We start from the raw sequence: 110,867 nt of genomic DNA, 5'->3' as shown, positions 1-110,867 counted from the left end.
GGTCATCAGGTCGCGATGCACCTGGGCGTCGACGCCTTCGCGCCGCCCGGGCCGGATGCGCGACAGTCTGAGTTTGAGGCCCGGGATGTCGGCCAGTGCGTCGTGCTCCGGTGTGCGGCGGGCTTCGACCGTCGCCTCGTACCAGTAGCACCGCAGCAGCGGCAGGCCGGTGCGCTCGCGCGACAGGCTGGTCATCAGCTGGAGCAGCCCTGGGTAGTCCCAGGCAACCGCTTCGCGATGACGCGTGCCGTGCACGGCCATCGCTCCGTCAGCCAGCAGATAGCCAGCGTCCACGAACAGCGCACAGCGATCCACTGACACCGCCCCTTTCCTGATGGTCCGACCTTGCCGGCTCTGCACCGTCAGAGACCGGACTCGGCGGCCCTCTCTCAGGGTAATGAAAGCAGGTGATCGCGCGAGGGTTAATCCCGACGATTCGCCCCGCGCCCGCTGGTCGGCCGGACCTTTGAGGCAGACCGTACCAGTTTGTCCCGTTCGTGGTCACGATCGCGCACGCACGCTCAACGCGGCCACCCCGAACAGGACGACATCCTTGCCCGTGGCGATCGTCAGCCCGGGGTCCACGCCGAGCTCGGCGCTGACCGTGTCCACGTCGGTGCCGAAGGTCATCTCGGTCACGCCGCTCGACGAGCCGTCGAAGACGTTCGCGCCATCGCGATCGCCGCCCGCGGGGGTGAGCGGGCCGGACCCGAGCGAGACCTTGTCGCCCTTGAGGTCGGCGTCGCCCTCCCACGTCACCAGCTCCATCCTGGCGGGCGTGGCGGCCGGGCTGAGGCCGCCCAGGGGGATCCGCAACCGCGGCGTCCTGCCGCCGACCACGGTGGCCGTGTCCAGCACCACAGCCTGACTGTACGGCTCCGCCGGATCGGTGACGATGATCACCAGGCTCCATCCGGCATGCCGCGACACCCCTTCTGCCATCGGCGCGTCGGCCGCCCACCAGGTGCCGTTCCTGCGTGTGTCGCCGACCAGCTCGCTGACGTCGGCGAACGCCTGATAGACCGGCCCCAGGGGCAGCTCGCGCCGCGTCACCTGGCTGGGCCGGACGGTCAGGTAGCCGTGCCGCCCCGGCGGCCTGATCTTGATGGGCCCGCCGCCCTCGCCGCTCGCGGACCAGTAGAGCCCGGCCCACACGACCTGGCCGCCCTTCGGCAGGGACAGATCGGCCCCGCTGGAGGCGCGGGTGCCGGAGGTGTCGTCCTGGTCGATCGCGGTCATCGGCCACAGGTCGTTGTCGCGCTGAACGTCCTGGCGCCGCCGGGCCTCCAGGCAGCCCGAGCGCTCCTCGGGGCAGCTCAGCAGGGAGTTGCCGATCGCCCTGACGGCCACCTTCCCGTCGGTGGCGAACCTGGCCGGCGCTCCCGTCGTGCGTACGCCGTGCTCCGCCCGCGCCCTGACACGCAGCGAGCCCGAGTCGATCCGCAGGGCGGGCCCGGCTCCCTCCGGCGCGCCCTCGGCCACCCGCACCCGCAGGAACACCGCCGTGCCCTGCCCGGCCGCCAGCGGCTTCCTGGCGCACGTGGCGCCGCCGGCCGCCGGACGGCAGGCCCAGCCGTCCACCGTGCCCACGGAAGCGGCGACGACCGCTGTGCTCAAGGGAGCGGCGACCGCCGTGCCGTGACCGCCCCGGACGGACGGGATGAGGGTGACGCCGGGCGGCAGGTCCACGGTGGCCGCGAGCTCCTCGGTGGGGGCCGTGCCGTAGTTGCGCAGGCGGATGCCGACGATGCCGGGCTGGGCGCGGACGAGGGCGCCCAGCGCGTCGATCGTCGCGCTCAGCCGGACCCTGCCCGGCTTGCTCCTGACCGGCGCCGGCACCAGCTTGGGTGCCTCGCCCGACGGCCGCGACGGCAGCGGCACCGGCAACGGCAACGACGCCGGCTCCGGGCTCCGTGACACGGGCGGCTGCGCGGGCGGCTGCGCGGCCGGCACCGCCGCCGGCTTCCTGGCCGGCGTGTCATGGGAGACGAGCGGCAGCCCCGCGGCCACGGCCACCGTGACGGCCACCGCGCCGGCCATCGCGGCCTGCTGGTGCTTCGGCGCCCGCCGCACCCAGCCGAACATCCGCAGCAGCCCGCCCGCGCCCCCGCCCACCGCGGCCGACTTGGCCAGCGCCGCCGCGTAGCCGCCGAAGAGCGGCCCGGCGATCAGCGGCCCGACCATGACCCGCAGCCCGCGGTTGACGTCGGTGAGCTCCAGCAGCACCCCGTGGCACTCCTCGCAGGTGTTGACGTGCTCGTCGATCACCTTGGAGTCGCGCCTGGCCAGCCCGCCCCTGACGTAGGCGCCCATCTTGCCGAGCACGGGGCGGCAGTCGTGCTGCGGCGGTGAGCCGAGGTGCATCTGCAGGTAGGCCTGCCGCAGTCCCTCCCGGGCGCGGTAGGCCAGCGCGGCCACGCCGTTGGCCGACAGGCCCAGCAGCGGCGCCACGTCGGCCGGCTTGGCCTTCTCCACCTCGGTGTGCCAGAGCACCGCCCGCCACCGCTCGGGCAGCGACAGATAGGCCCGGGCGATCAGCGACTTCTCCAGACCCACGAGCGCGGGATCGACGAACGGCACCCCCGGGTCGTACAGCTCGATCTCGCCGGTGGTCACCTGGCGGCGCTCGACCCTGGAGCGGTCGTAGACCGTCCTGCGGACCACGGTCAGCAGATAGGTGCGGAAGCCCGAGTCGGGGCCGCCGCCCCGGCCGACCAGGTCGAGGATCTTGGTGAACGCCTCGGCGACGACGTCCTCCACTTCGGCGCCTCTGGCGAGCTGCCGGGCGAGGGCGCGGGCCGCCGCTACGTGGCGCTCGTAGAGCTGCCCGTAGGCGGTGGCGTTGCCCTCTCTGGCCGCCTGAAGCAAATCTGCGTCGCTCTGCGGCGATTCGACACCCATAGTGACCTCACGATTACGCGGGGTTGCCTGCGCCATCATTCCGCATTCTCCGTCATGGCCCAACCGAAGCCGCGTCTTTACTGATGGGAGGGGCGATGAAGGACGACATGATGGCGCGCTGGCGCGGCCGGAGCATGGCGGCGGGCTGGTCGCTGGCGGACGACTGGTGGGCGCCCGAGGCCGAGGACGCGGTCAAGGCCGTGCGCGGGGACCGCGACCTGCCGCTCGCCTGCTGGGCGCTGGGTGCGGCCAGGGCGGACGCGGGGGTGGGCATCGCCGAGGGCATGGACGACCTGGCGGCGTTGTTCACCGAGGTGGGGACGGGCGAGCCGCCGTTCGCCGCCGTGCGCTCGTTCGCCTCCGGGTGGGCGGAGAAGAGCGTCGCGCCGTTCGGGGAGCTGCACTGCGAGGATCCGCTGACAGGGCTGGCCACCGTGGCGTACCTGCGGACCCGGCTGGGGCAGCTCTACCGGGGGTCGGCCGCGGGGATGTGCCTGGTGGTGGCGGAGCCGTACCGGAAGGCGGATGAGGTGGCCGAGCGGCTGGCCATGGCGCTCAACCTGGCCACCGCGCTGCGCAGGGCCCTGCCGGGGGACGAGACGCTCGCGCTACTCGCGCCCGCCCGGGTGGGCGCGCTGACCAGGAGCGACGAACGGCTGCCCGGCAAGGTAGCGCGCCTGCGGGAGGCCCGGATCCTGTACGGCCGGCGGCCACGGGTGCGGGTGCGGCCGCTGCCGAAGGCGTACGGGCAGGCTCTGGCCCTGATCAGAACCCTAAGCTTGGACGCATGACGAATCGCGACACCCTCCTGACCGAGATCAAGAACAAGGCCGTGGTGCACGGCAAGGTGACCCTCTCCTCGGGCTTGGAGGCCGACTTCTATCTCGATCTGCGGCGGATCACGCTCGACGGCGTGGCCGCGCCCATCATCGGGCAGGTGCTGCTCGACCTGACGGACGACCTGGAGTTCGATGCGGTGGGCGGGCTCACCCTGGGGGCGGACCCGGTGGCGGGCGCGATGCTGCACGCGGCGGCGGCGCGCGGGCGCGCACTGGACGCGTTCGTGGTGCGCAAGGCGCAGAAGGCGCACGGCATGCAGCGCCGCATCGAAGGGCCCGAGATCAAGGGGCGCCGGGTGCTCGTCGTCGAGGACACCTCGACCACGGGCGGCTCGCCGCTGACCGCCGTGGAGGCGGTGCGGGAGGCGGGGGCCGAGGTGGTCGCGGTGGCGCTGATCGTCGACCGGGGTGGTGCGGCGCGGATCTCCGAGGAGGGGCTGGAGTGCCGCAGCGCCTTCACCCTCACCGACCTCGGACTCTGACCGCCTGCGGTAAGACGCGCTCAGCGCCTCTCGTCCTGCTCAGCCGCCGGGGCCGCGGACGGTGAACGCCTCGCGTTCGCCGTCCTTGCCCGGCTCGCGCAGCTTGCCGTTCTCGGTGACGTGCACCGTGCCCGCGTCGCTGAGCACCACGTCGAGCTCGGGTTCGAAGTAGCTGACCTCCTCGCCCCTGCTCATCTCGCGATACTGCAGCACGTCGCCGCCCGGCACGCGCACCGTGACGAGCGGGCAGGTCTCGGCCACGCACTCAAGACGCACGGTCGGCACTTGGGCGGTGGCCACCTCTTCGGTGGCGGTGACGGTGCTCGCGCCGGCGGCGGCACGCTCGCGCTCGGGCGTCTGTGTGCCCAGCGAGCCGACCAGTGCCCGGCCGCCGATGGCGAGGAGCGTCACCACGGCTCCTGCCGCCAGGACGGCGAGCACCAGGCGGGCGAGGCCCATCGGATCTGACTTGTGGCGTCCCACAGAGGGCAGCGTACCCGTTGGTATGACGGGGTTCTGGTCAGCGCGGAATGTCGGATCGCGACGCGATGCGGTGGTGCTTGCCGTTGGGCTCGGGAAGGTTCTTGCCGGCTCTGCGGTGCTTGATCGCCTCGAAGATGATCGGCAGCAGCGATATGAGCACGATGAGGAACACACCGGGCAGGATGAATTTGTCGATCTGCTTGGGATCGACCTTGCTGCCGAGGAAGTGGCCGAGCAGGATCAGGCCCTCGACCCAGACGACGCCGCCCGCGATGTTCCAGATGAGGAAACGTTTGGCGGGCATCTCCAGCACGCCCGCGACCGGATTCATGAAAGTCCGAACAATCGGCACGAAACGGGCCAGAACAACCGCCTTGGCGGGGCCGAACTTCTGGAAGAACTCCTCCGCCCTGAGCACGTGCTCCCTCTTGAACAACCGCGAATCCGGTTTGTCGAAGAGTTTCCTGCCGAACCTGGCGCCGAGGAAATGCCCGAGCTGGGCCCCCGCGACGGCGCACAGCGGCGTGCCGATCAGCAGCACCGGGAGGGAGAGCGGCTGGATGCCCATTCCCTGCGCGACCGAGACAGAGCTGAAAATCCCCGCGGCCACCAGCAGTGAGTCACCAGGCAGGAAGAACCCGAGCAGCAGACCCGTTTCGGCGAAGATGATGGCCAGAACGCCGACCGTGGCGAAAGCGCCAAGAATCGTGAGCCACCACGTCGGGTCGAGGAGATTCCAAAGCCAGTCCACGCCGGAAGCCTACCCGTAGCGGCGGGGCACGACTCGACCACCAACGACGCGTTGTCTCTACCACAGCGGGTAGTGAGCCGGGATACTGGGCCTGGCGTGAAGCCGTAACTTCTCAGGGAGATGAATCATGCCTATTGCGACTCCAGAGGTCTACGCTGAGATGCTCGACCGGGCCAAGGCCGGCGGATTCGCCTACCCGGCGATCAACGTGACGTCGTCCCAGACGTTGAACGCCGCCCTGCGCGGCTTCGCCGAGGCCGAGAGCGACGGCATCGTGCAAATCTCCACGGGCGGCGCGGAGTTCCTGTCCGGCTCCACCGTCAAGGACATGGTCACGGGCGCGACGGCGCTGGCCGAGTTCGCGGGGGTGGTGGCCGCCAAGTATCCCGTCACGGTGGCGCTGCACACCGACCACTGTCCCAAGGACAAGCTCGACGGCTTCATGCGCCCGCTGATCGACGTCTCCTTGGAGCGGGTCGCCAAGGGCCTCGACCCGCTCTTCCAGTCGCACATGTGGGACGGCTCCGCCGTGCCGCTGGAGGAGAACCTGGAGATCGCCAGGGAGCTCCTGGAGAAGTGCGCACGGGCGCGGATCATCATGGAGATGGAGATCGGCGTCGTCGGCGGCGAGGAGGACGGCGTCGTCGGCGAGATGAACGAGAAGTTGTACACGACCCCCGAGGACGCGCTGGCCACCGCCGAGGCGGCGGGGCTCGGCGAGAAGGGCCGCTACCTGCTGGCCGCCACGTTCGGCAATGTGCACGGCGTCTACAAGCCAGGGCACGTCAAGCTGCGGCCGAGCGTGCTGAAGGAGATCCAGGAGGCGGTCGGCACCAAGTACGGCAAGGACAAGCCGTTCGACCTGGTCTTCCACGGCGGCTCCGGCTCGTCGCTGGCGGAGATCCACGAGGCCATCTCGTACGGGGTCGTCAAGATGAACGTCGACACCGACACGCAGTACGCCTTCACCCGCCCGATCGCCGACCACATGTTCCGCAACTACGACGGCGTGCTCAAGGTGGACGGCGACGTCGGCAGCAAGAAGGTCTACGACCCGCGCTCGTACGGCAAGGCCGCCGAGGGCGGCATGGCGGCCCGCGTCGTGGAGGCGTGCCAGCACCTCAAGAGCGCCGGCACGAAGCGGTCCTGACGGCACGGAAGCGTCCTGACGGCACGGAAGCGTCCTGACGGCACGGAAGCGTCCCGAGGGCACATAGCGGTCGTGATGGCACAGAAGCGGTCCGCAAGACGGCCGCGAGGGTGGCGCCATTTCGCGGGTTCCTCATCAGTAGCCACTTCGGTGGCCCGGCGGGTATGACTTGTCCTATGGATAACCTTCTCGCCGGGCCGCCCCCGACTCACCTGCCGGACCTGCCCGAGGCCAGGGAGGCGCTCGAATCCGGTGCCAAGGCCGCCGACGTGGCCGCCCGCTTCCCCGCCCACCCGGGCGCCTGGGCGGTGCTCGCGGAGGAGTACTTCGCCCAGGGGCACGCCGTCACCTCCTACGCCTTCGCCCGAACGGGCTACCACCGCGGGCTCGACCAGCTCCGCCGCAACGGCTGGAAGGGGCATGGCCCCATCCCCTGGGAGCATGAGCCCAACCGCGGCTTCCTGCGCTGCCTCTACTCCCTGGCCAGAGCGGCTCAGACGATCGGTGAGAAGGACGAGGCCGAGCGGTGCCTGCAGTTCCTCAAGGACAGCTCGGAAACGGGCTACGACGCGCTGGCCAAGGGGTAGCCCTTGGGGTGAATAGGTAGATTCGGGTAGTCTCTCTACGCAAGAGCCCCTGTCGCACTTGCGCCAGGGGTTTCGTTTTGTGCTCGGGAGACTGAACCATGCCGGCTGCCGTTCTCGTTGGGGCCCAGTGGGGCGATGAGGGTAAGGGCAAGGCCACCGATCTGCTCGGTGGCGACGTCGATTACGTCGTCCGCTATCAGGGTGGCAACAACGCGGGTCACACCGTGGTCATCGGTGACCAGAAATATGCGCTGCACCTGCTACCCACGGGAATCCTGTCTCCGGACGTGGTCCCGGTGATCGGCAACGGCGTGGTCATCGACCCCGGCGTGCTGCTGAGTGAGATCGACGGCCTGGCCGCGCGGGGCATCTCCGCCGAGCGGCTGCTGATCTCCTCCAACGCGCACCTGATCATGCCGCACCACAAGGCGCTCGACAAAGTGACCGAGCGCTACCTCGGCAAGGCCAAGATCGGGACCACCGGGCGCGGGATCGGGCCCGCGTACGGGGACAAGATCGCCCGGATGGGCGTGCGCGTACAGGACCTGCTCGACCCCGGGATCCTGGCGAAGAAGATCGAGGTCGCCCTGACCGAGAAGAACCAGGTCCTGACCAAGGTCTACAACCGGCGCGGGATCGAGCTCGGGGCGGTGCTGGAGGAGTACCTCGCCTACGCCGAGCGGCTCAAGCCGCACATCGCCGACACCTCGCTGGTGTTGTCGAAGGCGCTGGACGAGGGCAAGTTCGTGTTGCTGGAGGGCGGCCAGGGGACGCTGCTCGACATCGACCACGGCACCTACCCCTTCGTCACCTCCTCCTCGCCCACGTCGGGCGGCGCGTGCGCCGGGGCCGGCATCCCGCCGAACCGGCTCACCAAGATCATCGGCATCCTCAAGGCGTACACCACGCGGGTGGGCTCGGGGCCGTTCCCGACCGAGCTGACCGACGAGATGGGCGACTGGCTGCGCGAGACCGGCGGCGAGTACGGCGTCACCACCGGCCGCAACCGCCGCTGCGGCTGGTTCGACGCCGTGATCGCCCGGTACGCGACCCGGATCAACGGCATCACCGACTACTTCCTCACCAAGCTCGACGTGCTGTCGGGGCTGGAGCGGATCCCGGTGTGCGTGGCCTATGACGTCGACGGGGTGCGCCACGACGAGATCCCGATGACGCAGACCGACTTCCACCATGCGACTCCCATTTACGAGGAGTTCCCGGGGTGGCAGGAGGACATCACCGGCGCCAAGTCGTTCGAGGACCTGCCGCCGAACGCGCAGGCGTACGTCCGGACGCTGGAGAAGATGAGCGGGGCGCCGATCTCGGCCATCGGCGTCGGCCCCGGCCGCGACCAGACCGTGGTGGTCCGGCCGCTCGTCTGAGCAGCGGAGCAGCCAGGCCGCTCGTCCGAACGAAGCGGCCCGGCTGCGTTCGAGCAGACCGGCCCGGCCACTCGTCCGAGCGGAGCGGTCAGGCGGTGCGCACGGCGGCGGTCATGGGGGTGTGGAGCGTCCAGCCCAGGGTCTCGTAGAGCGCCCGGCCCTGTGCCGTCGCCACCAGGACGCCCGCCCTCGCCCCCGTCTCCGCGGCCGTGGCGGCCATGATGCGCATGACGACAGTGCCCAGGCCGCGACGGCGGTGGGCGGCGGCCGTCTCCACCTGGTCCACCACGGCCGTCCGGCCTGCCACGGCGAACTGGCCCCTGGCCGCCACCTCCCCCGCCGCCGTCAGCAGCCGGACCGCCGTGACGCCCGCCCTGGTGGTGACCGCCAGGGTGTAGCCGGGCGGGGCAGACTGTGGGGCGCGGGTCAGCGGGGCGGTCATCATGAACTCCGCGTCCTTGACCGCCCAGCCGCGCGCCAGCAGCGGGGCGACGGCCTCGGTGGGGGCGCAGAGCTTGAGCCAGGTGCCGGGCGTGGTGAGCGTCGTGGTCAGGTGGTGGAGGATCTCCGGGGTGGGGGCGGCCACGACGTGGCGGACCACGTGGCCGGGCAGGCCGACGTCCACGCGCAGACCCCACGGCTCGCGTACGGGATCAGGGGTGTTGCGGGAGATGGCCCAGCCGTCAACCCACGCCCGAACTGTTGCCAAATGGGCCGTTTTGAGAACCTCCGTCATGAATACCAGCCTATTGTCCACAGCTATCCGCTTGACCGGGCGTAGCAGGATAAAAAGGACACGGCGTGGCACCCCCTAAGCACGCCCCGCGCCAGGTAGGGTCCCCGTTGTGCGCGTTGAGATTCATGGTCACCGGGGTGCTCGGGGCCTCTGGCCGGAGAACACTCTGCCGGGGATGAGCCGGACGATGGAGCTCGGCGTGCATGCGCTAGAGCTGGACGTCGCGCTCACCGCCGATCGGCGTCTCGTGCTCACGCACGACCTCACGGTCTCCGCCGTGACGAGCGCCGACCGGCGGCCGCTGCACGCCGGCGATCCGCTGTTCCCCTACGTCGGCAAGCCGATCAGCTCCCTCACCCTGGCGCAGCTCCGCACCCTCGACGTGGGCGTGCGGCTGCCGCGGCATCCCGACGACCCGTTCGCGCTGACGCAGGTCGCCATGCCCGAGACCAGGATGCCCACGCTGGGCGCGGTGCTCGGGCTGGTGAACGCCTACGAGGCCGAGGACGTGCGCCTGCACGTCGAGCTCAAGTCCGACCCGACCAGACCCGAGCTGACGCCCGATCCCCGGCTCTTCACCGAGCTGGTCGTCGAGGAGCTGGAGCGCCACGGGCGGCTCGGCAACGTGGCCATTCTCAGCTTCGACTGGCGGATCCTCTCCCACGCCGCCGGGCTCGCCCCCGGCACGCGGCGGTTCGCGCTGATCGAGCTCGACACCCTGCACTGGAACGACGGCGTGGGCGACGACGTGCCCGCCGCGGCACGAGACGCCGGCGCCACCACGCTCTCGCCCGAGCACGTCATGGTGGACGAGGCGCTGATGGCGCAGGCGGCGGCGGCCGGGCTCGACGTGGCGGTCTGGACCGTCAACGAGACCGGGCTGGCGAGCAGGATGCTGGATCTGGGCGTCGCGGGGGTCGTGACCGACTATCCGGATCGTATGCGGGAGTTGTGGCGGGAGCGGGGGCTGGCGCTGCCCGCGCCCGTCGGCCCGCTCAAGCCCGTGGGCGTCTAGAGCGGGGGTTCGGAGCGGGTTTTCAGAGCCAGCCGTTGCGGCGGAAGCCGCGGTGCAGGAGCACGCAGGCCGTGACCATGAGGGCCAGCACCGCCGGATAGCCCCAGACCTGCTTGGTCTCGGGCATGAAGTCGAAGTTCATGCCGTAGACGCCGGCGATCATCGTGGGCACGGCCAGGATGGCGACCCAGGACGAGATCTTGCGCATGTCCTCGTTGGCCAGCGCGTTCGAGCGGGCGAGTGCGGCCTGCAGGATGGAGCTGCACAGCTCGTTCGAGGCCTCCACCTGCTCGCACACCCGGGACAGGTGGTCGCCGACGTCGCGGAAGTATTCGCGCATCTCCGAGGGGATCACGCGGCGCTGCGGCAGCGCCGACAGGGGCGACTGGAGCGGTGTGACGGCCCGCTTCATCTCCAGCATCTCGCGCTTGAGCTGGTAGATCCGGTTGATGTCGCGGGAGCTGACGTCGGCGAACACCGTGGCCTCGACCTCCTCCAGCTCAAGCTGCATGAGGTCGGCGACCTGAAGGTACTGGTCGACCACGTGGTCGGCGATGGCGTGCAGGACGCCGGCGGGACCACGGTTCATCAGCTTGGGCTTGTCCTCCAGGCGCTCGCGGACGATGGTGAGCGGGCAGTGCTCGCCGTGCCGCACGGTCACCACGAAGTCCACGCCGAGGAACACCATGATCTCGCCGGTCGCGATGATCTCGCTGTTGGCGGTCAGCTCGTCGTGGTCGAGGTAGGCGACGGTCTTGAGGACCATGAACAGGGAGTCGCCGTACCGCTCGACCTTGGGCCGCTGATGGGCCTTGACGGCGTCCTCGACGGCCAGCGGGTGCAGGCCGAACACCTCGGAGAGCCACTCCACCTCGGGGGCGTCGGGCTCGTGCAGTCCCACCCAGACGAACGCCTTGACGCCGTCGGCGCCGTTGTTGTGCGCGCGCACGAGGTCGAGCGCCTCGACGATGCCCGAGGACGCGATCTTCTTGCCCTGGATGTAGGCGCCGAATTCGACGAGGGAGTCAACGGGAGGCCCGCAGACGTCACGCACGGGCTGAGGCAACGGGCGCGCCACCCGCGGCTGAACGGGGTGACGGTTGATGCGACGGAAAAGCGTGGACGAGCGCATGGCAGTCCCTTTCCGCCCGACCTGGCACGCTCCACGCGCGATGAAAAGTCACCTCAATCAACACACATGCGTGGAGGCACGATCAGGCTGCCGGATTGGAGTGGTCGGGGGTATTCACGGTGTACGCACGGAAGTACGTACTGCTGGGATCACCAGGATTCATCCCGGACCACCTCCAATCACAAGAGAAGCCGCAAAGCCGCCCTAACTTACCACAGACGGCTGAACCCAACCGACGATACCGGTCTGAGCAGCGCGCGCTCAGGTGAAAGTCCACAAAGTTCCATGGCCGTTCCGGTGATTGCCGTGCCGCGTACCTGAGCGTGCGCAAGGCTCCGGGCCTGCGACAATGGAGCACGTGCGCGTTCTAGTCATCGGCACCGGCGGGCGTGAGCACGCCCTGTGCCGTTCCCTCAGCCTCGATCCCCAGGTCAGCGAGCTCCACTGTGCTCCCGGTAACGCGGGCATCGACCAGGTCGCGACCGTCCATCCCGTCGATCCCCTCGACCCCGGGCAGGTGGCCGAGCTGGCCACGCGGCTGCGGGCCGACCTCGTGGTGGTGGGCCCCGAGGCGCCGCTCGTGGCCGGCGTCGCCGACGCCGTGCGCGAGGCGGGCATCGCCTGCTTCGGGCCGTCCGGCGAGGCGGCCATGATCGAGGGCTCCAAGACGTTCGCCAAGGAGATCATGACGGCGGCCGACGTGCCGACGGCGCGGGCCAGGACGTGCGTCACCGAGCAGGAGGCCGCCGCGGCGCTCGACGAGTTCGGGGCGCCCTACGTGGTCAAGGACGACGGCCTGGCCGCGGGCAAGGGCGTGGTCGTCACCGGCGACCGGGAGCAGGCGCTCGCGCACGCGCGGGCCTGCGACCGCGTGGTGATCGAGGAGTTCCTCGACGGGCCCGAGGTGTCGCTGTTCGCGCTCTGCGACGGGAGCACCGCGGTGCCGATGCAGCTCGCGCAGGACTTCAAGCGCGCCTACGACGGCGACGAGGGGCCCAACACCGGCGGCATGGGCGCCTACACGCCGCTGCCGTGGGCGCCCGACGGGCTCACCGACCAGGTCATGCGGGAGGTCGTGCACCCGACGATCGGGGAGCTGGCGCGTCGTGGGCTGCCCTTCCAGGGGGTGCTCTACGTGGGGCTGGCCCTGACGTCGAAGGGGCCGAAGGTGGTGGAGTTCAACGCGCGGTTCGGCGACCCGGAGACGCAGGTGCTGCTCGACCGGCTGGAGACGCCGCTGGGCGGGCTGCTGATGGCGTGCGCGACCGGTGAGCTGGGGCTCGACCCCGTGTTCAAGGACGGCTCGGCGGTGAGTGTGGTGATCGCGGCGGAGGGCTATCCCGAGGCGCCGGTCAAGGGCGACGTGATCACCGGGCTGGAGCCCTCCGATCACGCGTACGTGCTTCACGCCGGCACCAAGCGGCAGGGCGGCGAGGTCGTGTCCGACGGAGGGCGGGTGCTCAACGTCATCGGCCATGGCCCGGACCAGGAGACCGCCCGCCGCAACGCTTACGATCTTGTCAGCCGCGTCCGGCTGCGCGGCGCCCACCACAGGACGGACATCGCCCCATGAAGCACCTGCACTCCGGCAAGATCCGCGACCTGTTCGAGACCGACGACGGCCTGCTGCTGATGGTCGCCTCCGACCGGATCTCGGCCTTCGACTACGTGCTGGAGCCCGACATCCCCGACAAGGGGGCCATCCTCACGCAGATGTCGTTGTGGTGGTTCGACCAGCTCAAGGACGTGGTGCCCAACCACATCGTGGGCAAGGCCGACGACAGCCGCGGCATGTTGTGCAAGCCGCTGAAGATGGTGCCGGTCGAGTGCGTGGCCCGGGGCTACCTGACGGGTGGCGGGCTGAGCGAATACCGCGCCGGCGGCACGGTCTCCGGAGTGGCCCTGCCGGCGGGGCTGGAGGACGGGTCGCGGCTGCCCGAGCCGATCTTCACACCGTCCAGCAAGGCGCCCATGGGCGAGCACGACGAGCCGATCTCGTACGAGCAGGTGGTCGAGCTGGTCGGCGCGGAGACCGCCGCGGAGTTGCGGCGCGTCACCCTGGCCGTCTACACCCGCGGTGCGGAGATCGCCCGCGAGCGCGGCATCATCGTGGCCGACACCAAGATCGAGCTGGGCTGGGACGCCGACGGTGTGCTGACATTGGGCGACGAGGTGCTGACGCCCGACTCGTCGCGATTCTGGCCCATCGACCAATGGCAACCGGGTCGTGCGCAACCTTCTTTTGACAAGCAATATGTACGCGATTGGCTAGTCTCGCCCGAATCGGGATGGGACAAAGCCTCCGGAAACCCCCCACCTCGACTTCCTGACCATGTGGTCGAGCGCACCCGCGAGCGATACCTAGAAGCGTATGAGCGCGTCACGGGGGCTCCCTTTAGCGGATGATTCGGCTGGGTCATGTGGTGTTAGCGACTACTGTTGGCCCGATCGAGCCTCACCGTTGATTTCAAGGAGCCGCACGAAATGGTCCGTTACCGCGTGCGCGGTGGCAACGCACTGCGTGGAACCGCGTTCATTCAGGGCGCGAAGAACGCCGTGCTACCCATGATCGGTGCGGCTCTGCTCGCCGCTAAGGGACGCACCGTCCTGCGCAACGTGCCGATCATCGAAGACGTCCGGCGCGCGGTCGAGCTGGCCGAGACCATCGGCGCGTACGTCGAGCTGCACGAGTCGGAGCGCACGCTGGTCATCGACGCCTCCCGGGTCTCCAGCCCCGTGCTGCCCGCCGAGATCGCCAGGCGCTTTCGCGGGTCGGTCCTGTTCACTCCCGCGCTGCTGCACCGGCTGGGCGAGGCGATCGTGGAAGGGGTCGGCGGCTGCAATCTCGGCAGCCGCAACCTCGACTTCCATTACCTGGGTTACAAGCGGCTGGGCGCGATCGTGGACGAGGGCGAGACCGTCATCCACGTCAAGGCGTCCGGCCTGACGGGGGCGACCCTCTATCTCGACACGCCCTCCCACACCGGCACCGAAAACCTCATCATGGCCGCCGCCCTGGCCAAGGGCACGACCGTGATCGAGAACGCGGCGCTGGAGCCCGAGGTGCTCGACGTCATCGACATGCTCACCAAGATGGGCGCGCGCATCAGCGGCGGCGGCACGGGCTTCATCACCGTGGAGGGCGTCGACGAGCTGCACGCCGTGGAGCACACGGTGATGCCCGACCGGCTGGACGCGGGCGTGTTCGCGATGGCGGCGGCGATCACCGGGGGCGAGGTGAGCCTGGTGGGGACGGGCCTCGACCTGGGCGTCGTGCGCTACAAGCTGGAGCAGATGGGCGTGGAGTTCGCCCGGCAGGGCGCGGTGCTGCACGTGCGGTGCGAGGGCCCGCTGCGGCCGATCAACGTCATCACCGACACCTACCCCGGGTTCGCCACCGACCTGCAGTCGCCGATGATGACCGTCGCGGCGCTGGCCGACGGCACCAGCTACATTCACGAGCGCATCTTCGACGGCCGCTTCGCGCTGGCCGGCGAGCTCAACAAGATGGGCGCAAACGTGGAAGTGGAGGGCAGCCGCGCGATCGTGCGCGGCCGGACGCCTCTCACCGGAACGCAGGTGACGGCGCACGATCTGCGTTCCGGGATTGCGCTCGTGCTCGCCGGGCTCGCCGCCGAAGGCGAGACCCTGATCGACTCCGGATACCTGATCGATCGCGGTCACGCACATCTCGCGGCGCGAATGCGCGCGCTCGGCGCGGACATTACACGAGAGATTTCCGAGCGCTAAAAAACGCGAGAAATACCGCGTTGAGCTGCTAGGACATCTTGTCGGGCGGTCAACCAGAACGGCTTTCCGGAAAAGTCGGGCGTGACATTACGGCCCCCGCGAGCGATCGTTCCAAAAGAGAGCACTGCAACGGACGGCAGGATGGGACGAACATTGGTCGAGAGGGCCGAAGAAACTCCCCGAGTGTCACGCCCGGGCGCTATGACACCGGACCTCACCATCGGCGTGGTCGGACCACACGACCTGGTCGAGCGAGTGATGTTGATGGGTCACGCCGCGGCGCCGCTGCCGTGTCGCCTGGTCGCGGCCGCGTATCGCGACGAGCAAGAGGCGCCTGACAAGGTGACGCGGCTCGGTCCCGGTGTCGACGCATGCCTGTTCGCCAGCCCGGTCCCTTATGACCTGGCCAGGCGTTCGGGTGTGCTGACGATGCCCGCGACGTACGTCCAACTCGGCGGAGCAGCACTGGTGGCAGCGCTGGCCAAGGCTGCGCTGGACACCCGCATGGACCCCCAGAGGGTCAGCATCGACGTGGTGAGCAGGGCGGATGTGGAGGAGGCGTACACCGACCTCGGCATCCCCGCCACGGACGTGCACAGCCGCGACGAGCCGGGCGCCACCGGCACGATCGCGGCCTACCATGAACGCCTGGCGCGGCAGGGGGCGACCACGGGAGCACTGACGTGCCTGCCCGCGGTGGCCGAACGCCTGCACGCGGCGGGCGTACCGGTCATCAGGATCCGGCCGACCTCCGCGGCGGTCCGAACGGCGCTGCACACCGCGGCGCTGCTGGGAGCGCATCACCGCCTGGAGGAGTCGCAGCTCACCGTGGTGCTGGTGGAGGTGCCGACGCTGCGCGAACCCGTGCGCCGCGCCGCCCCCCGCTACTGGCGCGACGAGTTGCGGTTGTCGCTGCACCGGCTCCTGGTCCAGGAGGCGAATCGCATCAACGCCACCGTCTGGCCGATCGACGATCACAGCTATCTGGTCACGGCGACCAGGGGCTCGATCGCGGCGGCCACCGACGGGTTCAGGGTGTTGCCGTTCGCCGCCAGGATCAGGGACGAGCTGGGGCTGGCGGTCGAGGTCGGTGTGGGGATGGGGCGGACGACTCATGACGCGGAGTCACACGCCAGGGCCGCGCTCGCCCGCACACAGGCGGGCAAGCAGGCTCAGGGGTTCGCGGTGGACCGCGAGGGGCGGGCGCTCATTCCGGCCCCGCGGATGCCACCGACCGGATCCACCGCACTCAAACCCAAGGGGGTGGAGGTGCTGGCCAGGCTGGCGGCCAAGCTCGAAGGCGGCGACACGGTCGTCGACGCGGAGGGCGCGGGCAAGATGCTGGGGGTCACGCCTCGAACGGCTCGGCGGTTGTTGCGCACGTTGGTTGACGAGGGACTCGCGTGGCCGCTTCCACCGAACCGCACCCCGCAGCCCGGCCGGCCACGACAGCTCTACCGGCTGATCGTGGAGAAGCTGGGTCCGCGCTGATCACGCGGGCCCGCCGTCCCTCCAGGGCGGCGGGCCCGCCGATCCGGACCATGACCGGGCGGGCCTGCGCGTGACCTGTGGCCGCCCCGCACATTGACCGGACATGTCAGCTTTGCGAACGACAGGATTGACTCTTGTGAACTTATTGGTTGACGCGTGTAGATGGGGGTATGTTCTCCCACGCCCCCGATCGACGGGATTCGGACGGGGGCACCAAAATTTTCTGGCAGTGCCCCGCCGCATGCGCGCGTTGAGAAGATTGCCGCCTTCTGTGACTCTGAGTCCGCCTTGCCATGGCTTGCCGTGGTGATGGTGGTAGGGATTGTGCGGGTTTCGGACTCGGAGCGGCTTGGTTCAGAGGGGCCTGCGCGGGGCTGTGGGGGCCGCTGAAGGCGTTCGCCGTAGGCGCGCGGGAATCGGGGTCAGCAGGCGCAGGAGATTCCTGAGACCGGTGCTGTGAGGGCGTCCACTGGGTGGCGGGTGACGCCCGATCCGGTCCGTACGGGAAAGCCCTCCCGCGCCCAATACTCGAAGCCCCCGATCATCTCCTTGACCGGATGACCGAGCTTGGCCACCTCCAGGGCCGCCCGCGTCGCGCCGTTGCACCCCGGACCCCAGCAGTACGTCACCACCGTGGCGCCGTCCGGGATCACCTGGGGCCCTCGCGTGGCGATCTCGGCGGTCGGCAGGTGCACGGCGCCGTCGATGTGACCCTGGTCCCAGCTCTCCTTGCTGCGCGAGTCGACGACGACGAGGCCGGCAACGCCCGTGGCCAGGTCGGCGGCCACGTCCGAGACGTCGGTCTCGAAGGACAGGCGGGCGGCGAAGTGGGCGAGTGCCGCAGCGGTGCTTGCGGTGGAGGTCGGCATGGATCGGATCCTGCCAAATCGCGCACCCATCCCAACAGTGGCGTGAATGCCTCCTACCGTTAATATCCCGCCATGTCCCAACCGCTGATACGCGGAGGTTTTTGTCGGAGACGGCGAGTATGGTCATGAGTCATGAGCACAAACACCCCTGACAGTCGCACATCACTCATGGTCTGGAGCGCCCTGGCGATCGTCTACCTGGTGTGGGGCTCCACCTACCTCGGCATCATGATCGCCATCGAGACCGTGCCACCGCTTCTGAGCGGCGCGCTGCGGTTCCTGTCGGCCGCGCTGCTGCTGAGCACCTTCCTGGTGATCAAGAAGGGCCGGGCGCCGTTCCGGATGTCGCTGCGCCAGTTCGGCGGGGCGGCGCTGGTCGGGCTGTTGTTGCTGACCGGCGGCAACGGCATGGTGGCCGTGGCCGAGCAGCACATCTCCAGCGGCCTGGCCGCGCTCCTCGTGGCCTCGGTGCCGCTGTGGCTGGTCGTCTTCAGGCTCGTGGTCAGGGACCGGCCGGCGCTGCTGACACTGGTGGGGGTGCTGGTCGGGTTCGGCGGGGTCGCGGTGCTGACGCTGGGCGGCGGGGGCGGCGAGTCGGCGGGCGCCCAGGGCATCGCGGTGATCATGCTGGCGTCGTTCTCGTGGGCGGTCGGCTCGTTCCTGGCGGCGCGGCTCCCGATGCCGCCCAACATCTGGACGGCCAGCATGGTCGAGATGCTGGCCGGCGGGGCCGGGCTGTTCGTGGTCAGCACCGCGGTCGGGGAGCGGCTCGACCTGGCCGCCGTGTCGGGGCGCTCGTGGGCCGCGCTGGTCTATCTGGTGCTGGTGGGCTCGCTGATCGGCTTCACCGCCTACACCTGGCTGCTGGCCCGCGCGCCGATCTCGCTGGTGTCCACGTACGCGTACGTCAACCCGGCCGTCGCCGTGCTGCTGGGCGTGCTCGTGCTGAACGAGCACGTGACGGGGCAGATCGTCATCGCCGGGCTGGTGATCCTGGTCGGCGTCGCCCTGGTGGTGTCCACCGAGCGACGCGCGAAAACCAGGACACCGGTCCTCGAAGAGGTCAAGGTCTAGCGGGGGAAGCGCGCGGCCGCGGCCAGGAAGGCGTCGTTCGCCTCGGGGGAGCCGATGGACACGCGCGCGCCCTCCCCCGCGAACGGCCGCACCGCGACCCCGTCCACGGCGCAGGCGGCGGCGAAGTCGAGGGTGCGCTCGCCGAGCCTGAGCCAGACGAAGTTCGCCTCGGTGGGCGGCACCGTCCAGCCCTGGGCGATGAGCGCCTCGCGGACGCGGGTGCGCTCCTTGACCACCAGCTCGACCCGTTCGAGCAGCTCGTCCTCCGCCCGCAACGAGGCGATGGCGGCGACCTGCGCGAGGTGGTTGACCGCGAACGGGATGATCGTCTTGCGGACGGCCGTCGCCACGGGCTCCTGCCCGATCAGGTAGCCGACCCGCAGGCCCGCCAGCCCATAAGCCTTGGAGAACGTGCGCAGCACGCAGACGTTGGGCCGGTCGCGGTAGAGCGTGAGACCGTCGGGGACGTCCTCGTCGCGGACGTACTCGCGGTAGGCCTCGTCCAGCACCACGAGCACCTGCTCGGGCACCCGGTCGAGGAACGCCTCCAGCTCGCGGCGCCGGATGGCGGTGCCGGTCGGGTTGTTCGGGTTGCAGACGAACACCATGCGGGTGTCGTCGTTGATCGCCTTCGCCATGGCGTCCAGGTCGTGGTCCTCACCGGCCAGCGGCACCATGACCGACTTCACCCCGGCGAGGTCGGCGAGGAGCGGGTACGCCTCGAAGGAGCGCCACGCGTACACGACCTCGGCCCCCGGGTCGCCCACGGTCTCGAACAGTTGCTGGGCCACCGTGACCGACCCCGCGCCCAGGGCGATGTGGTCGACCGGCACGCCGAAGCGCTCCGCGATGGCCTCGGTCAGCTTGATCGAGCCGGGGTCGGGGTAACGGTGGATCTGCCGGGCCCCCTCGGCGATGGCCTCCACCACCGAGGGCAGCGGACCGTACGGGGACTCGTTGGAGGACAGCTTGTACGACCGGCCGTCGGCGGCCGCTACGACCTTGCCCGCCTTGTAGGCGGCCATGGTGTCCAGGATGTGGCGGAAACGAGGCATGGCCTAACTGTAAAAGCAGCGGCGCGGTGCGGCAGCACCGAGGCACGTGATGCACGGTTCGCTCGTGCCCCACGACTGCGTGTAACGTGCGTGCATGGTCCCGAGCGTGCCGGTCAGCGTCGACCTGGTGGTGCTCACCGTGCGCAACCAGGCGCTGAGCGCCCTCGTGTGGCGCCGCGACAATTCGCCGTTCCTGCGGCGCTGGTCCCTGCCGGGCGGCTTCATCCAGCTCGACGAAGACCTGCCCGCCGCCGCCCACCGCATCCTCGCCGAGCGCGCCGGCCTGCCGGGCGCCCCGGTGCACCTGGAGCAGCTCCAGACCTACGGCTACCCGGACCGCGACCCCCGCCAGCGCGTCCTCAGCGTCGCCTACCTCGGGCTGGCCCCCGACCTGCCGGCCTCGGAGAAGGCCCACATGAGCTGGCAGCCGGTCAGCTCGCTCCTGGTCATGGCCTTCGACCACCGCCGCATCATGCTGGACGGGATCGAGCGGGCCCGGGCGAAGGTGGAGTACACCTCGCTGGGCGCGGCCTTCTGCCCGCCGGATTTCACGGTGGCGGATCTGCGGCGGGTCTACGAGATCGTCTGGGGCCGCCCGCTGGATCCGCGCAACTTCCACCGGAAGGTCACCAAGGCGGAGGGCTTTCTGGTCGGGACCGGCGCCACCACGACCAGGGACGGCGGCCGGCCGGCCAAGCTCTACCGCCGCGGCCCGGCCGAGCTCCTCCACCCGCCGATGCTCCGCTCACTCAAGGAGTGAGCGACGACGCTCCGCTCAAGAAGCGGGCGACCTTAGGCGACGACGCTCACCGCTGAAGCGGGCGACCCTAGGCGGTGACGCGCACGTGTAACGGCTCGGTCGCCGACTTGCCCGACGGCACCTTGACGCCGATCCTGATCCACTCCCCGGCCGGCACCTGGCTCCAGTCGAACGGCACCCACGCCGTCGACATCCCCTCGGGCAACTCCTCCAGAGGATCCTCGTCCAGCCAGCCCAGCGAGGCGACGTCCAGCTCCTGAGTCCCGCCCGACCACTCGATGGTGATCGTGCTGTTCTGGAAGTTGTAGCCGCGGACCTCGACCCCGTCGTGGATGTCACGCGCGCGCCGGATGGCGTCCACGGCGATGGGACGCTGCCAGTCGGCGGTGATCTCCTCTTCCAGCGACGGTTCGCCACAGGTCATGAAATCGCTCCACATGTAGGAGACGACCTTCTGCACATAGCGGCCGGTCATCGTGACCGCCTGATCCAGGCGCTTCTTGTCGGTCTTGCCCCGCGTGCCCTGCGGCGCGCACGCCTTCTCGCCCGACGGCTCGAACGCCTCCACGTTGGCCCAGAGCTGCACCTGGTAGCCGGCCTGGATCATCTGCTCCCTGGCCACCGACATCTCGCGGTAGTAGTCGCGCGTCGACCCGTGGTACGCCGTCCCGTACGTGGACTCCCCCACCACCGGCTCCAGGCGCTCGTCCACCTCGCTGCCACGCTCGTCCGGCCAGAACAGGCCCACCTTGCCGGTGCCCCGGCTGTCCTGCGGGGCGATGATGCCGACCCCGGTCTTCGCCAGCGCCTTGAACGCCTCGGCCACCTGCTTGGGCGTCTGCCCGAAGCCGACCCGTTTGCGCGCGTCCATGTAGGGGCTGATCAGGATCGGCTTGCCGGGCAGCTCCTGCTCGACGATGGTGTGCTGGTCGGCGTAGACCTCCAGCGTCGGGTTCGAGGCCAGCGTGTCCGCCATCTGCACCTCGAACGGCTGGTAGACGCCGCCGAGCGACTCGCGATCGCCGAAGCGCACGCCGTAGTCCTGCAGGATGCGCCGTGTCAGCGTGGTCAGCGTGCCGAGATGGCGCTTCTCCGCCCTGGTCGGCGTCTTGGGATCGCGGGGCGCCAGCGGCAGCGCCGGGAAGATCCGCATGCCGAACTGCTCGCCGAGGTCCAGCAGCTTCTTCAGGCTGTCCTTGGTCGAGCCGGCCACCAGGATCAGGTCATAGGAGGAGCCCTTGCGGGAGAAGTCGCAGGTGGCATCGTCCGAGCCGTCCGGCTGGGTGATGATCCGGTAGTAGATGCGGGTGCCGATCTCGACGCTGTGCTCCATCTGCGGGCAGCGGAACAGGTCGGCGTCGAACGACTCGTCGGTCCGGTAGACGTACGTGCGGCCGATCCGGTTGCCGGGGTTGGCCGCCTGCAGATCCCGCTCGGCGGCGGCGTGGCAGGTCAGGCCGTCCTCCTGGCAGGACTTGTAGAGCGGGTCGAGCTCGCCGTCCCTGGTGAGGATCTCGCCGTCGTCGGAGAGGGTGCGGAACTGCAGGCCGTAGCCGATCCTGATGATCGTGTCGCCGCCGACGCGGTGGATCTCCTGGAGCTGGCCGCGCCAGGTGCAGGGGTCCGACTTGGGAGTGATCCAGTAGCCGGTGACGGCGTAGGGCGCCTTCTCGCCGGTGTCGAACGTTCCACAAGGGTCGGTGAACTTGCTCACCGCCGGCGTCGGCTCCGCGGTGACCGACGGCTTGGGCGTCGCCGAAGCGCTGGCCTTGGGGACCGGCTTCTCGGCGGACATCGGCAGGACGATCACCACGGCGGCCGCCGCCACTGCCAGGATGGCTGCGCCCACGACCAGGAAGAGCCAGCGCACGTTCAGGAACCTACCCGCTCTTGAGGATTACGGCTTGACCCCGGCCCAGGACTCGAGCTGGGCGACGAACCGCTTGGCCGAGTTGGGCCAGTGGTGGTTCGCCCGGGCCGCGGCATAGCCGCGCGCCCCCTGCGCGCGCCGCTCCCGGACGTCGTCCCGGAGCGTGAGCACGGCCTGCGCGACGGCCTTGGGATCCTCCCAGGACACGACGACGCCGCTGTCATAGCGTTCCACCAGCTCCACGGCCCGCGGCGACGGCGTCGTGATGACCGGAATACCATGCGCCATGTATTCGACGATCTTGGTGGGCATCGAGTGCCGGTAGTTGGGCTCGTCGTGCAGCAGCGACAACCCGGCCAGCGCGCCGTCGAGCCGCTTGAGCGCCTCGTCGTTGGGCATGAAGTCGCGCCACTCCAGCAGGCCCTCGCTCACGGCCTGGTTGAGCACCGGACGGCTCTGCGGATCGGCGTACCCGATCAGCTCCACCGACACCCGGTACGGCTGCAGCAGCTTGGCCACCTCGACGGCCTCCATCACGCCGCGCGCCCTGGACAACCAGCCCAGGTAGACCACGCGGTCGTCGCCGGGCGGCGTCACGGAGTCGGGCACCCAGGTCTCGTTCGGCACGATCAGGTGCGCGTCCTTGAACCGCCCCGCGTAGGCCGTCTCGGCCAGCAGCAGGTGCATGCGGCGCTCCGCGGTGCCTTCGAGCATGCGGGCGAGGAAGCGCACCGGCGGCCGCAGCGGCGCGGGCAACCACGGCTTGAGCGAGAGCGTGGCCGGGGTGTCCTCGTGGACGTCCCACACCACCGGAGGCCGGTTGCGCACGCCCCACACGGCGAACAACAGCTCGGGGTCATGGATGAGGACGAGGTCGACCTTCGCACGCATGCGCTTGAACAGCCGGCGCGCGGCCCAGACGGCCGCCATCCGCTTGCGCTGCGCGGCGCGCGGCAGATCGACGCCGGTGACCCAAGGTCTGGGGACGACGCCGTGCGCGGTGAACGAGGCGGCGTACGTGACCTCATGACCGGCATCCACAAGGGCACGAATCTGCCGATGCAGAATTCTCGCGTCCTCGGGGTTATGCACCACCGTCATGACGAGCACGTGCACTGCGCGCAGCCCTCCGTCGCTACAGGCGCTCGACGCGTTCACCCTCGGCGAGCACGCCGCGGGTGTCGAGCACGAGCCTGGCCTTCGCCTCGACCATGTCGAGGTCGAACGCGGCGTGCTGCTGCATCAGCAGCGTCACGTCCGCGTTGATCACGGCCTCGCCCAGGTCCTCCTCACGCGGCACCGGGGTGCCGTCCACCGCCCACTCCTTGACGTACGGGTCGGCGAACGAGAGCTCGGCCCCGAGCTCCAGCAGCGCACGCGCCACCGGGAGGGCCGGAGTCTCGCGCTCGTCGGCGATATCCGGTTTGTAGGTGACGCCGAGCATAACCACTCTCGCGCCGTTCACGGGCTTCTTATGCCTGTTGAGCAAGCGCTGCACGCGAGCCACCACGTACGACGGCATCCGCTCGTTGATCTCCTGCGCCAGCTCGACGAACCGGAAGGGGTAGCCGAGCTTGCGCACCGTGTACGACAGGTACGACGGGTCGACCGGGATGCAGTGCCCCCCGACGCCGGGACCGGGCAGGAACTTCTGGAAGCCGAACGGCTTGGTCGCCGCGGCCTCGATCGACTCCCACAGGTCGATCCCGAGCTCGTCGCAGAAGATCGCCATCTCGTTCACGAGCGCGATGTTCACATGCCGGTAGGTGTTCTCCAGCAGTTTGGCCATCTCGGCCTCGCGGGTGCCGCTGACCGGCACCACCTGCTCGATGAAGCGCCCGTAGAAGGCCGTCGCGCGGTCGCGGCAGGTCGGCGTGTAGCCGCCCACGACCTTGGGTGTGTTGCGCAGGCCGAACTTGGGGTTGCCCGGGTCGATGCGCTCGGGCGAGAAGGCGAGGTGGAAGTCCTCGCCGGCGACGAGCCCTGAGCTCTCCAGCAGCGGCCTGGCCACCTCGTCGGTGGTGCCGGGCCAGGTGGTGGATTCGAGCACGACGAGCGTGCCCTTGCTCAGGTTGCGGGCGACGGCCTTGGTGGCGCCCTCGACGGCGGACAGGTCCGGGCGGTGGTCCTCGTCCAGCGGAGTGGGGACGCAGATGACGATCGTGTTGCTCCGGGCCAGCACGGTCTCGTCGAGTGTGGCGCTGAACCCGTTGGCCAGCATGTGCTCGAGGTCGGCGTCGGTCAGGTCGTCGATGTAGGACTGCCCGGCGGTGAGCGCGTCGACCTTGGTGCGGTCGACGTCCACGCCGACGACCCGCAGGCCGGCGGCCACTGCCTCCTTGGCGAGCGGCATGCCGACGTAGCCCAGGCCGATGACAGCCAAGTCGATTTCTGTCACGGCAGTGCCTTGAGGAGCCGGAAACAACACTTCATGGTCGCAAAGGTTATCTCAAGTCCACCTAGCTCACGCCTAATGCGACCGAACCCGTCACAAGAGACAGCTAACTTGAAGGTCATCATTCCGCAAGAGACCGGTATAGAGCTTGATAAGTCTCGGCAACACGGCTCCAAGTCCGCTTAGCGGACACTTCCGTCCGCCCGGCCTCGCCCATCTCAGCGCGCCTGACCGGGTCCTCACGGAGCCCGGCGATGGCCTTGGCCAGCGCGGCCGGATCGCCCGGCGGCACCAGCAGCCCGGCGCCGTCAGAGCCCACCAGCTCCGACAGGGCGGGCAGATCGCTGAGCACGACGGGTTTGCCGAGCGCCATCGCCTCGACGGGTTTCAGGGGCGTGACGAGCCGGCAGACCCGCAGGTCCTCGCGCGGGCAGGCGAAGATGTCGATGGCGTCCTGCGCCTGCAGCGCCTCCTCTGGGCCGACCCGGCCCGGCAGGATGGCCTCGCGCAGGCCGAGCTCGGCGACCAGGGCCAGCAGGTTGTCGCGCTCGGTGCCGTCGCCGACGATGAGCACCCGCACCGGGGCGCCCTCGTCACGCAGCAGCGCGGCGGCCCGCAGCAGGGTGGCGAAGCCCTCGTAGGCCACGATGCTGCTCACGGAGCCGACGACGATCTCGCCGGGCGCGATGCCGTACGCGGCGCGGAACGAGGCGCCGTCGTAGTGGGCGGTCAGCAGGGTGTCGTCCACGGCGTTGGGCGCCAGGTGGATCTTGTCCCTGGGCACGCCGCGCTCGACGATCTCGGTGGCCATCGTCTCGGCCAGCGTGACGACCGCGTCCGCCTCGCGCATCAGGAACGCCTCGCGCTCGCGCTGGAGCACGTGCCGCTCACTGCCGACGCGGATCGGGTCGCGCGAGGCCCAGGTCTCCTCCAGGAAGCCGCGCACCTCGTAGACGAAGGGCGTGCCCGTCCTGTCGCGCACCGCGTGCGCCACGGAGCCGTTGCGGTGGTCGGTGGCGGCGTGCAGCACCTGCGGTTTGAGCTGGGTGACGAGCTGGGTGACCGCGTCGGCGCCCTTGATCATGCGCCCGCGCATCTCGAACGGCATCTCGCCGTGCCCGCCGGGCAGCAGCCGGTAGTAGGGGATGCCGTCGAGCTCCTCGAACGGCGGCGCGTCCGCGTGCCCCTGCAACATCGGCCAGCCCCAGCTCGTGACCACGTGCGGGTCGAGCCCCGCGACCTTCTGGGAGGTCACGATGCGGTGGGTGCGGACGGTGTAGCCGGCCTGCGTGTACGGCAGCGCGTTGGTGACCAGGTGCAGCACCCGGCCTTCGACGCGCCCGGCGACGGCTACCTTGGGCGCGGGCGGGATCGGGCCAGGACTGATCGCGGCCAGCTCACCCCGGTAGTAGGCGGCCCGGCGCTTGACGAACGGATATTTGGCATGGGCGTCGAGCACCGCGGCGGCTTCGCTGACCCGCCCGGCCTCCCACAGGTCCTTGGCCTCGTTCCACGGGCCCTGGATCACCCGCATGCCGAGCTTGCGCACCATGCGCCGGGCCCGTCGCGCGGCCGGCCACGCGACGCTGCCCACGACGGGGCGCAGCCGGGGCGGGAGCGCGTCGGCGGCGGCCTTGGCCACCCGGACCGGGTCGGACTTGACCTTGGTCACGACGACGCGGGAGACGATGATCGGGTGCTGGACGAAGCCCTTGAGAAGTCCACCGACGCCGGCACGGGCGGACTTCGCGGAAACCTTGGAGGAGTCTTGACGACTGGCGTCGGATGCCACGCTGGGACCGTACCATAGGCAGCGATTTTTCCCTTCCGCTATGAAAGGCGAGGTCAATGAGGGAGAACCCCCTGGTCCTGCACGTTTTGGGTGCTCGTCCCAATTTCGTGAAAGCGGCCCCGGTGGTGCGGGCACTCGGTGAACTCGGCGTGCGGCAGGGCATCATCCACACCGGTCAGCACTACGACGCGCTGATGTCCGACGTCTTCTTCGCCGACCTGGGCCTGCCCGAGCCGGTGGCGAACCTGGGGGTCGGCTCCGGCAGTCACGCCAGGCAGACCGCGGCCCTGCTCGTCGGCCTGGAGGAGGTCGTCCAGGAGCACGAGCCCGACCTGGTCGTGGTGTACGGCGACGTGAACTCGACGCTGGCCGCGATCCTGGTCTGCGCCAAGCTCGGCGTGCCGACCGCGCACGTGGAGGCGGGGCTGCGCTCGTTCGACCGGGGCATGCCGGAGGAGGTCAACCGGGTCGTCACCGACGCGCTGGCCGACCTGCTCTTCGCCACCTCGCCCGAGGCCCTGGCGTTCCTGGCGAACGAGGGTGTGCCGGCGGCCAAGGTGCACCTGGTGGGCAACCCCATGATCGACAGTCTCTTCTCGGCCCTGCCGTCCCTGGACCCGGCGCCCGTGGTCGCGAAGCTCGGCCTACCGGCTCGTTATGCCGTGGCGACCCTGCACCGCCCCGCGAACGTGGACACCCCCGAGGCCGCCAGGGAGCTGGTCGACGCGGTGCTGGAGGTGGCCCGGCAGATCCCGCTCGTGGTGCCGATCCACCCGCGCGGCAAGGCGCGGCTGGCGGCGGCGGGGCTGGTCGACGGGGAGTCGGTCAGGGTGGTCGACCCGCTGGGTTATGTGGACTTCCTCTCACTCGTCCGCGGGGCCGCGCTGGTCGTCACGGACTCCGGCGGCGTGCAGGAGGAGACGACCATGCTGGGCGTTCCCTGCCTGACCGTGCGGCCCAACACCGAGCGGCCGATCACGATCACGCATGGCACGAATCGCCTGGTCACGCCCGCCCTGCTGCCTGCCGCCGCGGAGAAGGCGCTGGCCGACGGCGCCGCGACGCCGGCCGGCGAGCTGCCGATGTTGTGGGACGGCAAGGCCGGGCCGCGGATCGCCACGGTGATCGCCGCCTGGCTCAAGGGGGACAACCTCGCGCCTGCTTCTCAGGGCAAACGCCCCGAATAGCGGCCGTATCCGCCGTACTATGACAAACCTCCGCTGAGCGATAGGCGTACCACCATGGCCGACACCCCCGAAGAGCCCACCTACCAGCGACTCGGCCCCGTCAACTGGCTGCCCGAGGAGCGCAAGCTCGTCGAGCGGTACGAGGCCGAGGTCAGGGAGCTGCGGCGGCGGCTGGAGGTCGCCGAGGCCAAGGCCGCGTACGCGACGTGGAAGCTGGAGGCCACGCAGGCCAAGCGCACGTTCAAGCTGGGCGAGGCCCTGGGCTCGAAGAGCCCGGGGAAGATCGTCGAGGCGGTCCGGTCGAAGGAGCGGGCGCCCAAGCCGCCCGTCCCGGTCAGCGAGGCGGCCCAGGTGGCGAGCCACCGGCCCCCGCTGGTGGACGTGCCGGCCGCGAAGTGGCCGCTCGGCGCGGTGACCAGGCCGGACCTGAAGGTGGCGGTGATCCTGGACGACTTCTCCAGGATGGCCTTCCGCTACGAGTGGGACCAGATCGAGTTCGGGCTCAAGGACTGGCCGGAGATCTTCGCCGAGAAGCGGCCCGACCTGCTGTTCTGCGAGTCCGCCTGGCACGGGAACCAGGGCCGCTGGCGCTACCAGATGACCGGCACGAACGCTCCGAAGGAGCCGCTGCGGGACCTGGTGGCCTGGTGCCGGCAGGAGGGCATCCCGACGGTCTTCTGGAACAAGGAGGACCCGCCGAACTTCGACTTCTTCATCGACACGGCCAAGCTGTTCGACTACGTGTTCACCTGCGACGGTGACATGCTGCCGAAATATCGCGAAGTTCTGGGACATGACCGGGTGGACGTGCTGCAGTTCGCCGCCCAGCCGCGCGTGCACAACCCGATCCAGCAGAAGCAGGGCCGCCTGCACGACGTGGTCTTCGCCGGGATGTACTTCCGCGACAAGCACCCCGAGCGCCGCGAGCAGATGGAGACCGTGCTCGACCCGGTCAGGGAGCTGGGCCTGCACATCTTCGCGCGCAACGGCGAGGTGGACGAGAAGTACGGGTGGCCGGAGAAGTACCGGCCGCACATCGTGGGCGAGCTGCCCTACGACCAGATGCTGGCCGCGTACCGGATGTACAAGGTCTTCCTCAACGTCAACTCGGTGCTCGACTCGCCCACCATGTGCGCGCGCCGCGTCTTCGAGTTGTCGGCCTGCGCGACCCCCGTGGTGTCGGGGTGGTCGCGGGCCATCGAGGAGACCTTCGGCGACCTGGTGCCCATCGCGCGGGAGCCGATCGAGTCGTACAACCAGGTGCTGCACCTGATCAACAGCCCGGAGCTGCGCGCCAGGATGGGCCACCTGGCGATGCGCGAGGTCTTCGACAAACACCTGTTCTCCCACCGCGTGGACCAGATCCTGCAGGACCTCGGCCACCGGGTGGAGCCTCGCTCGCGCTCGGTCTCGGTCGTGCTGCCCACCAACCGGGCCGCCCAGATCGAGCACGCGATCTCCTCGGTCGCCAAGCAGATCCACCGCCCGCTCCAGCTCGTCATGGTGCTGCACGGCCTGGACATCGACCCCGTGGTGGTCGCGGACAAGGCCCGCATGGCGGGCATCTCCGACGTCGTGGTCCTGCCCGCCTCCGCCGACCTGTCGCTCGGCGCGTGCATGAACCTGGGCATCGCCGCCGCCGAGGGCGACCTGATCGCCAAGATGGACGACGACAACCTGTACGGCGCGCACTACCTGTCCGACCTGGTCCGCGCGTTCGACTACACGGACGCGGAGCTGGTCGGCAAGGGCGCGCACTACGCCTACTTCGAGGGCAGCGACACCACCATGCTCCGGCTGCCGGGGCTGGAGCACCGCTACTCGTTCCTGGTGCAGGGCGGCACGTTCCTCGGCAAGGCCGACATGTTCCGCTCGTACGGCTTCGCCGACATCACCCGGGGCGAGGACACCCACCTCGTCCGGCGGCTGAAGGAGGACTCCGTCAAGATCTACTCGGCGGACCGCTTCAACTTCGTCTACTGGCGCAGCGCCGACAGCTCGATGCACACCTGGCAGGCCGACCACATCAAGCTGACGCGCAACGCGCAGTTCTCCTTCGTCGGCCGCCCGGACGCGCACGTCCTGATCTGACCGTCACCTCGTCACCCGCGCCAGGTTCTGGTCGGCGAGGCGGGCCAGCTCGTACAGCCCCTGCGGCTTCACCTGCTGGCCGACCACCAGCATGCTCATGATCAGGGTGCCGCGCCGGATCATGACGGAGCCGATCTGCGCGTTCTTCTCACCCCCGGCCGCCGAGGTGAGGTAGGCGCGCGACTCGTCGCCCTTGGCGGGCATGGACAGGCTCTTGGTCTCGTAGGTCACCTGGGTGCCCGAGACCTCCGCCGTGTAGGAGACGCACTGCCGCGGAAGCGGGGCGGGGAAGCCCGCGTTCGGCATCGAGACCACGGCCTGCGTGATCGAGCCGCGCGCGGCGGCGAAGGCGATCACCGCGGCCGGGGCCCCGGCCACCTCGGGCTTGGCCGCGTCGAGCTGCGCGGCCCCCGCGCACTCCGGGCGCTGCAGCTTGGCCTGGCGCAGGGCGGCCAGGCCCTGCTGGGTGGACTTGAGCGAGCCGAAGGCGCCCAGCTCCGGCCCGTACGCGATGCGCATGCCCTTGGGCACCGGCAGCAGGGCGGCGCGCAACCTGGCCGCCTCGTCGGACGTCTGGGACGGCGGCGCGGAGGCGGCGGGCGCCGGGGCGTCACCGGCGGACGAGCATCCGGCAATGACGGTCATGCTCAGGAATATGCCGGAAACGGCCTTAAGCATGGTCTCTCCAATTCACTCTGGCGGCATTGTGCGAAACGCTAGAGGAAGTGCAGAGTAAGGAGCTGAGTAACGTCGCTATTCGCGGGATTCAGTGGCTATACGAGCGATTTCCGGTTCGGCGCCATTAGGCGTCGCCGGGGCCGCGCCATCAGGCTTCGCGGCAGTTCCGCCATTGAGCAGCGCCCTGGCCAGACCCAGTCCGGCGCCGCCCAGGGTGAGCGCTTTGGCGAGCATTTCCTCGACACCCTGGGCGCCGTTCAGCACCACCATGTGGTCCACGTTCCCGAACGCCTTCGCGCCCGCCTCCACGATCTGCGGCCAGTTCTCGGCGAGTTGCTGGGCGACGACCGCCTCCTGGTTGTGCGCGAGCGCGTCGGCGCGGGCCTTGATGGCCTCCGCCATGGCCAGGCCCTTGGCCCTGGCCGCGTCCGCCTCGGCCATGCCGCGCAGCCTGGTCGCGGCCGCTTCTGCCTCGCCGCGCAGCCGGATGCCCTCGGCCTCGGCCTGCGCCTGCGCGACCGAGGCGCGCCGCGCCGCCTCGGCGAGCGTGACCTGCTCGTACGCCCGCGCGTCCGCGGGCTTGCGCACCTCGCCCTCCAGCCGCTTCTCCGCCAGCGCGGCCTCCCGCTCCGCCGCGGTCGCCTGCTGGACCACGACCTCCTGGCGGGCGGTGGCCTCGGCCAGCGGACCGGCCTGCTGGGCCAGGGACGCCGCCCGGTCGATCTCGGCCTGGTAGCCGGCCTGCTGGACGCGGGCCTCCCTGATCGCGGCGGCCTTCTTGACGGCGGCCTCCTGCTCCGCGGCGTTGGCCTCCTGGTCGCGCCGCGCCTCGGCGATCCTGGCCAGCGCGGCCACGGCGGCGGCGTGCGGGCGGCCCAGGTTGACGATGTAGCCGGTGGCGTCCTCGATCTCCTGGATCTGCAGGGAGTCCACGTTCAGGCCGAGCTTGCTCATCTCGTCGGCCGAGGAGGTGCGGATCTCGTTGGTGAGCGCGTCGCGGTTGACGATGAGGTCCTCGACCGTCAGGTTGCCGATGATCGAGCGCAGGTGGCCGGAGAAGAGCTGGTGCGTCTTGTCGTCCACGGTCTTCTGCTGGTCGAGGAAGCGCCGTGCGGCGTTGGCGATGGAGACGAAGTCGTCGCCCACCTTGTAGATCACCACGCCGCGTACGTGGACCGGGATGCCCTGCTTGGTCACGCACTTGACCTCTAACTGGGAGACCCGGCTGTCGAGCGACATGCGGCGCGCGGTCTGGAAGCCGGGCAGGACCAGCGCGCCCTTGCCTGTGACGATCTTGAAGCCGAGCGTCTCCCTGCCCCGCGCGCCGAGGCCGGAGATGAGGATCGCCTCGTTCGGCTCGGCGACCCGCCAGATCAGCTTGAACACCACGACGCAGACCACCGCGACGGCGGCGATGATGGCTGCGAGTACCAGGTCCATGGTCACTCCCGGGCATAGTCGGATCTGTCGCCGACCAGACTTCCCGGCTCGCCCCGCCTTGACGGTACGCCCGATCAGGAGGCTTTTCCAGATCCATCCGGATCCGCACCGTTGGGCGTGGTCCCGTTGAGCAGCGCCCTGGCCAGGCCCAGACCGGTGCCGCCCAGCGTGAGCGCCTTGGCCAGCAGCTCCTCGACGCCCTGGGCGCCGTTCAGCACCACCATGTGGTCCACGTTCCCGAACGCCTTCGCGCCCGCCTCGACGACCTCCGGCCAGCGCTCGGCGAGCTGCTGGGCGATGACGGCCTCCTGGTTCTCCTTCAGCGCCTGGGCCCGCGCGCTGATCGCCTCGGCCTCCGCCAGGCCCTTGGCCTGCGCCGCCGCGGCCTCGGCCAGGCCCAGCGCCTTGGCCGACTCGGCGATGGCCAGCCCGCGGGCCTGCGCGGCCTGGGCCTCGGCCTCTCCGGCGACCTTCGTGGCGGCTCCCGCGGCCTCGCCGCGCAGCCGTACGGACTCGGCCTCGGCCGCGGCGGCCAGCTTGACCTGGGACGCCTGCGCGGCGGCGCGCAGCTCGGTCTCCTTCGCCTCGGCCTCCGCCTGCGCGATGCGGGCGTCGCGCTCGGCCTGGGAGAGCGTGACGGTCTCGTACGCCTTGGCGTCGGCCGGCTTGCGCACCTGCGACTGCAGCCGCTGCTCGGCGAGCTGCGCCTCCAGCTCGGCGGCCCTGGTCTCCTGGACGACCACCTCCTGGCGCGCGGTCGCCTCGGACAGCGGCCCCGCCAGCCGGGCGGTGGCCTGGGCCTGGTCGATCTCGGCCTGGTAGGAAGCCTCCTTGATCCGTGAGTCCCGGCGGGCGGCGGCCATGTGCGCGGCGGCGATCTGCTCGGCCTCGGTGGCCTCCTGGTCGCGCTGCGCCTGCGCGATGCGGGCGGTGGCGGCCACCTTGGCGGCGTGCGGCTTGCCCAGGTTGACGATGTAGCCGGTCTCGTCGTCGATCTCCTGGATCTGCAGCGAGTCCACGATCAGGCCCAGCTTGCTCATCTCGTCGGCGGCCGAGGCCCTGGTCTCGCTGGTCAGGCGCTCGCGGTTGAGGATGAGGTCCTCGATGGTGAGGTTGCCGATGATCGAGCGCAGATGCCCGGTGAACAGCTCGTGGATCGCGCTGGTCATGAAGTCCTGCTGGTCGAGGAAGCGGCGGGCGGCGTTCGCGATCGAGGAGAGGTCGTCGCCGACCTTGTAGATCACCACGCCCCTGATGTGCACCGGAATGCCCTGCTGGGTGACGCAGGAGACCTGGAGGTTGGCCGCCCTGGTGTCCAGCCGCAACCGCCTGGCCGCCTGGAACCCGGGCAGCACCGCCGCGCCCTTGCCCGTGATGATCTTGAAGCCGAGGCTGTCGAGGCCCTCGCCGCGCCGCCGCGCGCCCAGGCCGGAGATGATCAGGGCCTCGTTGGGCTCGGCGACCCGCCAGACGGCCTTGAACAGCAGGATCAGCACGACGGCCGCGACGACGATGCCGCCACCGACGATGGAGAACTCGGGGGACAACGGGCCCTCCTCAGATGAGTGCTCTGGCCACGTAGACGGTGCGGGGCGGGAAGTACTCGACGACGATCACGATGGAACCGGGCGTGAACTCCTCGTCCGGCACGCTGGGATGGGCGTAGAAGGCCTCGACGCCGCCCCGGATCGAGATCATCACCTCGCCGACGAGCCCTGGGCCGATCCTCCCCGTGACCCTGCCCTGCTTGCCGACCACCGGACTCCCCTCGCCGCCGATATTCCGGACGCTACTCCAAAGGGGCATTCGCGGTAATAGGCCGCGCAAAATGTTCCTCGAACGACTGCGCGTCCTGACGCGGCATTTCACCGCACTGCTGATGATCACGCCATGACCTTCACTCCGCGCGACCTCGGGATGAGCCGGTCCATTTCCCGCCGGGACTTCTTCGACGGCGTGGCCGTGGGCGCACTGGGGAGTCTGGTTTCTTACGGAAAAGCGGATCCGCCCTCGCACGCCGCGCCGGAGACTTTCGCGGTGCGCGGCGGGACGGCCGCCGCGCTCGGCGTGCCGCACGCGCTGCGGGACGGCCGCTTCTGGCAGCACGCGGGGCCGCCCGTCCCCACCGGCGAGCGGTACGACCTGGTGGTGGTCGGCGGCGGGCGCAGCGGCAGGAGCGCGGCGCTGGAATGGCTGCGGCGGGCGCCGGAGGCCCGGGTGCTCGTCCTCGACAACCACGACGAGATCAGCGGCCAGGCACGGCACCGGACGCCCGCCGGCGCCGACGGCGTGCTCTGCGACGAGGAGACGTTCGGCGCGGACACGCTGGTCAGGCTGACCTCCGGCTGGGTCGCCCGGCTGCCCATCGCGCCGCGGGCCCGGCAGGACCTGCACCTGCTCCGGCACGCGGCGCCCGACTGGTTTCCCGGGCTCTCGCCCGAGGACAAGCAGGAGCGGCTGGCGGACCTGACCTACTCGGCGTTCCTGCTGGAGGTCTGCCAGGCGCACCCCGACGTCGAACGGTTCTGCCGGACCATGTCCTCCAGGGAGTGGGCCTACGACACCCGGGCGTTCGGCGCGATCGACGCCTGGGCCACCGGATATCCGGGGTTCGGCGGCCTGGGGCTCGATCAGGGCAAGCCGTCGCGGTACAACTCGCCCACCGTGCGGGCGGGCCGCCCTGAGGGCGGCGCCGATCTGTCCGGTGTGCCCGTTCGGTTGTCCAGTCCGGTGGTGTCGGTGCGCGACGGGGCCGCCGCCGCGACCGTGGGCTACTTCGACGGCCACCAGGTCATGACCGTCGAGGCCGGCGCGGTCATCATGGCCTGCTGGAGCTCGGTGATCCCCTACCTGGTGCCCGAGCTGCCGGAGGCGCGGCGGCGGGCGCTGAGCCAGGCGGTCAGGGTGCCGCTGCTGCACGCCACCGTACGGCTGCGCGACGGCGGCGCGTGGCGGCGGGCCGGCGTCCGCAGGGTCCGCTGGACGGGGGCGTACTGGTGCGCCATCGAGTTCGAACCACCGGGCATCGTGCGCCTGACGGCCACGCCGTGCCGGTCGGAGCTGGGGCCGGGCGCGGGGTCCGTGGCGGGCAGGCAGGAATTGCTCAGGACGCCGTACGAGCGGCTGGAGCACACGATCCGCGACCAGCTCGCCCGGCTGCTCGGCCCCGTCGGCTTCGACCCCGCCAGGGAGATCGAGGCGATCACCGTCCACCGATGGGGGCACGGCGTCGCGCCCGAGTACTGCAGGCCCTGGCACGCCTTCTACCCGGACGGGCCGTTCCCCGCGGACGCGGCGGCCGGGCGGTTCGGCAGGATCGCGATCGCGGGCGCCGACTCGGCGCCGGTCGGCCGCTCCGAGGCCGCCGTCACGGCCGCCGTCCGCGCTGTCGAGGAGTTGCGGCGATGAGAGCGTGACCGCGTGTGCTCAACTGGACGGGCCTCGCCGTGATCTCGCTGGTGGCGCCGCTCTGCTTGTGGCAGATGGTGGCCGCAGGCCACCGGGAGCACCAGATCATGCCCCAATAATCACGGTAATGAACGTGTTCCTCCCACTGCGCCGGAAGCATAATCGGTGCTAGTCTCCTGTGCGATCTTCCGGAGGTGTATTTACACAAGGTGTGGAAATGCCCCCGACTCGAGGTTGGGACATGGGCTCGCGAAACCGGTCAATTCGGTTCAAGATCTTCTTATTGCTACTGCTACCCCTCCTGTCTCTGAGCGCGCTCTGGGGCTTTGTCCTCAACCTCACCATGGGCGACGCCCAGTCACTACTCCGGGCGAACACGCTCTACGAGACCATCGGGGTCACCTCCACCGACCTGGGATTACAGCTTCAGGCCGAACGCGTGCGCTCCGCCGAAGCACTCACTACGCGTAATCTCACCGAAGTCCTCGGCGGCCAGCGCGCCCGTACCGACGAGTCGATCGCCGACTTCAAGGCGGCCGTCACGGAGGCCGGCGGCGCGGTCACCGAAGACCTCCGCCTGCCCCTCGGCACCCTGACCGCCGGCCTCGACCGGCTCGGCTCGGTCAGGCGCGACATCGACGGCGGCCTCAGCTCCCGCCTGGTCGGGTTGAACGAGTACAACCGCGTCCTCGACGCGCTGTTCCTCCTCTACGACAACCTGGTGTCGGTCTCCGACCTGACGATCTACCAGCAGGCCGCCTCGTTGCAGGCGCTGGCCATGGCCAGGGAGTACATCGCCAGGGAGCACGCGCTCGTCATCGGCGCGCTGACCGACCAGCGGCTCACCGAGCCGGAGACGGCGGCCTTCACCGAGTACGCGGCCTCCAGGACGTTCCTGCACTCCCGGGGCCTGGCCGGACTCGACGTGTCCATGCGCATGCAGTACGAGCGCATCTTCGCCACCGAGCCGTTCCTGACCTTCGCCACCATGGAGTCGCGCGTCATCAAGACCGGCTCCCCGCCCCCCGACGCCGCGGCCTGGCACGCGGCGGTCGACAAGCTGACCGCCGCGCTCGACGCGCGTAACGTCGCGTCCTCCGACTTCCTGGCCGCGCGCACGTCCGAGGCGGCCACCGCCACGGTCGTCAAGATCTCGGTCGCGGGCGGCGTCGGCTTGATCGCGGTGCTCGCGTCGATCATCATCTCTGTACGCTTCGGTCGTCGTCTGGCCGGGGAACTGGCCGCGCTGCGCGCCGCCGCGGTCGAGCTGTCCGCGTCCCGGCTGCCGGCCGTCGTCGAGCGGCTGCGCAAGGGTGAGGACGTCGACGTACAGAAGGAGACGAAGGCGATCAAGGTGAGCGGATCCGCGGAGATCACGGACGTGGCCAGGGCCTTCGGCTCCGTCCAGCGCACCGCCGTGACCGCGGCGGTCGGCCAGGCCGCGCTGCGGCGCGGGGTCGGCCAGGTCTTCCTCAACCTCGCCCGGCGCAAGCAGGGCCTGCTGCACCGCCAGCTCGCGCTGCTGGACGCCATGCAGCGGCGCACCCACGACCCCGACAGGCTGGAGGAGCTCTTCCGCCTGGACCACCTGACCACCCGCATGCGGCGGCACGCAGAAAGCCTGATGGTCCTGTCCGGCGCCGCCCCCGGGCGCGCGTGGCGCAAGCCGGTGCCCGTGATCGACATCGTCCGGGCCGCGGTCGCCGAGGTCGAGGACTACACCAGGGTCTCCGTCGCGACGATGCCGGTCAGCGCGATCGACGGGGCCACCGCGGCCGACGTCACCCACCTGGTCGCCGAGCTGGTCGAGAACGCCACCATCTACTCCCCGCCGGACACCTCGGTCCAGGTGCGCGGCGACCAGGTGAGCAACGGCTACGCCATCGAGGTGGAGGACCGCGGGCTGGGGTTGTCGGACACCGAGTACGCCGGGCTCAACGGGCTGCTGTCCCACCCCCCGGAGTTCGACCTGGCCGACAGCGACAGGCTGGGCCTGTTCGTGGTGGCCAGGCTGGCGGAACGGCACGGGATCAAGGTCCTGCTGCGCCGCTCGCCCTTCGGCGGCACGACGGCCATCATCCTGGTGCCGCGTGCCATGCTGACCGAGCAGGCGGCACTGGAGGCGGGCGGTGACGACAAGGCGTCGTTGCCGAACCGCACGCGGAAGAAGGCGCTCGCAGTGGTGAGCTCGGGCGGTCCCGCCGGGCTGCCCAGACGGGTGCGCCAGGCCAACCTGGTGCCTCAGCTCAAGGAGTCCGAGGCCGCACCCGAGCCGGAGCGGCCGGACGAGCGCTCTCCCGACGAGGTACGCGACCTGTTCTCCGCGTTCCAACGGGGCACCCAACGCGCCCGAGAAGAAGCCTCTGAGGAGGCGCCATGAGTAAGGGGGATGCATGAGTACGCCGACCACCAACACCGGTGAGCTCAACTGGCTGCTCGATGACCTTGCCACGAGGGTCGCGGCAGTGCGCCAGGCGGTCATCTTGTCGACCGACGGCCTGGCGATCGGTTACTCCAAGGGGTTGTCCCGGGAGGACGCCGAGCACCTGTCGGCGGTGGCGGCCGGGTTCCAGAGCCTGGCCCGCGGCACCGGACGGCACTTCGGCGGCGGTGACGTGCGCCAGACCATCGTGGAGATGGAGTCGGCGTTCCTGTTCGTCACCGCGGCGGGACAGGGCACCTGCCTGGCCGTGATCGCCGAGGCGAACGTCGACGTCGGTCACATCGCCTACGAGATGGCGATGCTGGTCAAGCGGGTGGGCCAGCACATCACCACCAATCCGCGCGCTGGAGCGTCATGATCGATGGGCCGCAGTGGTTTGATGAGGAGGCGGGACCTGTCGTCCGGCCCTATGCTCTCATCCGCGGGCGCACGCATTCCTCAGGGGACGCGTTCGACCTCGTGGCGATCGTGCGCGCGATCGGCGACATGCCGGCCGAGCTCGGTCCCGAACAGCAACTCATCCTGCGGGCGGCCCGTAGTCCGATCTCGGTGGCGGACCTGGCCGTCGAGCTCGACCTGCCCGTCGGAGTCGTCCGGGTCTTACTCGGCGACCTGCGTGACCACGGCCTCATCTCGGTGACGTCGCCCTCCGCCGGAGGGTCGCGGTCGAATGAGCGCATTCTCAAGGAAGTGATCAATGGACTCCGTGCTCTCTGAGGACCCTGTCGCGCTGAAGATTCTGATCGCGGGCGGGTTCGGCGTCGGCAAGACCACCTTGGTCGGGTCGATCAGCGAGATCAAGCCGCTGCGCACGGAGGAGGTGCTTTCTGACCGCGGGATCGGCGTCGACGACATCGACGGCGTCGAAGCCAAGACCACCACCACCGTGGCCATGGACTTCGGCCGCATCACCATCCGCGACGGGCTGGTCGTCTACCTGTTCGGGACGCCCGGGCAGGAGCGGTTCTGGTTCATGTGGGACGAGTTGTCCTACGGCGCGCTGGGCGCGGTCGTGATCGCCGACACCCGGCGGCTGACCGACTGCTTCCCCTCGGTCGACTACTTCGAGCAGCGCGGCACGCCGTTCGTGGTGGCCGTCAACTGCTTCGAGGGTGCGGACCAGCACAGCGTCGACGACGTGCGCGTCGCGCTGGACCTGGACGCCGACGTTCCGGTGCTGCTGTGCGACGTGCGGCGCAGGACGTCCGCCAAGGCCGTCATGATCGCGCTGGTCGAGCACTCATTGAGGACGCTGGCCTCGGCGAACTAGCGACCCCGGCCTCGGCGAACCAGAGGCCGGAGATCATCGGTGCGCGGACCCTAGAGCGCCCTGAGACCGTTGATCACTTCTTGGAGCAGGCTCTCGGTCGCGGTGGTCGCCTTGTCGTCGCGCGGCGGGCGCACCTGGACCAGTTCGTGCTCCAGCAGGTCCCCCAGCAACACCCTGATCACGCCGACCGGCAGGCCCAGATCCGAGGCGATCTCGGCGATGGGCCTGCGCTGTCCCACCACGGCGCTCAGCACCCGCCGGTGCTGGGCGCTCAGCTCCGCTTTGGCCGGCGCGGGCAGCCCCGTCGCGGCGACGGTCGCCAGCAGGTCGAGCGCGGTGGACGTGGTCTTGGTCCGGCCGCGGGCGACCGCGTACGGCCGCACGACCGGCCCAGCCTCCTCGTCGACCCACTCGTGCTCGCGGCTCACGATCGCGATCCCCCATCCTGGTCGCTGTCCTGCCGCCCGCGTTGCCAGCCGGACTGGAGCGAGGAGAGCAACGCCCTGGTCTCCTCAGGTGAGCGCTCCTCGATCGGCGGCGCGGGGGGCGGCGCCTGCTTGAGCCGCTGCGGCAGATTGGCCTGCCGTTCGCGGCGGGGCAGCCCGGGGTTGTCCTGCTGCTGCGGCAGTGCGGGCACGGTGGTCGTCGTGGGACCGTTCGTGGCACGCATGCTGGTACGGACCCGGCGTGGCAACTCGCCAGGAGCCGTGGTCTCCTGCCTGACGACCGAGACCGAGACGGACTCGAACTCCAGCGGCTGCACCGGCGTCGCCATCGGCTCGACCAGCGAGGAGGGGATGAGCACGATGGCGGTCGTGCCGCCGTACGGTGAGAGCTTGAGCGTGACCTTGATGCCGTGCCTGGAGGCGAGCATGCCGACCACGGCGAACCCCAGCCGCTCCGTCTGCGCCGCGTCGAACTCCGGCGGCCTGGCCAGCCGGCAGTTGAAGCCGCTGCGGGTGGCCTCGTCCATGCCCAGGCCGCGGTCCTCGACCTCGACGGCGAAGCCCCTGCCGACCATCTCGCCGCGCACGGAGACCTCGTTGCCGGGCGAGGAGAAGGCGGTGGCGTTCTCGATCAGCTCGGCGAACAGGTGCATGAGGTCGGCCACCGCCGCGCCGGAGACGCCGGCCTCGGGCATCGGATAGACGCGGACCCGGGTGTACTCCTCGACCTGGGCCGCCGCGCCGCTCAGCACGTCCTCCATCGGGATGACGCCGCGCCACCTGCGGCCCGCCGAGCCGCCGGAGAGCAGCACCAGGCCCTCGGCGTGGCGGCGCATGCGCGTGGTGAGGTGGTCGAGCTTGAACAGCCGCTCCAGCGCCTCGGGCTCCTCCGTCTGGCGCTGCATCTCATCCAGCAGCCTGAGCTGGCGCTGCAACAACGACTGGCTGCGCCTGGCCAGGTTGCGCAGCGCCTCGGACACGCCCTCGCGGAGCCTGGCCTGCTCGACGGCGGCGTCCACGGCGGTGCTCTGCACGCTCTCGAACGCCGAGGCCAGGTCGCTGACCTCGCTGGTGGCGTGCGGGCTGACGGTGATGGGCGGCGCCTCGGCCGCGATGTCCACGCTCTCGCCCTTGCGCAGCTTCGTCACGACGTGCGGCAGCCTGATCTCGGCCAGGTCCAGCGCGGTACGGCGGAGCGAGCCCAGCTCGCGGGTGAGCCGGCGGCCGACCCTGATCGAGATGAAGATGGAGAACACGACCGCGATCAGGCCGAGCGCGCCCGCGACGGCGGCCCGCACGATGATGCCGATGCCCGCGGGCTCCATCCGGGCCAGCAGCTTGTCCCCGGTGCGCCAGACGGCGTCTCGGTACTCCTTCTGCACCTGATCGGCGACGCCCTGCCAGAGCTGGACGTCCGCCGGCTTCCCGGCGACGTAGCCCTCCAGCAGGTTCTCCATCGTCATGTAGCGGGGCGAGAAGAACAACTTCTCGAACGGGGTGCGCAGCTCGGCGTCGAGGCTGGCCAGGGCCTTGGGGAACAGGTGCGTCCTGGTGCCGTCGATCGCGGCCAGCATGTGCACGTCGTGCATGCTCGCCTGGCCGTTCGAGGCGATGATCAGGGCGTGCTCGCGGCTCAGCAGCTCGCGCACCTCGTCGGCGGTGATCAGGCCCTGCGCCTGGAGGGAGAGCTCCAGGTCGGTGCTGACCGTCATCCGGGAGTACAGGAGGTGGACCTCGTCGGAGATCTTCGCGTACTCGGTGACCAGGCCGCCCGGGGTGAGCCTGCGGTCATCCACCTTGCGCCTGATGTCCGGCAGCCGGTCGATGGCCGCGAACACGGTCTGGAGCTGGGCCCTCATGTCCGGCGTGAGCGCCGACTGCGTCTCCTCGGACGTGGCCCGCTCGCGCAGCGTCTTGCGGCTGTTGTCCACCTTGGCGCGGGCCTTGGACAGGGCGTCCTGGTCCCTCGACATGCCCGCCAGCTGCTCGGCGGAGGCGAGGCGCTCGGTCTGCAGGTTGCCTACGACGCCGTCGGCGTGGTTGATGACGTTCGTCCAGATGGTCTCGACCTTGAGCAGGTTGAGAGCCTCTCCCGACGTGGTGCTCGCGGCGAAACCCCAGAGTGCGACCAGGGAGACCAAGGGGATGACGAGCAGCGTCGAGATCTTGAATCTGATGGATCTGCCCGATGCCATGACACCCGCTCCCGGATAGAAGATCGCGGGAGAGAATAGCACCGAAACAGATGGTTTTAAGATCGACTAGCGATAAATCTGTGATATGTCGGGAAAATCAGGACCGCGTCCCTACCCTGACCAGTACTCCGGTACCCACCGACCACCGGCTCCACCTCAGGCACCGCCACCGGCTCTCCCTCAAGCGCCGGCCGCCGGCTCCGCCTCAGACACCGACCGCCGGCTCCACCTCAGGCGCCGGCTCCATCTCAGGCGCCGGCCACGACTCCCCGCCCCCGGCGGGCGGCTTCGACTCCCCGCCCCAGGCGGCCGGAGGCGGCTTCCCGCCCCTGGCGGCCGGTCGCGAGTCCCCGCTGCCAGGCCAGCCGCACCAGCCACCCGGCCAGCACCGCCAGCAGGGCCACCTCCGCGCCCAGCAACATCCGCTCCACGAGCCCGATCAGCACCCGCTCGCCCGGCAGCGCCACGTACGTGATCGCCAGCAGCCCGAACCCCCCGGCCAGGGCCACCCACTCCACCACCCGCGCCACGGGCTTCCAGTCGGCGTCTGAGGCCAGTCTGGGGACCAGCAGTGCTCCGGCGGCCGGCAGGCTCACGAACGCGGCGACAGAGACGTAGCGGTGGATCTGGGCCGCCACATCGAGATCGAGGCCGATGGGTGTGGTCGGGATGATCGCCGCCACGATCAGCGCCCCCGACCACACCATCAGCAACCGCTCCGGCAGCCCCCGCACCGGAGCCCCCGCGGCCCGCAGCCCGCCCAGCAACGCCAGAGAGCCGATCCCGAGAACCGCCATCGCGATCTCCGTGACGCCCCCGCGGTCGGACACGGCGTACTCGCTCACGGTCACGTTCATGGGGTCCAGGTAGGGGTCGGGAACCAACTGCCCGATCACCACCGCGACCACCGCGAACAGGATCGACGCACAGGCGATCAGGGGATAGAGCCTCTTGACTGCGGTCATGGCACTCACTCTTCCGCCCCGCACCGCCCTCACACATCCGGCCTCACCCCGGACCCGACCCTGAGTCGTCGCCGCCGCCTCTCGGGGTTGCTCGCCGCTTTTTTCTTACAGCGGCGCCCGAACTCTTTCGTTTCGGCGACACCGAACTCTTTTGTTACGGCGGTGCCCACTGGGCTCCACCCGCCGACCCGGGTGACCGACCTTCCAGGGAGACGCTTACCCGCCTCCCGGTGGGTGGGTGGGATGGGGTGCTGTCAGTCGAGGATGTGAGCCGTCGCGCGGGTGTAGCGCTCCCGGATCTCCGGCACCGCGTCCCCGGTGTACGTCTCCGTGGCCTCCGAGCGCCAGTCCGGGCTCGTCACCAGCGTGGCGGCCTGGTAGGCGGCGCCGTTGGCGACGTACTCGGCCGGCGGCGGCACCGCGATCGGCACCCCGAAAACGGTCGGGGCGATGCGGCGCACCGCCTCCGAGCGGGCCGCCCCACCGATCAGCAGCACCCGCTCAGGCCGCAGATCGAGCGCGTCCAGGGCGTCGGCGAGGCCGCACAACATGCCTTCGATGGCCGCCCGCGCCAGGTGGGCCGGGGTCGAGGTGGCCAGGGTGAGCCCGTGGATGGAGCCGGTCGCGGTCGGGCGGTTGGGGGTGCGCTCGCCCTCCAGATACGGCACCAGCGTGAGCCCGCCGGCTCCCGCCGGCGCTTGCAGTGCCAGGTCGCTCAACTCGTCGAGACTCACCCCGACGATCCGGGCGGCGGCGTCCATGACGCGGGCGGCGTTGAGCGTGCACACCAGCGGCAGGAACCGTCCCGTGGCGTCGGCGAACCCGGCCACCGCGCCCGACGGGTCCGCGCTGGACGCCTCGGCGACCGCGAACACGGTCCCGGACGTGCCGAGCGACACCACGACGTCACCCGGCCGCGCCCCCACACCAAGCGCGGCGGCCATGTTGTCACCGGTCCCAGGCGCGATCAGCACCCGCCCACCGCGTCCACCGACACCATCACCATCACGACCACCGGCACCGCCGACGCCATCGCCACCGGCACCGCCAGCACCACCGACGCCATCACCACCGGCACCACCGACGCCATCGGCACCGGCACCGCCACCAACGACGGCACCGACCTCATCCCCCGGACCCAGCACCCGCGGCAACCGCGGAACCGTGCCGAAGGCCATCTTCAGCAGGTCCGTCCGGTAAGCCCCGGTCGCCGGCGACCAGTAGCCCGTCCCCGAGGCGTCGCCGCGGTCGGTGGTGAGCTGGTCGAGGGCGGGCGTGGGCGCGTCCGTCCAGGTCTCGACGTCGAACGGCCCGGACGCGAGCGCCCCCGCCAGCCGCCACGTCAGCCAGTCGTGCGGCAGGCACACCGCCGCCGTGCGGCGGGCGTTGTCGGGCTCGTGCTCGGCCAGCCAGCGCAGCTTGGTGATCGTGAACGAGGCCACGGGCACCGAGCCCACCGCGTCGGCCCACGCCTGCGGGCCACCGAGCTCGGCCGTCAGGTCGAGGGCGGCCTGGGCGGAGCGGGTGTCGTTCCACAGGAGGGCGTCGCGGACGACGTCTCCGGACTCGTCGAGGCAGACCAGGCCGTGCTGCTGCCCGGCCACGCTGATGGCGGCCACGCCGTCCAGCCCGCCGGCCGCCTCGATGGCCTGCAGCAATGCGGCCCACCAGTGGGACGGGTGCACCTCGGTGCCGGCCGGGTGCGCGGCCCTGCCCTCACGCACCAGAACGCCCGTCTCGGCCTCTCGAATGACGACCTTGCAACTCTGTGTAGAGGAATCGACCCCAGCGACCAACGTCACCCACGAACTCCTAACAAGTGCTCCAGCGCAAGCTGGTTGAGATGGGTGAAATGGTATCCGCGGGCCACCTCAGGATCGAAGTCGTCGCCGGCCAGATCGGCCAGCGTCTCGCCGCGGTTGAGTGTCGGCAGGCCGAGCTCGTCGACGCGGGAGGCACGCAGCGCGTCTCGCACTTCCGGATCAGTGCGGAATTTTCGAGCTTTGTCGCGAAGTATGAGGTATGTCCGCATATTGGCGGCGGCCGACACCCACACGTCCGCGGGATCCTCCGTACGGGAGGGCTTGTAGTCGAAGTGCCGCGGGCCGTCGTAGCCGCCGTGCTCCAGCAGGTCCACCAGGAAGAACGCGCTCATCACGTCACCGTGCCCGAACACCAGATCCTGGTCGAACCGGGGCCCGTGCTGCCCGTTGAGGTCGATGTGGAACAACTTGCCGTGCCACAGCGCCTGCGCGACGCCGTGCACGACGTTGAGCCCGGCCATCTGCTCGTGGCCGACCTCGGGGTTGAGCCCGACCATCTCCGGATGCTCCAGCTCGCCGATGAAGGCCAGGGCGTGGCCGATGGTCGGCAGCAGGATGTCGCCGCGCGGCTCGTTCGGCTTGGGCTCGATCGCGAAGCGGAGGTCGTAGCCGCGCTCGCGCACGTAGCCGCAGAGCAGGTCGATGGCCTCCTTGTAGCGGCCGAGCGCGGAGCGCACGTCCTTGGCGGCGTCGGACTCGGCCCCCTCGCGCCCGCCCCAGCAGACGTAGGTGGTGGCGCCGAGCGAGGCGGCCAGGTCGAGGTTGCGCGTCACCTTGCGCAGGGCGTATCGCCGCACGTCGCGATCGTTGCTGGTGAACGCGCCGTCCTTGAACACCGGATGGGTGAACAGGTTGGTGGTGGCCATGGGCACCTTCAGCCCGGTCTCGGCGAGCGCCTTGCGGAAGGCCGCGATCGCCCGCTCGCGATCGGGCTGGACCGCGAGCAGGTCGTCGTCGTGGAAGGTGACGCCGTAGGCGCCCAGCTCGGCCAGCCGATGCACGCTCTCGACGGGGTCGAGGGGCGCTCGGGCGGCGTCTCCGAACGGATCGCGCGCCTGCCAGCCGACCGTCCACAGACCGAAGGTGAATCGATCATCAGGGGTTGGCTCGTACATGCTCCGATGCTCCCCTGGTGATCAGTTGTTCACAAGCCCGAGGGATCACGGCCGACGCTGATCTCTTCGGCGATCTTGCGGATCTCCGTCACCTCGAGGCCCGGAGCCTTGGGCAGGTGGCGCAGCAACGCGTCCAGCACCACGTGCACCGGCTGGCCGGCGAACCGCCCGGCGATGCCGTGAACCGCCCTGAACAGCGCCTCTTCGGTGTCGTGCATCGGCAATCTCCTTCATCGGGTACGCGGAGAACGCTACGGCCTCGGCCCGACAGTTTGCCTGCTAACCCGCCAGCGTGTTCCCGCCCGCCTTGGAGATGACGGCCGCGCAGATCTCGTCGAGCCGGTCCACCTGCTCGTGCGTGAGCACGTCGAACAGGCAGCGCCGTACCTCCTCGACGTGCCCGGGAGCGGCGGCGGCCAGCGCGGCGAACCCGTCGTCCGTCAGGACGGCGAGATTGCCCCGGCGGTCGCCGGGACAGCGCTCGCGGCGGACCCAGCCGCGCTCCTCCAGCCGCGCGACGGCGTGGGACAGGCGGCTCTGGGAGCTCTGGGCCTTGGCGGCCAGCTCGCTCATCCGCATGGACCGCCCGCCCGACTCGGACAGGGCCACAAGGATCATGTAATAGGCGTGCGGCATGCTCGCGTCCCGCTGGAGCTGACGGTCGAGCGTCTCGTTGATGAGCTGGGTCGCCGCCAGGAAGCGCCGCCAGGCGTGCTGTTCGTCCTCATCTAGCCATCTGGTCACGGTCCCAATTTAGTTGAACGCTCATATACTTAGCCCCGGGACTCTGTCCGGAAGGGGAAACACCATGCCGGTCCATCGGCTCAACCATGCGGTTCTCTACGTTCGCGATGTGGAGCGCAGCGTCGCCTTCTACCGGGAGGCGCTCGGCTTCGAAGTGGTCATGGGCATGCGGGGGGCCGCGTTCCTGCAGGCCCCTGACTCGTCCAACGACCACGACCTCGGCCTGTTCGAGATCGGCGCGGACGCGGCGCCCTCACCGGCCGGGCGCACGTCCGTCGGCCTCTACCACCTGGCGTGGGAGGTCGACACCCTCGACGAGCTGGAGCGGGTCGCGGCCAAGCTGGTCGAGCTGGACGCGCTGGTCGGCTCCTCCGACCACGGCACCACCAAGGCGCTGTACGCGCGCGACCCCGACGGGCTGGAGTTCGAGGTGTCGTGGCTCGTGCCCGCCTCGCTGCTGACCGAGGAGATCCTCGCCGCCCGCGCCAGCATCCGGCCGCTCGACCTGATGGCCGACAAAGAGCGATATGGCGCCCAGACGCGCGGCGGCGTCGGTGTGTCGATCCCCGTCTGAAGGTACCGTGGCTGTATCCGGCCTTCTTCCACTCGTCCTTCCACTCGTCCTTCCACTCGTTGCCACGAGGAGGCGGTCATGCCGAGCGACCCTGACCACGTGCTCGACGCCATCGACGGCGTCGTCGACGAGTGGGAGACGCTGAGCTCCGACGCCATGCGCTGGGCTCCTCCCGAGACCAAGAGTCCCGATCTGGTGGGCGAGGTGACCGAGATCTTCGGGCCGCTCGCCAACGCGTTCGCCCAGGTCCTGCGCCCCCTCAGCGACGCGTTCGAGCGCGTGCTGAACACGCTGGCGGAGGAAGAGGGCGAGCGAGCGCAGGCGCGAGAGGACGGCGACCAGCTCTAAGGCGCCGACGGCCGGAGCGCCGGCCCGCGTGCCGGTGGCTCGGCCGTTCGGCAGCCGGCTCAGCCGTTCGGCAGCCGCAGCGGGCGCAGCGCGCCGGTGAGCTTGGCCAGCTCGGCGAGCATGGCGTCGGCGGCCGCGTCGGTCACCTCGTTGGGGCGCAGGACGCCGTTCTCGTCCAGGAACTGCGGCAGGAACGGGATGATGACCCCCTCCACCACGGGCACCATCTTGAGCGTGCTGACGACCTGGCGCAAGCTGTTCACCGCGCGGGTGCCGCCGGAGATCCCGCCGTAGCTGACGAACCCGGCGGCCTTGTGCTGCCACTCGTGGTGCAGAAAGTCCAGGGCGTTCTTCAGCACGGCGTTGAAGCTGTGGTTGTACTCCGGCGTGACGAACACGAAGGCGTCGCCCCGGTCCACGGTGGCGCTCCACTCCTTGGTGTGCGCGTTCACGTACTGCTTGAGCCTGGGGTGGTGGGGCTCGTCGAAGAACGGCAGCCCGACCTCGGCCAGATCGACCAGCTCCACCTGGAAGGCGTCCGAGGCGGCGGCCTTGCCGTGGAACCAGTCGGCGACGGCGCGCCCCGAGCGACCCGGACGGGTGCTGGCGACCACGATCTGCAGAACGGGCTTGTCCATGACTGCTCCTGAGCTGGGCGAATAGATACTCAACATTATTGAGTAACTACACAATCTTAAGCAAATGCTAGGGTGGAGCCGTGAGCCTCACATCCGTGTGCGTCCGCTTCCACGTCGCCCTGGAGCTGATCGGCGCCCGCTGGTCGGGAGCGTTGATCCACATGATCTTCAAGGGCGCCCACCGGTATGCCGACCTCAAGGCCGCGATCCCCGGCATCAACGACACGATGCTGGCCAGGCGCCTGCGCGAGCTGGAGGCGGCCGGCCTCATCGAGCGGCGCGTGCTGGCCACCTCGCCGGTGCGGGTCGAATACCACCTGACCGAGATGGGCCAGGAGCTGCGCCCCGTCCTCGACGAGCTGGTGACGTGGTCGCACAAGTGGATCCCGCTGCCGGAGGCCGAATCCGCCTAGCATGGGCTCCCATGACCGGGCTCGGAACGCTGATGCGCCACGTCCACGAGCTGATGGACGGCGACCTCGCCGCCGTCCACGCCGAGTTCGGCCTGCCGCCCGACTACCGCCCCCGCTTCTCGCCCGTCGTGCGCGCGCTGGTGGAGCGGGGCCCGATGGCCATTCGCGACCTGGCCGGGGCGATCGGCGTGACGCACTCGGCGGCCAGCCAGACGGTGATCCAGATGCGCCGGTGCGACCTGGTCGCGCTGGAGAAGGGCGCTGACGCCCGCCACCGCATCGTGCACCTCACGCCCAGGGCCCGCACCGTGCTGCCCGCGATCGAGGCCGAGTGGGCGGCCACCGAGCAGGCGGTGCGGGAGCTGGACGCAGAGCTCCCGGTGCCCCTGGCCGAGGTGCTGCGGGCCACCCTCGACGCGCTGGAACGCCGGCCGTTCCGCGAGCGGATCCGGGCGCACGCCGGACGGGCCGGTTAGACTCGTGGCATGACCTGGCGACATTGATCCACCACCAGGGGCCGGCGCGGGGCGCGCGGGCCTCCGAGGCGACAAGCACTCGGAGTCCCTGCTCGTCCCCCTGGAAGGCCTCACATGCTGGTCGCGAAGCTGTACGCCTACGCGTTCCTTGGCGAATTCATCCTGCTCTACCCGGTCTACACGTTGTTGTTCACCGACGCCGGGTTGTCGGTCGCCGAGACCTCGTCGTTGTTCCTCATCTGGTCGATCACCGGCATGGTCCTGGAGGTGCCTTCCGGCGCCCTGGCCGACCGGGTGTCCAGACGCCTGCTCCTGTGCCTCGGCCCGCTGCTGGCCGGCGCGGGCTTCGGTCTGTGGATCCTCTTCCCCTCCTACTGGGCGTTCGCCCTCGGCTTCGTGTTGTGGGGCGCCGAGGGGGCGCTCGTCTCCGGCGCGTACGAAGCCCTCTCCTATGAGGAGCTGGAGCGGCACGGTCAGGCGAGCCGCTACGCCACCGTCATGGGCCGGGCCACGGCGGTGGGCCTGGTCGCCGACGCGGCGGCGATCGGCCTGGCCGTGCCGGTCTTCGCGGCCGGGGGCTATCTCGCCGTGGGGGCGGCCAGCGTGCTGGCGTGCGTCCTGTGCGCGGCCGCCGCGCTGACGCTGCCCGAGCGGAGAACGTCCGGCGACGGCCCCGAGGAGGGCTACCTGGCGATTCTGCGGGCCGGGGTCGCCCAGGCCCGTACGGACCGGGGCGTGCTGAACGCGCTGCTGACGGTCTCCTTCGTGACGGCGATCTGGGGGGCGCTGGAGGAGTATGTCCCGTTTCTGGGAGCGGAGACGGGCGTCGCCAAGACCACCATCCCCCTGCTGGTCCTCGTGGTCTGGATCGGCGCCACGGCGGGCGGCCTGCTGTCGGGAGCCGCCCAGCGCATGCCGCCCCGCGCGTACGCCCTGACGATCGCGCTGGCGGCGCTCGCCATGGCGGCCGGGGCGATCAGCGGGCATCCTGCCGGATTCGTGCTGATAGCGCTGGCCTTCGGGGCGTTCCAGCTCGCCGGGGTGGTGGCCGACGTGCGGCTCCAGGAGCGGATCACCGGCACGGCGCGGGCCACGGTGACGTCCGTCGCCGGCCTGGGGACGAACCTGGTGACGCTGGCGGTCTACGTCTCCTACGCGGCGGTGTCCCCGTACGCGTCGCACGGGGTCACGTTCGCGGTGCTGCTGGCGCCGTACGTGCTGATCGCCCTCATGACGGCTCAGCCGTCGAGGTCGGCCCCGGACCCTGTTCAGTAGCGGGACGGGATGCGTTTGGGCAGGGGCGGCGGGGCCTCCGCCTCCTCCATCTGCGGCGGCTCCGGCGGTGCGGGCCTGACCGCCTGCCGCCACCGCGAGGGGAACGCCGAGGCCGCGAGCAGCACGCCTGCGATCACCGGAGCCCAGGTGTGCAGGAAAGGCAGGTAGTCATTGAAATACTGACGGGGCACCACGCCGAACCCGAGCAGGTGGTCGCCGCCCAGGCCCATGCGCACCAACGACGCCGTGACCAGCCCGCCGAAGGCCAATCCGGGCAGCAACGAGGCGAGCGGCGACAACCTCGACCCGGCCAGGGCGCCGATCACGAGCGCCGTGCCCAGGTAGGCGGCCACCCCGATCCAGTCCACCACGAAGCCGTGCAGCGTGTATTCGTAGCGCTCGGCCGAGCCGTACATCACTCCTGCCGCGATCACTGGAACGGCCAGCACCCCGACGCCCGCGCCGATCAGATGACGAACACCATTACGCACAGAGAACACCTCCAGCAACGGGACCTTACCCACCCCCTCCGACACTTTCCTTTAAGGCGCGAAACTTCCTATTCGCTGCACGCCCAAAACTGGCCATAACACCGAAATAGGAGCTCTTTGGTATCTAGCAGGATTCCTACCAGCCGTTAGCTTGACAGCACCCCCACCCGAGGAGTGCACATGTTGAGTAAACGCTGTGCTCTGGCAGGCGCCATCATCCTGGCCGCCTGCGTGGCCACCCCACTCAGCGCAGCATCGGCTGACCAGGCACCTCAATCCGCGCCCCCCGCTCCCCCGCAAGTGATCGACGCTCTCGAACGCGACCTCGGCCTGTCCGAGGCGCAGGTCGTCACCCGGCTGGCCAACGAGGAACGCGCCTCAGCCACGGAGGCCACGCTGACCGGTCAGCTCGGCGCCTCCTACGGCGGCGCCTGGCTGAACGAGGACGCCTCCAAGCTCCTGGTCGCCACCACCGACCCGGGCGCCGCCGCGGCCATCGAGGCCCAGGGCGCGCAGCCGGTCGTGGTCACCCGATCCCTCGCCCAGCTCGACGCCATCGTGGCGCAGCTCGACCGGGCGCCCAAGCGCGCGCGGGCGGCGGCGGCCCTGTGGTTCGTCGACGTCACGACCAACAAGGTCTCCGTCCAGGCGCCCACGGTCGAGGCCGCGCAGGCCCTGGCCACGGCGGCGGGCGTGGACGCGAACGCGGTCACCGTGGCGGCGACCGCCGAGCGGCCGGCGACGTTCATCAACATCATCGGTGGCGCCGCCTACTACATCGGCGGCAGCCGCTGCAGCGTCGGCTTCCCCGTCACCCGCGGCACCACTCCCGGCTTCACCACCGCCGGGCACTGCGGCCGGGCCGGCTCCAGGACCACGAGCCCGACGGGCACCTTCCAGGGCTCGTCCTTCCCCGGCAACGACTACGCCTGGGTCGCCGCTCCCGGCAACACCGCGCAGCCGTGGGTACGCGGCTCCGGCGGCGCGAACGTGATCGTCCGTGGCTCCACCCAGGCCGCGGTCAACGCGTCCATCTGCCGCTCCGGTTCGACCACCGGCTGGCGCTGCGGCCTCATCAGGCAGCACAACACCAGCGTCACCTACGCGCAGGGCACCGTCTCCGGCCTGACCCGCACCAGCGCGTGCGCCGAGCCCGGCGACTCCGGCGGCTCGTTCATCTCGGGCAGCCAGGCCCAGGGCATGACCTCCGGCGGCTCCGGCAACTGCAGCGTCGGCGGCACGACGTACCACCAGCCCGTCAATGAGGCCCTGAGCGTGTACGGCCTCACGTTACGCGTCGGCTGAGCTCGAAACCCGCGCGGCGCGTCCCTTCCCCCGGGCGCGCCGCGCTCTTTCGTTCACGCACGTGAGAAACCATCCAGCCCGGTGAGTTCGCCGGAGAGGGCCCACAGCCGGGAGGCGGAATCGGGATCGATCGCCCACGGCTTGACGCCGCCGACGAGCATGTCGTCGGTGGTCGCGGGTTCGGCGAGGTCGCAGTCCTGGCAGTAGGCGCCGCCGTACTCGTCGAGCAGGGGTGACGTGGCCGCCCATACGGCCGTCGCCGCACCCTGCGCCGGGGTTTTGAAGCCGTCGGCATGGCGGCCCTCCGGGGTGATCCAGCCCTGGGCGATCTGCTGCTCGCGGGGGATGCGCCGTTGCAGCGGGGTGAGGATGCTGCCCGGGTGCACCGCGAAGGCCCGCACGCCGTCGGCCGCGCCGAGGGCGTCGAGGTGGACGGCGAACAGGGCGTTGGCCGTCTTGGACTGCCCGTAGGCGAGCCAGTGGTCGTAGCCGTCGCGGAAGTGCGGGTCGTCCCAGCGGATGTCCGACAGGAAGTGCCCGGACGAGGCGACGGACACCACCCGCGCCCCGGCCAGGGCCGGGCGCAGGCGGTTGACCAGGGCGTAGTGCCCAAGGTGGTTGATGGCGAAGTGTGCTTCCCAGCCTGGGCCGATGAGCGTGTCCGGGTAGGCCATGACGCCCGCGTTGCCGATGACGATGTCGAGGGTTCGGCCGGTCTCCAGGAACCGGTCGCTGAACGTCCGGATGTTGTCCGGGTCCGCGAGATCGAGCTCTCGTACCTCCGTCCGGGGAATGCCGCGCAGCGCCTCCGTCGCCACGGCCGGGCGGCGAGCGGGCACGATGACGTGCGCCCCGGCGCGGGACAGCGCGCTCGTGGCCGCAAGTCCCAAGCCCGAATAGCCGCCGGTGATTAGAACGTTCCTGCCGGACAGCTCGATGCCGGCCAGGACGTCGTCCGCCGTGCTGTGCGCGCCGAATCCCGAGCCGATCTTGTGTTGCGAGATTGCCATGCACCCGACGTTAAGATCTAGAGTGCAATCTAGGTCAAGCTAGGGCGGAGCGGCATGAGCAGGAACGCGGACGGCCTTTCCATCGGAGACGTCGCGAAGGCGACCGGCCTGGGCGTGCACGCCTTGCGCTTCTTCGAACGTGAGGAGCTCTTCATCCGTGCGATTCCGCGTACGGCCGGTGGGCAACGCGTCTACGAACCGGCGGACGTGGAGTGGCTCCTGTTGTGCAACCGGCTGCGAGACTCCGGCATGCCCATCGCCACCCTGAGGAGGTTCGCCCGGCTGGTCCGATCCGGTCCCGGCAACGAGGCGGAGCGGCTCGCGCTCCTGGAGGAGCACGAAAGAACCGTCCGGGACCGGATCGCCGCCTTGACGGCCAGCCTGGGGATCATCCATGGCAAGGTCGTCACCTATCGCCGGCACGTCGAGGAGGGAACCGCGGCCGGCATCTGGTCGCCGGCACCCTCCGCGTAGCCGTGGCCCTCCGTTGATCCGCGGCGCCCTGCTCCCTTACGTCGTTATTTCCAGCCGACCCCGTAAAATGAGCGATGACCGGCGACCGGCCAGAAAGGCAGGCGCGTCATGCCGGAGTTCGAGGTCTCGATAGCGGCGACGAGCCGGGCCGGCTGCCACGTCGTCCAGGTGAGCGGCGACCTCGGCAGAGACGCCGCCCCCGTCCTGCGCGACAAGACGGTCGCCCTGCTCATCGGCCCCGGCCACGCGCATCTGATCCTCGACCTGGCCCGCCTGACAAGCTGCGATCCAGCCGGGACCGGCGCCATCATCACCACCCTGAAATGGGTGATGCTGGCCGGCGGCCATCTGTCCATCGCGGCGATGCCCGCTCACATCCTGCAGGACTTCCAGCGCCGCAAACTGGACCGGATATTCACCTTCTACGACACCGTCGACCAGGCACTCACCGGTTAAAGCAGCGCCTTCCCCCGCGCTCGATCAACCGTCGTCAGCACGCAGGATGGCCATGCCCGGCATTTTTCTCCTGGCCATCTCCCGCAGATTGCCCGACTATGAACACCGTGCCGAGCATCCTGCGAGACGACGTCCGGGACGTACGACCACCACCCACCGCAAGCGGAAAAAGACGATGGCTACGCCTCGCGGCAGTCGCGGCACCGTTCCTCCTGCTTGCCGCGCTCATCATGGTGCCTCAGTGGATGCACGATCGCGAGCTGAACGGCCTTGCCGACCGCTTTCTGAGCTACCCCCTCCCACCGGAGACCGCATTCTCCGACGATGAGGTACAGATGTCAGTGGTCCTGCGCGGCAACAGCAATCACTGCGATTACCGTCTCAGGTTCAACCTGCGAACGAAGCTGTCGGGCAGCGAAGTCCTGCGCCACTACGAGACCGCGAATATCGGCATCGAAGGGGCGCCGCTTTCCGTCACCGTCTGGACCCCTTCAGAAGACCCGCCCTTCCCCCTGCTCTTCGATGACCAGCCGATCATTATCGAGCTACAGGACAATCTCCATGAGCCCGGCTGGGATCTTCGCTGCCACTGACAGCGGGGCCCCGGACCCCATAACTTTGCGGCGGGAGGCGACTTGTGATGACGCGGACCCCGGACGATGAGACTGCTTCACCGACGCACCGCCACTTCTTCTACCCGTTGTGCCGGTGGACCGCGGCGGTGATCCTGCTGCAATACGGCTTCGCCAAAATCTTCGGCGCCCAGTTCACCGTGCTCGATTCCGAGCTCGACAAGCCGATGGGCACGGTGAGCGGATTCTGGCTCACCTGGTACTACTTCGGTTACTCACCGGTCTTCGGCAATCTGATCGCGCTCTTGCAGGTCGGTCTCGGCCTGGCGCTGGCATTCCGCCGCACCGCGCTCCTCGGAGCCGCAGGCACCGCACCGCTGCTCGCCGGGATCACCGTGCTCAACCTCTCCTACGGGATCGCCCTCGACGCCATGCTCATCGCCCTGATCGGGGCCGGCTGCGCGACCTACCTGCTGTGGCAGCACCGCCGGGACCTGGTGGCGGTGTTCTGGAACGACCAGAACCAGGTCGCGCCCAGCGCACGACGTACGCGCCCGCGGTGGGCGCACGCCGTGCTCGTGGCGCTCCTGCTCGCGATTCCGGCTTCGTGCTCGTACTACGTCGCCAACTACAACAACCGGTTGCCCACCCCGCTCGACGGCACCTGGGACGTCACGGCCGGCGCCTTCCAGCCCTCGGGCCTGCCCGGTCCGGCCGAGCGCGTCTACTTCGAGCACAACCGCGCCTATCAACTCGTCCTGCGCAGTGGGCAGACCTGGCAGACCCACCACTTCGAGATCGATCCGGCCACCGGCACGATCAGTGTCTGGCGGACATGGCTCACGAAGGGCGAACAACTCCTGTCCGGGCTCTACGACCTCACCGGCGGCCGGCTGGTGATCACCGCCACGGATCTGGCCTCCGGACGACCACTGGTCTGGGAACTCCGGCCCGTCCCGTAATCAACGACGTTTGCCCAGCAGCCGGAGCCGCGTACAAGGCTCCGGCATTCCAAGCGGCCGTCCTGCCTGGGTCAGTTCACGCAGAGACAGAACGGATGCCCGGCCGGGTCGAGGAGCACCCGGAAGGACGTACCGGGCTGATGCTCATGCTTGGTCGCTCCGAGAGCGAGCACCGCGGCCTCGGCGGCGTCCAGGTCGTCGACGATCACGTCGAAGTGCATCTGCTGGGGCACCTCCTGCGCCGGCCAGTTGGGCGGGGTGTAGGGGTCCACCTGCTGGAAGGAGACGCACTGACCGTTGTCGGCGCGAATGTCAGCCCAGTCGGAGGAGATCTCGACCTTCCAGTCCAACATCGCGCCGTAGAACGCCGCCAGGGCGCCTGGGTCGGGACAGTCGATGACGATGCTTGGGAGACGTGCGATTGCCATGCCGGCCACGGTAGGGGCAATAGCGGACGATCCACGTCCGGAACACCTCCGCCGCCCTCCGGAAGGGCAGACACGTGGCTCCGCCGGACGGGATGATCTGGCCAGTAGCGTGGCATCCGTGGAGGAAGAACATCCGGGCAAACAGCGGGTGCGGTGGCCGGAGCAACGCGAGGACGCGATCGAGGCACTACGAGCCCTGGGTGACCGCGACTACCAGGACCAACACTGGCGATCAGGGAAAGGATGGCCGGACCTCACCGCTGCCGTGCACTGGCTCATCGACGACACCTTCATCGACCAACGCGGCGCACAGGCACTGATCCCCCACCTTTTCCTCGATCAACGAGAAGCCGGCCTCGTGCAGCTGGTCGTTGACGCCCTCTTGCGCGTCCTCGATGACCTTGGCCCGGCCGCTCCGGACATCGCCTACCTCGACCATCCTGGATGGATCGACGTCCTGGGTACGGCCGCCGCTGCCCACGCAGCTCTGTCGTCCGGCAGGGAGGACATGTGACGGCCGGGATCTGCGCTGGAACTGGCTCGCGAGTTGCGCAACCTCACCGCCGGGCCGTCCAGCGAGAGCCAAGTGGCTCTGCTCAGACCGTGGCCTTTCCAGCCCCTGATGGCGTGGTCGGCCTCATTGGCGGGCCGGCGACCTGGGTGATGAGGAAGTCGAGCCGTTCCTCCTGTCCGTCCGCGGGGATGCGGCCGCTGTCCGACAGGACGGCCATGCCGTGCAACGCGCTCCAGGTGACTTCGGCGAAGAGTTCGCGTCGCTTGTTGTCCGGGCTGAAGCAGTCGACGAACTCACCGAAACAAGCCCGCAGCGGGGGCGGCGTCTCGGCGCTCGCGAACTTCAGGTCGGTGGGCAGGATGAACATGGCCTGGTACAGGGCTGGTCGCTCGGTCGCGAACCCCAGGTAGGCGCGGCAGACGGCGCGCAGGGCCTGTCCGGGTTCGGGGGCGGCCTCCCGAGCGCGGCGCAGGTGGGCGGCGAGTTCGCTGAATCCGTCCATGGCGACGGCGCTCACGATGGCGTCCTTGCCGTTGAAGTGGCTGTACAGCACCGGCTGGCTGTACTCGACGCGTTCAGCCAGCCGTCGTGTCGTCACGGCCTCCCAGCCTTCGGTCTCCGCAAGTTCGCGCGCGGCCGTGATGATCAGCTGATGACGGTGGGCGCGTTCACGTTCGCGGCGCTCGCTGATGGCGGACATGCCAACATCATAGCAACGCTAGACACTCTGTCGAGGACAGGATACCGTCGCTATGAATAAGAGCTTTGCTAGATTTCCGCGTCGCCACTAAGGGGAAAGCGATTCATGCTCACCAACGTCGCCAACGGAGCCATGCCCGTCTCCGAGCCCAATCGAGCGCGGCGGTTCAGGCCACGTTCCAGTTGTCGATAATGATGACGGGCGCCTCTTCCACATCCAGCCATTCGGCTTCAATGCCCATGCCGGTGGCAGCCTCGATGAAGGCGAACGCCGCGCTGAGTTTGCCGCGGTAGTCCTCCGGGTCGAGACCGTCGAGCATGGCTCGGAATCCGGACAGGATGCTCGGATCACCGTTGTGGACGGTGTGCTCGGCGAAGATGAAGTTGCGCATCCAGGCCCTGATCTTGCCGTCGGCCGCGTAGAGGATCGTGTATCCCCCATTGAAGTGCCAGGTCGTCATCCACACCCGCGACTCCTTGCTGAGTTCGGTGAGGATGTGATCGGGAGTGGCGAAGCCCTGGGAGAACTCCAGGAAAGCCCAGGCTCCTTCACCTTGGTAGACGAAGAGCACGGGAAAGCCCTCACCGCCGGCCTCCTCCCTGGGATACGCCATGATGCGTTCCTCGGGATCACGGCCTCCGTTCAGCCGCCACTGGAGATCGTCCACGGTGATCTCGTCGTCGAGGGGTTGTACCACGGTCCAGCAGAGGGCGCTCTCAAACCATTGTTGTTGGTTGAAGAGATCGCGGTAGTGATCGATCACCTGATGATTGTCGTGGAAAATGCCAGAAGTAAAACACCCGGCTCCACGCGATGCTGATCGCCTCCCGGGCCACCGCCTACTTGAACCGCCCCGGGCTCGGTGGCGCACCTTCAGCACGCCCGGCGCGGTTTCATGGCCCTCGAAGCCACCGTCATTGGCTACCGTCGGAATATGACCCTCTATTGCTATGTCTGTCTGGGACGGAAGCGAGCCAGTGAGGCATACACGATCATGCGGGGGTACGCATTCTGCCTCGATCATGCGCAGCAGATCACGGCCGACAAGAGAACCGGACATCCCGGTCTCGAGGACTCGGCCTTCCGCAGGGATCTCCCAAGGCTTATCCACCTTGACTGACCTGCCAGGGCCCGCCGGGCACGATCGTGTTCGTGGCCGGCGCGCCGGGGTCGTCGTAGTAGCCGGTACGCGCCATGCGGTCGGCTCTCCCCGGGAACATCGTTCTCCAGTCGTCTGGCGGTGCCCCAGATCCTTTCCGAAACTAGACTCCACGGACGCCGACAACCAGCCAGGGAGGCGCCCGGTGCACAACCACGAACCCGCCGACTACCACTGCCCGTTCTGCCACCTCACCCCGGACCGGGAACCCGACGTGGTCTACCGCGACGAGCGTGTCTTCGCGATGATCTGCCCGCGCTGGTGGCCGCAGAACGCGGGCCATCTGCTGATCATCCCCCTCTCCCATCACGAGAACCTGTACGACCTCCCCGCCGCCGACGGCCACGCGATCTTCGACGCCACCCGCATACTCGCCCGCGCCATGCGCACTGCCTACGACTGCGCGGGCGTCTCCACCCGCCAGCACAACGAGCCCGCCGGCAACCAAGATGTCTGGCACTTCCACCAGCACCTCTTCCCCCGCTACCCCGGCGACGACCTCTACGGCACGCCCCCGCAGCCCGACTGGCTCCCCGCCGACCGCCGCCGCGCCTACGCGGAGCGGCTGCGCGCCGCTATCAACTCCTAGCCGGCAGGCGCGCGTGCAGAGGGTCCACTCGTCCTGATCCTCGGATCCGATCTTGTTGCCGGGGTCATGGTCCGTCCACGGCTTCGCCGATGGCATCGACGTCGGTCTGGGCGCATTCGGCGCCGAGGCCGTAGGCGGCCAACTCCAAGACGGCGACCCTGCCCACGACGCGAACGCCTCGATGGTCTGCCACGTCCGGCACTTTGCCGACCTCGATCCCACTCTCGAAGAGGCTGCCGACCTTCCGTGCGTGCGACTACACAACGCGTGACCGTCACGCCGACCGCATGCCTCGGCGTCAGCACCACCCCTGACTGATCATCCCGGGGCCGGAGTGCTCCCGTCGGCAGCTATTTGTCGGCTCGTCTCGCTACAGTCGGCGCATGGCTGATCAAACTGCGTTGGAGCAGCTGATCGTCCTTGTGCCTCCGCCGCCGAATCCGAGATTCGCTTTACAGAGCTGGGATGCGTTGTTCGCCGAGTTGGGCACGCACTTACCAGGGGACTATGTGGCGCTCATTGACGCCTACGGATCGGTTTCATTCTACGATTGTTGGGAGTGGCGGATCCCCGGCGGGACAAATGGGGATCGACCCTGGTCGCCGTTGGACAGGATACGGGTGATCTCTATCGCTCCTTCCGGTCACAGTGGCCGGAGAAATACCCGTTCGCGGCCTGGCCGGAGCCTGGCGGCTTCCTGTCGTGGGGAAGCTCCATCGATGGTGACCGTCTCGGCTGGCTGACCGTGGGCGAGCCTGATAGCTGGCCGGTGGCGATCTGGCCACGCCATTCAGATGATCACCGGGTCATCACTTTGATGATGACAGAAGTTCTTATGGGCTGGTTCTCGGGCGATCTAGTCGGTGGCGACCTACCCGATCTGGCTCCAGTCGACTGTCAGCCTTGGTGAGCAGTTCCGCACTCGGATCTGACCGGGAACGTTCGGGCCGACGATCAGACTGTGGCCTTGGTGACCGCCGGCCCCAGCCGATGCCCATCTCGCTGGGGATACGTGCGCGCTGGCCGCACTGGGCGGTGAGGACGTCGGGGTGGCAGCGTGGCGGGCATGGGCGTTGTGGCAGCACAAACTGCTGCCCTGGCGGTACCGGCCGTGCCCGCGATGCCAGCGCAAGGAGAGGTGCGCGACCGGTTCGGGCGCGTTAGCTCTCGCTCGACGGCCCGGCGGTGAGGCTGCGCAACTCGCGAGCGGAGTCCAGCGCATGCCCCTTATCGGGCAGTGCTTCGAGGATACGCACAAGAGTGCGGCGGCGGATCGTGCTGACGGGCCAGGCATGGGCAGTCGTCAAGGCGTGGGCGAGCCCGTCGTTGACGTGGCCGTCGCCGATGAGGACGAGTGCCCGTACGAGCTCGTAGTGGATGACGTTCCCCGTGAAGGTCGTCGGGCAGAGTGCGATCGCCTCATCCACAGCTTTGGCCGCTTCCGTTGTGTCTCCGATGAGTCCCAAGGAGTAGGCGTGGGCCCAGGCGGCATCTCGACCCCCGAAACTCCAGAAGGGCGAGGTTCGGTCACTGATCGCGCTGTCGGGCAGCCGGTCACACACGTTCTTCAGTTCGCCCAAGGTGGCTCGGGTGATATTGGCATCGCCCTGCGCGGCGGAGATGAACGCCCGGGCGCGGAGGGCCTCCGCGAGCCCCGCACTAGCGTTGCCCTGGGCCAGGTGGGCGGCCTCACTGGTCAAACGGGTGAGGACCGGGGCAGGCCGGCCCGCCCAGAATCCGTATTCGGCTTCCCATCCACGGACCCACACCTGCAGGTCGCGATCACCGGTCGCGTCGGCGGCGCGACGGGCCACCCGCCAGGATCGACGTGAGGAATCGAGATCGCCTACGTCGGACATCTCCATGCCCATGAGGACGGCGAGCTGTGCGCTGACCCGCAGCAGGTCAGTGCGGGCCGCTGGTGAGGAGGGGCGGGCGAGGAGCCGGGATATTTCGGCGAGGTCCGCCGTTACGTCGTGAATAAGGGTGCCTGGCGCCTGAGTGTAATAGGACAGGCCGTGCTCCCAGACGACCTCTTCCCAATCATCGACGCCGATCCCGCGAGCGGCTGCCGCATTCTCGATACCTGAAAAGAGAGTTTCCCAAGTTCCTGGCGGTATGACCGCTTCTGCGCCCAATGCGGCGAGCAGTTGCATCGCGGCACGCCGATGCATGTCACCATCCTCGGCAAGGTCGGAGACGGGTTGTTCGAGAGCGGCCCGGCTGAGCCGGTCAAACTCCGCAGCAAAGGAGTGAAGTGCCCCAAGCCGCCCTTTTGCACCATACAGCCCCTCCAAGCGCTCGATAACGTCGAGTGGCGCCGGAACCAGGCCGCGCTCCCATCTGGACAGGTCGCCATAGTCGCACAGCCCCTGTCCTGCTGCTTCGCGAAGACTGAGGCCGCAGACCTCGCCGCGCCAGTAGCGCAGCTCCGCGCCCAGCAGGTGCCACGGGGACGAGGCGGGATCCACGGCGTCAGGGCGGCGAGGCATCGGGATCCACTCCTGGTTGTTGGGGTTATTGGAATGTGAAAACCCAACATCCACCCCCTTGGATGTACTCACCGAACTCTTTCACTATGGCACTGCGCTTTCCGCAAAGCGCGTTTTTCTCAGGACGGCGCGAAACCCCTGACCAGAAAGGCCACGAGCGTGACTCCGGACATTGATTCCGATTCGACCGACACGATTGGATTCACGGAGTGGTGGCCGAAATGGACCTGATCGAACCGAACGTATCCGCACCCATGCAAGCAGCCGACCATGACGCCGCGATAAGGGCATGGCTCCGACTGGACATCAGAGACCGTCAGCTTTCCGTACTGCGCAACACCTTCCCGAGGTGGCACATCAGTTATGCACTCGACCCAGACGACCGCTGGGTCTGGACAGCCCGCACGGGAAGGGACCTCACATCGGGGGCGATCACCACCGACGTCCTCCAGGTGGTGCACCGCGGTAACCCCGTCGAGTTGATGGCCGCACTGACCTACCAGGCATGGCTCACCGAGCGTGCCACCCGGCCGCGCCCCTGACCCAAGAAGCCCCTCCTTCCCGGGTCCCAAGCAGGTACGGCCATGGTGCATCCACTCGACAGGTCCGCCGCCGCACCGCCTGGCCTCAGCGCCTCCCGCCCGAGCGACATCCGGGACGACGGACTTGTAGAAGGCAGCCGTGGCACCGTCGCGTCATGCCGCGAACCGCGGAGAGATGGTGAGCGTTTGCGCAAGGGTCCGGCTATGGTCCGGCACCCGGTGGCTCAAAGATCGGAAGGCCCCTGCCGATGGCGCATTCGAGAGGTCTTCGCAACTCAGTGATCACTTGCTGATAGCGGTCAGCATAGCGAGGCAAACCAGGTTCCGTGCCCCGCGTTGGGGAGCACGGAATTCATGGTTTCAGCGCTGGATGGAGCTCTGGTTGAGGCGGCGGCTGTAGGTGATGTGCTTCGTGGCTTTGGCGACCCTGTCGTAAAGCGCGCGAGTGGCGGCGTTGTCCTGAGGGGTGTGCCAGTGAAGGCGCACGGCGCCGTGTTCTTCGGCGTCCTTCGCCACCCACTCGATCATTGCCTGCGCGATGCCCCGCCTCCGCATCTGCTGGTCCACGAACAGGTCCGCGAGGTAGCAGCTCCCGGCCGACCAGACGCTGGCGTGGAAGTAGTAGTGCGCGATGCCGGCTAGCTTGCCGTCCAGTCGCGCGGCGATGCCGCGTATCTGCTCACCGTTGAGCAAGCGTCGCCAGGTCTGTTCGTAGCCGTCGTCGCTGACCTCGGTCTGGAACGTTGCTTTGAAGGCACGGGTCAGCACTTCCCAGTCGGCGCGGTCGGGCTCGGTCAAGGGGCTTATCTCCACCATGGTGCCCCAATTCTCTCCCCTCACGGCTGGTGCTCGCACGTGGTGGGATGCGGGGCACCAGCGCTCCAGCGTGGATCTGATCACGCCAGGAGTTCCGCGAGGCGTTCAGCCGGGGTGTCCCAGTCGAGTGTCTTGCGAGGTCTGATCCCTGGGTCCAATTGAGGGATCGCAGCATATGGCGCGGCAGCATCGTGACGGTCTGGGTGAGAGCCTCGCGCAGTTGTTCGGCGCTGCGGCCGTGCGGGAGGTGGATGAGCATCACGTAGCGGGTGGAGCGCTCGGCAAAGGGTGCCGATGGCGGAATTGCCGTTCTGGCCGATGATGAGGTCGCCTTCCGATGGCCGGGCACGGCGCGGTCGCCGGCCTCGGCGGGCCGCTCGGCAGCTCTGGTCCCTGGCCGTCGATCGCGCCAACCCCGTACGACGGCCCGGCCATGGCGTGGGCGCTCGTGCGGCGCTCCGACCCGATCACCATCCTGGAGCCGGGCCCCCTGATGATCGGCTCCGCGACAGATGACCGAGACCGGGGAGATGGGACTGCAAAAGAGCGGCCCCTCGGCATGACGCAGCAGATACCAGCGGCCTCACGGCACGAACGGACATCTCACACAGCATGACGGCCATGTGAACCCGACGTTACATAGTCTTGACACCTACATAACGCGAATGTATAACATGTACTTACGTGATCAACTGTGGCCGCCCGGAGACCGTGGACCTTGACGAACCTCGTCATGGGTCCGGCCTGCCCCGGTCGTTGGTCACTACTCGACCTACGCCGGTCCGGTGAAGATCAACGCCAAGGGCCAATGCATCAAGTGGCAGGGCTTCTACGGCGATAAGGGAAGTGCCGGCTATGTGCGGTGGGAGTCACCCTGGGGGCACTGCGGCTGATCAGAGCGCCGGGCATCGGGCGGATCCGTCCGGACCTGGACTCCTGCGAGGTGACCTGACCCGGGCGAGCACCGGCCGGAGTTGACGAACGTGCCCGATCCCTGCGGCGCGCACCGGCGCGTAAAGCCTGGTTGGCGCGGCGTGCGTGCGGTAGCGGCCTGGAGTCCTGCCGCACGCCGGGACCGGCCCCAGGCCGCATGCCCGGCGTGCGGTGCAGGGCCAGGTACGGCGGCGCGGCGCGGCGCATACACCCGAGTCACGGCCACAGAGCGCTACATCAACGTTGCCGCACTCCAGATGAAGGACGCCAGCAACCGCATGGACCAGGCCCTTGGGGCGGCGCTCCCTGGCGGGCCACCAGAGAGATCAAAAAAGGTCCTCTACCGAAGATTGGTAGAGGACCTTTTCGGCTGCGGAGGATCGGGGATTTGAACCTCGGATGGTGTTGCCACCAAACCGCATTAGCAGCTCGGATCCTGGGCGTCCAGATCCGTTCACCTGGATCAACAGTCCCGCCGGATCCGCCTGGAACACAGTGGGACGACGCTGGATTGCAACTAGAACCGCAACTAGGGAGCAGTTGCGCGGGCGGCATGACCCAGATGACGCGCGGGCTCCGGCGAGCAGCGACTCATCACGTTTCGTGATCACGTTGCCCCGGAATGCGACGAAAGGCCGACGGCTTTACAGCGCGTGACCATTCCTGTCCGTCTAACGCCCCTGACCTGCGGCGTCATCCTGTTCGACCGCCACAACCAGCAAGATCGCTGCACACATATTTCACGAGCCCCCGGCCACCCCCTTCGTGCGACTTCGCTGAGCTTCCATCCACAATGGACCAATGCGAGGACCGTGGGTGCACGCTGGCCGACTCTGGACGAACGGCGATCCGTTTCTCGCTGTCGACGCTTCATTGCGCGGCGCGGGGCATGGATTCAGCAACAACCAATACGACGACATTGTGGATCTCGACCCGGAGGACACCAGCATCCCGGTCGGAGCCGGCTGGGCAGCCCTCGTCGGCGCCGACGGAGTCGTCCGCGATGACAGCTGGATGGAGGTTTTTCAGGCAGAGGGCGGCGGCATCGCCGTCGTGCAGGCCTCCGGTCCCGACTACCCACGTGTGTTGACCAAGGCCCTCCGCTACCCGGACACCGACGATGAAGACGGCGCTCCGCTCATCGTGCGCAGCGGCGAGATCGCCTTGTTCAGCGCCGCGTGCGACGGCACCGGACCACACTCGCAACCCCTGGTGCCCGCCCGACCGGGACCGGTGCCGTCGGTGCACGGACGACCATCGTACGACGGCGATCCAGGCCTTCTGATAGCGACGACGTGCACAAGGTTCGCGTTCAAGGTGCGCTGGTACACCCAGCTAGACGAAGAGAGCTGTTTCGCCCGGTGGCTGCTGACCCCTGCATGAACCTTGTGATCAGTAGGTGCCCAAGCGATCGCGCACCGTTGTCGCCGAGATAGCCGTCGGCTACAGGAGGGACAATAGATGATCACTTTCGACGGGACCTTCCATCGCATCACGGATCCGGAGTTCGAGATGAAGATCCCAGCATGGGAGGGATACGAGCCGGACACCGCTGACGAGGCGGACGCGACGATCACTTTCCGCGACGGCTCGCGCCGATATGCGACCTTTATGACTCTGGATGTCGTCCAGCGCACCATGGACAAGAATGCGCGTACCGGCGAGTGTCTCGGTGGCAGGTTCTTCTGGTGCTCGGACTTGATCATCGTTCGAGGTGCGGGGTTCGAGGGTATGGCGGCCGCGATTCGTGATCTGATCTCGTCTGGAGACATCGGGGGAGCATGCGGCCTGCTCGATCCTCGTGACGATGGCGAGGAGAAATGAATGCCCCGCCCCCGACGGGAGCGGCCCGAGTGAGGAATCCAACCCGCGCTGTCGGCTTGGGAGCTGCACGGATCGCGGCACGTGAGGGCTCTGAGCTGGGCGGAAACCCGGTCCTAAGTGACCGAGATCGACCCCTCGTTACCCTGCCTAATTGCACGCTAGTTGCACGGCGATCAGCCCGTGACCTGGCATCGGACCGTGGCAGCTCGACCTGCTGCCTTTCACGTCAACCGTGTAGCTCAGCGCACGGCACACCCCTTCCTCACGCGGCGGTGATGGCCCGAAACTCCACCGGCGTGGAGACGTCACCATGTATCACCACATCGATCTCCAATGCCGCCGCCAACCGCACCATCAGCGGAATCGTCGGCATGTGCGCTCCACCCTCCAAGCGGGAGACTTGCGGCTGCGTCATGCCTGCCCGCTCAGCCAGCTCCGTCTGCGACAGGCCCAGCTCGATCCGGCGGCGATAGACGGCCGCGCCGAGTTCCTGCCCCAGCCGCGCTTCCTCCACCATCGCGGCGTACTCGGGACTTACCGCCTCACCGGCAAGCCGCTTGGCCTTGATCGTCTTCCACTTGCTATGCCCGGCCATCTCTTCAGCCCCTTCCCTTATAGATCCAATGCGCGGCGCCGTGCTCCAAGCCGCCGGCCATGCACTCAGCCATTGCCTTGCGGGCGCGCTCCACATCGCGCGGCTGCCTATCTCGCGTCTTGTAGAAGGCGGTCAGCAACACCGCCCGGCGGCCCTCGGCCAGCCAGTAGGTGAGGCGCACCGCGTGGTGTGCGATATCGAAACGCAACTCCCACAACCCGTCACCCAAGTCGCGAGCATGACCGTACGGCATCCGGTCTCCGAATTCAGCGAGCCGTTCGACGGCGGCCTCGACAGCGGCGTGATCCCGGTCGGACAGAGTGTCCAACCAAGTCTCCACCGCCGGCTCTAGGTCGATGTCGTACAGCTCCTCGCTCATGCAACACAGTATATATACCAAGCTTTGCATAGCCGATTTCCGCCGGGCGCGCTTCCCGTGGCCGGCAAACGGCTACGCGGATGGATCGTCATCGACATCGACGCCACCGTCATCACCGCCGCCTCCGATAAGAACGGCGCAGCGGTCACGTTCAAGAAAACCTACGGCTTTCACCCGCTGGTCTGCTGGTGCGCCAACACCCAAGAATCGCCCGCCGCTCGGTGCGGTACCTGGTCGGCTGGATGATCACCGACGTCGACGAGCAGGCCATCGCCCGGCTGCCCGCCACCGCCTGGACCGACTCCCTGCGCCAGGACGGCGACCTCCAGCCCGGCTACCACGCGGCCGAGCTCGCCGGCCTCAACCAGCGCCAAGGCTGGCCAGAGAACATGCGGTTGCTGGTCCGCCGGGTCCGCCCCTCGGCCCGCCACCGCAAGAACCTCACCGCTCTCGAAACCTGGACCGGCTGGAAGTACTCGATCATCGCCACCAACATCGGCCGCATGTGGGGCATCGCCGGCTCCCACCACCCGCAATGGCTGGACGCGCTGGCCCGCGCCCACGCCCACGCCGTGGTCGAAGACCGCGTCCGCGCCGACAAAGCGATGGGGGCCCGTGGAACCCGGCGCCCCCGCAGTGTCATGCGACGGCCCGCCCCAACCACACCGGGGACATTACGGGCAAACCGCGGCGCCACTCACACAACACAGCCCACTGAAGAATCGAGGCTAATTCGGCTACTGCAGGGTCAGGTTGTAGCCGTGGTTGGCAGATCGAGGACAGAGGAAGATGGTAAGAGCTCCATAGCGGCCGAGTTGGAGCGTGGTGGGTTCGAGGGCCTCCCGGCCTTCGGGCGTGGCGAATTGAAGATGACGCTCCTCCAACGGCCGCCATCGGGACTCCCCGGCGCTGTCCCATTCGCTGCTGGCCAGTTTGAGGAGCGGCTCGGTCTCGGTTCCGCACACGTCGCAGGGCAGCTCGTACATGTCTGTGAGATGCCACGACTCCCAACCACCGATCTTGAAACCCGGTGCGACGGACAACAGGTCTGTATAGGCAAAGTCGGCTCCCTCGTCCCAGGTCTGCAGGGCCGCACGGAGCTGCTCGGGGAGCTCGTCGCGATGGGGATATTCAGTGACCCGTTCAGGATGCAACACACACGGACGCGGCAGGTAGATCTCCTGACTGAGATCAGCCGCCGGAGTATCGAGAACACCGTCTGGAGTGACGTGGTTCCGCATAGGCGGCTCCGCGAGGACATCGGTGAGATCTCCGGTCCGCCGCCAGACCAGCAGCGGGACGGGTCCCCACCCGTCGTCTAACTCGTGTTCGTTGGGACACCACAGCAGTTGGAGCAGATCCGTACCCTCAGGGAAAGGCATTTCGGGGATATCACGGGCGTAAAACTGCCCGACACCCACCATGGGCACCGGGCTCTCAGGGACGCGGTCCTGCATCGTCCCCCAGCCGTACTGGTTGAAAGGCGGGCCAGATACCACCACCGTCAGGTCGCACGCCGGCCACGGCTCAGCGGACGGCCAGATCAGCGGACCGCCGACATGGCTGTCATGCATGCTCGGCTTGCCCGGCCGCGGATGAAGACGGACGGCTGTCCTTGCGTACGTGCTTAGCTCAGGAAACATCTGTGTGATGTCGCCCGGAGGGCTGGAAGTCGTGCGAGCCATAAGCCTGAAGCCTAGGCCGGTGGCCCCTCGAGGGAGAACTCCGCAGGTTCGGCCTTTCGCACCCACAGCGCACTCGGCTCGTCCGGCCCGATTCTCGGCGTGCTGGCCACCGTGCATGACCCGGCCGGCACCATGCTGATGGTCGTGGGCGTGGCTCTGCCGGGGAGCCTGGCATGACGCTTGAGGATGTCTTCAAAGGGAGCTGACTCTTACCCGCAGGCGTACGAGACGCCCGAGTCCACGACCCCCTCCACGTGGCGGCCACCTGTTGATAGAGCAAGACGTCCACATCCGCGTCGTACAAGAGATCCTCGCCACAGAGCGTTACACCCATGTGGCCACGCTCCAGATGAAGGACGCCAGCAACCGCAACCCGAACGGCAACCCTGAAGCCCAGAGAGATCAAAAAGGCCCCCTACCGAAGAACGGTAGGGGGCCTTTCGGCTGCGGAGGATCGGGGATTTGAACCCCGGATGGTGTTGCCACCAAACCGCATTAGCAGTGCGGCGCCATAGACCTGACTAGGCGAATCCTCCCGGAAGCCATCACGGCTGAGCACAGCGTACCGGCCTTCTGGCGAGGCGGCAAAGCGATTGCCCACCCAGCCTTCACCAAGAGTTATCAACAGCCTGTGGGTAACTCCCTGTGGATGAAGCCCGCCCAGAGCGTGGGCGGGCTTCAGGGCTGTGGATAACCTGGGACAGAGCCGGAAACAATCCGGGATCGCCACAGAAAAGTCACAGAGGTCACGCGGCCGGGTTGGCCTCGCCCTCGATCTCAATCTTGATCTTCTTGCCCACCAGCACGCCACCGGTCTCCAGCGCCTGGTTCCAGGTCAGGCCGAACTCCTCGCGGTCGATCTCCGTGGTGATCGAGAAGCCCCACACAGCGGCGCCCCACGGGTTGGTGCCGGCGCCGCCGTACTCGACCGTGAGCTCCACTTCCTTGGTGACCTCACGGACGGTCAGGTCCCCCGCGACCGTGAACTCATCGCCCGAGTGGCCCACCACGCGGGTGCTCTTGAAGGTGATCTCTGGGAACTTCTCCACGGCCAGGAAGTCGTCGCCTCGCAGGTGGCCGTCACGGTCGGCGACGCCGGTCGAGATGCTGCTCGTCTGGATGGTGAGCTCGGCGCTCGATTCCAGCGGGTTCTCGGCGATCGTGACCGAGCCGTTGAAGCTGTCGAAGGAGCCACGGACCTTGCTGACCATCATGTGCTTGACCACGAACCCGATGTGGGTGTGGGCGCCATCGAGGGCGTAGGTGCCGGCGGCGGGGATGGTCAGGGACTCCCAGGTACGGGTGCTCATCGGGTTCTCCTCAGGAAAGCTGCTGTGCGGATGTCTGCGGTAACAACTTTCTACACGAGGAATATTCCGCTCGTCAACTATCGTCGGTTAAGGTATGAGCGTGACGAACTTTGACGACTCCCGGCTGACGGCGATCGGCCTGCTGAGCGAGGTGCACGCCGGCCTCATGTCCAAACTCCAGCCGGTCCTCAGTGCGGCGGGGTTGTCGGAGATCGACTTCGAAACTGTCATCCGGCTGGCCCGTTCGCCACAGCAGATGTTGCGGATGAGCGATCTGGCCGCGCAGACCGGGTTGTCGACGAGCGGCATGACCCGGGTGGTCGACCGGCTGGAGCGCGAGAAGCTGGTGCGGCGGGAGGCCTGCCTGACCGATCGCCGGGCGTCCTATGCCGTGCTGACCGACGCCGGCCGCGAGCGGCTGGAGAACGTGCTGCCCCAGCATCTGCAGGACATCGACGACTGCTTCACGGGGCTGCTCGGCACCGAGGAGCTGGCGGCGCTCCTCTGCAGCCTGCGCAAGATCAGAGCGGTCGTACGCCCCTGCGCTACCGTGGGGGCTGTTGAACCCGGAGCGCCAGCGCGTCCCTGAGCTTCGACATCGCCCGTGACACCGTGCTCTTGACCGTCCCGACACTGATCCCGAGCGTCCTGGCGATCTCCGGCTCGGTCATGTCCTCGTAGTAGCGCAACACGATCGCCGCCCGCATGCGCTCCGGCAGCGACTCCAGGGCCTGTTCGAGCAGCTCGTGCGCCTCTTCACAGGGAGCCACCTCGTGGACGGCCGTCTCGGGCAGCTCGTCCGACGGATACTCCTCCAGTTTGCGCCGCCGCCACTGCGAGATGTTGATGTTCACCATGGCCCGCCGCACGTACCCGTCCAGCGCCCGCCGGTCCTCGATGCGCTCCCAGGCCAGGTACGTCTTCGTCAGCGCGTTCTGCAGCAGATCCTCGGCGTCCAGCGGATGCCCGGTGAGCTGATGAGCGGTACGCAACAACGCGGGCCCGCGGGCCCGCACGTATTCGTGGAACTCGTCTTCCCATCCGGTCGTCTGCATCGTGGCCAGAATCGCAGCCTGATGCCCGATTGGGGCGGAACTAAAATTCAGGTTTCGGCCCGCCGACGATAAAGGTAGGCCAAGGTCGGTGGCGCTTTCTCCACCGACGGATGTCAACTCCCTTCCCCGGGGATGCGTATTTTGCTCCCATCTGCACCGGTACGGTGTGAGTCACCCTTAAGTCGTGTGACCCTAGTAGCCGACGCGAGGGAGGGGCGGGATGGGGTATCCGAGCGTTGAGCGCCGCCGAGTGCTCGCCGCGGCCGCGCTCGGCCGCGACTCCGGCGTTCCAGGCCCTGATCCGGACAGCGGAGATCCGCTGCGTGCCGTCGTCGGTGCGGTTCTGGACATCAGCCCGCATCTGGCCATCATCGAGACCCCCGACGGCGCCGAGGAACGGCTCGTCATCGCCCCCTGGGCCGGCGCCTGGCACGGGCAGAAGACGGCTCCCGCCGACATTCCCGTGGGCAGCATGGTGATCATGCGAGCCGTACGCGAAGGCCGCGTGGTCGAGCGGATCTGGGCCGACACCACCCGCATCACCGGAACGATCCTGTCGATCAGCGGACGCAGGGAGCTGACGGTCGAGCTCGACTGCGGGACGCACCGGGGCCACCGCACGGTCGTCATCCCCTACCGGGCGACGGGGCGATTACAGGTGCGGCATCCCATGTTCGAGCCGGGTTACCTGTTCGACGCGATCGGGATCAGGCAGCAGGGGGCGAGCCTGGCCCTGCTGCCCGCGACCTCCCAGCCCGCCTACCCGGCACGGGCCGTGCCGCCCGCGCCGCCCGCGTACGGCGGTGTGCAGCCGCGCATCTCCGGCACCGCCACCTGGTCGGACACCTTCGACGAGGAGGAGCGCGGCGCGGCTTACCCCATGCTGGAACGTTCTGACGCCGGCTGCGCCGACGCCGGCGTGTCGTGCGCGGGCCTGCCGTACCTCGCGATCGGATCGTTGCTCCAGGTCCGCAACCTCTGCTCCGGCCGCTCCGCGAACGTGCCGGTGGTGGCGTGCGGGTGCATGGCCGGGCGGTTCTGCGACCGCTGCGTCGAATGCGACACCTCGCCGCGCGGACGGATCGCGGAGTTGTCGCCCACCTCCTACGTGGAGCTCGGCGGCGACCTGGTCAAAGGGTGCTTCAACGCTCAGATCGGATGGGGGTGACGCCGGTGCTGCACTCGCAGCTCCCGCTCCTGATCGTGCTGCTCGTCCTGGGCACGACGGCCAAGCTGATCACGGTACGTTCCGGCGGCGAACCGGGCTCGCTGTCCAGACTGGGGCCCGCGGTGCTGGTGCCGGACCGCGTGCGGGCGCCGGCGCTGCTCGTCTGCGCCGCCGGCGAGTCGGCGCTCGCCCTCGGGATGCTGCTCACCACACATCCGTTCTTCCGGTGGGGCACGGTCGGCTTCTTCGCGCTGTCCACGTACGTGCTGCTGGAGCTGCGCAGGCGGCGGCCCGACGCGGGCTGCGGCTGCTTCGGCGAGGTGAGCTCGGCGCCGGTCGGGCTGCGCTCGGTCGGCAGGACCGTGGTGCTGACCGGGATGGCCGGAATGTCGGTGTGGGCGCCGGTGAGCGGATGGGAGGCCATCGCGCACCCGTCCTGGCTGACGGCCGCCGGAGTCGCGGTGCTCGCCGCGTTGTCACCCGAGATCGAGGAGCTGATCGACCGCGTACGCTTCCGCGCCCCCTGCGAGCAGCGCCGCGGCCCCGCCGAGCCGGCCGTCCTGGCCAGGCTCAGGTCGAGCGGCACCTGGCGGGCCCACCATGAGGAGCTGGTCTCGGCCGAGCCGTACGACAGTTGGCGTGAGTTGTGCTGGCGGTTCTTCGCCTTCCGCAACCATGACCAGGACGACGTCGTCTTCGCCGTCTATCTCAGCGGCCGGCGCCCGGCGGTGCGGATGGCCGTGGTCCGCGCGGAGGACAGCGGGTCTCTGCCGGAATATACGTCCGTATCGGGCTGGCTGTAGAGAGCACTAGATTTCCCTCGACAGGCAGCGCGATACAGCTCTATTGGGCTGTCTAGCTTCCCCACTAGACAGCCCAATAGAGGTCTAGGGGCGTCGCTCAGATGGGTTGAGCGCGCAGGAATCTCCCGAAGTGCGGCACCGTGAACGCGATCAGGCCGCGCTCGGCGCTGTAGATGAGCCCTTTCTTGATGAGGCTGTCGCGGGCGGGCGAGAGGCTGGACGGCTTACGCCCGAGGGAGTCGGCCACCTCCGCGGTGGCGACCGGCTCGTCGCCGATCTGCGCCATGGCGTGCATGTAGTCGCGCTCGGCCGGAGTGGCCCGCTCGTAGCGGCTGCCGAAGAACCCGACCGCGAGCTCCTCCTCGGCCTCCGGCGCGGAGACCTTGACGTCTTCGATCGTGATCGGACTGCGCGGCGCGAGGTCCCAGGCGACCTTGCCGTAGGCCTGCACGAAGTAGGGATAACCGTCGGCGGCCTCATAGAGGGCGTCGAGGGCCTCCTGGGTGAAGATGACGTCTTCCTCGCCGGCCGGCAGGATCAACGCCAGATCGGCGGCCTCCCGGTCGAGCTTGTCGATGCGCGCGTAGCGGAAGAGCCGCTCGGAATAGCTCTTGCTGGCCGACAACACGCTCGGCAGGTGCGGCAGCCCGGCGCCCACCACGATCAGCGGGCCGCCCGACTGCGAGAGCTCGTGGCAGGCGGCGCAGAGCGCGGAGACGTCGGCGGCCTGCACGTCCTGCATCTCGTCGATGAACAGCGCGATGCCCACCGCGAGGTCGGTGGCCACCGCCGCCGCGTCGACGAACAGCTCGGTGAGGTCGATCTCCAGGTCGCCCGAGTCGGCGCGCCCGCGGCTGGCGGGCACCTCGATGCCGGGCGACCAGTGCGACGTGCCCTTGGCCGCCGCCGGATCGCGCATGGCGAACGCCTTGAGCACGCCGAGGAACCCCTCGATGCGCTCGGGCGCGCGGTGGCGCGGGGCCAGCTCGCGAATCGCCATGTGCAGGGCCGCCGCCACGGGCCGCCTGATCGACTGGTCGGGCCGGGCCTCGATCTTGCCCGTGCCCCACAGCCGCTGCATGGCCATGGACTTGAACGTGTTGAGCAGGACGGTCTTGCCGACTCCCCGCAGGCCGGTGACGACCATGCTGCGCTCGGGGCGGCCGCGGGCCACTCGCTCCAGCACGACCTCGAACTGGTGCAGCTCTCGGTCCCGCCCGGCGAGCTCCGGCGGACGCTGGCCGGCGCCGGGAGCGTAGGGGTTTCGCACAGGGTCCACGCTCTCGGACTTTATTGCCGGATATAGCGGCCGTCTTAGATTTGGGAAGAAAGTGCTACGGCGTGTCCGTGCAGGAGCGGGCGCAAGCACCGTCATCGGACACACCCCCTCTCACCTGGCCGAACCTCTGTTCGAGTGCGTACCTAGAACTGTAGCGCGGACTCGAACACCTATGCGATGGTTTTCGAGTAAAGATCTTCGCAACGAGCCCCGCCGAGGCCGTGGCGACGCGACCGGCCGCCGTCGGCGCGCCCGAACTTGGCAGCCGTCCCGTCCGCGCAATAGCGTTCGGAACCATGCGGACTTTCGCGAACGTACAGGAGCTCAAGGCCGGCGTCGGCGAGACGTTCGGCCCCACCGAGTGGCGCACGGTCACTCAGGAACAGGTCAACCTCTTCGCCGACGCCACCTCCGACCACCAGTGGATCCACGTGGACGTGGAGCGGGCCAAGGAGGGGCCGTTCGGGGGGACGATCGCCCACGGTTACCTGACCCTGTCGCTGCTGCCGGTGTTCATGTTCGAGCTGGTCGAGGTGCGCAGCATCGCGATGGGCATCAACTACGGCCTCAACAAGGTTCGCTTCCCCAGGCCGGTGCCGGTGGGCGCGCGGGTCCGGGCCGTGGGTGAGCTCACCGACGTCAAGGGCACGCCGGCCGGCTACCTGTCCACGCTCAAGATGACGGTCGAGGTCGAGGGCGAGCGCCGGCCCGCCTGCATCGCCGAGACGCTCAGCCTGTACGTCCCCGCCGAATGACCCGGCCGGCCGTCACACGATGATCGCCACGATCGCTGCGACGGCGATGAGCCCCAGATAGGCCAGCACGAGCCGGGTGTCCCTGAGCAGGCACTTGCTCCGGGTCAGCCCGGCTCGCCACGCCCGCCAGTACCCGGCGAACCCCAGCACCGCGAACCCCAGCACCGCCCACGGCCCGAGCAGCCAGGCCAGCAGCGCCACCGTCGCGTACACGCACAGCCGGAGCGGATCCTCCTTCACTTCCGCACCCCGCTCGACAACCGCTGGCGCGACAACTGCGGCCAGGCCTGCACGGCGCAGAACGGGGCACACTGATCCTGCTCGGCACGCGTGCCCACGTGCACGCAGCACTGCGTGAGCCGCTCCTCGATCATGGTCGAGATGTCCATGAACGGTTTGACCGTGATGCGCACCACCCGCTCCCCCAGCATCCTGCGCAGCTTCTTCCGCCGGCCCGGCAGCGCCGAGGAGGCCAGCGTGAGCAGGGTGGAGACGCCGAGGTCGCAGTTCTCGCAGATGTTGCGCCACAGGTCGCCGATCTCCGGATGCGACAACGACGACTGCTCCGACAACAGGCCGAGCAGCGACTCCTGGACGGCCTGCCGCAACTCGCGCGGGATCTCGGTGTCGGCGATGCGGTTGGAGACCAGGCCCAGGTTCGCCTTGAGGCGGTCGTGGCCCATCAGCGCGGTCAGGGAGCGCCACTGCCGGGCGTCGTCGCGGATGAGGTAGCCGACCGAGCAGCAGTGGGGGTGGGAGCAGGGCAGGGCGGTCAGGTCACGCCAGGTCACCAGGCCGTCGGTCTGCGGGCCGAGGCGTTTGAGCACGCCGGTGTGGGTGAGCCGGTCCGCGGGGTCGATGGCGCCCGACCTGCCCGAGCCGAACTGGGGCTGCAGGGACACGCCTCCGACGTACGGGGTGTCGAGCGCGAGACGTACGACGTCGCCGATCTCGCCGTCGTTGACGCCCAGCGCGGCCGTCATGACCAGGGTCGTGAAGATCTCCCGCTCCGACAGGCGCTGTACGGCCTGCGCCTTCATGCTCCGCAGGTCACCGCCCCGATGGTGCTTGGAGGCGGCGGCCGACGAGCCGTCGTACTGGAGGTAGACCTCGACGCGCTCGCGATGCTCGGTGAGCAGGTCGAGGAGGGAGTCGTCCCTGGCGATGAGGACGCCGTTGGTGTTGATCAGGATGCGGGTGACCGGGCGCCGGCCCAGCTCGGCGAGGAGCGTCTTGAGCTCGGGGTGCAGGGTGGGCTCGCCGCCGCTCAGCATGAGGACGTCGAGTTTGCCGTTCTCGCGTTCGAGGCGCTGGTCGACGTTCGCCAGGATGTCGGGGACGGGGACGATGCCGGTCAGGTCGGGCGAGCTGTCGGCGAAGCAGGTGGGGCAGCGCAGGTTGCAGGCTTCGGCGATGTCCTCCAGGAGGATGCAGGTGTGCTGGGTCTGCATCTCGGGGAGGCCGTGGAGGTAGGCGGACGGGATCGGGAGGAAGTTCCCCGACATGTCGGGCATGTGCTGTTTTGTGGGGGCCGTCCACTCCTCCAGGTAGTGGAGGATTTCCGGGTCCTCGTCGTACATGGTGCGGATGAGGCCGTGCTCGCGGCATCCGCGCTCCAGCCACACCCTGCCGTCGCGCTCGGCCAGATAGCCGCTCAGCCGCTCGACCTGGTCGAGGTCCTTGCCGTGGCAACTCGGGCAGAACGCGTTGACGTATCTGAGGATGCGATCACCCCTCAGACCCATCCCTGTGCTCATGTCATGGCCTTCCGCTGGAAAAGTGGTTCGTAGTAGCCGCGCCGCCAGCCGTACCACAGCCTGATCGCGAGCAGCAGCAGCCCGGGGGCCAGGAACCACTGGGGCCTGGTCAGGTCGAGCCAGACCGTCTCGTTGGCCCTGGTGAACTCCACGAGGAAGCGGAAGGCGGCGTACGCGGCGAGATAGAGCGTGAACAACTCGCCGGGCTGGGTGACGCGCCGGCGCGCCCAGAGCAGGGCGGCGAACACCGCGAGCTGGAAGACGATCTCGTAGATGAACGACGGGTGCATCGCCTGCCCGGTCAGGCAGCCCGGGCACTCGGGGATCGTCGGCGGCGCGTGCACGCCCCAGGGCAGGTCGGTGGGCCGGCCCGGCGCCTCCGTCAGATGGCAGCCGATCCGGCCGACGGCCATCCCGAGCGCCACCGCCGGGGCGAACAGGTCGCCGGTGCGCTCCCGGTAGCCGATGACCTTCTTCGCCACCAGCACGCCCACGTACGCGCCGGTCAGGCCGCCGAGGATGCTGCGGGAGCCGTACAGCCAGAGGTCCCGCAGCTCCAGCGTCTCCAGCCAGCCAGCCATGCGCATCCCGATGGCGCCCCCCACCAAGGCGCCGGTGACGGCGATCAGCGACTGCTCGTTGAGCGCGCCGCGGCTGCGGGCCTCCCGTACGAAGACGATGGAGGCCACGAGCACGCCCAGGCCGACGAATAGCTCGTGGTAGGGCATGTCAGGTGTACAGGCCCGGGTTCAGGCCGGTGCAGAAACCGGCGGACAGGATGGACCAGAGCGCCCAGCCGATCATCAGCCCCAGGCCCAGGCCCTTGGTCCAGGGTTTGCGGACGACGACCAGGCCGATGCCGACGCCCAGACCGACGAGCGCCAGCACGACGGCGCCGGCGATCACGTACGGGACGGCGGCGTCGTCGGAGTCCATGGTGGCGATGAAGATGAAGAAGCCGACCACCGTGTTGATGACGCTGTAGAGGGCCAGGCCGGCGAACATCATGCCGAAGATCAGGCCGGTGGAGCCGCTGGGGGGCGGGGGTGGCGGGCCGTAACCGGGCGGCCCGTAGGGCGGCCTTTGGGACTGGAACGGCTGTCCGTACGGCGGCGGCTGCCCCTGGGGCGGCGGTGGCAAGGGCACCGGCTCTCCGGACGGCGGCGGCATATGCCGCCGATCGTCGGGATTCTCCGACGATGACGACGATGGCGGCGGCGGCGTTGGTGGACTGCTCATGTGCTCGGTTCCCCCCGATCACCATCAGACTAGAAGCCGACGATTACCGTCCGATAAGGAGCCCTATGCCCCTTCTGAATAGTAAATCGCCGCCTGCACTCGGCTCTTCAACCCCAGCTTGCCCAGTACCCGGCTGACGTGCGTCTTGGTCGTCGCCTCCGCCATGTCCAGCTCCTTGGCGATCTCGGCGTTGGACATCCCCCGCCCGATGCACGCCAGCACCTCCCGCTCCCGAGGCGTCAGACCCTCCGGATCCGCCGCCGGCTCCCTGCGCGCCGGCGTCTGCTCGGCGAAGGCCGTGATCAGCCTCCGCGTGACGCCGGGCGAGATCAGCCCATCCCCGCGCGCCACCACCCGCACGGCCTCGACGAGCGAGTCCGCGTCCGTGTTCTTCAGCAGGAACCCGGCGGCCCCCGCCCGGAGAGCCCCGAAGACGTACTCGTCGACATCGAACGTCGTCAGGATCAGCACATCACTGACCCCCGCCAGCTCCCTCGTGGCCGAGATGCCGTCGAGCCGTGGCATGCGCACGTCCATCAACACCACATCGGGCCGCAACTCCCGGGCCATGGCCACGGCCTGCTCCCCGTCGCCCGCCTCTCCGACGACCTCGATGTCCGCCACTCCGCCCAGGATCAGCACGATCCCCGCCCGCACCGCCGCATGATCGTCGGCCACCAGCACCCTGATGGTCACGAGGCCACCTCCACCCCTGCCGTTCCCTCCCGCCTCACCGCACGTCCTCCGCAGAAAGCTCGCCTCCAGAAAGCCCTCTCTCCGGAAACCTTCTCCTGACAGCGCCGGAGCCCGTACTCGAACGAACCTCATCACCAGACGTGAGCGTGAACAGCGAACCTCCTGACTGCGCCCCGGCCGTCGGAAGCGCGGCCAGCACCCGCCACCCGCCGCCACCCTCCGAGAGCCCGGCTTCGAACGTCCCGCCGACCAGCGACGCACGCTCCCGCATCCCCACCAACCCGGCCCCCGCCCCCGGCAACCCTTTCCCCCGCCCGCCGGCCGCGTTCTCGACACCCACCGAAACCCGGCCCGGCTCATAAGCGATGGCGACTCGGACCGGCGAGTCGCCATGCTTCAGCGCATTGGTCAGCGCCTCCTGCAAGATCCGATATCCGGCCAGGTCAACAGAGGCAGGCAGCTCACGAGGCTCCCCCTCCACCACCAACTCCGCGCTCAGCCCCGCCCGGGTGACCCTCCCGACCAAGGTCTCGGCATCAGCCAGCCGAGGCCGGGTGGCGTCCGCCGGGTCATCGCCGTCGTGCCGCAACAGCCCGATCATGGTCCGCATCTCGGCCAGCCCTTTCACGCTGTTCTCCCGTACGGACTCCATGACCTTCCGCACCGTCGCCCGATCCAGATCCTGACGGGAGAGCGCGGCCGTGGACTGGATGGCGATCGCGCTGAAGTAGTTCGCGATCATGTCGTGCAGCTCACGCGCCATCCGCGTCCGCTCAGCCGCTATCGCCGCCTGCCGATCGAGCTCCGCCAGATGAGCCACCTGCTCCACCCGAACCCGCCCGGCGTCCGCCCGATCCCAGTGCTCCCGCAGCACCAGCGCCGTCGTGACAGGCGTCACCAGCACCAACGCCGCCTGCACCCCCGCCACCGCCAGCAACCGCCAGTCCGCCGCCGCGAACCCCGCCACCGCCCCACCCGCGACCGCCAGCGTGGCGGCGATCCCGAGCAGCACCCGCGCGAACCGGGCCGGCCCATAAAGCGCGGCGGCATAAAGATTGTCGGTGAACACCAGCACGGTCCCCAGGGACGGCCCCACGAACCCGTCCACCACGATCCCGGCCACGCCCAGCCCCAGCGAGACCAGCGGAGCCCGCCGCCTGAACAGCACCGCCACACACGTGATCGCCAGCGGCACACCGACCACCCACATGGGCACGCCTCGATCGACGTACGCCCCGCCGGCGATGAGGACCACCCCCATCACGAAGGCCAGCCCGGCCCACAACGCCACCCGCTTCATGCCCCCCATCACACCACTCCCCGCCCTCGTTTCCCTCCCCCACGGGGGCCAGCCTGCGGATACACCCTTCGATGTACGCACAGGCTCGTTTTCACTGATGATGTGCCGGCCGGATCCGTCCAACAGACTTGAACACGTGATTGTCGCCATTCTCATCGGCTGCGAGATCGCCTTCTGGCTGGTACTCGGACTCGCCCTGGCAAGCCGCTACCTCTGGAACCGCCGCCGCCTCAGCACCGCCCTCCTGATCGCCGTCCCCCTCCTCGACGTGATCCTGCTCACGGCCGCGGTCCTGGACATGCGCGGCGGCGCCACGGCTGACATCAAACACGGGCTGGCGGCGGCGTACCTCGCCTACTCGATCGTCTTCGGCCACCGCACGATCCGCTGGGCCGACGCCGCCTTCCACCACCGCTTCGCCTCCGGCCCACCCCCCTGGAAGCCCCCGGCGGGCGGCATGGCCCGCGCCCGTTATGAGTGGGGGATCTGGCTCCGCATCGTCCTGGCGTACGCGATCGCCTGCGCCCTTCTGTTCCTTCTGATCTGGCTCGTCGGCGACGCCTCTCGCACCAGCGCCCTGACGGAGTTCATGTTGGGCCTGCTCAGGGTCCCCGTGATCGCCGCCCTCTGGCCGATCAGCTACACCCTGTGGCCCCGCAAGACCGAATCGACGCAGACCTGATCGCCGTTTCTCGTTCGAGGCACTCCCCAAAACCCGCTATGATTGCTTACGCAGCAAGCGGCCGTAGCTCAATGGATAGAGCATCTGACTACGGATCAGAAGGTTACGGGTTCGACTCCTGTCGGCCGCGCTCACTCGAAAGGCCCGCCACCAGGGACATCCTGGAGCGGGCCTTTGTGTTTGTCAGGACAATCTCGGGATCTTGCTAACACCCCTGCTAACACGGGTCCTCCTCACTCACCGATCGCCTCCGCGAAGGCATCGGCGGCTGATGCTTCGGCGGCGCGGATCACGTGGGCGTAGACCCGGAGCGTGATCGAGGGGTCGGCATGACCGAGACGGGCCGCTACGACGTGAACCGGGACACCCGCCAGGAGCAGAGTCGTGGCATGAATGTGGCGAAGGTCGTGGAGCCGAGCGTGCGGCAGCGGCGTGCGAGGGTTCGCCTGGTTGTACCGCTTGATCAGGATCGGGAGGAGCGAGCTGAGCGTGTCTGGGTGAACGGGCTCGCCCCACCCGGTCGTGAACACGTGGTCGCCCGTACCGCGCCAGTCAGGGCCGAGCTGGAGCTTGTCTGCGGCCTGCTGTGAGCGCTGTCCACGGAAGACCTGGACTGTCCGTTCGTCGAGGCTCACGACGCGCTTACGGCCGCTCTTGGTGGTGCCCTCGACCCGCTTCCCGTCGATGAACGAGGCCGAGCCACGGATGGTGATCTGCTTGCCATCGAGATCGACGTCAGACCAGCGAAGGTGTAGCAGCTCGCCCCGCCGGGCACCGGTGTAGGCCGCGACGTGGAAGAAGGGCCAGAGGCGGTGCTCGCGAGCAGCGAGGAGGAACGTCTTGAGCTGGTCCGTCGTCCAGACTGTGCCGGGCTCGCTGATCTCCCGGCGAGGACGCTTGGCCTTCTCAACCGGGCTGGATGAAAGGATCTCGTCGACGTTCACCGCGTCGCGGAAGGCCTTCCGGAGCACGGCGTGGACGTAGTCGACCGTGCGCGAGGAGAGCGGCCGTCCATTCTTGCCGCCGCCGGCCCGCAGATCCCGGTACAGCTTGGTGATCGTGGAGGCCCGAACAGCCTGTAGGCGGAGGGTGCCGATGTTGGGCTTGATGTACCGGTCGATGATGTGCCGGTAGTCGACGAGCGTCTTGGGCTTGATCTCGACGGCATGGGCCTCGATCCACTCATCGAGGTACTCACGGACAGTGATCGTGCTGCGGTCAACGTACTCACCGCGTCGGGCCTTAACCCGTGCTTCGTCACGTGCGGCCTTGGCGTCATCCTCGGTGGCAAAGCCGCCTACCCATCGAGGCTTGCTCTCCCCCGTCTCGGCGTCTCGGACTCTGATCACGTAGGACCAGGTGGTGCCGCGATTCATGACGCCGTCGCGCAGTTTAGGGGCCTTCTTCTTGCGAGGCTGCTCGTCTGGTGCGCCGACGAGGGTCTTGGTCATACGGCGGCCTCCTTCCTGGTCAGGTGAGTGATGTAGTCCGTGAGAGCCGCAACGGGGATACGGCGGGATCCGTCGATGCGGATGGAGTCGACTGCGCCGACGGCGAGCAGTTGGTAGAGCTTGCTGCGGGAGATGGCCAGGGCCTCGGCGGCTTCTGGCACGGTGAGAAGGAGCCGAGTCATAGGCGGTTCGGTTCCGCTTGCTGCGGCGTCGCCAACGGCGTTCTGGTGAGAGCTGCGGCGAGGAGTTGATCTCCCGCCGAGTAGCCCTTACCTGCGTACTCCCATTCGCTGATCACGAGGACGGTGTCCTCATCGAAGAGCGGCAGCCGTCCGTGGGTGACCTCTTCGGTGTGAACGAAGAGCTCTCTGGCTGATCTCAGTTCGCCAAGGGTGGTGGAGTAGCGGCGGGAGCGGGTGGAGAAGTGGCCGCGGAAGCCGAGCATGTGGGCCCAGTCGGCGAGCCGTAGTCCGGCCAGGTCTGGCACGGCGCCGAGGTGCATGCAGGTGGCGATGAGACGGCGAGCGTGGTCGCGGAGGTTGAAGGCGTCGAGGTTGTCGAGTGGGTTGATGCGGCGGTCAAGGGTCCCGACGCATTCGGCGGCTTTGGTGGCGTACTTGGCGATGTAGCCGGCGACGGCTTGTTCGGTGAGGTCGCCGTCGAGGGTGATGGGGCGGATATCGAGTTGGCTGCCCCAGCGCAGGGCGCGTTCGGGTTGATCTTCATGAGCGGGTGCGGTGGCGGTGACGGCCTTGGCCGCATGCTGGATGGCCTGGGTCAGGGCGTCGGCGGTGGCCCAAGCGGGAGGCGGGAAGGCGGGTCCGTCGGAGCTGTCGAGGCGGATGACGGCGTGGAAGTGGACGACGCCGCGGCGTTGGTATTCGGCGACCTTGGCGAAGGAGAGCGTGAGGTGTTGGCGGAGCTCTTTGAGCGGGAGGCCGCCGTATTTGGCAAGGTGGCGGCGTACGGCGTCGGCGAAGCGCTTCCACAGCAGCGGGGCCAGGGCGTTGAACAGGACGGAGCCGGTGTAGTCGTAGCAGTCCGGGCACAGCGGCTCGCCAAGGCGCGGATCGTCCTTGCTGTGCCGGGCGGTGCAGCACGTGGTGCGGCCGTGCGGGCAGGTGGGTGCGTTGCGGCGGGCGTGGCAGGGCTGGACCTTGCCGTTGTGCTCGCGGCGGGCGTGGACGGTGCCGAAGGAGGGCGCGGTCAGGGTGACGAACAGGGTGGGGTGGTTGGTGACGGTCTCGGGGACGCCTTTGCCGCCGATCAGTCCGGCGCGGATGAGTTGGTAGGTGTCGGCGCGGTAGGTCTCGGCGCAGGCCGGGCAGCGGGAGGCGCGGCGGGTCTTGCAGGGCAGGCGCAGGATGCCGTCAGGTTCGTGGCGGGTGGTGTAGCGGTGCAGCAGCTGTCCGGTGGCCTGGTCGTAGTGGTCGACCTTGCCACGCAGGTGGATCGGTTGGCGGCAGCCGCCGGTGGCGCGGACTTGGGTGGCCCAGCGGTCGTAGTCGGGGTGGTTGAGTCGGGCGATCATGCCCGCTTTGGCGTGCGCGGTGGCGTGGGTTGTGGGCAAGATGGAGTCCTCCTTTCGCTCGTTCGGGTGGAGGGATGGCCCCTGACCTGGCAGTCGTCTTGGCGGATGTGCGGCCAGGCCGGGGGCGCTGCGCGTTATGCGCCGTGGTTGTCGATGCCGGTGCCGTCGCAGTCGTTGCAGCGGTTGTGGTCGTTGTCGAGTCCGGTGCCGTTGCAGGTGCAGCAGCGGTGGTGGATCACTTCGTGCACGTGGTCACTTCCTGTCGCGGGGTGTGGTGGTGAGGCAGATGCGCCAGTGGTGCGGTTTGCCTCGGTCGGGGTAGACGCGCGAGGCGCCGATCACGGTGAAGTGCAGGCGCAGGCGGAACAGGGCGTCGACGATTTCGGCGCGGGTTCCGTCGAGGCGGATACGCACGACCTATCTCCTAGGTGTTGTCGGGCTGGATGCAGCCGCGGTAGCTCGCTTCGGCGTCGTGGCGTTCTCGGGCGGCGGCGAGGATGGCTACGGCGCGGTACTCCACCGGTCCGAAGAAGACGGAGGTGGCGTAGTGGCCGTACGGGGAGTCCTCGAAGTCGATGGGCGAGCCGACGCGGGTGGCGATCTGGTCGATCTCGGCGCGGAGGTCGGTGTCGTTGTCCTGTTTGGGGAAGTGGTGCAGGGTGACGCTGGAGGAGGCGGGCAGGTCGGGGTGGGTCTCCAGGAAGGCGGCCAGGTCGAGTAGGCCGTTGATGAGTGCGGATCGGTGGTCGCGGGTCATCGGTGGGTCTCCTTTCTGTTCAGGCGGTGCGCAGGACGCGCAGGAGGTCTGAGGCAAGTTGGTGGGAGACGCCCAGGTGGGCGCGTAGGGCGTCGCGGCTGATGGGCTTGCCGTGTTTGGTGTGGTGTTCGTCAGCGACACGGCGGGCGTAGTCGACGAGCGCGGGCGCGAGGTCGCTGTCCTGCCCGTCCTGGGTGTCGTCCTCGTCTGTGCGGTCGTGCGGGACGAGTTCGGGAATCGGGGACGAGGCCAGGACAGGCGAGGCCAGGGCGATGGACGGTTGGGGACGGGTGGCGCGGCGTTCGAGCATCGAGACGGCGATGAGGAACGCTGCGGCCGGAGTGGCAGCGGTGATCCAGCCCCAGACGGTTGGGGCAGCTTGGGCGAGGTTGGCTGCCAAGGACAGGACGATGCCGCCGGTCAGGACGAGGACGGGCCAGGTGACACGTCCGTGCCGGCCTTTGCCGGTCTTCTTGTCGCGTTGGCGTTCGCGGGCGGCCATGACGCAGGTCAGGTCGATGCAGACGGCGATGGCCCAGGACATCCAGCCTGATTGGCCGTGCTGGGTGGCGGTGTCGCGGATGTGGGTGAACGATCCGGCACCCGCGATAGCGGCCAAGATGAGAACCGGGCCGGTGTCGAGCAGCCAGCAGACGAAGCGTCGCATCGTTCCCTTCCCTTCGTGGTTCAGACGTCGAGCAGTTGGGACGGGTCGTACTCCGGCAGGTGAGCCGTGATCTCCTCCCAGGACGGGGCGAGGTGAGCGTGGGTGCGGGCGGCGTGTTCGGCGGCTTGTTCGCTGACGTGGAAGGAGCGGGCGCGGTACCACTGGCCGTCTTGTGAGGCGACGATGGCGACGCCGGGCGTCTCGGCGGCGATGGCGCGAGCGGATGCGAGCGCGGCGGGGTCGAGGTCGCCGAGGGTCATGGTGGCGGTCTCGGGGTCGTTGACGCGGTGGCAGATACGGCCGGAGCACTGGGCCCGTAGGGCGGTGACGCCGGGTCCGAGGTCGGAGCCGATGCGCTGGCCGCAGCAGAACAGGTAGATGCCGAACGCCCGGCCGAGTTGGGCGACCCGGAGGAGGGCCGTGGAGGTCTTGGCGATCTCGTCTTTCTCGGACTTGTCGGCCATCAGGTACAGCTCGGCGAGTTCGTCGACCAGGACCACAACGGGCACCGGGCGGATGCCTGGCGGGAGTTGCCAGATGTTGCGGGCACCGGCCTGGCGGCACAGGCCCATGCGGTCGATCATCAGCGCGACGAGGTTTTCCAGCAGTGCGACGGACGCGGTGCGTGAGGTGGCCAGGGCTGACAGGCGTGGGCTGTAGGGGGTGAACTCCACGCCGCCCTTGAGGTCGAAGCCGACCAGGGCGACGGGTTGTGGGGCCAGGCCGACGATGAGCGCGTTAGCGAGGTTGGACTTGCCGGACTGGGTCGCACCTGCGTTGAGCCAGTGCGGCACGGTCCGGAAGTCGATCACCCAGGGGCGTCCGGTCTCCAGCCGTCCCACGGTGACCTTGAGCAGTTCCCCAGCGGCTGGGAGCTGGTCGACCTTGACCAGTGGATCGCGGATGGTGGCCATGAGTACCACGTGGCCGGGCCGGGGTGAGGATGCTCGGATCGCGTGCACGCCCCAGGAGTGGGCCAGCCGTTCGGCCGCCTCGGCGTAGTCGCCGGGCGTCTGGCCTTCCAGGGTGTGCAGGGTGACGCGCCAGCCGTATCGGGTCGGCAGCGGCAGCCACATGAACGGTTTGGTGTCGACGGCGACCCGCTGGAAGCGGCGGCGGACTTTGACGAGGCCGGTGGAGGCGATCGCGCCGGGCACGGTGGTGAACCACCAGCGTTGCCGCTTCTTGGTCAGCCCGCAGCCGAGGGCGACGCGCCGCCAGGACGCGCGGACGGACAGGGCTGCGAGCGGGAAGCCGATCAGCAGCCAGAACGAGGCGGGGTGCCAGCGGCGCCAGGCCCACAGCCCGGCCGCCGTGGCGGCCAGGACTGCGAGCACCTCCAGCGCGTCACGCATCGGCGGCCTCCCGGACGGGGAGCAGCGCCGAGGCGCGGTAGGCGATGCCCCACTTGCCGGCAATCTCCCAGACGTAGCCGAGCAGCCCGACCGGATTGACCGTGTCGCCGACGGTGATGGGCGGTTCTCCGGTGATGCCGATCTTGACGAGTTCGATCCGGCCGAATTCATCCTCAACCGAGACGGTGACCTCGTAGACGGTGTTGCCGTTCTTGTCGGTCTTGATCTCGCCGGTGTCGCGGTTGAGCACCCGAGGGCGCGGGGCCTTCACGCAGGTGATGGCGAGCTTGTTCGTGTCCACAGGGATCGGGACAGTACGCATGGGCTGTGACCTCCTTATTCGTCCTAGCCAACATAGTTAACCTAGTTGGCTCAGTTGTCAACGTCCTCTCGGTTGGCTTGGTTGGTGTTTCGTGGTGTGATGGACGTGATGGTTAAGAACACCGGGCGACCCGGCTACCTGCAGATCGCCGATGATCTCCGTGCGCAGATCCGCGGCAGCTCTCTGGCGCCCGGAACTCCGCTGCCGTCCACCGCTCAGCTCGCCGAGCGCTATGACGCGTCGTTGTCGGTGGTGAAGATGGCCGTCGGCATCCTGCGCAACGAGGGCCTGGTGATCGGCCAGCAGGGCAAGGGCGTGTTCGTCAGCGATTCCGGTGAGGCTTCCCCCGCCGGTGACGTGGCCGGCGAGGTGGCCGAGTTGCGGTCCGTCGTACAAGAGCTGTCGGTACGGCTGGCGCGGGTCGAGGAGCAGTTGGCTACGTCCACGACACCCCGTTCCGGACGTAGCAGCCGGTAACCCTGCGGGCCAGCACGGCCGAGGCCCCGTCCGGGCGGCGTCGCAGGTTCAGTGCCTTGTCTTCGCGGCGGATGCCGACCAGGACCGTTATGTAGCCCACCAGCAAGGTGACGCCGAGCAGACCGGCGATGATGAGCGCGATCACGTCCAGGTCACCCCCGCCATGGCCGTGTGGCGCGGGCCGCGCGGGGGACGACGGGTCTCGCCACGCCGCACACTCTTCCGGCGCTTGGCCGCCTGCTTCTTGATCCAGCGGTCCCGGGCCCGGCACTTACGGCACCGGGTCTGGCCCTCGTCCAGGCCGGCGCTGCACTCACAGGCGGGCTCGGGGTAGATCTGCTCGGTCATGTGATCACCTCTCCTTTCGGTCGCTCCGGTGTTGCCTTGTGACACCGAGAATGCGACGGAGAGTCAGGACGAGATCACTACACGACGGGACATGTTCAAGACGTCCGTCCTACGATGTGCAGGTCCCCGGACGTCCTCCTGAGCAGGTGACATGGCGAACGAGAGGTTGCGAGCGGCTCTGTTGCAGCGCGGCGTGAGCATCGCCGAACTGGCGGAGGCCATAGCGGTCGACCCCAAAACCGTCGAACGGTGGGTAACCAAGTCCCGCGCGCCATACCGAAAGCATCGCTTTGCGGTGGCTTCGTACCTCGATACCGAGGAAACCTACCTCTGGCCCGAGGCGCTGACCCGCGACCAGGTCGCCTCAGCGTCCGAGAGCGAGATCGTCACCGTCTACCCCCACCGCTGGGCCGTCCCCCGGGACGTGTGGGGACGACTGTTCGCCTCAGCGTCGGAAGAGATCGGCGTGCTGGTCTACAGCGGGCTTTTTCTCGCTGATGACGCCGGGCTGCTGCGCATGTTCGGCGAGAAGGCCGATGCGGGCGTACGCGTACGCATCTTGCTCGGCGACCCTGACTGCGCCGAGGTGGCTCAGCGGGGCAAGGACGAGGGCATCGACGACGGCATGGCCTTCAAGATCCGCAACGTGCTCGTCCTGTACCGATCACTGCGGGAGCGGACCAACGTCGAGTTCCGCCTGCATGCGACTGTGCTCTACAACTCGATCTACCGCGCCGACGACCAGTACCTCGTCAACACCCACGTGTACGGCGTCCCCGCAGGCAACGCCCCCGTCTTCCACCTCCGCAAAGTCGTCGGCGGGGACATGGTCGCCACCTACGCCACCAGCTTCGAACGAGTCTGGGACGGAGCCCGGCCGATAGGGTCCTGAGCCATGGCCAAGCGGATCGACTACTACGACGACCCGAACGCCCCGGCCCCCAACAGCCTGGTGCCGTCCGTGAACGTCATCGTCACCAACACCGACAGCGAGGTGCTGATGATCCGCCGCACTGACAACGACAACTGGGCCGTCCCCGGCGGCGCCATCGACCTGGGCGAGTCCATCCCCCAAGCCGCCGTACGCGAGACCCTCGAAGAGACGGGGATCGTCTGCGAGATCACTGGCCTGGCCGGCACCTACAGCGACCCCCGGCACGTGATCCTCTACACCTCCAACGGCGAAGCCCGCCAGGAGTTCTCTATCGTCCTGACGGGCCAGGCGATCAGCGGCGAGCCGACGCCGAGCGACGAGTCCCGCGAGGTCCGCTGGGTACCTCGCGAGCAGGTCGGGTCCTTGCAGATGGACCGCTCTATGCGGATGCGGATTGAGCACTATCTAGCCGGCACCGCTCTGCCGTACATCGGCTAGCGCCGCCTCCACCGCACGCACCGCCGACAGGATGCATGGCGTCGAAGCGGTGATCGAGCGACTGACCAGGTGTTCCGGGCCGTAGCGGGAGTGGATCTCCGCCAGCCGGTCTGCGGCGGTGAGGTGGCTCCCGTCGGGGCCGGTGGTCATGTCGCAGTAGGTGAGGGCCTGGACCAGTTCCGGGCGTTCCTCGTCGAACTCCGTGGTGAGCTCGGTGAACAGGGAACGTTCGAGGGCCTCGTTGACCGCGCAGGAGTGGTGCGCCACCAGGCGGCAGAGCGTGTCGTCGGCCTGGTGGACGTCGCGCAGGTAGCGTGCCCCGTCGAGCGGGTGGAAGCCAGTGTCGACCAGGTTGGGGGCGTACCCGATGTCGTGCAGGTAGGCGGCGGCAGTCAGGGTGTCGGCCTCGTCGCCAAGAATGGGGGCGAGCGACACAGCGCTGGCGGCTACCCCTTGGGTGTGCGCCCAGCGCCGCGGAAGCGTCGTCTCCAGCAGCTCTTTGGCGAGGTCATGAGCCCATTCAGCTTGTCCCACACGGTCCACGATAGGCACACCTCACCCTGACCGATCCACCGCACGCGGCAGGACGTCCTAGGACGTCTCACCTGCGCACGAACCGACCGCGGCCATGCTCGGCCACGATCAGACCCTCCTGCTCCAGCACGGCCAACGCCTGCCGGACCGTACTCCGCGACACCTCATGAGCCCGCCGCAACACCGACTCACTCGGCACGGCACTGCCCGGCGCCAGCTCGCCACGCTCGATCTGCTCGCGCAGTTCCCGAGCGATCGCCTGATACAGGTACGGCTCGTCTCTGCTCTTGTCGCCGCCGAGAACCAGCCGACCTTTGGCGGGGATCGTCTGGATCAGCCCATCGGCCTCCAGTACCGCCATCGCCCGCCGTACCGTGTTACGCGCGACACCGAACTCAGCGCACAACGCCGCCTCCGACGGCAGCATCGAACCCACCGGATACATGCCTACCTCGATCCGTTCTCGAAGCCGGTCGACGATCTGCGTGTAGACCCGCCAACCAGTCAGCCACCTGGTCACTGTCGATGGACGTTTCAGAACCAGTACGCCTCGGCGAGCTTGCCCAAGTTGAAGCTGAGTTCCCCCTGCTCCCCGTGCCGCCAGCCGTCCTTGGTGACCTGCTGGATCCGCTCGACCGCAGCGGGCAGCCGCAGGCAAGAGATCCGCTCGTCCGGCTGGTCACCCCAGTAGAACCAGCGAAAGTGGAGGTGGACGTAGATTCGCCGGGTCCGGCCCGCGACGTCGAGCGCCTCAACGCCCGGATGCCCGTCGTCCTCGATCAGGAACGTCGCGGACACGCCTTTCTCCACCAGCTCATTGCGTAGCGCCGCCAGCAACGTCTCCTCGCACGCCCGCTGGCGCTCCTTGATACTGCTCATGACCGGGCTGTCCCTTCGTCGTCACGGTCTGTACGTCGAGGTTCGCCCGCAGCCTGGAACCTTTACACCGCAACTCGGGGACGTCTAGGGACGTCTCGTGTTAACTTCCCAGGCAGAACGCCCGGCCCCACGGGAGGTGCGCCCCATGAACGACAACCTGCGCCAAGCCCTGAACAACGCCCGCCTCCAACCTGTCGACGTGGCCACACACCTCGCCGTCGACCCCAAGACCGTCGCCCGCTGGCTCAAAGGCCGCACTCCACACCCACGCCACCGCTGGGCCGTCGCCGACCTCCTCCACCTCGACGAAGCCGACCTCTGGCCCCACCTCAGCGAGCAACGCCGCACGATCCCCGACGAGGTCCACGCGGTCTATCCACACCGCTGGGCCGTCCCACAGGCCACCTGGCGCTCGCTCTTCCAATCAGCGACACGAGAGATCGACATCCTCACCTACAGCGGCCTCTTCCTCGCCGAAGACACCGGCATCCTCCACCTGATCGCCAGCCAAGCCCGCGCAGGCGTCAGGACACGGATCCTCCTCGGAGACCCCGACGCGTCCCAAGTGGCCGCACGCGGCATCGACGAAGGTGTAGGGGCAGAGATCATGGCCGCCCGCACCAGGAACGCCCTTGGCCTGTACGGCCACCTCGCCAGCGTCGACAACGTTGAGATACGCACCCACCAAACTGTGCTCTACAACTCCATCTACCGCGCAGATGACGACGTACTGATCAACACCCACGCCTACGGCGCCCCCGCAGCCCAGGCCCCTGTCATTCACCTCCGAGCCAGCGAGCCAGCAGCAGCCGCGGCAACCTACCTCAACAGCCTCGAAAGCATCTGGGCAGGCGCCAAGCCCTACACAGGCTGATCCGCCGCCCAAGCAAGATCACTCTTGGCGGCTGAGCTCAGAAAGCTAAATATCTGTACGTCATCAAGGCAGCCCGCCTGCGGCGACCTGCCGCGCGTCGGGTGGTCGCTGGCCGCGCTGCGGCTCTCCGGCCGGTCGCGGCCAGCGCCGCCCACGCGCTCACAACTACCGAGACGAGACACCCGCAGACGAGCGAAGAAACCGCGCCAGCATCATTGCAAGGACTATTCGGGGATCTCCAACCCCCGAGGTGATCACCCGGTGGAAGTTGAGGCCCGTAGGATGCTCCCCTGTCGGGATCGCGCGTGCGATGTACCGCTTGAGGCGACTAGCTTCAGGTATACGCGAGGCCAGGCTTGCGCCTCCGTCCCCGGTTCGCTGCCGCTCCGCAGGGAGTTGACGTCGTACGACGTGATCAGGATGAAGCCAGAGCACGCCATCAAGGACCGTATGAACAAGCAGGACTTCAGCTCTTCGGCCTCTCCGTAATTCTGACTAACGGGCCCAGGTTGAACCCAAGTTTGACCAATCGCATCGCTATATCCGCTGGGCTTCGGCTCGTTTGTATAGAGGCGGCGATCAGATGCCAAGGCGGCACCGGCCGATCAGCGGTCAGCCACGGCGGGCTGCCGTCCAGGTCCATGCTGACGATGGTGAGGTCATCACGATCGGCGCCGGCGGGTAGGTTGGCGGGGTCAGTTGTGGAGAAGCCGAGCGCCTTCAGGCGAGCAGCCACATCCGTCGGGCTTTTCCCCGCGTGTATAGCGGCGGCGATCAGATGCCCAGGTGGCACCGGCCGACTAGAGGTCAGCCATGGCGGTCTGCCGTCCAGGTTTCTGCTGACGATGGTGAGATCGTTGTGATCGACCTTGTCGGGTAGGTTGGCGGGGTCAGTTGTGGAGAAGCCGAGCGCCTTCAGGCGAGCAGCCACATCCGTCGGGCTTTTCCCCGCCCTGCTAGCGGCGGCGATCAGATGCCCAGGTGGCACTGGCTGATCCGTGGTCAGCCGTGGCGGTCTGCCGTCCAGGTTTTTGCTGACGATGGTGAGGTCGTCACGATCGGCGCCGGCGGGTAGGTTGGCGGGGTCAGTTGTGGAGAAGCCGAGCGCCTTCAGGCGAGCAGCCACATCCGTCGGGCTTTTCCCCGCCCTGCTAGCGGCGGCGATCAGATGCCCAGGTGGCACCGGCCGATCAGCGGTCAGCCACGGCGGGCTGCCGTCCAGGTCCATGCTGACGATGGTGAAGTCGTCACGATCGGCGCCGGCGGGTAGGTTGGCGGGGTCAGTTGTGGAGAAGCCGAGCGCCTTCAGGCGAGCAGCCACATCCGCCGGGCTTTTCCCCGCCCTGCTAGCGGCGGCGATCAGATGCCCAGGTGGCACCGGCCGATCAGCGGTCAGCCACGGCGGGCTGCCGTCCAGGTTTCTGCTGACGATGGTGAGATCGTTGTGATCGACCTTGTCGGGTAGGTTGGCGGGGTCAGTTGTGGAGAAGCCGAGCGCCTTCAGGAGGGCGGCCACATCCGTCGGGCTTTTCCCCGCCCTGCTAGCGGCGGCGATCAGATGCCCAGGTGGCACTGGCTGATCCGTGGTCAGCCATGGCGGTCTGCCGTCCAGGTCTCTGCTGACGATGGTGACATCGTTGTGATCGACCTTGTCGGGTAGGTTGGCGGGGTCAGTTGTGGAGAAGCCGAGCGCTTCCAGGCGAGCAGCCACATCCGCCGGGCTTCTCCTCGTCCTCACAGCGGCGACGATCAAATGGGTAGACGGCACTATTTCTCCGTCACGCAGCCACTTGTCCTCGTTGTCGATGAGAAGGTGGTCGGAGGGGCGGGCCAAGGGGATCTCAGAGAGAGAAGCAACCGAAATGCCGTGGATAAGTCCGGCCCGACTCCAGGCTTGTGCCCGCCAGGTAGAGATGCATTCGGGCCATTCCTCCTCCCTGTGGTAGTTCTGGCGATAGGAGAGACGGCCGGAAGCCTCTTGGCTGTACATCAAGTTTTTATCTGGAAAACAACCGACGATAGCGATGTCGGCCTCCAGTCCACCTGTAATCCATGGCTGCCGGTGCGCAGCCGCAGCTTCTTCAAAGATGGCATCAGCTAGAACGGGGTCGTGGCCGACCATAGCAAATAACCAGTTAGCATTCAGTACGCTGGTTTCCTCCCGAATTAGCGTCGCGGTTGCTTGGCGAAGAAGGTGATCCACCTCCCCTCTGTCATAGGCGAGCATCTGCATGCGATCGACGGTGAGTCGCGGCATGCAGGGTCCAGTGAGGTTGACGACCGCACCAAAAAGAGGCTCCCCTGCCCAGAGTCCGTCGGCCAGAATGCCGCCAGAGGAGTCGCACCACCAGACCTCGGGGGTCGAAGTCGCGTCGACTTGCTTCACCTCACGTTGGGCATCTATAGCGAGAGGGTTGGGGGACCCGATGGGAGCAATATCGGACAGCTCGTTAGCTCGCCATATCTGCCTTCCGCGCTCATCCGTGGCGGTTACCTGGTACTCGGAAATCCATAGCATACGACGCAGCAGGTCGATGTATGAGGACTGTTTATTAGTATCGCGCAGATGAAGGCGGATCGTGGTGAACGAGTGCTCTCCTGGACCTAGATCACGGACTCGGAATAAGGCGCCGGGCCCTGCGATATGCGCTTCAAGGACGTTTAGCGGTCGGCCCTTCCGATCGAATCGACAGGTGGTCACCGTAATATCGTCGGCCAGCATGAAGTAGCTGAGGACGCCTATGCCGAATCGGCTATTCGGGTAAAGCGTTATGCCTGATTCCTTCCACTGTGCCTGCTCCTCAATAAACTCGGGGAGATCGGTGAAACGGACCCCGGCGTAGGAGAATACGTTCACGAGTTCCCGTAGCCCCATGCCGATACCATTGTCGGTGCAGTCCAGGTATGGTCTGCCGTGCTCGTCAATTCCCTGCGTAAAGAAGATCTCGCCGCTCCAAGGGGTGAGCCGTGTGCCCTTGGCCCGCAGATACTCTCCTCTCGCCTGTCGGTATCGGCAGGCATCGAGCGCATTCTGATACAATTCGCGGGTCGCTAGCGCCGGGTCACCGTATAGCTGGGCGCCCATCAGAAGTTCTTGGATGCGATCATCCGCGAGTCTAAATCGAAATCCCGACGAATCGTAGGCTCGACTCCCGTCGGCCAGATTTACAGGCTGTACTCGGTCCGCGGTTGCATGCGTGGGCATGTCGGTTAAGGGAGCTAGGGGTCCGCTGTCCCAGGCGGCGGTATCAATTTCAGTGAGCAGCGCGTCGATGTGCTCAGCATGCTCATGTAGGGCGAGGTCAACGGCAGGATGGGTGCAGCGAGCCTCCAAAATCCTGGTCCGGCCTTGGGCGACCCATTTCGTTTCTCTAATCGTCGTGTGCACGTCAGGAATGGTGACCGCGTAGCTGATCCCGAGGTGATCGACCACTGTCTCCGGCAGCCCAGTAGGATCAATTGTAAAAAGATAGGCGGCGGTGAGCAGGTAGCCAAGTAGCTGCTCGCGTATACCCTGCTCATTCTCCGTCCCGCCAGCGACCTGCCGGACCGAGTTCAGCGCGGACTCTCGATCTGAGCGGGTGAGGAACGCGGCGTCCATCCGGAGGACGCGCAACATCTCCAGCATCCGATTCGGAGCAAACACCTCTCTGACGAGCACGTCGACATCCCCAGTCGCCGTCACATCTGGTGAGACGAGCAGGTTGGAGATGTGGTCGGGCTGGTAGCAATCAGGCTGGCGTGCTAGCCAACGGTGAAATACCCACCATCCAATTGCGGAGCGGACGGAAATATCGCCAGCTTTGGCCGCGCGCTTGGCTCGACGAAGCAACCGACCGTAGCTAGCCGCGAACTGCCGGAACCGGTCGCTTTCGTCGGAACCATCACTATCCAAGTCGGCTGGCATTACATGGCATCGCCGCGCTGCATGCCGCGCCCAAAACGACTCGTATAGGAACGGGAAGGAAACCAGCAGCGCCGCCTCTGCCGGCGAGAGTTTCAGTTTCTCGGGGTTTAGTACCGTCTGCAGCAGCCAGCGAATCTTGGAGTTCATGCGAACGGCGAGCTTCTGATCTCGCCACGGATCACCCTTCAGCGTCCTGACATCACGTTCCCAACTCGCTGCCAACTGCTCGACTAGAGCGACGGTAGCTTCATGCAAGGCTTCGACGCCGGGGCCGTCGCTCACCTGCTTCCAGGCGACATGATCACGCGCCTGGGGCACCCAATCGTCTCGTCGGCTAGTGTCCTCGTCGCGCTGCCCCTTCCGGGGAAGAACGACGAAGGCATCGCTGTCTGTCTCGGTTAGGACCCTGATGAGTTGTCTTGGCACCTGAGAATCTGAGACGAGACTGTCGAGAGCATCCTGGAGGGCTGGCTTGATCTGTGCCAGCGTTCGAGGGCCGTCCTCGTTACCTATGATCTCGGCCAGTGCACGGGAGAACAGGCTGAACGTTGCCGCCCCGGCTGTGACATAACGTGCGCGTTCCCCGGAAGAGCAGGCGTAGACGTAGGCGAATCGCCGTGAACCGGTTCGCTCGACCTGGCGCTCAGACCAACTCGCGGCGTTTACGGCCCCCATCTCGCGGAGATCAATGCCCTCGCGGCAGGCGTCGACGAAAACGAGAACATCGCCCGCGCGGCTGGGCTCGACATAAGGGCCGAAGGCGATCGGCACACAGCGGGCGGGAAAGTTCCGCGAGCGTGTTAAAGCACCTGAAGGAACTAGATAATCCTTGCCCGAATAGTGTACACCATGCCCACTGAGATATATCAGCAGGGTCTGGCCTGGCAAGGCGTCAGCGATGAAGAGTTCAACTGCGGTGTCAATGCTGTCTCGGTCAGTCTGGTGGATATCGTGAACCTGTACATCGTATCCGACATCGCGTAGCACCGTTTCTAACGCAGCCATGTCGGTCTCGATGAAGGGAAGATTCTTAATTGCCTCGTCAGCGTAGAAGGGAACGCCGATCAGCAGGGCGCGAAACTGCCCCACCCTTCGGGAGTTGTCATCACCCGTGATCATCGGCCGAACGTCAACGTGATGGCGCCCTTACCGGCCGTCTGTGCGCTGGCGCCGATCAGAGTGATTCCACCACTCGCCGTAACCTCGAAGGTGATCTGCGCCTCCTTCAGGGGAAGACTGCCCCCAGCTGATGCGACCTCGTCGAACAGCTCTCGCAGATTGCCGATGGTGCGCCGCAGGTTCTCCTGCAAGACCGCCACAGGAATCAGTCGTACCGAGAGTGTTCCTTCACCCCGGTTAAATATCCCCATCTCCCTTTCATTCCTACTGTCACCTTCTTCGTCACTTACCAGGAAAGGAAGGCTATCAGTGGATATCTCTGCGGCGGCCTCGAACATGTTCCTGCTCCCATTACCCAGATGGAAGGCTGATCGTACAAGCCGGAACATGCAGAGTCCGAGAGTTGGACCGATAACGGCTACATCGCCCCAAAATTCGCGACCGAATCTACCATTATGTATGATCCTGATCTATCGATCCTTCAAGCTGGCCTCGGCTGGCGCTGTCGACCTTCGGGGTTGGCCACCTAAAGGTGGCCCCAAGCTGTACCCCGGATGCATGTAGTTTGGTCAGCTCAGGACGCGCGTATGAAAGGGCTTATGTTCGTTCTCCCAACCCGGGTGTCGGTTGGCGGACACCGTTACGATCGCGGACTTCGGTACCCGCGGTTGCGTGGCTGGGGCGATCGCCGCCAAGCCCCTCCCTTCGTCGGGTCTTGGCACTAGGTGGCCAGCTGAGGTGAAGGACATGCTGGCAGAAGCGTTCTCAGCTGGTCGATCTCGCTAACGCAAGTGCTAACAGCAGGTCTGTACGATCATGGACATGTGTGGGGGTGGGTCTGCCTGACTAGTGCGCGTGATCAGCATGTTAAGGAAGCCAGCGACGACCGTGGACAGGCTTGAACTGGCTACGGATCAGAAGGTTACGGGTTCGACTCCTGTCGGCCGCGCATCATGAAAGCCCTGGTCGTCTCAGCGACGACCAGGGCTTTTCTGCGTCTTCGATCATGTCTAGGTGTCCCACCGTGTCCCGCTTTGAGCGTGCGTCTTCGACTGGTTCTTCCCAATGTCTTCCCGCGCGGGGAAGGGGATGAGACCTTAGCGATCCGGAGCATGGCGATCGTCGTCGTGACCCTACTAGCTAGGCCATCGGGCGCATCGAAGGCGACCGTCAGGATCCTGTCGAGACGATAGACGGGCGCATGAGCGCGTGCGGGACTCACAGAGCGCCCTGACGTGGCGCACGCCTCAGCAGATGCCATCCGCCGGAAGCGTTTCGCCTGCTTAAAGACCCGCATCGTTAGATGGGCGAAGTCAAGCTGTCCGCCAACGCTGGGCATGTCCGGCAGATGTTTCTTGTGACTCAGTAGTTATTTCATGCACGTTTGAGTACGATTTATCCCCCGTGGCCTACTTGCCCAGCGCCCTACTGAGGGTAGGATTTGCATCCTCTTGTCGGTTCTGCCCCACGGCATGCTCGCGGAGCATTGCCCTGGAAGAGCCATCAGCCGCGCCATCCGTACATAGGTGAGGCTCACCATGCCTGCTAGTCGCGAACGCGCTGAGCACGACGTTTTGCGTGCGCCCTTGTGCATGTCGGGCGCCTTCTAGGTGCCCGCGGACGCCCCGCCACGCCGCGTCCTGACCGATCGTGGCACATCGGACATCTGCCGTGATCAAGCAGTAAGCTTCGCTGATATCCACAGGGTGGACTCTAGATTACTGCGGCGTAACCAAATCATGAGGGTGCGTCGCATTCGTGCACTGAGGGAAAGGTGACGTTTCACGCAATTGACGCTCGGTCCGGTCAGTTGCACGTGCATTGAAATACTACAGCGGCGGGGTGGCCCCCCGAGAGTCGCGGAGACCTGGTCCGCGAGGGCTGCCCGGAACTCTAGGTTCCGACCACAACGTCTTTCCCCATTGCGAAGCGTGCGCGAGGGGGCACAAGACGCCTTTTCCCCCGGACAAATAAAGAGAGGTACACGCAACCATGACAACCCCTGCTGACAACGACGTCGGCACCGACCCGCCCGCTGGCTCTCCGGCGGAGCCAGAGCCCGAGCCGAGACCCGCGCAGCCGGGACCCGCCAACCCTTTGCGGGGACACTTGCGGAAGGCACTGACCCGGCGCTGGGTGCGCATTGTGGCCGCCGTAGGCGGTGTGGGCACCATCCTGGGAACAGTCCTGATCGTGGTACAGCTCATCGACAGGTTCAACCAACCAGATGCTCAGCCACTCGTAGCCGTAGAGGAGTCGCAGAAGGCGCCGCCATGTTACCCGATCAAGATCCCCGTGAGACCCCCCGAGGGCACCACGTGGGTGCTGGCGGTCAACAGCACGTCGCCGCGTGACCGGCAAATTGACTTCTACCGCGTGCCGCTGGGCACCTCGCGCGCGATCCTTTTGTCGCTGGACGCCACAGACCCGCACGCGGGCAACTCGATCTACAGCATCGAACTGTTCGTTCTGCCGACCGAGGTGGTCGATCACATCAGAGATGCAATGGGCATCACGGGTGACCGACCGTGGAAGGCAACCGTGATGCCCTTGCACGACGAAGCACCTCACTCCATCAAAGTCCAGCGGGATGTCGGCCAGGACACCTGCTGAACAGCCTGGGCGACCTGGGGCGGATTGAATCCGCCCCAGGTCGCGGGGCTTCACGTGACCTTAACGTATTTTTGTGCCCAAATTGTGGGTGAGCAGGGACGTTCGTTATCTCTTCGCGACGCTGACCGCATATCCCGTACGACTATGCCCTTGCACTACCGAGAGCAATCGTATGAACACGAGAAGTAGATCGCTGGGTTTCGATGATTTATCCCGAATTCACCGGTTCCGGCCACTTACTTGACGCTCGTACATCTCGTTTGCGGCTACCAGCGTTTCACCTGGTCTGCGTGCGGAGCACGGGCTCTCCGGGTGATCCTCCTTAATGCCTTGTCGGGGAAAGGCCGCCGGACCTCGGCGACACGGCGCATAGCGATCTAGTCATGGCCCACGAGGCACTTCTCGTAGGCCCGATGCAGGACCTCCACGCTGTTGCCTGCCCACTCGGCGACCTGCTTCGGCGAAACGCCGGCGTTGAGCCACGAGGAGAGGCAGGCGTGCCACAGGTCGTACAACGGGCGTTTGGCCAGGGATGATGCGTACTCGTCAGGGGTCAGGGCATCCTTTCGCGCCTTGTCCCAGCTTCGTTTGATCGTGCACGTGGCCAGGACGCCACCGCAGGAGCCGTGGAACACGCGCCATCCAGGGCCGGTGCCGTTCTCCTTCAAGTGCTTACGGAGAATGGCCACAAGCTCAGGCGGACACAGGAACAGGGCGATTCCTTCCTTCGGCGCTGCCAGGCCTCGTCGATGAGGCCGGCCGACGGTCAGCTCGCCTCTCCAGCCACCTCGGGTTCAGGCTTGACCGGTGGGTGGAGGGTCGTGCGTCTGGATGTCTGCCAGGTCAGCCCCGCTGAGAGGAAAGCTGCGGCGTTGCGGTTGTCGCTGGCGTACGTCGCGAGGATCAGTAGTACGGCGGTGCCTACCGGTACGCCCGCGAGAAGCAAGTCAGGGTAGGCGTCGAGGTCCAAGCCCCAGAAGAAACCGATGGCGGCGCACGCGACGGCGGAAGACACCACCTGCCGGATGATCATGAAGGTCAGTGTTAGCAGGTTCCTCCTTTTGGCGTCGCGGATCACCGCCTTCAACTGCTGCTCATAGGTCTTTTCTACGGTCACAGCGGCGGATTCTGCCGCAAGCGGAGAAGGCGGCACCAGATGGTGTCGCTAACTGATCCGCAACTGGTGCGTCGACGGAAAGTGCCGGCGTCCTCTGGGGCGGTCCTGCTGGATGTGGGGCCGCCTTCGCGTTTCCCGATATAAGGAGCATCCTCGAAATGTGCCTCTTCAAGAGCGCTGCCCTGGCTTTGGTCGGCGTTCCGGGGTCGGCCGCGTCCGCTGTCCCACCCGACGGCAAGACGACCTTCGGATCGTCCGCGTCGGCACCGATGCCGTGGGCTATCGTTGAGCGGCTTTGCCAGGGTCGGTGATGCAGAGCTCCTCCAAGTGCTACCAGCCATCCATCTGGTCAGCCACAGTCGTAAGCCCCGCTCAGCCTCCTGATCGTCGGGCTCCCCAGAAGGCTGGGGGAAGGTGTTGCCGTCCGGAAGGAGGCAGGGAGATGTCGCCGGCATCCGATTAGATGGGGCCCATGACTGCTCGCGATGTGGCCCGTCTGCTGCCCGACATCCCGAAGCTCCGTGATCTGTGCCGGTCCATGGCAATGCTGGAGGCCATACTGAGCCCGGAATGGTCCAGCCGCTACCACTCCTACGACGCGGGCTGGGCCCCTGGGGAGGAGATGGCCTCGATGCGCAACGGGTCGGGAGACGAATACAACATTGTCTTCTCCGCGACGGGTGCGTACATCCGGGGCTTCGGCCACGAGGCGGTGATGAGCCCCTACGGCAACGACGGGCCGTGGCCGGGGGTGCTCGACTCCATCCCTGAGTTGTTCCGCCAGTGTGTGCAGGAGCCGGCGTTCTGTGACGAGGACGGCATGCCGGTCGTGACCGCTTGCCTGTGGCGTGAGGCCGGTGATGACTGCTGGCGGGTGGGTGAGATCGACTACCCGGGCGACGTGAGCGATCCCGATGGGGCGACGTATCTGTTCGCACGGCTCGTCGATCCGTCTCCGGAAGCGTTCCAGCGATTCGCGGAGGACTACTACGAGACACCCATGGATCTCGATGCGGTGCGACATGTCTACGCCCTCCGTCCGCTGACGCAGGCGGTGGTCACCGCGCTGAACGCTGGCCTTTCCGTGGAGGACCTCGCCGACGACCTTGCGGCAGCCCGGTACCCGTCCGTCGCCGGTTGAGAAGCTGGAAGGCCAGCGCGACTCTTCTCCAGCGCGAGCTGGGTGGCAGCAGCTCCGAGGCGCGTTGGCAGAGTGCTGTGCAGCAGCGCGTACTGCAACACCGCCTCACGCGATCTCAGGATGACACTCCGTAGCGGGTGGCGATCGCGGTGGCGCGGTTGCGCAGCGAGTCGCGTAACCACTGCGGGGCCAGGGCTTCCGCGTTCGTGCTGAGCTGCCACAGCGCCCATTCGGCGTGTCTCGGATCTTGGAAGGTCACCTCCAGCCGCAGCCGGCCGTCTGAGTCGGCTGCTTCGGCGAGGACGGCCAGCGCGGTGCCCACCAGGTCCTCCCGCCGCGCCGGGTGCACCCGCACCAGCACGGTGACCTGGTCGCCGCCGGTCCGAAACTGCGTGCTGCGTTCCTGCCAGGCCCGGTCCAGATCGACCCGGTCCAGTCGCTGTGCGGGTTCGGCGAGTTCCGTGGCGGCCAAGATCCGGGACAGCCGGTAGGTGCGGTCCGCGCCAGACCTCGTGGCCAGCAAGTAGCCCCGGTCGCGTACGGTGACCAGGCCGATCGGGTCCACCGTGCGCCATTTCGGGGGCTGGTCCACAGCCGCGTAGTGGATGCGCAACTTGTGTCCGGCGAAGACCGCGCGCAGGACCTCGGCCGCTACGGCGTCAGGCACCTCGTCAGCGACCAGCCGGCGCGAGAGGAGGTCGGTCTCCGGGTCGATGAGCAATCGCTCGGCGGCGCCGGCCGCGGTGTCCCGATAGCTCTCGGGTAGCGCGTCGACCACCTTGAGCATCGCCGAAGCGAGCGCCGAGCCGAGGCCGAATGCCTGCGCGCCGCGCCGCGATCCGGCGACCAGCAGGGCGAGGGCCTCGTCGTGGTTCAGTCCGGTGAGCTCGGTCCGGAAACCGGGCAACAACGCGAAACCGCCGTGCCGGCCGCGTTCGGCGTAGACCGGGACGCCGGCTGCGGACAGCGCCTCGACGTCGCGCAGCACGGTGCGGGTGGATACCTCCAGCTCGCGGGCCAGCGCGGTGGCGGACAGCCGGCCGTGCTGGCGCAGCAGCAGCACCAGCGAGACCAACCGGTCGGCGCGCATACGAAAACCCTATCGAGATACACGACACAGGATGTCGTGATTTGTTGGGAGGCTGAGCAACATCACGCAAGTGACGGTGGCTACTGAGCCGAGTCGATGAACGTACGTGATGTCGACCAATCGAATGGAGCTGTTGTGGCAATGGAGCGAACGGCGGTCAACCCGTGGGCGTGGTCGGTGGGGATGGGGTACAACCAGGGTGAGGTCGTCTCCGGGCACAACCGGACCCTGTACTGCGCCGGGCAGACCGCGATGAGCGGCGACGGCAAGCCCCAGCATGCCGGTGACATGGCGGCGCAGGTGGCGCTGAGCCTCGACAACCTGGAGGCCGTGCTCGGCGAGGCCGGCATGTCCCTGGCGAACCTCGTCCGGCTCAAGGTCTACACCACCGACGTCGATCGGCTCTTCGAGCACTACGGCGTGCTGGCGTCGCGGTTGGGCGCCGCCGGGGTGGCACCGCCTACCACGATGCTCGGGGTGACACGGCTGGCGATCCCCGACCTGATGGTCGAGCTTGAGGGGACCGCCGTCGCGTGATGTGCCCTCGCTGCCTCCGGCAGGGCTGCTGGAGGCGGCACGCGTGGGAGGCAGGTGGGTGATTTGGTGCTCTCGATGTTGAGAATGGCTCTCTTGAGAAGAAGGCTCCACCCCGGCGAGAGGTCGGCATCAGCTGCCGTGCGGGTGTTTCGAGAGCCAGTCGGTGTGAGCGGCCTTCAGGGCGTCGCGTTCTTGAAGGCCGGCCAGGATGACATCGGCGCCGCCGTCGTAGGGGCTAGCCGTCGTAGGGGCTATACGTGCGTCGCAAGTCGGTGTCTGTGATGATCACGCCGCTGCATTCGTCATCGGCGACGGCACGCAGCAGAGTTCGGCAGGCTGTGAAAGCGTACCCAGTGGTCCGGATCAAAGCTCAGCTCATAGCTGAGCGGTGGGCAGTGTGGCCACCGCGACCACCACAATGCCGACAGCTCGGGTAAATGAGGGTTCGGAAGTTCGCGCGTAGGCATGCGCCCAGGGTAGGTCCGGGCGAGCGTCATATGATCTTGCTGACGTCACTGCTGACAGCAGCCGCGCGGTTCATGCGTCGAGCTGCGGCGCCGGCATCGTGATCGCGGCCGCGGGGATCGCCTGGCCCGCCGTGATGCTGCCGGCCCGGCTCGCACTGCGGCTTCCGGCCGTGGAGGCGATCGCGCGGCCCGAGTGACGTACGTCCGCTGTCGCGGGGATCGCGCTCTTGATGGGCTCCCACGCCGTCCGTACGGGCAAGCCCGTCGCGTGGCCCCTTCTTCCCCCGTGTCGGGACTCTGACCTGGTTCTTTCGGGCCTGGTCGAATGATCTGGACGTGTTCTGCGCCGCTCGTGAGGATGTGGGAAATTCCATCACTGAATGAGGGAGGCTTATGCGAATCGCGAGAACGTGGCGGCTCCGTGCCTGCATGGTCGTGGTCCTGGCGGCCGGCCTGACGAGCATGGTGGGGCCGTCCGCCAACGCCTCGCCTGCGGACTGTGACGCCAAAGACGCCGGTTTCCCGCAATGGCATAAGGACACCGGCGTTGCGGTCGAACTTGCGGGACGGCGCGTCTCGGTGCAGAACGAGGGCTATCACGATGTATACAGTCATGCCGAGATCACCTCGGGTCGTCAGGACGGCGATCTGGTCTGGATAGACCGCAGCATCAACACGCTGCCGCTCTTTTCCAGCAAGTACGCCCGAAGCGTGATCAACTATCCTTCCGACGCCGAGGTCAGGGACACCGGTGGCGGCTGGAAGCAGTGCGGCCCGTTCAACACGAGCAGCGGCGAAACCGACCATGTCCGCTCCTGGTTCTACGCGGTGCGTGCGTGCATGCGGCCCAAGGACCACGACAGCAAGTGCTCCGGCTGGTGGATGGACATGTCCGACGAGGACAAGGAGAAGACGCATCCGAATCCGACGCAGCCGCCAACTTCCGTCCCCGTCCCGTCGCCCACCCCTACGAACACCTCGGCCCCGCCGCCTCCACCGCTCCCGCCACCGTCCAAGCGCGGTGACCTGAACGGCGACGGCAAGGTGGACCTGCTCGCGATCTATGACGGCGGCAACGCCATGTACTGGTACCCCGGCAAGGGCGACGGCGGTTTCTGGTCGGCGCGGTCCCTCGATCAGGCCGGATTCAAGCTGATGGCCACCGGCGACCTGAACGGCGACGGCAAGGTTGACCTGCTGGCCGTCTACCAGGGCACCAGCGGGCTCTACTGGTATCCCGGCAAGGGCGACGGAACCTTCTGGTCCGCTCGCTACCTGAGCCAGGCCGGTTTCGAGCACATGGAGCTGGCCGACCTCAACGGTGACAAGATCCTGGACATGCTGGCCGTCTATGAAGGCAGCCGCGGCCTGTACTGGTACCCGGGCAGGGGAGACGGCTCGTTCTGGTCGGCCCGTTACCTGAGCCAGGCCGGGTTCAAGAACATGTCGCTCGGCGACCTGAACGGCGACGGCAAGACCGACCTCCTCGCCATCTACGACGGCACCGGTGGAATGTACTGGTACCCAGGAAAGGGAGACGGCAGTTTCTGGGCCGCGCGTTACATCGACCAGGCCGGCTTCCGCCACATGGAGCTCGGCGACCTGAACGGCGACGGCAAGACCGACCTCCTCGCCATCTACGACGGCACCGGTGGGATGCACTGGTACCCAGGAAAGGGAGACGGCAGTTTCTGGGCCGCGCGTTATATCGACCAGGCCGGCTTCAGACTCATGTCTCTCTGAGCTGGATCCACGGCCGAGGATCTGACGAGTGGTGGGAGGTGTCCATTGATCTGGAGCCGGTCCGTATGGGCACCTCTCACGTGCGATCGGGGCCAGGCAGGCCCTGTCCGTCAGTGGTGGTGGCCGTTCCGGCCGAGAGTCTCCACGGGGGTGGCGCCGGGGCGGGTCCACTGGGGCACGGGGCGGCTGGTCGGGCCCCAGTCGGCGTTCCCGTCCGCGTCCGAGCGCCAGGACCAGCACGGCCGGTGCCCCTCGGGCCAGCCCTCGGGCTTGTCCTCCCACACCTCGCGGCGGCCGTAAGGCGTCATGTCGAGCAGGCTCAAGGACAGGTTGACCGGCTCGTTGCCACGGCCCGTCGTGGAGTAGGTGAGGAAGACGCGGTCGCCGTCGCGCAGGAAGCAGGCGAGGTAGCCCATGTCTCCGCCGACCGGCGCCTCCACGTCGCGCACCGAGTACCAGGGCTGGGTGTAGCCCATGAACTCGACGTAGGCGGCCACCTCGTCCCACCGGCCCGTGGTCAGGATGGCGAACGAGACGCCGGCGGCGTTGAGGTAGACGGCGTCCTTCAGGTGCCAGGCCGCGGTGGTGCAGCCTTCGCACTGCCCCTGGTGCGGCGCGCCGTCGTGCCACATGTGCTGATAGACCACGAGCTCGTCGCGGCCCTGGAACAGGTCCAGGAACGGGACCGGGCCATCAGGTCCGACGACCTCGACCGTTCCGTCAAGCTCCACCATCGGCAGCCGGCGGCGGGCCGCGGCGATGGCGTCGCCCTCGCGGGTGTGGGCCTTCTCGCAGACCAGAAGCTTGTCACGGGCGGCCTGCCAGGTGGCCTGGTCGACGATGGGCGGGCGGTCGGGCAGCGCGGTGGTCATGGTGTCCTCCATGGGGTGTCGTGCCAGGCAGCGTCGTACGTTCTACGACGGTCTGTTCTCTAGTGACCGTCGTACGTTCTACGACGGTCACTGGAACAGACCCGCGACCCGCCCGAAACTCATCGCCGCACGGCGACGCCACCACCGGCTGGCGGCATTGCCTGAGGGCTGTTCGTCTAGTGATCCGAAGATTACGATCTTCGAGACCTGTGCTGCCGATGATCGCCACGTACGGCGGTCGGATCGACGAGGTTGGCGAACATGCTGCGTTCATCCATTGCTGCCTTGGCCGTCGCGAGGGTCGCCGCCCTCGTGCCGATGTTCGGCACTGCTGCCGGGGCGGAAACCGGCGCCCGGGAACTGACCGCCATTCCGGCGCCCGGATACTATCGGATTCGCAACTTCGGCAGTAACAAATATCCGGCCATCGGCGCGAGCAGCACCGAGAACGGCGCCCATGCCATTCAATGGGAATACACCGGCAGCGCCGGGCAGCGCTGGGTCTGATCCCGGCTGTCGCCGGTGGGTTGAGGCTTCCATGCCGATGGCGGCCGGCGCCTTTCAGGCTGACCGGCCGCCATCGGTTTGTCAGACTGCCGTCATGGCTGAATCGGCAGGCAAATGGACGTGACCGTGACGGTCGTCACCGGGCTGAGCGAGTTCCCCTCGTAATAGAACCTTCCACGCCAGGCGCCGCCGTCCTCGGTGGGCTCCCAGCGGAAGTTGTTCACGTACCTGTTGTCTGCGTTCCAGGCGCCCCCGATGACCGCTGTGTCGGGCGGGCAGTAGCCACCGACGACATCGGCATAGTCGTTGACGTAGTCCAGCGTTACCGGAGAACCGATCAGGTAGAGCGGTGGCAGCACCCTCCCCGGCTCGCCTTGCGGGCCGGGTTCGCCGGTGGGACCGGGCTCACCCGGATCACCTGTGTCGCCCCTCTCGCCCTGCTCACCCTGCGGACCCTGCTCACCAGGGTCGCCGCGCTCGCCTTGATCGCCTTGCGGACCGGGCTCCCCAGGATCGCCCGTGTCGCCCCGCTCACCCGGGTCGCCCTGCGGGCCCTGCTCACCAGGATCACCTGGGTCGCCGCGCTCGCCTTGGTCGCCCTGCGGGCCCTGGTCACCCGGGTAACCCGGCTCACCAGGTTCGCCGCGCTCACCCGGGTCACCCTGCGGACCGGGCTCACCCGGATCGCCCGTGTCGCCCCGCTCACCCGGGTCACCCTGCGGGCCCTGCTCACCCGGATCACCTGGGTCGCCGCGCTCGCCCGGGTCGCCCTGCGGGCCCTGCTCACCCGGGTAACCCGGCTCACCAGGCTCGCCGCGCTCACCCGGGTCACCCTGCGGACCCGGCTCCCCAGGATCGCCCGTGTCGCCCCGCTCACCCTGATCGCCCTGCGGACCGGGCTCACCAGGATCACCCGTGTCGCCCCGCTCACCCTGCGGACCCTGCTCACCCGGGTAACCCGGCTCACCAGGTTCGCCGCGCTCGCCCCGCAGACCGGGTGCACCGGGCTCGCCCTGCAGGCCGGGCACACCCGGCAAACCCGCAGAACCCTGCTCGCCCCGCTCACCCTGCAGACCCGGCACACCCGGGAAACCCTGCTCACCCTGCAGGCCGGGCTTACCTTGCAGACCCGGCTTACCCTGCAGACCCGGGAAACCCTGCTCACCCTGCAGACCCGGCTTACCTTGCAGACCCGGCCTACCCGGCTTACCCGGCTTACCCGGGTCGCCCGTAGCACCCGGCTCACCCGTCTCGCCCCGCTCGCCCTGCGGTCCCGGCACGCCAGGCTCGCCTTGAGGTCCCGCCGGCCCCTGCGGGCCCGGTCGGACATGGCAGAATATCTTGCTGATCTTTTTCCCGTGTTTTATCGTGTGATACTTCTGGCAGGCGCCATGGTGTGCGTCCGCGAAGGCCGGCGTCGTCGACACGAGGGCCGACATCGTGATGATGGTCACGGATACAGGAAGCACAACGGTGACCACGAACCGCGTGGACCTGGATATTATCGAGGAGTTCATACGCCCATGTCTTGATTGTCGATGATGGATTGTCGGCGGAATAGAACAACTCCTCACCTGCCCCGCCTACAATATCCTCGACCTCAAGGCGTCGTCAGCGTTCGATAATGTTCGGCAATTGGGTGTCCTTATTGCCGAACAAATCCATCGACTTTCCACACTAAGACATTCATGACGAACGTGCGCTTTGACGTTGTTGTCGGTTTCCCGGAGCGACACGTTGACGCTGGTGGACGTCCGCTTTCAGCTACTTGTCCTGCTGCCGCCGCACCAGCTCGGTGATCCAGATGGGCGCGAACGGAGACGTGCAACCCGGAGGGGTCGGGTAGTCCTTGAGCACCTCCAGGCGCTCACCGATGTCCATCGCACGGGCGCGGTGCTCGGCGTGCGCGATCCCGATCTGAGCCAGGCAGTGGTTCATCGCCCACTGCAGGCGATCATGGGCGTCCTTCATCTCCGCCTCGATGACGTCGAGCAGTCCCGCGAGGTCGAGACCCTCGGACTTCTTCGCCACACGCTCGGTGGTCAGCGCCCAGCCGGCACTCGCGACCACGGGGTCCGGATCCGCGAACCAGACGAGGCGCAGCTCCTCGGCGTGCGGGTTCTTCTTCACCACGTAGTTCACGAGCCAGTCGTGCACCTTGGGGGTGCGCGCCTCGCGCAACATGACGTCCAAGTCGGCACGCTCGAACGCCTTCGGGCGGCAGATCAGGATCGCCAGCAGTCTCGCCGCGGTGTCACCCGTCTCCCAGAGCCGGCCGGCGAGCTCCTGCTGCGTCTTCAGCCGCTTCGCGAGCGCGCGCAGCTTGCCGAGGTTCACACCATGATCGTCACCGTGTTTCTCGTTCACCTCGCGCATCTTCGGGTCTTCGAGTCCGGCCAGCTCGGCCATCACCTCGGCCACCATCGTCTCGGTCTGCGTAGTCTCGGCCACTTCGGCCTCCTGTTCATCACGCGCGAAATTCAGCCTACGACGGAAGCCGGCCTCCTGTCGGCGATGTCCACCTTGGCGCCCTCCAAAAGGACTGGGCCGGCAGACGCATGCCTCGCATGCCGTTCTCGATCAGCGGCCGAGTATCCTGCGGCCAGACGGGAATGACCGATGAACGTCATGGACCATCGTCCGCACTTTTGATCACCAGGCATATGTTCGCCGGTTCATAGCTCTTTCATTCGTTTTCCACGTCGCTCTTGGAACAGGCCGGATCGCTGCCCCGAACGCATGGCGTGCGACGGTGGATGCGGATCCCCACCCCCGTCAAGCGCTTGGTCGGCTTGCGAGAAGAGAAAGGGGCCGGTGGATACCCGCGCGGTCACGCTCCTCACCTGTGATTCGTCCGTAAGCTGATGATGTGTCCACCACACTGGTCCTGCTCGACGGCGTCCGCTGGCGGGGTGCGCGCGTGGTCGGCGACCGCGCGCACACCCTGCTGGCCGTGCTCGCCCTGCACGGGCGCGCAGGGGTCAGTGACGAGCGCCTGGTCGAGGAGTTGTGGCCGGACGAGGAGCCGGCCAACCCGACGAAGGCGCTGCAGGTGGTCGTCTCGCGGACCAGGGCGGCGACTGGCGCCGACGTCGTGGTGCGGATCCCCCGGGGTTACCGGCTCGGACTGCCGGCGGACCAGGTGGACGCGCTGCTGCTCGGCACGCTGGTGGAGCAGGCACGGACCGCACTGGACGAGGACGACATGGCGCTCGCGCGCCGCCGCGCCGAAGAGGCCATGGCCCTCGTGGCCGGCGACCTGGACGGCGCCACGGGCGCGCTCGCCGAGCTGAGGAACGTCGCGGCGACGTGGGTGGCCGAGGCACGGCGGGTGACGGCGATCGCGCGGGCCCGGAGCGGCGCTCACGAGGGCGCGCTGCCGCTGCTGGAGGAGGCCGCGGCCGATCGGCCGCACGACGAGGAGCTGCTCGCCTGCCTGCTGCGCAGCGAGGCCGCCGTACGAGGCGCCGCCGCCGCCCTGGAGCGCTACGAGCGCTATCGCGCGGGCCTGGTCGCGCGGCTCGGCACCGAACCGGGGCCCGAGCTCGCCCGCGTCCACGCCGAACTCCTCGCCGCGGATCGGCCGGTGCGGATGGGCATCCTGTTCGACGGTTCCTCGCTGCTCGGCCGCGACGGCGACATCCGTGCGGTGCACGCCCTGTTGCAGACCAACCGGGTCGTCTCCATCATCGGCCCCGGCGGACTGGGCAAGACGCGGCTGGCTCATGTCGTCGGCAGGAACGCCACGCAGCCCATCGCTCACTTCGTCGAGCTCGTCAGCGTCTCCTCACCCGACGGCGTGGTGGGTGAGGTGGGGTCGGCGCTCGGGGTCCGCGACTCGGTCAGCGGGCGTCGTGCCCTCACCGCCGAGCAGCGCTCCGACGTACGCGCCCGGATCGCCCAGCATCTCGACCAGGCTCCGGCGCTGCTGATCCTGGACAACTGCGAGCACGTGATCGAGGCCGTCGCCGACCTGGTGGCGTTCCTGACCGTGACGACCCGCGACCTGCGGGTGCTCATCACCTCGCGCGCCCCCCTGTCGATCCCCGCCGAACGCGTCTACCTGCTCGGCGAGCTGCCCGCGGGCGACGCGGTGGAGTTGTTCCGCCAGCGCGCCACGGCCGCCCGCTCAGGTGTGCGGTTCGAGGAGAAAATGGTCGGGGAGGTCGTCGCCCGCCTCGACGGGCTGCCGCTCGCGATCGAGCTGGCCGCGGCCAAGGTGCGGGTGATGTCGGTGCCGGAGATCGGGCGGCGCCTGGCGGACCGGTTCGCCCTGCTGCGTGGCGGCAACCGGACGGCCCCCGATCGGCACCAGACGCTGCTCGCGGTCATCGACTGGTCGTGGAATCTGCTGGACGAGCCGGAACGGCGGGCGTTGCGCTGGTTGTCGCTGTTCGGCGACGGTTTCACGCTGGCCGCGGCTGAGCACGTACTCGGCCCGGACGCCCTGCACGCCGTGCACGCGCTGACCGAGCAGTCGATGCTGAGCGTCCGCGAGACGGCGTACGGCCTCCGCTACCGGATGCTGGAGACCGTCCGGGAGTTCGGGCGGCTGCGGCTGAAGGAGGCCGGCGAGGAGGAGCCCGCTCGGGCGGCGCAGCGGGCCTGGGCGACGGCGTACGCCCTCGAACACTCCTCCGCGCTGTTCAGCCCGGCGCAGTTCGCGGCGGCCGACGCGTTGCGGGCCGAGGAGAGCAACCTCTCCGATCTGCTCCGGCAGGCGTTCGGCGAGTCAGACGCCGTCACAGTGATTCAGCTGGTGACCGGCGTCGGCGCGCTGTGGTCGATCCGCGGCGACCACTTCAGGATCCTCGTTCACCTGGACGCGATCACCCAGGTGATCACCGGCTGGCTGCCGCCGCCGGACCTCGTCGAGGTGACCAGGGCCGCCATGCTGATCACGCTCATGAACGCCGTGATCCTCACCGACCACCGCGGTGATCCGCTGCGCGACCTCCTCCGTGCGCTGCCCACCAGCGACGAGACGGATCCCCGCCTGGCGGCGATGACCACGGTGGTGTTCGCGTGTTACACGGCCGACGACGCCGACGTGCACCGCCGGCTGACGGAGTTGCGCCGGAGCGCCGACCGGGACATGGTCCGGGCGGCGACGCAGGCGAACGTCCACGTCCTGGAGAACGCGGGTGACGTGGCGGGGGCGATCGAGGCCGCCG

118 protein-coding genes, 2 tRNA genes and 2 pseudogenes (1 of these 122 only partly in view) are annotated in these 110,867 nt (G+C 68.1%); 54 read left to right on the top strand and 68 right to left on the bottom strand.

What is annotated here, in order from left to right; all coding sequences use genetic code 11:
- Positions 1-315, bottom strand: partial view of an NYN domain-containing protein gene (locus ACWD0F_RS29880; RefSeq protein WP_449881080.1) — the beginning only. It extends 933 nt beyond the left edge of the window; 315 of the gene's 1,248 nt are visible here — the first part of the coding sequence; its start codon is at positions 313-315; its stop codon lies off the left edge, out of view.
- A 186-nt stretch (positions 316-501) separates the two neighbouring features.
- Positions 502-2,901: a sigma-70 family RNA polymerase sigma factor gene (locus ACWD0F_RS29875; RefSeq protein WP_449881078.1), complete on the bottom strand. Its 2,400-nt coding sequence runs from the start codon at positions 2,899-2,901 to the stop codon at positions 502-504.
- A gap of 95 nt (positions 2,902-2,996) precedes the next feature.
- Here ACWD0F_RS29875 and ACWD0F_RS29870 point away from each other — a divergent pair, with 95 nt between their 5' ends.
- Positions 2,997-3,692, top strand: a complete 696-nt coding sequence (locus ACWD0F_RS29870) for a hypothetical protein (RefSeq protein ID WP_449881076.1) — start codon at positions 2,997-2,999, stop codon at positions 3,690-3,692.
- The gene (gene pyrE, locus ACWD0F_RS29865; RefSeq protein WP_449881075.1) at positions 3,689-4,222 is read left to right on the top strand and encodes an orotate phosphoribosyltransferase; all 534 of its coding nucleotides are present in this window, start codon (positions 3,689-3,691) and stop codon (positions 4,220-4,222) included. Before ACWD0F_RS29870 ends, pyrE begins: the two co-directional genes overlap by 4 nt.
- 39 nt (positions 4,223-4,261) lie before the next feature.
- Here pyrE and ACWD0F_RS29860 read toward each other — a convergent pair whose 3' ends face one another.
- Both ACWD0F_RS29860 and ACWD0F_RS29855 read right to left on the bottom strand, forming a co-directional pair.
- On the bottom strand, positions 4,262-4,705 hold the full coding sequence (locus ACWD0F_RS29860; RefSeq protein WP_449881073.1) for a hypothetical protein: 444 nt from the start codon (positions 4,703-4,705) through the stop codon (positions 4,262-4,264).
- 37 nt (positions 4,706-4,742) lie between these two features.
- Complete coding sequence (locus tag ACWD0F_RS29855) at positions 4,743-5,456, bottom strand: DedA family protein (RefSeq protein WP_449881071.1); 714 nt, start codon at positions 5,454-5,456, stop codon at positions 4,743-4,745.
- 127 nt (positions 5,457-5,583) lie between these two features.
- Here ACWD0F_RS29855 and fbaA point away from each other — a divergent pair, with 127 nt between their 5' ends.
- From fbaA to ACWD0F_RS29840, 3 genes are all read left to right on the top strand, one after another.
- Positions 5,584-6,606, top strand: coding sequence for a class II fructose-bisphosphate aldolase (gene fbaA / locus ACWD0F_RS29850; protein ID WP_449881069.1), 1,023 nt, complete (start codon positions 5,584-5,586; stop codon positions 6,604-6,606).
- 176 nt (positions 6,607-6,782) lie between these two features.
- A complete protein-coding gene (locus ACWD0F_RS29845; RefSeq protein WP_449881067.1) occupies positions 6,783-7,193 on the top strand; it encodes a DUF3151 domain-containing protein in 411 nt (136 codons plus the stop codon).
- Positions 7,194-7,291: 98 nt separating this feature from the next.
- A complete protein-coding gene (locus ACWD0F_RS29840) occupies positions 7,292-8,575 on the top strand; it encodes an adenylosuccinate synthase (protein WP_449881065.1) in 1,284 nt (427 codons plus the stop codon).
- An 88-nt stretch (positions 8,576-8,663) separates the two neighbouring features.
- Here the strand turns inward: ACWD0F_RS29840 and ACWD0F_RS29835 are convergent, their stop codons facing one another.
- The gene (locus ACWD0F_RS29835) at positions 8,664-9,311 is read right to left on the bottom strand and encodes a GNAT family N-acetyltransferase (RefSeq protein ID WP_449881063.1); all 648 of its coding nucleotides are present in this window, start codon (positions 9,309-9,311) and stop codon (positions 8,664-8,666) included.
- A gap of 109 nt (positions 9,312-9,420) precedes the next feature.
- On the opposite strand from ACWD0F_RS29835, the gene ACWD0F_RS29830 reads away from it, so the two are divergent.
- A complete protein-coding gene (locus ACWD0F_RS29830; RefSeq protein ID WP_449881061.1) occupies positions 9,421-10,326 on the top strand; it encodes a glycerophosphodiester phosphodiesterase family protein in 906 nt (301 codons plus the stop codon).
- Between the two features lie 22 nt (positions 10,327-10,348).
- Here the strand turns inward: ACWD0F_RS29830 and corA are convergent, their stop codons facing one another.
- Entirely contained in the window at positions 10,349-11,380 is a 1,032-nt protein-coding gene (corA, locus tag ACWD0F_RS29825; RefSeq protein WP_449881059.1) for a magnesium/cobalt transporter CorA, read from the bottom strand.
- A gap of 436 nt (positions 11,381-11,816) precedes the next feature.
- Between corA and purD the strand changes: the two genes are divergently transcribed.
- The 4 genes from purD to ACWD0F_RS29805 all read left to right on the top strand — a co-directional run bounded on the left by purD (position 11,817) and on the right by ACWD0F_RS29805 (position 16,699).
- A complete protein-coding gene (gene purD / locus ACWD0F_RS29820; RefSeq protein WP_449881057.1) occupies positions 11,817-13,031 on the top strand; it encodes a phosphoribosylamine--glycine ligase in 1,215 nt (404 codons plus the stop codon).
- Positions 13,028-13,864: a phosphoribosylaminoimidazolesuccinocarboxamide synthase gene (locus tag ACWD0F_RS29815; protein ID WP_449881055.1), complete on the top strand. Its 837-nt coding sequence runs from the start codon at positions 13,028-13,030 to the stop codon at positions 13,862-13,864. Before purD ends, ACWD0F_RS29815 begins: the two co-directional genes overlap by 4 nt.
- A 78-nt stretch (positions 13,865-13,942) precedes the next feature.
- Positions 13,943-15,208: a UDP-N-acetylglucosamine 1-carboxyvinyltransferase gene (murA, locus tag ACWD0F_RS29810; RefSeq protein WP_449881053.1), complete on the top strand. Its 1,266-nt coding sequence runs from the start codon at positions 13,943-13,945 to the stop codon at positions 15,206-15,208.
- A 201-nt stretch (positions 15,209-15,409) separates the two neighbouring features.
- On the top strand, positions 15,410-16,699 hold the full coding sequence (locus ACWD0F_RS29805; protein WP_103956886.1) for a GTP cyclohydrolase IIa: 1,290 nt from the start codon (positions 15,410-15,412) through the stop codon (positions 16,697-16,699).
- A 422-nt stretch (positions 16,700-17,121) separates the two neighbouring features.
- Here the strand turns inward: ACWD0F_RS29805 and ACWD0F_RS29800 are convergent, their stop codons facing one another.
- On the bottom strand, positions 17,122-17,568 hold the full coding sequence (locus ACWD0F_RS29800; RefSeq protein ID WP_449881050.1) for a rhodanese-like domain-containing protein: 447 nt from the start codon (positions 17,566-17,568) through the stop codon (positions 17,122-17,124).
- A gap of 132 nt (positions 17,569-17,700) precedes the next feature.
- Here ACWD0F_RS29800 and ACWD0F_RS29795 point away from each other — a divergent pair, with 132 nt between their 5' ends.
- Positions 17,701-18,642, top strand: a complete 942-nt coding sequence (locus ACWD0F_RS29795; protein ID WP_449881048.1) for an EamA family transporter — start codon at positions 17,701-17,703, stop codon at positions 18,640-18,642.
- Here ACWD0F_RS29795 and hisC read toward each other — a convergent pair.
- Positions 18,639-19,697, bottom strand: a complete 1,059-nt coding sequence (gene hisC / locus ACWD0F_RS29790; RefSeq protein WP_449881046.1) for a histidinol-phosphate transaminase — start codon at positions 19,695-19,697, stop codon at positions 18,639-18,641. The genes ACWD0F_RS29795 and hisC overlap by 4 nt on opposite strands.
- Before the next feature lie 94 nt (positions 19,698-19,791).
- Here hisC and ACWD0F_RS29785 point away from each other — a divergent pair, with 94 nt between their 5' ends.
- Complete coding sequence (locus ACWD0F_RS29785; RefSeq protein ID WP_449881044.1) at positions 19,792-20,457, top strand: NUDIX hydrolase; 666 nt, start codon at positions 19,792-19,794, stop codon at positions 20,455-20,457.
- 67 nt (positions 20,458-20,524) lie between these two features.
- Here ACWD0F_RS29785 and ACWD0F_RS29780 read toward each other — a convergent pair whose 3' ends face one another.
- The 4 genes from ACWD0F_RS29780 to ACWD0F_RS29765 form a co-directional block, all read right to left on the bottom strand.
- Complete coding sequence (locus tag ACWD0F_RS29780; RefSeq protein ID WP_449881042.1) at positions 20,525-22,327, bottom strand: DUF4434 domain-containing protein; 1,803 nt, start codon at positions 22,325-22,327, stop codon at positions 20,525-20,527.
- A gap of 27 nt (positions 22,328-22,354) precedes the next feature.
- A complete protein-coding gene (locus tag ACWD0F_RS29775) occupies positions 22,355-23,443 on the bottom strand; it encodes a glycosyltransferase (RefSeq protein ID WP_449881040.1) in 1,089 nt (362 codons plus the stop codon).
- Between the two features lie 19 nt (positions 23,444-23,462).
- Positions 23,463-24,725 carry a nucleotide sugar dehydrogenase gene (locus ACWD0F_RS29770; protein WP_449881038.1) on the bottom strand — a complete coding sequence of 421 codons (1,263 nt, stop codon included), beginning with the start codon at positions 24,723-24,725 and terminating at the stop codon, positions 23,463-23,465.
- A gap of 118 nt (positions 24,726-24,843) precedes the next feature.
- Positions 24,844-26,514 (bottom strand): glycosyltransferase family 4 protein, encoded by a 1,671-nt coding sequence (locus tag ACWD0F_RS29765; RefSeq protein WP_449881036.1) that lies wholly within the window; start codon positions 26,512-26,514, stop codon positions 24,844-24,846.
- 56 nt (positions 26,515-26,570) lie between these two features.
- Between ACWD0F_RS29765 and wecB the strand changes: the two genes are divergently transcribed.
- Both wecB and ACWD0F_RS29755 read left to right on the top strand, forming a co-directional pair.
- Entirely contained in the window at positions 26,571-27,701 is a 1,131-nt protein-coding gene (wecB, locus tag ACWD0F_RS29760) for a non-hydrolyzing UDP-N-acetylglucosamine 2-epimerase (protein WP_449881034.1), read from the top strand.
- A 54-nt stretch (positions 27,702-27,755) separates the two neighbouring features.
- Entirely contained in the window at positions 27,756-29,792 is a 2,037-nt protein-coding gene (locus tag ACWD0F_RS29755; RefSeq protein ID WP_449881032.1) for a glycosyltransferase family protein, read from the top strand.
- A 3-nt stretch (positions 29,793-29,795) separates the two neighbouring features.
- On the opposite strand, the gene ACWD0F_RS29750 is transcribed toward ACWD0F_RS29755, so the two are convergent.
- The 4 genes from ACWD0F_RS29750 to ACWD0F_RS29735 form a co-directional block, all read right to left on the bottom strand.
- Positions 29,796-30,437: a hypothetical protein gene (locus ACWD0F_RS29750; protein WP_449881030.1), complete on the bottom strand. Its 642-nt coding sequence runs from the start codon at positions 30,435-30,437 to the stop codon at positions 29,796-29,798.
- Positions 30,438-30,545: 108 nt separating this feature from the next.
- Positions 30,546-31,910: an SPFH domain-containing protein gene (locus tag ACWD0F_RS29745; RefSeq protein WP_449881028.1), complete on the bottom strand. Its 1,365-nt coding sequence runs from the start codon at positions 31,908-31,910 to the stop codon at positions 30,546-30,548.
- Between the two features lie 74 nt (positions 31,911-31,984).
- Positions 31,985-33,457: an SPFH domain-containing protein gene (locus ACWD0F_RS29740; RefSeq protein WP_449881026.1), complete on the bottom strand. Its 1,473-nt coding sequence runs from the start codon at positions 33,455-33,457 to the stop codon at positions 31,985-31,987.
- A gap of 10 nt (positions 33,458-33,467) precedes the next feature.
- On the bottom strand, positions 33,468-33,668 hold the full coding sequence (locus ACWD0F_RS29735) for a hypothetical protein (protein ID WP_449881025.1): 201 nt from the start codon (positions 33,666-33,668) through the stop codon (positions 33,468-33,470).
- Between the two features lie 132 nt (positions 33,669-33,800).
- Between ACWD0F_RS29735 and ACWD0F_RS29730 the strand changes: the two genes are divergently transcribed.
- From ACWD0F_RS29730 to ACWD0F_RS29710, 5 genes are all read left to right on the top strand, one after another.
- The gene (locus ACWD0F_RS29730; protein ID WP_449881023.1) at positions 33,801-35,318 is read left to right on the top strand and encodes an FAD-dependent oxidoreductase; all 1,518 of its coding nucleotides are present in this window, start codon (positions 33,801-33,803) and stop codon (positions 35,316-35,318) included.
- 283 nt (positions 35,319-35,601) lie between these two features.
- A complete protein-coding gene (locus ACWD0F_RS29725) occupies positions 35,602-37,698 on the top strand; it encodes a sensor histidine kinase (RefSeq protein WP_449881021.1) in 2,097 nt (698 codons plus the stop codon).
- A 13-nt stretch (positions 37,699-37,711) separates the two neighbouring features.
- The gene (locus ACWD0F_RS29720) at positions 37,712-38,119 is read left to right on the top strand and encodes a roadblock/LC7 domain-containing protein (RefSeq protein WP_449881019.1); all 408 of its coding nucleotides are present in this window, start codon (positions 37,712-37,714) and stop codon (positions 38,117-38,119) included.
- A complete protein-coding gene (locus ACWD0F_RS29715) occupies positions 38,116-38,478 on the top strand; it encodes a DUF742 domain-containing protein (protein WP_449881017.1) in 363 nt (120 codons plus the stop codon). The genes ACWD0F_RS29720 and ACWD0F_RS29715 overlap by 4 nt, the downstream gene beginning before the upstream one ends.
- Positions 38,459-39,031, top strand: coding sequence for a GTP-binding protein (locus tag ACWD0F_RS29710; RefSeq protein ID WP_449881015.1), 573 nt, complete (start codon positions 38,459-38,461; stop codon positions 39,029-39,031). The genes ACWD0F_RS29715 and ACWD0F_RS29710 overlap by 20 nt, the downstream gene beginning before the upstream one ends.
- 50 nt (positions 39,032-39,081) lie before the next feature.
- Here the strand turns inward: ACWD0F_RS29710 and ACWD0F_RS29705 are convergent, their stop codons facing one another.
- The 7 genes from ACWD0F_RS29705 to ACWD0F_RS29675 form a co-directional block, all read right to left on the bottom strand.
- Positions 39,082-39,459, bottom strand: coding sequence for a DUF742 domain-containing protein (locus ACWD0F_RS29705; protein ID WP_449881013.1), 378 nt, complete (start codon positions 39,457-39,459; stop codon positions 39,082-39,084).
- Positions 39,456-41,672, bottom strand: a complete 2,217-nt coding sequence (locus tag ACWD0F_RS29700) for a sensor histidine kinase (protein ID WP_449881011.1) — start codon at positions 41,670-41,672, stop codon at positions 39,456-39,458. Before ACWD0F_RS29700 ends, ACWD0F_RS29705 begins: the two co-directional genes overlap by 4 nt.
- 248 nt (positions 41,673-41,920) lie before the next feature.
- Positions 41,921-42,637, bottom strand: coding sequence for a DUF998 domain-containing protein (locus ACWD0F_RS29695; RefSeq protein WP_449881009.1), 717 nt, complete (start codon positions 42,635-42,637; stop codon positions 41,921-41,923).
- A 254-nt stretch (positions 42,638-42,891) separates the two neighbouring features.
- The gene (locus ACWD0F_RS29690; RefSeq protein ID WP_449881007.1) at positions 42,892-44,439 is read right to left on the bottom strand and encodes a xylulokinase; all 1,548 of its coding nucleotides are present in this window, start codon (positions 44,437-44,439) and stop codon (positions 42,892-42,894) included.
- The gene (gene xylA / locus ACWD0F_RS29685; RefSeq protein WP_449881005.1) at positions 44,436-45,575 is read right to left on the bottom strand and encodes a xylose isomerase; all 1,140 of its coding nucleotides are present in this window, start codon (positions 45,573-45,575) and stop codon (positions 44,436-44,438) included. Before xylA ends, ACWD0F_RS29690 begins: the two co-directional genes overlap by 4 nt.
- Positions 45,576-45,604: 29 nt before the next feature.
- Positions 45,605-45,793: a hypothetical protein gene (locus tag ACWD0F_RS29680; RefSeq protein WP_449881003.1), complete on the bottom strand. Its 189-nt coding sequence runs from the start codon at positions 45,791-45,793 to the stop codon at positions 45,605-45,607.
- Positions 45,794-45,854: 61 nt separating this feature from the next.
- Positions 45,855-46,319: a MarR family winged helix-turn-helix transcriptional regulator gene (locus tag ACWD0F_RS29675; protein WP_449881001.1), complete on the bottom strand. Its 465-nt coding sequence runs from the start codon at positions 46,317-46,319 to the stop codon at positions 45,855-45,857.
- A gap of 64 nt (positions 46,320-46,383) precedes the next feature.
- On the opposite strand from ACWD0F_RS29675, the gene ACWD0F_RS29670 reads away from it, so the two are divergent.
- Positions 46,384-46,893: a VOC family protein gene (locus ACWD0F_RS29670; protein WP_449880999.1), complete on the top strand. Its 510-nt coding sequence runs from the start codon at positions 46,384-46,386 to the stop codon at positions 46,891-46,893.
- A gap of 78 nt (positions 46,894-46,971) precedes the next feature.
- Positions 46,972-47,241, top strand: coding sequence for a hypothetical protein (locus ACWD0F_RS29665; RefSeq protein WP_449880997.1), 270 nt, complete (start codon positions 46,972-46,974; stop codon positions 47,239-47,241).
- Positions 47,242-47,300: 59 nt separating this feature from the next.
- Here the strand turns inward: ACWD0F_RS29665 and ACWD0F_RS29660 are convergent, their stop codons facing one another.
- Positions 47,301-47,879 (bottom strand): NADPH-dependent FMN reductase, encoded by a 579-nt coding sequence (locus tag ACWD0F_RS29660; RefSeq protein WP_449880995.1) that lies wholly within the window; start codon positions 47,877-47,879, stop codon positions 47,301-47,303.
- Between the two features lie 80 nt (positions 47,880-47,959).
- Between ACWD0F_RS29660 and ACWD0F_RS29655 the strand changes: the two genes are divergently transcribed.
- The 3 genes from ACWD0F_RS29655 (at position 47,960) to ACWD0F_RS29645 (ending at position 50,043) form a co-directional block, all read left to right on the top strand.
- Positions 47,960-48,292 (top strand): winged helix-turn-helix transcriptional regulator, encoded by a 333-nt coding sequence (locus ACWD0F_RS29655; protein ID WP_449880993.1) that lies wholly within the window; start codon positions 47,960-47,962, stop codon positions 48,290-48,292.
- Between the two features lie 11 nt (positions 48,293-48,303).
- Positions 48,304-48,768 (top strand): MarR family winged helix-turn-helix transcriptional regulator, encoded by a 465-nt coding sequence (locus tag ACWD0F_RS29650; RefSeq protein WP_449880991.1) that lies wholly within the window; start codon positions 48,304-48,306, stop codon positions 48,766-48,768.
- A 114-nt stretch (positions 48,769-48,882) separates the two neighbouring features.
- On the top strand, positions 48,883-50,043 hold the full coding sequence (locus ACWD0F_RS29645) for an MFS transporter (protein ID WP_449880989.1): 1,161 nt from the start codon (positions 48,883-48,885) through the stop codon (positions 50,041-50,043).
- Here the strand turns inward: ACWD0F_RS29645 and ACWD0F_RS29640 are convergent.
- Positions 50,037-50,534: a hypothetical protein gene (locus tag ACWD0F_RS29640; protein ID WP_449880987.1), complete on the bottom strand. Its 498-nt coding sequence runs from the start codon at positions 50,532-50,534 to the stop codon at positions 50,037-50,039. The two genes, ACWD0F_RS29645 and ACWD0F_RS29640, sit on opposite strands and share 7 nt — an antisense overlap.
- A gap of 180 nt (positions 50,535-50,714) precedes the next feature.
- On the opposite strand from ACWD0F_RS29640, the gene ACWD0F_RS29635 reads away from it, so the two are divergent.
- A complete protein-coding gene (locus tag ACWD0F_RS29635) occupies positions 50,715-51,839 on the top strand; it encodes a S1 family peptidase (protein WP_449880985.1) in 1,125 nt (374 codons plus the stop codon).
- A 53-nt stretch (positions 51,840-51,892) separates the two neighbouring features.
- On the opposite strand, the gene ACWD0F_RS29630 is transcribed toward ACWD0F_RS29635, so the two are convergent.
- A complete protein-coding gene (locus ACWD0F_RS29630) occupies positions 51,893-52,849 on the bottom strand; it encodes an SDR family NAD(P)-dependent oxidoreductase (RefSeq protein WP_449880983.1) in 957 nt (318 codons plus the stop codon).
- 54 nt (positions 52,850-52,903) lie between these two features.
- On the opposite strand from ACWD0F_RS29630, the gene ACWD0F_RS29625 reads away from it, so the two are divergent.
- The 4 genes from ACWD0F_RS29625 to ACWD0F_RS29610 all read left to right on the top strand — a co-directional run bounded on the left by ACWD0F_RS29625 (position 52,904) and on the right by ACWD0F_RS29610 (position 55,313).
- On the top strand, positions 52,904-53,323 hold the full coding sequence (locus ACWD0F_RS29625; RefSeq protein WP_449880981.1) for a MerR family transcriptional regulator: 420 nt from the start codon (positions 52,904-52,906) through the stop codon (positions 53,321-53,323).
- Positions 53,324-53,431: 108 nt separating this feature from the next.
- Positions 53,432-53,779, top strand: coding sequence for an STAS domain-containing protein (locus ACWD0F_RS29620; protein ID WP_449880979.1), 348 nt, complete (start codon positions 53,432-53,434; stop codon positions 53,777-53,779).
- A gap of 98 nt (positions 53,780-53,877) precedes the next feature.
- Positions 53,878-54,372, top strand: coding sequence for a hypothetical protein (locus ACWD0F_RS29615; protein WP_449880978.1), 495 nt, complete (start codon positions 53,878-53,880; stop codon positions 54,370-54,372).
- A gap of 47 nt (positions 54,373-54,419) precedes the next feature.
- A complete protein-coding gene (locus ACWD0F_RS29610) occupies positions 54,420-55,313 on the top strand; it encodes a hypothetical protein (RefSeq protein WP_449880976.1) in 894 nt (297 codons plus the stop codon).
- Positions 55,314-55,384: 71 nt separating this feature from the next.
- Here the strand turns inward: ACWD0F_RS29610 and ACWD0F_RS29605 are convergent, their stop codons facing one another.
- Entirely contained in the window at positions 55,385-55,741 is a 357-nt protein-coding gene (locus tag ACWD0F_RS29605; RefSeq protein ID WP_449880974.1) for a VOC family protein, read from the bottom strand.
- Positions 55,742-55,859: 118 nt separating this feature from the next.
- Between ACWD0F_RS29605 and ACWD0F_RS29600 the strand changes: the two genes are divergently transcribed.
- Positions 55,860-56,255, top strand: a complete 396-nt coding sequence (locus tag ACWD0F_RS29600; RefSeq protein ID WP_449880972.1) for an SCO4402 family protein — start codon at positions 55,860-55,862, stop codon at positions 56,253-56,255.
- A gap of 82 nt (positions 56,256-56,337) precedes the next feature.
- Here ACWD0F_RS29600 and ACWD0F_RS29595 read toward each other — a convergent pair whose 3' ends face one another.
- Together ACWD0F_RS29595 and ACWD0F_RS29590 are read right to left on the bottom strand one after the other, a co-directional pair.
- A complete protein-coding gene (locus tag ACWD0F_RS29595) occupies positions 56,338-56,955 on the bottom strand; it encodes a TetR/AcrR family transcriptional regulator (protein WP_449880970.1) in 618 nt (205 codons plus the stop codon).
- 166 nt (positions 56,956-57,121) lie between these two features.
- Positions 57,122-57,718, bottom strand: coding sequence for a hypothetical protein (locus tag ACWD0F_RS29590; RefSeq protein ID WP_449880968.1), 597 nt, complete (start codon positions 57,716-57,718; stop codon positions 57,122-57,124).
- A 541-nt stretch (positions 57,719-58,259) separates the two neighbouring features.
- Here ACWD0F_RS29590 and ACWD0F_RS29585 point away from each other — a divergent pair.
- Positions 58,260-58,703 carry an HIT family protein gene (locus tag ACWD0F_RS29585; RefSeq protein WP_449880966.1) on the top strand — a complete coding sequence of 148 codons (444 nt, stop codon included), beginning with the start codon at positions 58,260-58,262 and terminating at the stop codon, positions 58,701-58,703.
- Between the two features lie 64 nt (positions 58,704-58,767).
- On the opposite strand, the gene ACWD0F_RS29580 is transcribed toward ACWD0F_RS29585, so the two are convergent.
- On the bottom strand, positions 58,768-58,896 hold the full coding sequence (locus ACWD0F_RS29580) for a hypothetical protein (protein WP_449880964.1): 129 nt from the start codon (positions 58,894-58,896) through the stop codon (positions 58,768-58,770).
- Between the two features lie 366 nt (positions 58,897-59,262).
- Here ACWD0F_RS29580 and ACWD0F_RS29575 point away from each other — a divergent pair, with 366 nt between their 5' ends.
- Complete coding sequence (locus ACWD0F_RS29575) at positions 59,263-59,613, top strand: hypothetical protein (RefSeq protein ID WP_449880962.1); 351 nt, start codon at positions 59,263-59,265, stop codon at positions 59,611-59,613.
- Positions 59,614-59,863: 250 nt separating this feature from the next.
- Here ACWD0F_RS29575 and ACWD0F_RS29570 read toward each other — a convergent pair whose 3' ends face one another.
- Positions 59,864-61,267 carry an XRE family transcriptional regulator gene (locus ACWD0F_RS29570; RefSeq protein WP_449880960.1) on the bottom strand — a complete coding sequence of 468 codons (1,404 nt, stop codon included), beginning with the start codon at positions 61,265-61,267 and terminating at the stop codon, positions 59,864-59,866.
- Between the two features lie 149 nt (positions 61,268-61,416).
- Between ACWD0F_RS29570 and ACWD0F_RS29565 the strand changes: the two genes are divergently transcribed.
- Positions 61,417-61,737 carry a hypothetical protein gene (locus tag ACWD0F_RS29565; RefSeq protein ID WP_449880958.1) on the top strand — a complete coding sequence of 107 codons (321 nt, stop codon included), beginning with the start codon at positions 61,417-61,419 and terminating at the stop codon, positions 61,735-61,737.
- Between the two features lie 360 nt (positions 61,738-62,097).
- Here ACWD0F_RS29565 and ACWD0F_RS29560 read toward each other — a convergent pair whose 3' ends face one another.
- Together ACWD0F_RS29560 and ACWD0F_RS29555 are read right to left on the bottom strand one after the other, a co-directional pair.
- Positions 62,098-62,535 (bottom strand): N-acetyltransferase family protein, encoded by a 438-nt coding sequence (locus tag ACWD0F_RS29560; RefSeq protein WP_449880956.1) that lies wholly within the window; start codon positions 62,533-62,535, stop codon positions 62,098-62,100.
- A 243-nt stretch (positions 62,536-62,778) separates the two neighbouring features.
- Positions 62,779-62,935 (bottom strand): annotated as a pseudogene (locus tag ACWD0F_RS29555) (IS30 family transposase); the annotation flags it as partial.
- Positions 62,936-64,302: 1,367 nt separating this feature from the next.
- Between ACWD0F_RS29555 and ACWD0F_RS29550 the strand changes: the two are divergent.
- Positions 64,303-64,869, top strand: coding sequence for a hypothetical protein (locus tag ACWD0F_RS29550; protein WP_449880954.1), 567 nt, complete (start codon positions 64,303-64,305; stop codon positions 64,867-64,869).
- A gap of 78 nt (positions 64,870-64,947) precedes the next feature.
- Positions 64,948-65,310 carry a hypothetical protein gene (locus tag ACWD0F_RS29545; protein WP_449880952.1) on the top strand — a complete coding sequence of 121 codons (363 nt, stop codon included), beginning with the start codon at positions 64,948-64,950 and terminating at the stop codon, positions 65,308-65,310.
- Positions 65,311-65,572: 262 nt separating this feature from the next.
- On the opposite strand, the gene ACWD0F_RS29540 is transcribed toward ACWD0F_RS29545, so the two are convergent.
- Both ACWD0F_RS29540 and ACWD0F_RS29535 read right to left on the bottom strand, forming a co-directional pair.
- Entirely contained in the window at positions 65,573-65,905 is a 333-nt protein-coding gene (locus ACWD0F_RS29540) for a helix-turn-helix domain-containing protein (RefSeq protein ID WP_449880950.1), read from the bottom strand.
- A 4-nt stretch (positions 65,906-65,909) separates the two neighbouring features.
- A complete protein-coding gene (locus tag ACWD0F_RS29535) occupies positions 65,910-66,284 on the bottom strand; it encodes a type II toxin-antitoxin system RelE/ParE family toxin (protein WP_449880948.1) in 375 nt (124 codons plus the stop codon).
- Between the two features lie 57 nt (positions 66,285-66,341).
- Between ACWD0F_RS29535 and ACWD0F_RS29530 the strand changes: the two genes are divergently transcribed.
- Positions 66,342-66,530 (top strand): hypothetical protein, encoded by a 189-nt coding sequence (locus tag ACWD0F_RS29530; RefSeq protein WP_449880946.1) that lies wholly within the window; start codon positions 66,342-66,344, stop codon positions 66,528-66,530.
- Positions 66,527-67,606, top strand: coding sequence for a hypothetical protein (locus ACWD0F_RS29525; RefSeq protein ID WP_449880944.1), 1,080 nt, complete (start codon positions 66,527-66,529; stop codon positions 67,604-67,606). The genes ACWD0F_RS29530 and ACWD0F_RS29525 overlap by 4 nt, the downstream gene beginning before the upstream one ends.
- 810 nt (positions 67,607-68,416) lie before the next feature.
- On the opposite strand, the gene ACWD0F_RS29520 is transcribed toward ACWD0F_RS29525, so the two are convergent.
- Positions 68,417-68,505, bottom strand: a tRNA-Ser gene (locus ACWD0F_RS29520).
- Positions 68,506-68,715: 210 nt separating this feature from the next.
- Positions 68,716-69,279 carry a YceI family protein gene (locus ACWD0F_RS29515; protein WP_449880942.1) on the bottom strand — a complete coding sequence of 188 codons (564 nt, stop codon included), beginning with the start codon at positions 69,277-69,279 and terminating at the stop codon, positions 68,716-68,718.
- A 94-nt stretch (positions 69,280-69,373) separates the two neighbouring features.
- On the opposite strand from ACWD0F_RS29515, the gene ACWD0F_RS29510 reads away from it, so the two are divergent.
- Entirely contained in the window at positions 69,374-69,868 is a 495-nt protein-coding gene (locus ACWD0F_RS29510; protein ID WP_449880940.1) for a MarR family winged helix-turn-helix transcriptional regulator, read from the top strand.
- Here the strand turns inward: ACWD0F_RS29510 and ACWD0F_RS29505 are convergent.
- Positions 69,825-70,334: a SigE family RNA polymerase sigma factor gene (locus ACWD0F_RS29505; protein ID WP_449880938.1), complete on the bottom strand. Its 510-nt coding sequence runs from the start codon at positions 70,332-70,334 to the stop codon at positions 69,825-69,827. The genes ACWD0F_RS29510 and ACWD0F_RS29505 overlap by 44 nt on opposite strands.
- A 220-nt stretch (positions 70,335-70,554) precedes the next feature.
- Between ACWD0F_RS29505 and ACWD0F_RS29500 the strand changes: the two genes are divergently transcribed.
- Both ACWD0F_RS29500 and ACWD0F_RS29495 read left to right on the top strand, forming a co-directional pair.
- Entirely contained in the window at positions 70,555-71,502 is a 948-nt protein-coding gene (locus ACWD0F_RS29500; protein ID WP_449880936.1) for a hypothetical protein, read from the top strand.
- Positions 71,493-72,305 (top strand): MauE/DoxX family redox-associated membrane protein, encoded by an 813-nt coding sequence (locus ACWD0F_RS29495; RefSeq protein ID WP_449880934.1) that lies wholly within the window; start codon positions 71,493-71,495, stop codon positions 72,303-72,305. The genes ACWD0F_RS29500 and ACWD0F_RS29495 overlap by 10 nt, the downstream gene beginning before the upstream one ends.
- A gap of 97 nt (positions 72,306-72,402) precedes the next feature.
- On the opposite strand, the gene ACWD0F_RS29490 is transcribed toward ACWD0F_RS29495, so the two are convergent.
- Entirely contained in the window at positions 72,403-73,584 is a 1,182-nt protein-coding gene (locus ACWD0F_RS29490) for an AAA family ATPase (protein ID WP_449880933.1), read from the bottom strand.
- Between the two features lie 296 nt (positions 73,585-73,880).
- On the opposite strand from ACWD0F_RS29490, the gene ACWD0F_RS29485 reads away from it, so the two are divergent.
- On the top strand, positions 73,881-74,339 hold the full coding sequence (locus ACWD0F_RS29485; RefSeq protein WP_449880931.1) for a MaoC family dehydratase: 459 nt from the start codon (positions 73,881-73,883) through the stop codon (positions 74,337-74,339).
- Positions 74,340-74,351: 12 nt separating this feature from the next.
- Here the strand turns inward: ACWD0F_RS29485 and ACWD0F_RS29480 are convergent, their stop codons facing one another.
- From ACWD0F_RS29480 to ACWD0F_RS29455, 6 genes are all read right to left on the bottom strand, one after another.
- Positions 74,352-74,579, bottom strand: coding sequence for a hypothetical protein (locus ACWD0F_RS29480; protein ID WP_449880929.1), 228 nt, complete (start codon positions 74,577-74,579; stop codon positions 74,352-74,354).
- Positions 74,576-76,096 carry a radical SAM protein gene (locus ACWD0F_RS29475; protein WP_449880927.1) on the bottom strand — a complete coding sequence of 507 codons (1,521 nt, stop codon included), beginning with the start codon at positions 76,094-76,096 and terminating at the stop codon, positions 74,576-74,578. The genes ACWD0F_RS29480 and ACWD0F_RS29475 overlap by 4 nt, the downstream gene beginning before the upstream one ends.
- The gene (locus ACWD0F_RS29470; protein ID WP_449880925.1) at positions 76,093-76,824 is read right to left on the bottom strand and encodes a prolipoprotein diacylglyceryl transferase; all 732 of its coding nucleotides are present in this window, start codon (positions 76,822-76,824) and stop codon (positions 76,093-76,095) included. Before ACWD0F_RS29470 ends, ACWD0F_RS29475 begins: the two co-directional genes overlap by 4 nt.
- Before the next feature lies 1 nt (position 76,825).
- Complete coding sequence (locus ACWD0F_RS29465) at positions 76,826-77,242, bottom strand: hypothetical protein (protein ID WP_449880923.1); 417 nt, start codon at positions 77,240-77,242, stop codon at positions 76,826-76,828.
- A 156-nt stretch (positions 77,243-77,398) separates the two neighbouring features.
- On the bottom strand, positions 77,399-78,031 hold the full coding sequence (locus ACWD0F_RS29460; protein WP_449880921.1) for a response regulator: 633 nt from the start codon (positions 78,029-78,031) through the stop codon (positions 77,399-77,401).
- Between the two features lie 34 nt (positions 78,032-78,065).
- A complete protein-coding gene (locus ACWD0F_RS29455) occupies positions 78,066-79,340 on the bottom strand; it encodes a sensor histidine kinase (protein WP_449880919.1) in 1,275 nt (424 codons plus the stop codon).
- Positions 79,341-79,467: 127 nt separating this feature from the next.
- Here ACWD0F_RS29455 and ACWD0F_RS29450 point away from each other — a divergent pair, with 127 nt between their 5' ends.
- Positions 79,468-80,013, top strand: coding sequence for a hypothetical protein (locus ACWD0F_RS29450; RefSeq protein ID WP_449880917.1), 546 nt, complete (start codon positions 79,468-79,470; stop codon positions 80,011-80,013).
- A 57-nt stretch (positions 80,014-80,070) separates the two neighbouring features.
- Positions 80,071-80,143: transfer RNA gene (locus ACWD0F_RS29445), tRNA-Arg, on the top strand.
- A 103-nt stretch (positions 80,144-80,246) separates the two neighbouring features.
- On the opposite strand, the gene ACWD0F_RS29440 is transcribed toward ACWD0F_RS29445, so the two are convergent.
- The 8 genes from ACWD0F_RS29440 to ACWD0F_RS29405 all read right to left on the bottom strand — a co-directional run bounded on the left by ACWD0F_RS29440 (position 80,247) and on the right by ACWD0F_RS29405 (position 86,096).
- Positions 80,247-81,464 (bottom strand): tyrosine-type recombinase/integrase, encoded by a 1,218-nt coding sequence (locus ACWD0F_RS29440; RefSeq protein ID WP_449880915.1) that lies wholly within the window; start codon positions 81,462-81,464, stop codon positions 80,247-80,249.
- Positions 81,461-81,646 (bottom strand): helix-turn-helix domain-containing protein, encoded by a 186-nt coding sequence (locus ACWD0F_RS29435; RefSeq protein WP_358098556.1) that lies wholly within the window; start codon positions 81,644-81,646, stop codon positions 81,461-81,463. Before ACWD0F_RS29435 ends, ACWD0F_RS29440 begins: the two co-directional genes overlap by 4 nt.
- Entirely contained in the window at positions 81,643-82,995 is a 1,353-nt protein-coding gene (locus tag ACWD0F_RS29430; RefSeq protein ID WP_449881161.1) for a replication initiator, read from the bottom strand. The genes ACWD0F_RS29435 and ACWD0F_RS29430 overlap by 4 nt, the downstream gene beginning before the upstream one ends.
- A 252-nt stretch (positions 82,996-83,247) precedes the next feature.
- Positions 83,248-83,409, bottom strand: a complete 162-nt coding sequence (locus ACWD0F_RS29425; RefSeq protein ID WP_449880912.1) for a hypothetical protein — start codon at positions 83,407-83,409, stop codon at positions 83,248-83,250.
- 10 nt (positions 83,410-83,419) lie between these two features.
- Complete coding sequence (locus tag ACWD0F_RS29420; RefSeq protein ID WP_449880910.1) at positions 83,420-83,752, bottom strand: hypothetical protein; 333 nt, start codon at positions 83,750-83,752, stop codon at positions 83,420-83,422.
- 19 nt (positions 83,753-83,771) lie between these two features.
- The gene (locus ACWD0F_RS29415; RefSeq protein ID WP_449880908.1) at positions 83,772-84,419 is read right to left on the bottom strand and encodes a DUF2637 domain-containing protein; all 648 of its coding nucleotides are present in this window, start codon (positions 84,417-84,419) and stop codon (positions 83,772-83,774) included.
- Positions 84,420-84,439: 20 nt separating this feature from the next.
- Positions 84,440-85,774: an FtsK/SpoIIIE domain-containing protein gene (locus ACWD0F_RS29410; protein WP_449880906.1), complete on the bottom strand. Its 1,335-nt coding sequence runs from the start codon at positions 85,772-85,774 to the stop codon at positions 84,440-84,442.
- The gene (locus tag ACWD0F_RS29405; RefSeq protein WP_449880905.1) at positions 85,767-86,096 is read right to left on the bottom strand and encodes an SCO3933 family regulatory protein; all 330 of its coding nucleotides are present in this window, start codon (positions 86,094-86,096) and stop codon (positions 85,767-85,769) included. The genes ACWD0F_RS29410 and ACWD0F_RS29405 overlap by 8 nt, the downstream gene beginning before the upstream one ends.
- Positions 86,097-86,195: 99 nt before the next feature.
- On the opposite strand from ACWD0F_RS29405, the gene ACWD0F_RS29400 reads away from it, so the two are divergent.
- Complete coding sequence (locus ACWD0F_RS29400) at positions 86,196-86,573, top strand: GntR family transcriptional regulator (protein WP_449880904.1); 378 nt, start codon at positions 86,196-86,198, stop codon at positions 86,571-86,573.
- Here ACWD0F_RS29400 and ACWD0F_RS29395 read toward each other — a convergent pair.
- Together ACWD0F_RS29395 and ACWD0F_RS29390 are read right to left on the bottom strand one after the other, a co-directional pair.
- Positions 86,533-86,718, bottom strand: a complete 186-nt coding sequence (locus ACWD0F_RS29395) for a hypothetical protein (protein WP_449880902.1) — start codon at positions 86,716-86,718, stop codon at positions 86,533-86,535. The two genes, ACWD0F_RS29400 and ACWD0F_RS29395, sit on opposite strands and share 41 nt — an antisense overlap.
- Entirely contained in the window at positions 86,715-86,921 is a 207-nt protein-coding gene (locus tag ACWD0F_RS29390) for a hypothetical protein (RefSeq protein ID WP_449880900.1), read from the bottom strand. The genes ACWD0F_RS29395 and ACWD0F_RS29390 overlap by 4 nt, the downstream gene beginning before the upstream one ends.
- 151 nt (positions 86,922-87,072) lie before the next feature.
- Between ACWD0F_RS29390 and ACWD0F_RS29385 the strand changes: the two genes are divergently transcribed.
- A complete protein-coding gene (locus tag ACWD0F_RS29385; RefSeq protein WP_449880898.1) occupies positions 87,073-87,813 on the top strand; it encodes a helix-turn-helix domain-containing protein in 741 nt (246 codons plus the stop codon).
- A 3-nt stretch (positions 87,814-87,816) separates the two neighbouring features.
- Entirely contained in the window at positions 87,817-88,293 is a 477-nt protein-coding gene (locus tag ACWD0F_RS29380; protein ID WP_449880896.1) for an NUDIX hydrolase, read from the top strand.
- On the opposite strand, the gene ACWD0F_RS29375 is transcribed toward ACWD0F_RS29380, so the two are convergent.
- The 3 genes from ACWD0F_RS29375 to ACWD0F_RS29365 all read right to left on the bottom strand — a co-directional run bounded on the left by ACWD0F_RS29375 (position 88,261) and on the right by ACWD0F_RS29365 (position 89,706).
- Positions 88,261-88,827, bottom strand: coding sequence for an HD domain-containing protein (locus ACWD0F_RS29375; protein ID WP_449880894.1), 567 nt, complete (start codon positions 88,825-88,827; stop codon positions 88,261-88,263). The two genes, ACWD0F_RS29380 and ACWD0F_RS29375, sit on opposite strands and share 33 nt — an antisense overlap.
- 67 nt (positions 88,828-88,894) lie before the next feature.
- Positions 88,895-89,347: a GntR family transcriptional regulator gene (locus ACWD0F_RS29370; protein WP_449880892.1), complete on the bottom strand. Its 453-nt coding sequence runs from the start codon at positions 89,345-89,347 to the stop codon at positions 88,895-88,897.
- A 14-nt stretch (positions 89,348-89,361) separates the two neighbouring features.
- Positions 89,362-89,706: a hypothetical protein gene (locus ACWD0F_RS29365; protein ID WP_449880890.1), complete on the bottom strand. Its 345-nt coding sequence runs from the start codon at positions 89,704-89,706 to the stop codon at positions 89,362-89,364.
- Between the two features lie 145 nt (positions 89,707-89,851).
- On the opposite strand from ACWD0F_RS29365, the gene ACWD0F_RS29360 reads away from it, so the two are divergent.
- Positions 89,852-90,580 carry an XRE family transcriptional regulator gene (locus tag ACWD0F_RS29360; protein WP_449880889.1) on the top strand — a complete coding sequence of 243 codons (729 nt, stop codon included), beginning with the start codon at positions 89,852-89,854 and terminating at the stop codon, positions 90,578-90,580.
- A 466-nt stretch (positions 90,581-91,046) separates the two neighbouring features.
- Here the strand turns inward: ACWD0F_RS29360 and ACWD0F_RS29355 are convergent, their stop codons facing one another.
- Both ACWD0F_RS29355 and ACWD0F_RS29350 read right to left on the bottom strand, forming a co-directional pair.
- Positions 91,047-95,606 (bottom strand): wHTH domain-containing protein, encoded by a 4,560-nt coding sequence (locus tag ACWD0F_RS29355; protein ID WP_449880887.1) that lies wholly within the window; start codon positions 95,604-95,606, stop codon positions 91,047-91,049.
- Entirely contained in the window at positions 95,603-95,944 is a 342-nt protein-coding gene (locus tag ACWD0F_RS29350; RefSeq protein ID WP_449880886.1) for a Pepco domain-containing protein, read from the bottom strand. The genes ACWD0F_RS29355 and ACWD0F_RS29350 overlap by 4 nt, the downstream gene beginning before the upstream one ends.
- Positions 95,945-97,769: 1,825 nt before the next feature.
- On the opposite strand from ACWD0F_RS29350, the gene ACWD0F_RS29345 reads away from it, so the two are divergent.
- Positions 97,770-98,219, top strand: coding sequence for a hypothetical protein (locus ACWD0F_RS29345; protein ID WP_449880884.1), 450 nt, complete (start codon positions 97,770-97,772; stop codon positions 98,217-98,219).
- 377 nt (positions 98,220-98,596) lie between these two features.
- On the opposite strand, the gene ACWD0F_RS29340 is transcribed toward ACWD0F_RS29345, so the two are convergent.
- Entirely contained in the window at positions 98,597-98,908 is a 312-nt protein-coding gene (locus tag ACWD0F_RS29340; protein WP_449880883.1) for a hypothetical protein, read from the bottom strand.
- A 77-nt stretch (positions 98,909-98,985) separates the two neighbouring features.
- Positions 98,986-99,336: a hypothetical protein gene (locus ACWD0F_RS29335; protein WP_449880881.1), complete on the bottom strand. Its 351-nt coding sequence runs from the start codon at positions 99,334-99,336 to the stop codon at positions 98,986-98,988.
- A 472-nt stretch (positions 99,337-99,808) separates the two neighbouring features.
- Between ACWD0F_RS29335 and ACWD0F_RS29330 the strand changes: the two genes are divergently transcribed.
- Positions 99,809-100,477, top strand: a complete 669-nt coding sequence (locus tag ACWD0F_RS29330; protein ID WP_449880879.1) for a hypothetical protein — start codon at positions 99,809-99,811, stop codon at positions 100,475-100,477.
- 115 nt (positions 100,478-100,592) lie between these two features.
- On the opposite strand, the gene ACWD0F_RS29325 is transcribed toward ACWD0F_RS29330, so the two are convergent.
- Positions 100,593-101,567, bottom strand: coding sequence for a helix-turn-helix transcriptional regulator (locus ACWD0F_RS29325; protein WP_449880877.1), 975 nt, complete (start codon positions 101,565-101,567; stop codon positions 100,593-100,595).
- 141 nt (positions 101,568-101,708) lie between these two features.
- Between ACWD0F_RS29325 and ACWD0F_RS29320 the strand changes: the two genes are divergently transcribed.
- Positions 101,709-102,104, top strand: a complete 396-nt coding sequence (locus tag ACWD0F_RS29320) for a RidA family protein (RefSeq protein ID WP_449881159.1) — start codon at positions 101,709-101,711, stop codon at positions 102,102-102,104.
- 129 nt (positions 102,105-102,233) lie between these two features.
- Here ACWD0F_RS29320 and ACWD0F_RS29315 read toward each other — a convergent pair whose 3' ends face one another.
- Both ACWD0F_RS29315 and ACWD0F_RS29310 read right to left on the bottom strand, forming a co-directional pair.
- The gene (locus ACWD0F_RS29315) at positions 102,234-102,359 is read right to left on the bottom strand and encodes a DUF3885 domain-containing protein (RefSeq protein WP_449881157.1); all 126 of its coding nucleotides are present in this window, start codon (positions 102,357-102,359) and stop codon (positions 102,234-102,236) included.
- A gap of 282 nt (positions 102,360-102,641) precedes the next feature.
- On the bottom strand, positions 102,642-102,830 hold the full coding sequence (locus ACWD0F_RS29310) for a hypothetical protein (protein ID WP_449880876.1): 189 nt from the start codon (positions 102,828-102,830) through the stop codon (positions 102,642-102,644).
- A gap of 170 nt (positions 102,831-103,000) precedes the next feature.
- On the opposite strand from ACWD0F_RS29310, the gene ACWD0F_RS29305 reads away from it, so the two are divergent.
- Positions 103,001-104,314, top strand: a complete 1,314-nt coding sequence (locus ACWD0F_RS29305) for an FG-GAP repeat domain-containing protein (RefSeq protein WP_449880874.1) — start codon at positions 103,001-103,003, stop codon at positions 104,312-104,314.
- A 110-nt stretch (positions 104,315-104,424) separates the two neighbouring features.
- On the opposite strand, the gene ACWD0F_RS29300 is transcribed toward ACWD0F_RS29305, so the two are convergent.
- Complete coding sequence (locus ACWD0F_RS29300; protein WP_449880872.1) at positions 104,425-105,186, bottom strand: DUF899 family protein; 762 nt, start codon at positions 105,184-105,186, stop codon at positions 104,425-104,427.
- Positions 105,187-105,447: 261 nt separating this feature from the next.
- On the opposite strand from ACWD0F_RS29300, the gene ACWD0F_RS29295 reads away from it, so the two are divergent.
- Positions 105,448-105,693 carry an RICIN domain-containing protein gene (locus ACWD0F_RS29295; protein WP_449880870.1) on the top strand — a complete coding sequence of 82 codons (246 nt, stop codon included), beginning with the start codon at positions 105,448-105,450 and terminating at the stop codon, positions 105,691-105,693.
- A 92-nt stretch (positions 105,694-105,785) separates the two neighbouring features.
- Here the strand turns inward: ACWD0F_RS29295 and ACWD0F_RS29290 are convergent, their stop codons facing one another.
- Positions 105,786-106,052, bottom strand: a complete 267-nt coding sequence (locus ACWD0F_RS29290) for a hypothetical protein (RefSeq protein ID WP_449880868.1) — start codon at positions 106,050-106,052, stop codon at positions 105,786-105,788.
- 15 nt (positions 106,053-106,067) lie between these two features.
- Here ACWD0F_RS29290 and ACWD0F_RS29285 point away from each other — a divergent pair, with 15 nt between their 5' ends.
- Entirely contained in the window at positions 106,068-107,225 is a 1,158-nt protein-coding gene (locus tag ACWD0F_RS29285; RefSeq protein ID WP_449880866.1) for a hypothetical protein, read from the top strand.
- Positions 107,226-107,457: 232 nt separating this feature from the next.
- Here ACWD0F_RS29285 and ACWD0F_RS29280 read toward each other — a convergent pair whose 3' ends face one another.
- Positions 107,458-108,102 carry a DNA alkylation repair protein gene (locus ACWD0F_RS29280; RefSeq protein WP_449881155.1) on the bottom strand — a complete coding sequence of 215 codons (645 nt, stop codon included), beginning with the start codon at positions 108,100-108,102 and terminating at the stop codon, positions 107,458-107,460.
- 460 nt (positions 108,103-108,562) lie between these two features.
- Between ACWD0F_RS29280 and ACWD0F_RS29275 the strand changes: the two are divergent.
- Positions 108,563-110,026 (top strand): annotated as a pseudogene (locus tag ACWD0F_RS29275) (BTAD domain-containing putative transcriptional regulator); the annotation flags it as partial.
- Between the last annotated feature and the right edge of the window lie 841 nt (positions 110,027-110,867).

It is taken from the genome of Nonomuraea sp. NPDC002799, assembly GCF_053592075.1.
This window is presented reverse-complemented; position numbering and strand designations above follow the sequence as displayed.

Coding starts and splice junctions, on each gene's coding strand:
- ACWD0F_RS29695 (WP_449881009.1), bottom strand. CDS start 42,637: ATGACCGCAGTCAAGAGGCTCTATCCCCTGATCGCCTGTGCGTCGATC.
- ACWD0F_RS29525 (WP_449880944.1), top strand. CDS start 66,527: ATGATCACCGACGTCGACGAGCAGGCCATCGCCCGGCTGCCCGCCACC.
- ACWD0F_RS29805 (WP_103956886.1), top strand. CDS start 15,410: ATGACACCGGACCTCACCATCGGCGTGGTCGGACCACACGACCTGGTC.
- ACWD0F_RS29435 (WP_358098556.1), bottom strand. CDS start 81,646: ATGACTCGGCTCCTTCTCACCGTGCCAGAAGCCGCCGAGGCCCTGGCC.
- ACWD0F_RS29795 (WP_449881048.1), top strand. CDS start 17,701: ATGAGCACAAACACCCCTGACAGTCGCACATCACTCATGGTCTGGAGC.
- ACWD0F_RS29485 (WP_449880931.1), top strand. CDS start 73,881: ATGCGGACTTTCGCGAACGTACAGGAGCTCAAGGCCGGCGTCGGCGAG.
- ACWD0F_RS29350 (WP_449880886.1), bottom strand. CDS start 95,944: ATGTTCGAGGCCGCCGCAGAGATATCCACTGATAGCCTTCCTTTCCTG.
- ACWD0F_RS29635 (WP_449880985.1), top strand. CDS start 50,715: ATGTTGAGTAAACGCTGTGCTCTGGCAGGCGCCATCATCCTGGCCGCC.
- ACWD0F_RS29455 (WP_449880919.1), bottom strand. CDS start 79,340: ATGGGGGGCATGAAGCGGGTGGCGTTGTGGGCCGGGCTGGCCTTCGTG.
- ACWD0F_RS29730 (WP_449881023.1), top strand. CDS start 33,801: ATGACCTTCACTCCGCGCGACCTCGGGATGAGCCGGTCCATTTCCCGC.
- ACWD0F_RS29625 (WP_449880981.1), top strand. CDS start 52,904: ATGAGCAGGAACGCGGACGGCCTTTCCATCGGAGACGTCGCGAAGGCG.
- ACWD0F_RS29645 (WP_449880989.1), top strand. CDS start 48,883: ATGCTGGTCGCGAAGCTGTACGCCTACGCGTTCCTTGGCGAATTCATC.
- ACWD0F_RS29325 (WP_449880877.1), bottom strand. CDS start 101,567: ATGCGCGCCGACCGGTTGGTCTCGCTGGTGCTGCTGCTGCGCCAGCAC.
- ACWD0F_RS29355 (WP_449880887.1), bottom strand. CDS start 95,606: ATGATCACGGGTGATGACAACTCCCGAAGGGTGGGGCAGTTTCGCGCC.
- ACWD0F_RS29710 (WP_449881015.1), top strand. CDS start 38,459: ATGGACTCCGTGCTCTCTGAGGACCCTGTCGCGCTGAAGATTCTGATC.
- ACWD0F_RS29365 (WP_449880890.1), bottom strand. CDS start 89,706: ATGAGCAGTATCAAGGAGCGCCAGCGGGCGTGCGAGGAGACGTTGCTG.
- xylA (WP_449881005.1), bottom strand. CDS start 45,575: ATGTACGAGCCAACCCCTGATGATCGATTCACCTTCGGTCTGTGGACG.
- ACWD0F_RS29700 (WP_449881011.1), bottom strand. CDS start 41,672: ATGGCATCGGGCAGATCCATCAGATTCAAGATCTCGACGCTGCTCGTC.
- ACWD0F_RS29320 (WP_449881159.1), top strand. CDS start 101,709: ATGGAGCGAACGGCGGTCAACCCGTGGGCGTGGTCGGTGGGGATGGGG.
- ACWD0F_RS29620 (WP_449880979.1), top strand. CDS start 53,432: ATGCCGGAGTTCGAGGTCTCGATAGCGGCGACGAGCCGGGCCGGCTGC.
- pyrE (WP_449881075.1), top strand. CDS start 3,689: ATGACGAATCGCGACACCCTCCTGACCGAGATCAAGAACAAGGCCGTG.
- ACWD0F_RS29755 (WP_449881032.1), top strand. CDS start 27,756: ATGGCCGACACCCCCGAAGAGCCCACCTACCAGCGACTCGGCCCCGTC.
- ACWD0F_RS29665 (WP_449880997.1), top strand. CDS start 46,972: ATGCCGAGCGACCCTGACCACGTGCTCGACGCCATCGACGGCGTCGTC.
- ACWD0F_RS29715 (WP_449881017.1), top strand. CDS start 38,116: ATGATCGATGGGCCGCAGTGGTTTGATGAGGAGGCGGGACCTGTCGTC.
- ACWD0F_RS29415 (WP_449880908.1), bottom strand. CDS start 84,419: ATGCGACGCTTCGTCTGCTGGCTGCTCGACACCGGCCCGGTTCTCATC.
- ACWD0F_RS29720 (WP_449881019.1), top strand. CDS start 37,712: ATGAGTACGCCGACCACCAACACCGGTGAGCTCAACTGGCTGCTCGAT.
- ACWD0F_RS29330 (WP_449880879.1), top strand. CDS start 99,809: ATGACTGCTCGCGATGTGGCCCGTCTGCTGCCCGACATCCCGAAGCTC.
- ACWD0F_RS29615 (WP_449880978.1), top strand. CDS start 53,878: ATGAACACCGTGCCGAGCATCCTGCGAGACGACGTCCGGGACGTACGA.
- ACWD0F_RS29870 (WP_449881076.1), top strand. CDS start 2,997: ATGAAGGACGACATGATGGCGCGCTGGCGCGGCCGGAGCATGGCGGCG.
- ACWD0F_RS29385 (WP_449880898.1), top strand. CDS start 87,073: ATGGCGAACGAGAGGTTGCGAGCGGCTCTGTTGCAGCGCGGCGTGAGC.
- ACWD0F_RS29510 (WP_449880940.1), top strand. CDS start 69,374: ATGAGCGTGACGAACTTTGACGACTCCCGGCTGACGGCGATCGGCCTG.
- ACWD0F_RS29595 (WP_449880970.1), bottom strand. CDS start 56,955: ATGTCCGCCATCAGCGAGCGCCGCGAACGTGAACGCGCCCACCGTCAT.
- ACWD0F_RS29305 (WP_449880874.1), top strand. CDS start 103,001: ATGGTCGTGGTCCTGGCGGCCGGCCTGACGAGCATGGTGGGGCCGTCC.
- ACWD0F_RS29505 (WP_449880938.1), bottom strand. CDS start 70,334: ATGCAGACGACCGGATGGGAAGACGAGTTCCACGAATACGTGCGGGCC.
- ACWD0F_RS29405 (WP_449880905.1), bottom strand. CDS start 86,096: ATGCGTACTGTCCCGATCCCTGTGGACACGAACAAGCTCGCCATCACC.
- ACWD0F_RS29540 (WP_449880950.1), bottom strand. CDS start 65,905: ATGGCCGGGCATAGCAAGTGGAAGACGATCAAGGCCAAGCGGCTTGCC.
- ACWD0F_RS29420 (WP_449880910.1), bottom strand. CDS start 83,752: ATGACCCGCGACCACCGATCCGCACTCATCAACGGCCTACTCGACCTG.
- ACWD0F_RS29500 (WP_449880936.1), top strand. CDS start 70,555: ATGGGGTATCCGAGCGTTGAGCGCCGCCGAGTGCTCGCCGCGGCCGCG.
- ACWD0F_RS29845 (WP_449881067.1), top strand. CDS start 6,783: ATGGATAACCTTCTCGCCGGGCCGCCCCCGACTCACCTGCCGGACCTG.
- ACWD0F_RS29280 (WP_449881155.1), bottom strand. CDS start 108,102: ATGGCCGAGCTGGCCGGACTCGAAGACCCGAAGATGCGCGAGGTGAAC.
- ACWD0F_RS29470 (WP_449880925.1), bottom strand. CDS start 76,824: ATGCCCTACCACGAGCTATTCGTCGGCCTGGGCGTGCTCGTGGCCTCC.
- ACWD0F_RS29670 (WP_449880999.1), top strand. CDS start 46,384: ATGCCGGTCCATCGGCTCAACCATGCGGTTCTCTACGTTCGCGATGTG.
- ACWD0F_RS29835 (WP_449881063.1), bottom strand. CDS start 9,311: ATGACGGAGGTTCTCAAAACGGCCCATTTGGCAACAGTTCGGGCGTGG.
- wecB (WP_449881034.1), top strand. CDS start 26,571: ATGAGGGAGAACCCCCTGGTCCTGCACGTTTTGGGTGCTCGTCCCAAT.
- ACWD0F_RS29660 (WP_449880995.1), bottom strand. CDS start 47,879: ATGGACAAGCCCGTTCTGCAGATCGTGGTCGCCAGCACCCGTCCGGGT.
- ACWD0F_RS29750 (WP_449881030.1), bottom strand. CDS start 30,437: ATGACCGTCATTGCCGGATGCTCGTCCGCCGGTGACGCCCCGGCGCCC.
- ACWD0F_RS29410 (WP_449880906.1), bottom strand. CDS start 85,774: ATGCGTGACGCGCTGGAGGTGCTCGCAGTCCTGGCCGCCACGGCGGCC.
- murA (WP_449881053.1), top strand. CDS start 13,943: ATGGTCCGTTACCGCGTGCGCGGTGGCAACGCACTGCGTGGAACCGCG.
- ACWD0F_RS29650 (WP_449880991.1), top strand. CDS start 48,304: ATGACCGGGCTCGGAACGCTGATGCGCCACGTCCACGAGCTGATGGAC.
- ACWD0F_RS29535 (WP_449880948.1), bottom strand. CDS start 66,284: ATGAGCGAGGAGCTGTACGACATCGACCTAGAGCCGGCGGTGGAGACT.
- ACWD0F_RS29545 (WP_449880952.1), top strand. CDS start 64,948: ATGATCACTTTCGACGGGACCTTCCATCGCATCACGGATCCGGAGTTC.
- ACWD0F_RS29840 (WP_449881065.1), top strand. CDS start 7,292: ATGCCGGCTGCCGTTCTCGTTGGGGCCCAGTGGGGCGATGAGGGTAAG.
- ACWD0F_RS29605 (WP_449880974.1), bottom strand. CDS start 55,741: ATGGCAATCGCACGTCTCCCAAGCATCGTCATCGACTGTCCCGACCCA.
- ACWD0F_RS29360 (WP_449880889.1), top strand. CDS start 89,852: ATGAACGACAACCTGCGCCAAGCCCTGAACAACGCCCGCCTCCAACCT.
- ACWD0F_RS29440 (WP_449880915.1), bottom strand. CDS start 81,464: ATGACCAAGACCCTCGTCGGCGCACCAGACGAGCAGCCTCGCAAGAAG.
- ACWD0F_RS29380 (WP_449880896.1), top strand. CDS start 87,817: ATGGCCAAGCGGATCGACTACTACGACGACCCGAACGCCCCGGCCCCC.
- ACWD0F_RS29745 (WP_449881028.1), bottom strand. CDS start 31,910: ATGGACCTGGTACTCGCAGCCATCATCGCCGCCGTCGCGGTGGTCTGC.
- ACWD0F_RS29800 (WP_449881050.1), bottom strand. CDS start 17,568: ATGCCGACCTCCACCGCAAGCACCGCTGCGGCACTCGCCCACTTCGCC.
- ACWD0F_RS29475 (WP_449880927.1), bottom strand. CDS start 76,096: ATGAGCACAGGGATGGGTCTGAGGGGTGATCGCATCCTCAGATACGTC.
- ACWD0F_RS29565 (WP_449880958.1), top strand. CDS start 61,417: ATGGACCTGATCGAACCGAACGTATCCGCACCCATGCAAGCAGCCGAC.
- ACWD0F_RS29610 (WP_449880976.1), top strand. CDS start 54,420: ATGACGCGGACCCCGGACGATGAGACTGCTTCACCGACGCACCGCCAC.
- ACWD0F_RS29515 (WP_449880942.1), bottom strand. CDS start 69,279: ATGAGCACCCGTACCTGGGAGTCCCTGACCATCCCCGCCGCCGGCACC.
- ACWD0F_RS29390 (WP_449880900.1), bottom strand. CDS start 86,921: ATGACCGAGCAGATCTACCCCGAGCCCGCCTGTGAGTGCAGCGCCGGC.
- ACWD0F_RS29300 (WP_449880872.1), bottom strand. CDS start 105,186: ATGACCACCGCGCTGCCCGACCGCCCGCCCATCGTCGACCAGGCCACC.
- ACWD0F_RS29680 (WP_449881003.1), bottom strand. CDS start 45,793: ATGCACGACACCGAAGAGGCGCTGTTCAGGGCGGTTCACGGCATCGCC.
- hisC (WP_449881046.1), bottom strand. CDS start 19,697: ATGCCTCGTTTCCGCCACATCCTGGACACCATGGCCGCCTACAAGGCG.
- ACWD0F_RS29785 (WP_449881044.1), top strand. CDS start 19,792: ATGGTCCCGAGCGTGCCGGTCAGCGTCGACCTGGTGGTGCTCACCGTG.
- ACWD0F_RS29875 (WP_449881078.1), bottom strand. CDS start 2,901: ATGGGTGTCGAATCGCCGCAGAGCGACGCAGATTTGCTTCAGGCGGCC.
- ACWD0F_RS29400 (WP_449880904.1), top strand. CDS start 86,196: ATGGACGTGATGGTTAAGAACACCGGGCGACCCGGCTACCTGCAGATC.
- fbaA (WP_449881069.1), top strand. CDS start 5,584: ATGCCTATTGCGACTCCAGAGGTCTACGCTGAGATGCTCGACCGGGCC.
- ACWD0F_RS29295 (WP_449880870.1), top strand. CDS start 105,448: ATGCTGCGTTCATCCATTGCTGCCTTGGCCGTCGCGAGGGTCGCCGCC.
- ACWD0F_RS29815 (WP_449881055.1), top strand. CDS start 13,028: ATGAAGCACCTGCACTCCGGCAAGATCCGCGACCTGTTCGAGACCGAC.
- ACWD0F_RS29630 (WP_449880983.1), bottom strand. CDS start 52,849: ATGGCAATCTCGCAACACAAGATCGGCTCGGGATTCGGCGCGCACAGC.
- ACWD0F_RS29495 (WP_449880934.1), top strand. CDS start 71,493: ATGGGGGTGACGCCGGTGCTGCACTCGCAGCTCCCGCTCCTGATCGTG.
- ACWD0F_RS29430 (WP_449881161.1), bottom strand. CDS start 82,995: ATGATCGCCCGACTCAACCACCCCGACTACGACCGCTGGGCCACCCAA.